90 protein-coding genes, 1 tRNA gene, 1 pseudogene and 1 riboswitch are annotated in these 108535 nt (G+C 71.5%); of the genes and pseudogenes, 60 read left to right on the top strand and 32 right to left on the bottom strand.

All coding sequences use genetic code 11. The features are described 5' to 3' along the window. The first annotated feature begins 294 nt into the window (after positions 1–294). Positions 295–999, top strand: a complete 705-nt coding sequence (locus ACIBK6_RS35280; protein WP_399056395.1) for an HNH endonuclease family protein — start codon at positions 295–297, stop codon at positions 997–999. Positions 1000–1095: 96 nt separating this feature from the next. Here ACIBK6_RS35280 and ACIBK6_RS35275 read toward each other — a convergent pair whose 3' ends face one another. Continuing rightward, the gene (locus tag ACIBK6_RS35275; RefSeq protein WP_399056393.1) at positions 1096–3645 is read right to left on the bottom strand and encodes a YfhO family protein; all 2550 of its coding nucleotides are present in this window, start codon (positions 3643–3645) and stop codon (positions 1096–1098) included. Positions 3646–3990: 345 nt separating this feature from the next. On the opposite strand from ACIBK6_RS35275, the gene ACIBK6_RS35270 reads away from it, so the two are divergent. Both ACIBK6_RS35270 and ACIBK6_RS35265 read left to right on the top strand, forming a co-directional pair. Then, entirely contained in the window at positions 3991–4668 is a 678-nt protein-coding gene (locus ACIBK6_RS35270) for a SurA N-terminal domain-containing protein (protein WP_399056391.1), read from the top strand. A 37-nt stretch (positions 4669–4705) separates the two neighbouring features. After that, positions 4706–5671 carry a nucleoside triphosphate pyrophosphohydrolase gene (locus ACIBK6_RS35265; RefSeq protein ID WP_399056389.1) on the top strand — a complete coding sequence of 322 codons (966 nt, stop codon included), beginning with the start codon at positions 4706–4708 and terminating at the stop codon, positions 5669–5671. Between the two features lie 169 nt (positions 5672–5840). On the opposite strand, the gene ACIBK6_RS35260 is transcribed toward ACIBK6_RS35265, so the two are convergent. Then, positions 5841–6737 (bottom strand): alpha/beta hydrolase, encoded by an 897-nt coding sequence (locus ACIBK6_RS35260; protein WP_399056386.1) that lies wholly within the window; start codon positions 6735–6737, stop codon positions 5841–5843. Between ACIBK6_RS35260 and ACIBK6_RS35255 the strand changes: the two genes are divergently transcribed. From ACIBK6_RS35255 to ACIBK6_RS35200, 12 genes are all read left to right on the top strand, one after another. After that, positions 6736–6909, top strand: a complete 174-nt coding sequence (locus tag ACIBK6_RS35255) for a hypothetical protein (RefSeq protein WP_399056384.1) — start codon at positions 6736–6738, stop codon at positions 6907–6909. The two genes, ACIBK6_RS35260 and ACIBK6_RS35255, sit on opposite strands and share 2 nt — an antisense overlap. 9 nt (positions 6910–6918) lie before the next feature. Next, the gene (locus ACIBK6_RS35250; protein ID WP_399056381.1) at positions 6919–7905 is read left to right on the top strand and encodes a helix-turn-helix domain-containing protein; all 987 of its coding nucleotides are present in this window, start codon (positions 6919–6921) and stop codon (positions 7903–7905) included. After that, a complete protein-coding gene (locus ACIBK6_RS35245) occupies positions 7902–8063 on the top strand; it encodes a DUF6879 family protein (RefSeq protein WP_399056380.1) in 162 nt (53 codons plus the stop codon). The genes ACIBK6_RS35250 and ACIBK6_RS35245 overlap by 4 nt, the downstream gene beginning before the upstream one ends. 238 nt (positions 8064–8301) lie before the next feature. Then, positions 8302–9585, top strand: a complete 1284-nt coding sequence (locus ACIBK6_RS35240; RefSeq protein WP_399056378.1) for a cytochrome P450 — start codon at positions 8302–8304, stop codon at positions 9583–9585. A gap of 99 nt (positions 9586–9684) precedes the next feature. After that, positions 9685–10665: a transglycosylase family protein gene (locus ACIBK6_RS35235; RefSeq protein WP_399056376.1), complete on the top strand. Its 981-nt coding sequence runs from the start codon at positions 9685–9687 to the stop codon at positions 10663–10665. Positions 10666–10928: 263 nt separating this feature from the next. Continuing rightward, a riboswitch (cyclic di-AMP (ydaO/yuaA leader) is annotated at positions 10929–11096 on the top strand. A gap of 3 nt (positions 11097–11099) precedes the next feature. Continuing rightward, on the top strand, positions 11100–11825 hold the full coding sequence (locus ACIBK6_RS35230) for a transglycosylase family protein (protein ID WP_399056374.1): 726 nt from the start codon (positions 11100–11102) through the stop codon (positions 11823–11825). A gap of 259 nt (positions 11826–12084) precedes the next feature. Continuing rightward, complete coding sequence (gene eno, locus ACIBK6_RS35225) at positions 12085–13371, top strand: phosphopyruvate hydratase (protein WP_399056372.1); 1287 nt, start codon at positions 12085–12087, stop codon at positions 13369–13371. A 101-nt stretch (positions 13372–13472) separates the two neighbouring features. Beyond that, entirely contained in the window at positions 13473–13961 is a 489-nt protein-coding gene (locus tag ACIBK6_RS35220; protein WP_399056370.1) for a septum formation initiator family protein, read from the top strand. 30 nt (positions 13962–13991) lie between these two features. Continuing rightward, on the top strand, positions 13992–14525 hold the full coding sequence (locus tag ACIBK6_RS35215) for a DUF501 domain-containing protein (RefSeq protein ID WP_399056368.1): 534 nt from the start codon (positions 13992–13994) through the stop codon (positions 14523–14525). Then, the gene (locus ACIBK6_RS35210) at positions 14522–15436 is read left to right on the top strand and encodes an exopolyphosphatase (RefSeq protein ID WP_399056366.1); all 915 of its coding nucleotides are present in this window, start codon (positions 14522–14524) and stop codon (positions 15434–15436) included. The genes ACIBK6_RS35215 and ACIBK6_RS35210 overlap by 4 nt, the downstream gene beginning before the upstream one ends. A 369-nt stretch (positions 15437–15805) precedes the next feature. Further along, positions 15806–17197, top strand: coding sequence for an NAD(P)/FAD-dependent oxidoreductase (locus ACIBK6_RS35205; RefSeq protein ID WP_399056364.1), 1392 nt, complete (start codon positions 15806–15808; stop codon positions 17195–17197). A 225-nt stretch (positions 17198–17422) separates the two neighbouring features. Further along, positions 17423–18727: a class I SAM-dependent methyltransferase gene (locus ACIBK6_RS35200; RefSeq protein ID WP_399056362.1), complete on the top strand. Its 1305-nt coding sequence runs from the start codon at positions 17423–17425 to the stop codon at positions 18725–18727. A 68-nt stretch (positions 18728–18795) separates the two neighbouring features. On the opposite strand, the gene ACIBK6_RS35195 is transcribed toward ACIBK6_RS35200, so the two are convergent. Both ACIBK6_RS35195 and ACIBK6_RS35190 read right to left on the bottom strand, forming a co-directional pair. After that, positions 18796–21327, bottom strand: coding sequence for an ABC transporter permease (locus ACIBK6_RS35195; RefSeq protein WP_399056360.1), 2532 nt, complete (start codon positions 21325–21327; stop codon positions 18796–18798). Positions 21328–21543: 216 nt separating this feature from the next. Next, a complete protein-coding gene (locus tag ACIBK6_RS35190; RefSeq protein ID WP_399056358.1) occupies positions 21544–22314 on the bottom strand; it encodes an ABC transporter ATP-binding protein in 771 nt (256 codons plus the stop codon). Positions 22315–22758: 444 nt separating this feature from the next. Between ACIBK6_RS35190 and ACIBK6_RS35185 the strand changes: the two genes are divergently transcribed. Together ACIBK6_RS35185 and ACIBK6_RS35180 are read left to right on the top strand one after the other, a co-directional pair. Then, positions 22759–22840, top strand: a tRNA-Leu gene (locus tag ACIBK6_RS35185). 153 nt (positions 22841–22993) lie between these two features. Next, a complete protein-coding gene (locus tag ACIBK6_RS35180; RefSeq protein ID WP_399056356.1) occupies positions 22994–23863 on the top strand; it encodes a Bax inhibitor-1/YccA family protein in 870 nt (289 codons plus the stop codon). A 70-nt stretch (positions 23864–23933) separates the two neighbouring features. Here ACIBK6_RS35180 and ACIBK6_RS35175 read toward each other — a convergent pair whose 3' ends face one another. Then, positions 23934–25334 (bottom strand): glycoside hydrolase family 16 protein, encoded by a 1401-nt coding sequence (locus ACIBK6_RS35175; RefSeq protein WP_399056354.1) that lies wholly within the window; start codon positions 25332–25334, stop codon positions 23934–23936. Between the two features lie 286 nt (positions 25335–25620). After that, complete coding sequence (locus tag ACIBK6_RS35170; protein WP_053725101.1) at positions 25621–25851, bottom strand: DUF4287 domain-containing protein; 231 nt, start codon at positions 25849–25851, stop codon at positions 25621–25623. Positions 25852–25951: 100 nt separating this feature from the next. Between ACIBK6_RS35170 and ACIBK6_RS35165 the strand changes: the two genes are divergently transcribed. Then, on the top strand, positions 25952–26278 hold the full coding sequence (locus tag ACIBK6_RS35165) for a hypothetical protein (RefSeq protein ID WP_399056353.1): 327 nt from the start codon (positions 25952–25954) through the stop codon (positions 26276–26278). A gap of 77 nt (positions 26279–26355) precedes the next feature. On the opposite strand, the gene ACIBK6_RS35160 is transcribed toward ACIBK6_RS35165, so the two are convergent. The 3 genes from ACIBK6_RS35160 to ACIBK6_RS35150 all read right to left on the bottom strand — a co-directional run bounded on the left by ACIBK6_RS35160 (position 26356) and on the right by ACIBK6_RS35150 (position 29998). Next, entirely contained in the window at positions 26356–27141 is a 786-nt protein-coding gene (locus ACIBK6_RS35160) for a hypothetical protein (protein WP_399056408.1), read from the bottom strand. Between the two features lie 371 nt (positions 27142–27512). After that, positions 27513–28733, bottom strand: coding sequence for an acetyl-CoA C-acetyltransferase (locus ACIBK6_RS35155; RefSeq protein WP_399056350.1), 1221 nt, complete (start codon positions 28731–28733; stop codon positions 27513–27515). Positions 28734–29011: 278 nt separating this feature from the next. After that, complete coding sequence (locus ACIBK6_RS35150) at positions 29012–29998, bottom strand: SGNH/GDSL hydrolase family protein (RefSeq protein ID WP_399056407.1); 987 nt, start codon at positions 29996–29998, stop codon at positions 29012–29014. A 163-nt stretch (positions 29999–30161) separates the two neighbouring features. Between ACIBK6_RS35150 and ACIBK6_RS35145 the strand changes: the two genes are divergently transcribed. Continuing rightward, complete coding sequence (locus ACIBK6_RS35145; RefSeq protein WP_399056348.1) at positions 30162–31550, top strand: cystathionine beta-synthase; 1389 nt, start codon at positions 30162–30164, stop codon at positions 31548–31550. Between the two features lie 374 nt (positions 31551–31924). On the opposite strand, the gene ACIBK6_RS35140 is transcribed toward ACIBK6_RS35145, so the two are convergent. Both ACIBK6_RS35140 and ACIBK6_RS35135 read right to left on the bottom strand, forming a co-directional pair. Continuing rightward, positions 31925–32371, bottom strand: a complete 447-nt coding sequence (locus ACIBK6_RS35140; RefSeq protein ID WP_399056405.1) for a hypothetical protein — start codon at positions 32369–32371, stop codon at positions 31925–31927. A gap of 87 nt (positions 32372–32458) precedes the next feature. Next, positions 32459–32572 (bottom strand): annotated as a pseudogene (locus tag ACIBK6_RS35135) (permease, cytosine/purine, uracil, thiamine, allantoin family protein); the annotation flags it as partial. Positions 32573–32862: 290 nt separating this feature from the next. Here ACIBK6_RS35135 and ACIBK6_RS35130 point away from each other — a divergent pair. Next, positions 32863–33702 carry a MurR/RpiR family transcriptional regulator gene (locus ACIBK6_RS35130; RefSeq protein WP_399056346.1) on the top strand — a complete coding sequence of 280 codons (840 nt, stop codon included), beginning with the start codon at positions 32863–32865 and terminating at the stop codon, positions 33700–33702. A gap of 115 nt (positions 33703–33817) precedes the next feature. Continuing rightward, positions 33818–34384, top strand: a complete 567-nt coding sequence (locus tag ACIBK6_RS35125; RefSeq protein WP_399056344.1) for a hypothetical protein — start codon at positions 33818–33820, stop codon at positions 34382–34384. A gap of 44 nt (positions 34385–34428) precedes the next feature. On the opposite strand, the gene ACIBK6_RS35120 is transcribed toward ACIBK6_RS35125, so the two are convergent. Then, a complete protein-coding gene (locus tag ACIBK6_RS35120) occupies positions 34429–35778 on the bottom strand; it encodes a diaminopimelate decarboxylase (protein WP_399056342.1) in 1350 nt (449 codons plus the stop codon). A 123-nt stretch (positions 35779–35901) separates the two neighbouring features. Between ACIBK6_RS35120 and hutU the strand changes: the two genes are divergently transcribed. The 4 genes from hutU to hutI all read left to right on the top strand — a co-directional run bounded on the left by hutU (position 35902) and on the right by hutI (position 41550). Next, positions 35902–37566, top strand: coding sequence for a urocanate hydratase (gene hutU, locus ACIBK6_RS35115; protein WP_399056340.1), 1665 nt, complete (start codon positions 35902–35904; stop codon positions 37564–37566). A gap of 95 nt (positions 37567–37661) precedes the next feature. Next, positions 37662–38852: an allantoate amidohydrolase gene (locus tag ACIBK6_RS35110; RefSeq protein ID WP_399056338.1), complete on the top strand. Its 1191-nt coding sequence runs from the start codon at positions 37662–37664 to the stop codon at positions 38850–38852. Next, a complete protein-coding gene (locus ACIBK6_RS35105) occupies positions 38843–40180 on the top strand; it encodes a formimidoylglutamate deiminase (protein ID WP_399056336.1) in 1338 nt (445 codons plus the stop codon). The genes ACIBK6_RS35110 and ACIBK6_RS35105 overlap by 10 nt, the downstream gene beginning before the upstream one ends. Before the next feature lie 203 nt (positions 40181–40383). Then, positions 40384–41550 carry an imidazolonepropionase gene (gene hutI / locus ACIBK6_RS35100; RefSeq protein WP_399056335.1) on the top strand — a complete coding sequence of 389 codons (1167 nt, stop codon included), beginning with the start codon at positions 40384–40386 and terminating at the stop codon, positions 41548–41550. Positions 41551–41629: 79 nt separating this feature from the next. Here hutI and ACIBK6_RS35095 read toward each other — a convergent pair whose 3' ends face one another. After that, positions 41630–41938, bottom strand: coding sequence for a hypothetical protein (locus ACIBK6_RS35095; RefSeq protein ID WP_399056332.1), 309 nt, complete (start codon positions 41936–41938; stop codon positions 41630–41632). Positions 41939–42200: 262 nt separating this feature from the next. Here ACIBK6_RS35095 and ACIBK6_RS35090 point away from each other — a divergent pair, with 262 nt between their 5' ends. From ACIBK6_RS35090 to ACIBK6_RS35070, 5 genes are all read left to right on the top strand, one after another. Further along, positions 42201–43271 (top strand): GNAT family N-acetyltransferase, encoded by a 1071-nt coding sequence (locus tag ACIBK6_RS35090; protein WP_399056330.1) that lies wholly within the window; start codon positions 42201–42203, stop codon positions 43269–43271. Positions 43272–43397: 126 nt separating this feature from the next. Next, a complete protein-coding gene (locus tag ACIBK6_RS35085; protein WP_399056403.1) occupies positions 43398–44651 on the top strand; it encodes a glycosyltransferase in 1254 nt (417 codons plus the stop codon). Further along, on the top strand, positions 44648–45451 hold the full coding sequence (locus ACIBK6_RS35080; RefSeq protein ID WP_399056328.1) for a polysaccharide deacetylase family protein: 804 nt from the start codon (positions 44648–44650) through the stop codon (positions 45449–45451). The genes ACIBK6_RS35085 and ACIBK6_RS35080 overlap by 4 nt, the downstream gene beginning before the upstream one ends. 135 nt (positions 45452–45586) lie before the next feature. Then, the gene (locus ACIBK6_RS35075) at positions 45587–47500 is read left to right on the top strand and encodes a hypothetical protein (RefSeq protein ID WP_399056327.1); all 1914 of its coding nucleotides are present in this window, start codon (positions 45587–45589) and stop codon (positions 47498–47500) included. 250 nt (positions 47501–47750) lie between these two features. Then, positions 47751–48149 carry a hypothetical protein gene (locus ACIBK6_RS35070; RefSeq protein ID WP_399056326.1) on the top strand — a complete coding sequence of 133 codons (399 nt, stop codon included), beginning with the start codon at positions 47751–47753 and terminating at the stop codon, positions 48147–48149. 5 nt (positions 48150–48154) lie between these two features. Here the strand turns inward: ACIBK6_RS35070 and ACIBK6_RS35065 are convergent, their stop codons facing one another. The 3 genes from ACIBK6_RS35065 to ACIBK6_RS35055 all read right to left on the bottom strand — a co-directional run bounded on the left by ACIBK6_RS35065 (position 48155) and on the right by ACIBK6_RS35055 (position 52538). Further along, the gene (locus ACIBK6_RS35065) at positions 48155–50347 is read right to left on the bottom strand and encodes a lipopolysaccharide biosynthesis protein (protein ID WP_399056325.1); all 2193 of its coding nucleotides are present in this window, start codon (positions 50345–50347) and stop codon (positions 48155–48157) included. Then, on the bottom strand, positions 50340–51485 hold the full coding sequence (locus ACIBK6_RS35060; RefSeq protein ID WP_399056401.1) for a DegT/DnrJ/EryC1/StrS family aminotransferase: 1146 nt from the start codon (positions 51483–51485) through the stop codon (positions 50340–50342). The genes ACIBK6_RS35065 and ACIBK6_RS35060 overlap by 8 nt, the downstream gene beginning before the upstream one ends. A 156-nt stretch (positions 51486–51641) precedes the next feature. Beyond that, the gene (locus ACIBK6_RS35055; protein ID WP_399056323.1) at positions 51642–52538 is read right to left on the bottom strand and encodes an RNA polymerase sigma factor SigF; all 897 of its coding nucleotides are present in this window, start codon (positions 52536–52538) and stop codon (positions 51642–51644) included. A gap of 248 nt (positions 52539–52786) precedes the next feature. On the opposite strand from ACIBK6_RS35055, the gene ACIBK6_RS35050 reads away from it, so the two are divergent. The 6 genes from ACIBK6_RS35050 to ACIBK6_RS35025 all read left to right on the top strand — a co-directional run bounded on the left by ACIBK6_RS35050 (position 52787) and on the right by ACIBK6_RS35025 (position 58123). Continuing rightward, positions 52787–53155: an STAS domain-containing protein gene (locus ACIBK6_RS35050; RefSeq protein ID WP_399056321.1), complete on the top strand. Its 369-nt coding sequence runs from the start codon at positions 52787–52789 to the stop codon at positions 53153–53155. Between the two features lie 64 nt (positions 53156–53219). Beyond that, positions 53220–53729: an ATP-binding protein gene (locus ACIBK6_RS35045; protein ID WP_399056319.1), complete on the top strand. Its 510-nt coding sequence runs from the start codon at positions 53220–53222 to the stop codon at positions 53727–53729. Positions 53730–53906: 177 nt separating this feature from the next. After that, positions 53907–54566 carry a peptidase gene (locus ACIBK6_RS35040; protein WP_399056317.1) on the top strand — a complete coding sequence of 220 codons (660 nt, stop codon included), beginning with the start codon at positions 53907–53909 and terminating at the stop codon, positions 54564–54566. 85 nt (positions 54567–54651) lie between these two features. Beyond that, entirely contained in the window at positions 54652–55584 is a 933-nt protein-coding gene (locus tag ACIBK6_RS35035; protein WP_399056316.1) for a hypothetical protein, read from the top strand. Next, positions 55581–56696, top strand: coding sequence for a hypothetical protein (locus tag ACIBK6_RS35030; RefSeq protein ID WP_399056314.1), 1116 nt, complete (start codon positions 55581–55583; stop codon positions 56694–56696). The genes ACIBK6_RS35035 and ACIBK6_RS35030 overlap by 4 nt, the downstream gene beginning before the upstream one ends. 14 nt (positions 56697–56710) lie before the next feature. After that, positions 56711–58123, top strand: coding sequence for a hypothetical protein (locus ACIBK6_RS35025; RefSeq protein ID WP_399056399.1), 1413 nt, complete (start codon positions 56711–56713; stop codon positions 58121–58123). Between the two features lie 109 nt (positions 58124–58232). Here ACIBK6_RS35025 and ACIBK6_RS35020 read toward each other — a convergent pair whose 3' ends face one another. Further along, positions 58233–59753 (bottom strand): peptide MFS transporter, encoded by a 1521-nt coding sequence (locus ACIBK6_RS35020; protein WP_399056312.1) that lies wholly within the window; start codon positions 59751–59753, stop codon positions 58233–58235. Between the two features lie 466 nt (positions 59754–60219). On the opposite strand from ACIBK6_RS35020, the gene ACIBK6_RS35015 reads away from it, so the two are divergent. Together ACIBK6_RS35015 and ACIBK6_RS35010 are read left to right on the top strand one after the other, a co-directional pair. Continuing rightward, entirely contained in the window at positions 60220–60897 is a 678-nt protein-coding gene (locus tag ACIBK6_RS35015) for a response regulator transcription factor (protein ID WP_053725082.1), read from the top strand. A 13-nt stretch (positions 60898–60910) separates the two neighbouring features. Continuing rightward, positions 60911–62182 carry an ATP-binding protein gene (locus ACIBK6_RS35010; protein WP_399056310.1) on the top strand — a complete coding sequence of 424 codons (1272 nt, stop codon included), beginning with the start codon at positions 60911–60913 and terminating at the stop codon, positions 62180–62182. Positions 62183–62230: 48 nt separating this feature from the next. Here ACIBK6_RS35010 and ACIBK6_RS35005 read toward each other — a convergent pair whose 3' ends face one another. Further along, complete coding sequence (locus ACIBK6_RS35005; protein WP_399056308.1) at positions 62231–62734, bottom strand: GtrA family protein; 504 nt, start codon at positions 62732–62734, stop codon at positions 62231–62233. Positions 62735–62890: 156 nt separating this feature from the next. On the opposite strand from ACIBK6_RS35005, the gene ACIBK6_RS35000 reads away from it, so the two are divergent. The 4 genes from ACIBK6_RS35000 (at position 62891) to ACIBK6_RS34985 (ending at position 67082) form a co-directional block, all read left to right on the top strand. After that, the gene (locus ACIBK6_RS35000; RefSeq protein WP_399056306.1) at positions 62891–64030 is read left to right on the top strand and encodes a 5-(carboxyamino)imidazole ribonucleotide synthase; all 1140 of its coding nucleotides are present in this window, start codon (positions 62891–62893) and stop codon (positions 64028–64030) included. Continuing rightward, entirely contained in the window at positions 64027–64566 is a 540-nt protein-coding gene (gene purE / locus ACIBK6_RS34995; RefSeq protein ID WP_399056304.1) for a 5-(carboxyamino)imidazole ribonucleotide mutase, read from the top strand. The genes ACIBK6_RS35000 and purE overlap by 4 nt, the downstream gene beginning before the upstream one ends. A 5-nt stretch (positions 64567–64571) precedes the next feature. Next, entirely contained in the window at positions 64572–65756 is a 1185-nt protein-coding gene (locus tag ACIBK6_RS34990; protein WP_399056302.1) for a dipeptidase, read from the top strand. A gap of 159 nt (positions 65757–65915) precedes the next feature. Beyond that, positions 65916–67082: a dipeptidase gene (locus ACIBK6_RS34985; protein WP_399056299.1), complete on the top strand. Its 1167-nt coding sequence runs from the start codon at positions 65916–65918 to the stop codon at positions 67080–67082. On the opposite strand, the gene ACIBK6_RS34980 is transcribed toward ACIBK6_RS34985, so the two are convergent. Next, positions 67083–68408: a UDP-glucose dehydrogenase family protein gene (locus ACIBK6_RS34980; RefSeq protein ID WP_399056297.1), complete on the bottom strand. Its 1326-nt coding sequence runs from the start codon at positions 68406–68408 to the stop codon at positions 67083–67085. Positions 68409–68602: 194 nt separating this feature from the next. Between ACIBK6_RS34980 and ACIBK6_RS34975 the strand changes: the two genes are divergently transcribed. Further along, on the top strand, positions 68603–69769 hold the full coding sequence (locus ACIBK6_RS34975; protein ID WP_399056295.1) for an acyl-CoA dehydrogenase family protein: 1167 nt from the start codon (positions 68603–68605) through the stop codon (positions 69767–69769). Positions 69770–69910: 141 nt separating this feature from the next. Here ACIBK6_RS34975 and ACIBK6_RS34970 read toward each other — a convergent pair whose 3' ends face one another. Beyond that, positions 69911–71236, bottom strand: coding sequence for an LCP family protein (locus ACIBK6_RS34970; protein ID WP_399056294.1), 1326 nt, complete (start codon positions 71234–71236; stop codon positions 69911–69913). 118 nt (positions 71237–71354) lie between these two features. Between ACIBK6_RS34970 and ACIBK6_RS34965 the strand changes: the two genes are divergently transcribed. After that, entirely contained in the window at positions 71355–71879 is a 525-nt protein-coding gene (locus tag ACIBK6_RS34965; protein ID WP_399056292.1) for an acyl-CoA thioesterase, read from the top strand. 17 nt (positions 71880–71896) lie between these two features. Here the strand turns inward: ACIBK6_RS34965 and ACIBK6_RS34960 are convergent, their stop codons facing one another. Further along, complete coding sequence (locus tag ACIBK6_RS34960; RefSeq protein WP_399056397.1) at positions 71897–73306, bottom strand: LCP family protein; 1410 nt, start codon at positions 73304–73306, stop codon at positions 71897–71899. A 201-nt stretch (positions 73307–73507) separates the two neighbouring features. Between ACIBK6_RS34960 and ACIBK6_RS34955 the strand changes: the two genes are divergently transcribed. Then, complete coding sequence (locus ACIBK6_RS34955; protein ID WP_399056290.1) at positions 73508–74539, top strand: glycosyltransferase family 2 protein; 1032 nt, start codon at positions 73508–73510, stop codon at positions 74537–74539. Positions 74540–74621: 82 nt separating this feature from the next. Here ACIBK6_RS34955 and ACIBK6_RS34950 read toward each other — a convergent pair whose 3' ends face one another. From ACIBK6_RS34950 to ACIBK6_RS34935, 4 genes are all read right to left on the bottom strand, one after another. Beyond that, positions 74622–76436, bottom strand: a complete 1815-nt coding sequence (locus tag ACIBK6_RS34950; protein WP_399056287.1) for an LCP family protein — start codon at positions 76434–76436, stop codon at positions 74622–74624. A gap of 55 nt (positions 76437–76491) precedes the next feature. Further along, positions 76492–78210, bottom strand: a complete 1719-nt coding sequence (locus tag ACIBK6_RS34945; protein WP_399056285.1) for an LCP family protein — start codon at positions 78208–78210, stop codon at positions 76492–76494. 230 nt (positions 78211–78440) lie between these two features. Continuing rightward, positions 78441–79772 (bottom strand): LCP family protein, encoded by a 1332-nt coding sequence (locus ACIBK6_RS34940; protein WP_399056282.1) that lies wholly within the window; start codon positions 79770–79772, stop codon positions 78441–78443. Between the two features lie 180 nt (positions 79773–79952). Beyond that, positions 79953–80705, bottom strand: coding sequence for a TIGR03089 family protein (locus ACIBK6_RS34935; RefSeq protein ID WP_399056280.1), 753 nt, complete (start codon positions 80703–80705; stop codon positions 79953–79955). A gap of 129 nt (positions 80706–80834) precedes the next feature. Here ACIBK6_RS34935 and ACIBK6_RS34930 point away from each other — a divergent pair, with 129 nt between their 5' ends. The 3 genes from ACIBK6_RS34930 to ACIBK6_RS34920 all read left to right on the top strand — a co-directional run bounded on the left by ACIBK6_RS34930 (position 80835) and on the right by ACIBK6_RS34920 (position 84460). Continuing rightward, positions 80835–82118: a peptidoglycan recognition protein gene (locus tag ACIBK6_RS34930; RefSeq protein WP_399056278.1), complete on the top strand. Its 1284-nt coding sequence runs from the start codon at positions 80835–80837 to the stop codon at positions 82116–82118. A 108-nt stretch (positions 82119–82226) separates the two neighbouring features. Further along, the gene (locus tag ACIBK6_RS34925) at positions 82227–83309 is read left to right on the top strand and encodes a sugar phosphate nucleotidyltransferase (RefSeq protein ID WP_399056276.1); all 1083 of its coding nucleotides are present in this window, start codon (positions 82227–82229) and stop codon (positions 83307–83309) included. Positions 83310–83494: 185 nt separating this feature from the next. After that, entirely contained in the window at positions 83495–84460 is a 966-nt protein-coding gene (locus tag ACIBK6_RS34920; RefSeq protein ID WP_399056274.1) for a DNA-3-methyladenine glycosylase family protein, read from the top strand. A 29-nt stretch (positions 84461–84489) separates the two neighbouring features. Here ACIBK6_RS34920 and ACIBK6_RS34915 read toward each other — a convergent pair whose 3' ends face one another. From ACIBK6_RS34915 to ACIBK6_RS34905, 3 genes are read right to left on the bottom strand one after another with little or no spacing between them, the layout of a single operon-like run. After that, complete coding sequence (locus tag ACIBK6_RS34915) at positions 84490–85782, bottom strand: coenzyme F420-0:L-glutamate ligase (protein WP_399056272.1); 1293 nt, start codon at positions 85780–85782, stop codon at positions 84490–84492. After that, positions 85779–86735 (bottom strand): 2-phospho-L-lactate transferase, encoded by a 957-nt coding sequence (cofD, locus tag ACIBK6_RS34910; RefSeq protein ID WP_399056270.1) that lies wholly within the window; start codon positions 86733–86735, stop codon positions 85779–85781. Before cofD ends, ACIBK6_RS34915 begins: the two co-directional genes overlap by 4 nt. 13 nt (positions 86736–86748) lie before the next feature. After that, the gene (locus tag ACIBK6_RS34905; RefSeq protein WP_399056268.1) at positions 86749–87252 is read right to left on the bottom strand and encodes a cysteine dioxygenase; all 504 of its coding nucleotides are present in this window, start codon (positions 87250–87252) and stop codon (positions 86749–86751) included. Positions 87253–87968: 716 nt separating this feature from the next. On the opposite strand from ACIBK6_RS34905, the gene ACIBK6_RS34900 reads away from it, so the two are divergent. From ACIBK6_RS34900 to ACIBK6_RS34890, 3 genes are all read left to right on the top strand, one after another. Next, positions 87969–88232: a WhiB family transcriptional regulator gene (locus ACIBK6_RS34900; RefSeq protein ID WP_053723761.1), complete on the top strand. Its 264-nt coding sequence runs from the start codon at positions 87969–87971 to the stop codon at positions 88230–88232. A gap of 223 nt (positions 88233–88455) precedes the next feature. After that, complete coding sequence (locus ACIBK6_RS34895; RefSeq protein WP_399056266.1) at positions 88456–92289, top strand: glycosyltransferase; 3834 nt, start codon at positions 88456–88458, stop codon at positions 92287–92289. Beyond that, entirely contained in the window at positions 92286–93839 is a 1554-nt protein-coding gene (locus ACIBK6_RS34890; RefSeq protein ID WP_399056264.1) for a DUF5719 family protein, read from the top strand. Before ACIBK6_RS34895 ends, ACIBK6_RS34890 begins: the two co-directional genes overlap by 4 nt. Before the next feature lie 29 nt (positions 93840–93868). Here the strand turns inward: ACIBK6_RS34890 and ACIBK6_RS34885 are convergent, their stop codons facing one another. After that, a complete protein-coding gene (locus ACIBK6_RS34885) occupies positions 93869–94411 on the bottom strand; it encodes a metallopeptidase family protein (RefSeq protein WP_399056262.1) in 543 nt (180 codons plus the stop codon). A 210-nt stretch (positions 94412–94621) separates the two neighbouring features. Here ACIBK6_RS34885 and ACIBK6_RS34880 point away from each other — a divergent pair, with 210 nt between their 5' ends. The 6 genes from ACIBK6_RS34880 (at position 94622) to ACIBK6_RS34855 (ending at position 100611) form a co-directional block, all read left to right on the top strand. Continuing rightward, complete coding sequence (locus tag ACIBK6_RS34880; protein WP_399056260.1) at positions 94622–95041, top strand: DUF3499 domain-containing protein; 420 nt, start codon at positions 94622–94624, stop codon at positions 95039–95041. A gap of 167 nt (positions 95042–95208) precedes the next feature. Next, the gene (locus ACIBK6_RS34875; RefSeq protein ID WP_399056257.1) at positions 95209–96570 is read left to right on the top strand and encodes a phosphomannomutase/phosphoglucomutase; all 1362 of its coding nucleotides are present in this window, start codon (positions 95209–95211) and stop codon (positions 96568–96570) included. A 355-nt stretch (positions 96571–96925) separates the two neighbouring features. Beyond that, positions 96926–97108, top strand: coding sequence for a Trm112 family protein (locus ACIBK6_RS34870; protein WP_399056255.1), 183 nt, complete (start codon positions 96926–96928; stop codon positions 97106–97108). A 66-nt stretch (positions 97109–97174) separates the two neighbouring features. Next, entirely contained in the window at positions 97175–98302 is a 1128-nt protein-coding gene (locus ACIBK6_RS34865) for an SIS domain-containing protein (protein WP_399056253.1), read from the top strand. 97 nt (positions 98303–98399) lie between these two features. After that, positions 98400–99566 carry a mannose-6-phosphate isomerase, class I gene (gene manA, locus ACIBK6_RS34860; RefSeq protein WP_399056251.1) on the top strand — a complete coding sequence of 389 codons (1167 nt, stop codon included), beginning with the start codon at positions 98400–98402 and terminating at the stop codon, positions 99564–99566. A gap of 82 nt (positions 99567–99648) precedes the next feature. Beyond that, the gene (locus ACIBK6_RS34855; protein ID WP_399056249.1) at positions 99649–100611 is read left to right on the top strand and encodes a cation diffusion facilitator family transporter; all 963 of its coding nucleotides are present in this window, start codon (positions 99649–99651) and stop codon (positions 100609–100611) included. Positions 100612–100823: 212 nt separating this feature from the next. Here ACIBK6_RS34855 and ACIBK6_RS34850 read toward each other — a convergent pair whose 3' ends face one another. Next, on the bottom strand, positions 100824–102821 hold the full coding sequence (locus ACIBK6_RS34850) for a fructose-specific PTS transporter subunit EIIC (protein ID WP_399056247.1): 1998 nt from the start codon (positions 102819–102821) through the stop codon (positions 100824–100826). A 480-nt stretch (positions 102822–103301) separates the two neighbouring features. On the opposite strand from ACIBK6_RS34850, the gene ahcY reads away from it, so the two are divergent. Both ahcY and ACIBK6_RS34840 read left to right on the top strand, forming a co-directional pair. Continuing rightward, the gene (ahcY, locus tag ACIBK6_RS34845) at positions 103302–104765 is read left to right on the top strand and encodes an adenosylhomocysteinase (RefSeq protein WP_399056245.1); all 1464 of its coding nucleotides are present in this window, start codon (positions 103302–103304) and stop codon (positions 104763–104765) included. Between the two features lie 451 nt (positions 104766–105216). After that, entirely contained in the window at positions 105217–105837 is a 621-nt protein-coding gene (locus tag ACIBK6_RS34840; protein WP_399056243.1) for a hypothetical protein, read from the top strand. A gap of 64 nt (positions 105838–105901) precedes the next feature. Here the strand turns inward: ACIBK6_RS34840 and ACIBK6_RS34835 are convergent, their stop codons facing one another. After that, on the bottom strand, positions 105902–106975 hold the full coding sequence (locus ACIBK6_RS34835) for an RDD family protein (protein WP_399056241.1): 1074 nt from the start codon (positions 106973–106975) through the stop codon (positions 105902–105904). 127 nt (positions 106976–107102) lie between these two features. Here ACIBK6_RS34835 and ACIBK6_RS34830 point away from each other — a divergent pair, with 127 nt between their 5' ends. Beyond that, positions 107103–108110: a stage II sporulation protein M gene (locus ACIBK6_RS34830; RefSeq protein WP_399056239.1), complete on the top strand. Its 1008-nt coding sequence runs from the start codon at positions 107103–107105 to the stop codon at positions 108108–108110. 207 nt (positions 108111–108317) lie between these two features. On the opposite strand, the gene ACIBK6_RS34825 is transcribed toward ACIBK6_RS34830, so the two are convergent. Further along, positions 108318–108535: hypothetical protein (locus ACIBK6_RS34825; RefSeq protein ID WP_399056237.1), on the bottom strand; the 218-nt coding region annotated here is incomplete at its 5' end.

The following is a 108535-nucleotide window of genomic DNA, read 5'->3' as shown; positions in this document are numbered from 1 at the left end:
GCGCTCCCGTGACCGTGGCCGACGAGCACCACCCCCCCGCTGTCGTGCGCCTCTGTTTTTGGGGGGGGGGGGGGGGCCGGGCCGCCGCCCCCCCCCCCCCCCCCCCCCCCCGCCCTCGCGGTGTCCGCCGGGGTGTTGTGGAGCGCGGTCCGCGCCCGGTCCCGTACGCCGGTCGCGCCGCGGTGATCAAGGCCGGACGGCTGTCCCTTTCGGGACCATTGGTCCGTGGTCTGCCGGGTAGGACTACCTAGGATGACGAGGTTCCGCCAACTCCTGCCAGGACGGCCCGCCTTGATGCGTACCTACCGAATCGCCCTCCCAGCAACCGCCCTCGCGGCTTCGCTCGTGCTCGCCGGATGCGGTGGTGACAGCGCCAAGAAGGCGCCCGGCGCCGCTTCCGGATCGCCGAGCGCCGCTCCCGGACCCAAGGGCGCGGCGGGCTCCGCGCTCGCTGCCGCCGACTCGCTCACCGTCAAGGGGCGGGCGCCGAAGACCGGTTACAGCCGCGACCAGTTCGGCAAGGGCTGGACCGACACCGACCACAACGGCTGCGCGACCCGCGAGGACATACTCAAGCGGGACCTCAAGGACGTGAAGTTCAAGGACAAGTGCGACGTGGCGTCCGGGACGCTCGTGCGCGACCCGTACACCGGGGAGTCCATCCAGTTCCAGCGCGGCGCCAGCAAGATCGACATCGATCATGTGGTGGCGCTGTCGGACGCCTGGCAGAAGGGCGCCCAGCAGTGGGACAAGCAGAAGCGGACCGAGTTCGCCAACGATCCGCTCAATCTGATCGCCGTGGACGCGAGCGCCAACCGCCGCAAGAGCGACGGTGACGCGGCGACCTGGCTGCCGCCCTACCAGGCGTACCGCTGTACGTACGTGGCGGACCAGGTGGCCGTGAAGAAGAAGTACGGGGTGTGGGTGACGGACGCCGAGAAGGCCGCCATGAAGACGGTCCTGGACTCCTGCCCCACCCAGCAGCTCCCGGCGGGCTGATCCGCCGGCCCCGTCGGTCCCCCCTGGCCCGCCGGCGCGAGGTCCGCGGGGGCTGGGCGGGCGCTTCGCGGGAAGCGGCGTATTTCGGGTGCGAGCCTACTGTGGCTGGTCGCTCCCCCACGTTCTCGGCTTCGCTCGAACAGGGGGGACCCCCATCGCGGCGGAGCCGCATGGTGTCACAGCCCCGCGCCCCTTCAGGGCGCCGACCCTGCGCCGCAGTGGCCCCCACGACGCCACCCCCGCGAGCGCCAGCAGCGCTCCCCCTCCCACCAGTGAGCCCGAACGCAGGCCCGGTGGGCGGAAGTTGCACTCCAGCGACTGCGCCCGGCCGGTCAGCGGGACGGCGACCAGGCCCAGGTAGTCGCCCGCCGGGGTCGCGGCGGACCCGTTCACCCGGCAGGTCCAGCCCGCGATGCGGGGCATCGCGAACACCGCCGTACCCGTCGCGCCGGGCGGGAGTTCGGCGCGTACGCCGCTGTCCGAGACGTCGACCTTCGTTGCGCCCGTGGTGCGCAGCCGGTCCACCGCCCGGTTCAGGGCGGCCCGGTCCAGACAGCCGAGTTCCGCGTTCCGGTCGGCGGGGGTCAGCGTGATGTGCGAGGCGCGGCCCGGGCCCGCCGAGGTGCCGAACGGGATCAGCGGGGCCCGGCGGCTGGGGGCGCCGCCGCGCATCTCGACGGCCGGTCCCTGGCCCAGGCGGGCGCTGCCGAAGTGCTCCGGGGCCCACAGGAAGATGTCGGTCCCGCCGGGGCAGCCCTGCGCGAGGGTGCGCGTCGTGTACACCCGGGCGCCGAGCAGGAGTTCCTGGTTGCGGAACGGGTTGCTGCCGTACGCCGGTTGGGGTGCGGGCGGCCGGACGGTGACCAGCGGCGGCGTCGCGGCGGCCCGGATCAGCGAGGGGGTGCCGCCCTTCTCCGCGACCCGCACCCGCGCGCCCACCGAGAAGATCGCGTCGGTCACCGGGTTGTCCAGGCTCTGCACCGCCCGCCCGCGCGAGGTCCAGCCGCCGCCGAGCGCGGTCATCGTACGGTTCAGGACCTCCGGGGTGAGGCTGGAGTAGTAGGCGCCGCCCTCGCCGCCGAGCAGCAGCGGGTCGTTGTTGGTGATCTGCCGCTGCCCCGGATCGGTGCGGTGGGCGGGCCAGCCGGACGCGTCCGCCTCCAGCGCGGCCCGCGCCGAGTGCTCGGCGCTCCAGGCGGGGTAGCCGTCCATCCGGGCCGCCCGCTGCTGGTCCCCGTACGCCGCCGTCACGCCCGCCTGGGCGATCTGCGCGCCCGCAAGGAGGGCGAGCGCTGTGATCACGATCCCGCGCCGGCCCCGGCGCATCAGGAGCAGAGCGCCGACCGCCGCCGCGAGGCCCAGCGCGAACAGCGGGTACGTCCATGCCGAGATCAGCTCGCTGAAGGCCGCGCCCGCCGCGATCAGGGCCAGTACGCCGCCCCCGCCGAGCAGCGCGCGGCGCCCGGGGATCCCGTACGACAGGGAGATCCAGGCGGCGATCACGAGGATGCCGCACAGCACGAAGGTCTGCCGGTAGGGGCTGCCGTTGGGGGTGGCGAAGGCGTGCCAGGCCAGATGGGTGGGCTTCCACTGGAAGGACACCGCGACGGCGAGGGCGAGGCCGGTCCAGGCGTAGCGCTCGCGGCGCGGGACCGCGCGGTGGAAGGCGAGGGTGCAGGCGAGCAGGAGTGCGCCGGTGCCGAGGAAGACGGCGGGGGAGGAGAAGGAGTACGTGCCGGGCAGCGTGCGGGCCAGGTAGTCCGGCCAGGAGACCGGCTGGAACTCCCGCACCCAGCCCGGATGCGCGTGTTTGGTGCCCAGATAGATGGTGAACAGCACGGGTGCCGAGAGCCCGATGCCGATCGCGACCGACCGCGCGGCCACCAGGACGGCCCGCACCCGGCCCCGCGCATCGGTCTCGCGGTCCACGAACAGCAGCAGGAGCAGGACGAGACCCGCGCCGATCGTCGCCATGTACGCCGTGTAGAAGTTGGCGATCCAGGCGAGCGCCACGACCAGCGGTCCGACCACGGGCCGCCGCCCCGACCTCGCCCACTGGACGACCAGGCACAGCAGCGGGAAGGCGATCAGGCCGTCCAGCCACATCGGGTTGTACGTCGACTCCAGGACCGACCAGCCGCACAGCGCGTACGAGGCACCGAGCACCCCCGCCGCCCAGCAGTGCCGGGCCGCCGGGCGCAGCGCGAGCAGCAGCACCGTCATGGCGACGGCCGCCGCCGCCATCTTCAGCACGGTGATCACATACACCGCGAGGTCGATCCGGTCGCGCGGGAAGACCCCGACGAGCAGGGCGAACGGGCTGCTCAGATACGTACCCAGGTCGGGCAGGAACGAAGTGCCGTACCCGGACTGCCAGTTGAGGAGCAGACCGCCGTCGGCGCGGCCGTGCAGCAGGTCCCACAGGTGCTCGTGGAAGGGGATGAACTGGTTGCCCAGGTCGTTGATGCTGCGGGTGTGGCGCTGGAGCGGGCCGAGCGGGATCACCCCGGCGACCGCGTCCGCGCCGCACACCGCCAGGAACGTGATCAGTGCGGAGAGGGCGGCGGCCCGGGTGCGGGGCCGGCGGGCGGCTGCGATCCGCACCGGGGCCACCGGCAGGGCGGGGGCGGCTTCGAGGGTCGGCATCGAGGTCCTTTGCTGTGCGCTGCCGTCGAATATGCCGGACCCCCGACGGCAACGCAGCGGGCCGGGGCTTCAGTTCACGCAATGGACGGCGCGGCTTCACCCCGCTTCACCCGCGCGACCGACAAGGGTTGCGAATCGTTGGGCGAATCAGTGGCCCCGGCCTCGCCGACTGCCTACCATCGATCACCGCAAGGTATTGGGGGGTGTCCGGCGGGTCAGGGTCGGACGGGGCGGGGCGCGGCGAGGTGCCGTGCCGGACCCCGCGACCCCGGCCGTGACCCGCCGGACACCCCCCAGCAAGGTCCGTCGCCACGCCGCACGTATCTGCTCCGCCGGGAGGCTCCTTTGCACCGCCGTCGTCGCACCGCGCTCTCCGTCTCCGTCGCCCTGCTCGCCGCGGGCCCGCTCCTCACCGCCTGCGGCAGTACGGCCCACCCGGGGGCCGCGGCCGTCGTCGGGGGCGAGCGGATCGAGGTATCCGCGCTCCAGGCCGAGGTCAAGGACGTCCGGACGGCGCAGCAGAACTCCCCGCAGTCCGCCCAGCTGATCAAGGACTCGGGCCAGCTCGGCCGCGTCAAACTCAGCAACCTGATCTTCGACAAGGTGCTCGGGCACGCGGCCGACCAGGCCGGGGTGAGCGTCAGCCGCAAGGAGATCCAGGACGCACGGGCCGCGATGGTCCAGCAGGCCGGCGGCGAGGACCAGCTGCGCCAGCAGGCGCTCACCAACGGCGGGCTCGCCCCCGACCAGATCGACGCGTACGTCCAGCGCCAGGTCACCGAGCAGAAGCTGGCCGCCAAGATCGGCGCCCGCACCCAGCAGGACCTGCTGCCCGCCCTGGTCAAGGCCTCCAAGGACCTCGGCGTGGACGTGAACCCGCGCTACGGCAGCTGGAACGCCAGCCAGATCCAGCTCGCCGACTACCAGGCCCCCTGGATCGCGAAGACCAAACAGGCCGCCGCCCCCCAGGCCGCCCCCGAGGACCAGCAGAGCACCCCGGGAGACCCGGCCTCGACGGGCTGAGCGGCAGCGCCTCGTGAGCCAGCGGTAGGTTCGACGGGTGACTGCTGTTGAAGAACCCGGCCGAATCGTTTTGCTCACCGCGAGCCACCGGGTCGCCCCCGGACTCCTGTCCTGGCCCGCGTGGCAGACCCTGCGCGCCGCCGACCTCGTGCTGTGCCCCGACGCCGGGCACCCGCAGCTGCCGTATCTGCGCGAGGCCGGCGTCGAGGCCGAGGTCTCGGCGCCGGACGCGCAGGAATTGGTGGCGGCCTGCGCCGGGGGCCGTACCGTCGTCGTGCTGCCCTCCGGCGAGGGCGACCGGCGGCTGACGGACGGGCTCGCCCGGCTCGCCGGCTCCGGGCGGGTGCAGATGCCGGACCTGGAACTGCTGCCCGGCTCCTACGATCTGCCGGGCGCCCGCCTCCTCGACCTCGTCCAGGTCATGGACCGCATCCGCCGCGAATGCCCCTGGTCCTCGCAGCAGACCCACAAGGGCCTCGCCAAGTACGCCCTTGAGGAGGCGTACGAACTGGTCGAGGCGGTGGAGGAGGGCGACCGCGACGAGCTGCGCGAGGAGCTCGGCGACGTGCTGCTCCAGGTCGTCTTCCACGCGCGGATCGCCGAGGAGGACCCGGAGGCGCCGTTCTCCGTCGACGACGTCGCGGGCGGCATCGTGGAGAAGCTGATCCACCGGCATCCGCACGTCTTCGGCGACGAGAGCGCCGAGACGCCCCAGGAGGTCAAGGAGCACTGGCTGCGGATGAAGGCGGTCGAGAAGCAGCGGGCGTCGGTGACGGACGGGGTCCCGCTGGGCCAGCCCGCGCTGGCGCTGGCCGCGAAGCTGTCGGCCCGGACCAGGACCGCGGGCCTGGCGGTCCCGCTCCCCGCCGGTGAGGGCGTGGGCCACCGCCTCCTGGCCCTTGCGACCGAGGCGGAGGCGTCCGGGGTCGACCCGGAGGCCGCGCTGCGGGCGGCTGCACGGGCCTACCGGGCGGCGATCCGGGCGGCGGAGGAGGCGGAGTAGCCCCCGCCGCCAGGAGGTGCCGTGCCAGGCGTCGCGACCCCGGCCATGATCCGCCGGACACCCCCTAGGGTGGCCGGGCAGGTCGCGGCCGTCTCACTCGGCCAGGGCGCGGCGCAGGGTAGTGGTGAATTCGGTGAGCTGCCGCCCGGGCCGGTCGGTCGCGGCTGCCTTACTCGGCGAGGGCGCGGCGCAGGGTCGTGGTGAGTTCGGTGAGCTGCCGCTGGGAGATCTCGGCGGACAGGATCGCCTGCGACCCGTGGAACGTGCCGGGCCACTGGTGCAGTTCGGCCGGTACGCCCGCCTGGAGCAGGCGCAGCGCATAGTCGATGCCTTCGTCGCGGTTCGGGCACAACTCTGCGGTGGCGATGTAGGCGGGCGGCAGTCCGGACAGGTCGGCGGCCCGGGCCGGGGCGGCGTACGGCGAGGCGGGCGTGGCGCCCAGATAGTGCCCCCAGCTCGCGGTGACCTTGCCGCGCGTCAGCCACGGCGTGTCGGTGAAGTGCCGCGCCGACCACGTCTCCTGCCGGTCGTCGAGCTGGGGCTGGTTGAGGAGTTGGAAGCGGATCGGCGGGCCCTGCTCGTCACGCGCCCGCAACGCCACCGCCGCCGCGAGCCCCGCACCCGCGCTGTGGCCTGCGACGGCGATCCGATCCGGGTCGATGCCGAGCTCGGCCGCGTGCTCGGCCGTCCAGGCCAGCGCGGCACAGGCGTCGTCCAGGGCGGCCGGGAACCGGTGCTCGGGGGCCCTGCGATAGCCCACCGAGATCAGCACCGCGCCGGAACCGTCCGCGACCCGGGCGGCCCACGGATGCTCGGTGTCCAGGTCGCCCATCACGAAACCACCGCCGTGCAGCCAGACGACGGCGCCCTGCGCCCGGCGCGGGCGGTAGATCCGTACCGCCACCTCCGGATCGGCGGCCACCGTGCGGTCCTCGATCTCCAGGCCCGTGGTGTCCGGCGCGGGCGCCGACATGGCCAGCCGGGCGAGGCCCTCGCGCGCGGCGGCCGGGTCGGACAGGTCCGCCTTGGGGAACAACGGGAGAAATGCTTCCAGTTCAGGGTCCATGCCGGCCATCCTCGCGGCCGCCACCGCCCGGGGTCGTCCGCCATCCGTCGGCCATCAGGCCCGGATCCCGCGCCGATTGGCGCTTATGCTCGGGATCATGGAGGCACTGGTCCTGCGGCTCTCGAACCTGGACGCACAGGCCGAAGGCGCGCTGCGCGTCGTCATGTTCTAGGACACGCTGATGCGCCGCCGGGTGGATCTTCCCGCGCTGGCCCGGGCCTCGGCGGGCCTGGCCGAGTGCGCGGCCGGGATCCGGCTGCACGGCACGGGGCGGGCGACCCGCATGGCGCCCGACGGCCGGGAGGCGCCCGGCCCGCCGTCGCCCGCGTCCACCAGGGTGGCGATCACGCTGGACGAGGAGGAGATCGGCACGGTGTGGCTGGAGCGCCCCGGCTCGCCGGGCCCGCTCGACGAACTGCTCCTCGAACGGCTCGCCATCGCCGCCGCCGCGGTCGTCGAGCGGTACGGCCCGGCCCGCACCACCATGGCCGACCCCGCCCTGGTCGAGCTGGTGATCAGCGCCGACAGCGACGAGGCGGCCAGAGCGAGGGCGCTGCGGCTGCTGGGTTTCGCCGCCGATCTGCCGGTCCACGTCGTCGCCGTACGGTCCCGGCTCCCGCTCGACCGGGTCGCGGGCCTGCTCTGCCCGGCCCGCCCGGTGAAGGCGGCACCGCTCGCCGGGGTGGGCGTCGTCCTGGCCACCACCACGGACCCGGCCCGGCTTCCGGCAGGCGTACGCGCGGGCATCGGCGCCGCCGACAGCCCCGACCGGTGCTGGCTCGAAGCCCGCACCGCCCTCCGCTTCACCACCGCGCGCCGGCCGGTCGTCCACTACGACGCCCTGGGCGCGCTGGCACTTCTCGCGCAGGTACCCGAGGAAGCCGCCCGGGACAACGCCGACGTGGCCGCGATCGCCCGCATCGCCGGCAGCCCCGACGACCTGGCGACCCTGGACACCTACTGCGCCACCGGCTCCCTGCGCCGGGCCGCCGACCGTCTCCACCTGCACCACAGCAGCGTCGCCCGCCGCCTCGAACAGATCGGGAAGACGCTGGGCATCGAACTCACCGAGCCCACCGGCCTGTTGCGGGCCCGACTCGCCCTCACCGCATGGCAGTTGCTCGACGACTGCCCGGAGAAGAGCGCTGGCTTTTCGATTCGCGCGTGATCGCGCGGATTCATTTCGAGGGCGACGACCGGATGACCGGCGTCGAACTGATCACGGCCCCCGTGGAAGTGGTGCGTGCCTGCCAGGTCCGTGATGCGGCCCGGCATCACGCCGTCCCCTGCGACGTGTTCGCGGGCCAGGTGCCGTCCACCGAGTGACCACCGGTTTCCAGCGAGCAAGAGCCGCCCTCGGCGCGCGGCTGCGTGAGCTGCGCACCGAACAGGGTTCTACGGGGCGCGAGTTGGCCCAGGAGATGGGGTCGAACTCCGCCTCCGGTATCGGCAGGACTGCATGCCGGCGGCGGATTCCCGCTCCTCCCGCCCCGACGGCGGGGTCGCAGGGCAGGGAGCAGAGCGCGCCCCCTCCCCTAAGAAGGAGGGCGGTTAGTGTCGGAGCATGCACGACCAGCCGTCCATCCCCGACGCCCCCGAACTCTTCACCTGGGAGTTCGCCACCGACCCGTACCCGGCCTACGCCTGGCTGCGCGAGCACGCCCCCGTGCACCGCACCAAGCTGCCGAGCGGCGTCGAGGCCTGGCTGGTGACGCGGTACGGGGACGCCAAGCAGGCCCTCGCCGACCAGCGGCTCTCCAAGAACCCCGCGCACCACGACGAGCCGGCCCACGCCAAGGGCAAGACGGGCATTCCGGGCGAGCGCAAGGCCGAGCTGATGACGCATCTGCTCAACATCGACCCGCCGGACCACACCCGCCTTCGGCGCCTGGTGGCGAAGGCGTTCACCCCGCGCACGGTGGCCCAATTCGCGCCGCGCGTACAGGAGTTGACGGATCAGCTCATCGACGCGTTCGCGGCGAAGGGCGAGGCCGACCTCATCCACGACTTCGCCTTCCCGCTCCCCATCTACGCCATCTGCGATCTGCTCGGCGTCCCGCGCGAGGACCAGGACGACTTCCGCGACTGGGCGGGCATGATGATCCGACACGGCGGCGGCCCGCGCGGCGGCGTCGCCCGGTCGGTGAAGAAGATGCGCAACTACCTCGCCGAGCTCATCCACAAGAAGCGCGAGAACCCCGGCGACGACCTCATCTCCGCGCTCATCAGGGCCAGCGACCACGGTGAGCACCTGACGGAGAACGAGGCCGCCGCCATGGCCTTCATCCTGCTGTTCGCCGGATTCGAGACGACGGTCAATCTGATCGGCAACGGGGTGTACGCCCTGTTGCGCAACCCGGAGCAGCGCGAGCGGCTCCAGGCCTCGATCGGCGCGGGGGAGAGCGGGCTCCTGGAGACCGGCGTCGAGGAACTGCTGCGCTACGACGGGCCGGTCGAGCTGGCCACCTGGCGGTTCGCCACCGAGCCTCTGACGATCGGCGGCCAGGACATCGCGGCGGGCGACCCGGTGCTCGTGGTGCTCGCCGCGGCCGACCGCGATCCCGAGCGCTTCGCCGAGCCCGACACGCTCGACCTCGGCCGCCGGGACAACCAGCACCTCGGATACGGCCACGGGATCCACTACTGCATCGGTGCGCCACTGGCCCGGCTCGAAGGCAGGACGGCGCTGGAGACCCTGCTGCGGCGCCTCCCTGACCTGCGGCTCGCGGTGGAACCTACCGATTTGCGCTGGCGCGGCGGGCTCATCATGCGCGGACTGCGCACCCTGCCGGTCGAGTTCACGCCGCCGCCCGGAACGACCTCATCTGACGAACCGTCAAGACTGTGACTTTTATGTGATCCCGGGTGCATCGACTTGTGACAGGCGTTCGAGTACGGCTACGTTCACCGTTCATTCGGCTCAGCAGTCACACGGAAGGCCTTATCCATGCGCTCCGGGAAGCATCGTCGGCCCCGCCAGGCACCCGCTCTCGTCGTCGCGGCAGGGGTGACCGGATCGGCCATCGCACTTCCGCTGCTCGCCGCGACCGGCGCCAACGCCGCGGACGCGCACTCCTGGAACCAGGTGGCCACCTGTGAGTCCGGCGGAATGTGGAGCGCCGACTTCGGCAACGGCCTGTACGGCGGGCTCCAGCTCTCGCAGGACACCTGGGAGGCCTTCGGCGGTACGGACTACGCCCAGCGGGCCGACCTCGCCAGCCGCGCCCAGCAGATAGCCGTCGCCGAGAAGGTGCTCGCGGCCCAGGGCACCAAGGCCTTCGCGAACTGCTCCAGCGGGCTCACCAAGGGCGGCGGCGCGGCCGATGTCGACCCGGGCCTGCCCGCGACGCCGGACCCGGCCGACCCGCTCGGGTCCATCGTGCCGACCGCTCCGGCGACCAAGGCGCCCGTCGCCCCGACGCCCGCGGTCCCCACCACCCCGGCCACGCCCTCGCCGGGCGCCACGAAGCCGGCCGACCCGGCCAAGCCGCCGACGCCCTCCGCGTCCACCCCGGCGAGCCCCGGCAAGCACCGCGGGGCGCCCGCACCGGAGGAGAGCAGGGGCGCGACGCCCGGCACCACCGGCTCCGGCACCGGTACCCCGACCGGACAGCCCGCCCCGACCGCCCCCGGCACTTCGGGCAGCCCGGCCGACGGCCGCGATGCGGGACGGCACGCCTCGCGAGGTGACGGTGGATCACGTGAGGCCGGCAACACCCCGGCCGCGAGCGGCGACTACACCGTCCGCCCCGGCGACAATCTCTCGGTCATCGCCGACGCGAACAAGATCCAGGGCGGCTGGCCCGCGCTCTACCACGCCAACGAGCGGCTGATCGGCACCGACCCGAACCTGATCCTGCCTGGCCAGAGCCTGCACCTGAAGGCCGCCGCGGCTGCCGTCGCCGCCCCGAACTCGGTACCGAAGTAGGGGTAGTTCGAGGGCGTATGTCCGTTCTGTCCAAGTGAGACATGGGTCTCTTCGCCCCAACTGGCGTGTCCCGTCTGCCCGGTCCGTCCGTCCCGCCCCCGACCTGCGGAAACGCCCCTTCTGTATCGGCAAGTAGGGGCGTTTTCTCCCCGATGGGCGTCTTTGAACATTGGCGGGCCGTGTGTTTTCGTCGGAACCGCTCGTCACCACGAGCCCCGTCGACCGAGCACGCCGAATCCTGCCGTCGGCCGACGGGAACAGTCGACGCTTATGCGCCGTAGGCAGGAGCGGGGGACCCAAGGTAAGTGCCGGGCCCGGCAGTTGAAGCAACTGTCGGCCGGCTTGGGGTGAAGACGGGCGCTGGGGCGCTCGGCCGGGCAGCTCACGCCCGAACCCGACAGCTCACCTCGCAGGCGTCGGTGAGGAGAACCTCCATGCTGCTTTCCGGCAAGGGCAAGCACCGTCGCCCGTCCAAGGCCGTCCGTGTCGTCACGCTGGCCGGCGTCACCGGCGCCGCTGTCGCCGCCCCGCTGATGGCGGCCGGCTCGGCCTCCGCCGCCTCCGTCCAGACCTGGGACGCGGTCGCCCAGTGCGAGTCCGGCGGCAACTGGTCCATCAACACCGGCAACGGCTACTACGGCGGCCTGCAGTTCTCGCAGTCCTCCTGGGCCGCCGCCGGCGGCACCCAGTACGCCGCCCGTGCGGACCTCGCCACCAAGGGCCAGCAGATAGCCGCCGCCGAGAAGCTGCTCGCCATCCAGGGCCCGGGCGCCTGGTCCTGCGCCGGCGCCGGCAACCTGACCTCCGGCGGCGCCAAGGCCAACGTGGACACCTCCGGCTCGTCGTCGTCCTCGTCCTCTTCGTCCTCTTCTTCCTCGTCGTCCTCTTCGAAGTCGTCGCCGTCCTCGAAGCCGAAGACCAAGCCGCAGCAGAAGACCCAGCGCACCGAGTCCGCGCCGGAGGCCAGCCGCGGCGAGCAGCGCACCGAGCCGGTCAAGCAGGGCAATGGCGAGTACACCGTCAAGGCCGGCGACACCCTCGGCCAGATCGCTTCCGCCAACGGCACCAAGGGCGGCTGGCAGAAGCTGTTCGAGCTGAACAAGGACATCGTCAAGGACGCCGACCTGATCTACCCGGGTCAGAAGCTCCACCTCGGCTGAGGCCGAAAAGCCCCAAGTCCCCCCGGTCCGGCGCGCATTCCCCCGTACGCGCCGGGCCGGGGTTCGTTCTGTTACCCGGCAGTAGTCCTGCGGTCCTTTGACCGGGATTCAGGGTCCTTGGGCCCTTTTTCGTCCCAGGAGGCGGGCACTCGGCTGGCCGGAGCCCCGGAGCCGGTTAGGCTCTTGTCGCAAGGCCGCAGCGACCCCTGCGCGGCCCCGCACTGCTTGCGTCACATCTAGCGTCACATCCCAGAAGGAGATGCTCGTGCCGTCCATCGACGTCGTCGTAGCCCGGGAAATCCTGGACTCCCGAGGCAACCCCACGGTCGAGGTCGAGGTCGGCCTCGACGACGGCAGCACCGGCCGTGCTGCAGTTCCGTCCGGCGCCTCCACCGGTGCCTTCGAGGCCATCGAGCTCCGCGACGGTGACCCCAACCGCTACGGCGGCAAGGGTGTCGAGAAGGCCGTCCTCGCCGTCATCGAGCAGATCGGCCCGGAGCTCGTCGGCTACGACGCCACCGAGCAGCGCCTGATCGACCAGGCCATGTTCGACCTGGACGCCACCGACAACAAGGGCTCGCTCGGCGCCAACGCCATCCTCGGCGTCTCGCTCGCCGTCGCGCACGCCGCCTCCGAGGCCAGCGACCTGCCGCTGTTCCGCTACCTGGGCGGCCCGAACGCGCACCTGCTGCCCGTTCCGATGATGAACATCCTCAACGGCGGCTCCCACGCGGACTCCAACGTCGACATCCAGGAGTTCATGATCGCCCCGATCGGCGCGGAGTCCTTCTCCGAGGCCCTTCGCTGGGGCGCCGAGGTCTACCACACGCTCAAGGGCGTCCTGAAGCGCAAGGGCCTGTCCACCGGCCTCGGCGACGAGGGCGGCTTCGCGCCGAACCTGGAGTCCAACCGCGCGGCCCTGGACCTCATCCTTGAGGCCATCAAGGAAGCCGGCTACGCCCCGGGCAAGGACATCGCGCTCGCGCTCGACGTCGCCGCGTCCGAGTTCTACAAGGACGGCCTGTACGAGTTCGAGGGCAAGTCCCGCTCGGCCGCCGAGATGACCGAGTACTACGAGGAGCTCGTCTCCTCCTACCCGCTGGTCTCCATCGAGGACCCGCTGTTCGAGGACGACTGGGCCGGCTGGAAGGTCATCACCGACAAGCTGGGCGCCAAGGTCCAGATCGTCGGCGACGACCTCTTCGTCACCAACCCCGAGCGCCTGGCCCGCGGCATCGAGGAGGGCTCTGCCAACGCCCTGCTCGTCAAGGTCAACCAGATCGGTTCGCTGACCGAGACCCTGGACGCCGTCGAGATGGCCCAGCGCAACGGCTTCAAGTGCATGATGTCCCACCGCTCCGGCGAGACCGAGGACGTCACCATCGCCGACCTCGCCGTCGCGGTGAACTGCGGCCAGATCAAGACCGGCGCCCCGGCCCGCTCGGACCGCGTCGCCAAGTACAACCAGCTGCTGCGCATCGAGGAGATCCTCGACGACGCCGCGGTGTACGCGGGCCGGTCCGCCTTCCCGCGCTTCAAGGGCTGAGAGCTGAGGGTCAAACCCCTAGCCAGTCGTACGTACGTCCCCGCACTCGGTCCCGTACCGTGTCCGGGGACGTATGTGTGTGACGGGGAGGCGGGAGAGCGATGGCCAAGGGCGCCAAGGTGAAGGACCGCGACCGGTTCTCCACCGCCGCCAGGATCAAGGTGCTCGGCGAGCAGACCGCCGCCCGCGTCTACCGCTCGCAGACCAAACGGCAGGCCCGCCGCTCCCGGCTCACCGGCCGGGCGGCGCTGCTCGTCCTCGTGCTGTGCTCGCTGGTCGTGGCGCTCGCCTACCCCATGCGGCAGTACGTCTCCCAGCGCGCCGACATCTCCGACCAGCAGCGCAAGGCCGCCGCCGCCCAGAAGGCGGTCGAACAACTGCGTGACGAGAAGGCGCGGCTCCAGGACGACGCGTACATCAAGCGCCTCGCCCGCGAGCACCTGCACATGCAGTTCCCGGGGGAGACCGGCTTCACCGTCGTCGACCCGGACGCGGCGAAGAACCGCCGCGCCGACAAGGGCGCGACCAGCCGCGCCTGGCACTCGAACCTCTGGGACGGCGTCGACAAGGCCGACCGTTCCGCCAACTGATCACTGCTAGCGATAGAGACTGACCCAGGCATGGAAACGCCCCCGCCCCAGACCGAACGCACCGAGCCCACCGACGCGGACATCGCCGCCTTCAAGCAGCAGCTCGGCCGTCCGCCGCGCGGGCTGCGCGCGATCGCGCACCGCTGCCCCTGCGGCAACCCGGACGTGGTCGAGACGGCCCCGCGTCTGGAGGACGGCACGCCGTTCCCGACGACGTACTACCTGACGTGCCCGCGCGCCGCGTCCGCGATCGGCACGCTTGAGGCGAACGGCGTCATGAAGGAGATGACGGAGCGCCTCGCGAGCGACCCGGAGCTGGCCGCCGCCTACCGCGCCGCCCACGAGGACTACATCGCGCGCCGCGACGCCATCGAGGTCCTGGCGGGCTTCCCGAGCGCGGGCGGCATGCCGGACCGGGTGAAGTGCCTGCACGTGCTGGTCGGCCACTCGCTGGCGGCCGGCCCGGGGGTGAACCCGCTCGGCGACGAGGCGATCGCGATGCTCCCCGAGTGGTGGGCCAAGGGCCCGTGCGTGACTCCGTGCGGCGCGGAGGACGACCAGTGACGCGCGTCGCCGCGATCGACTGCGGTACGAACTCGATCCGGCTGCTCGTCGCCGACGCCGACCCGGCCACCGGGGAGATCACCGACCTGGACCGGCGGATGACCATCGTCCGGCTCGGCCAGGGCGTGGACCGGACCGGCCGGCTGGCCCCCGAGGCGCTGGAGCGGACCTTCGCGGCCTGCCGCGAGTTTGCCGAGGTGATCAAGGAGCTCGGCGTCGAGCGCGTCCGCTTCGTGGCGACCTCCGCCTCCCGTGACGCCGAGAACCGGGACGACTTCGTGCGCGGGGTCCTGGACATTCTCGGCGTGGAGCCGGAGGTCATCTCCGGCGACCAGGAGGCCGCGTTCTCCTTCACCGGCGCCACCAAGGAACTGCGCGGCGACGGCGAGTACCTCGTGGTCGACATCGGCGGCGGCTCCACCGAGTTCGTCGTCGGCTCCGAGCGCGTCGAGGCCGCCCGGTCGGTGGACGTCGGCTGTGTGCGGATGACCGAGCGCCACCACCCCGGCGACCCGGCGACGCCCGAGCAGATCGCCGCCATACGCGCCGACATCGAGGCCGCGCTCGACCTCGCCGAGCAGAGCGTGCCGCTGCGCGAGCCGCGCACCCTGGTCGGACTCGCGGGCTCGGTGACCACCGTCGCCGGGATCGCGCTGGGGCTCAAGGGGTACGACTCGGCGGCCATCCACCACGCGCGGCTCTCCTACGAGGAGGTCGCCGAGATCACCGGGCGCCTGCTCGCCGCCACCCACGAGGAGCGGACCCGCATCCCCGTGCTGCACCCGGGCCGGGTCGATGTGATCGGCGCCGGCGCGCTGGTCCTGCTCGCCGTGATGGAGCGGACCGGGGCCCGCGAAGTCGTGGTCAGCGAACACGACATTCTGGACGGAATCGCCTGGTCGGTCGCCTGATCGCGACCCGCGGGGGTCCTTGGAGCGGTGCCGCGCGAGAAAGTTCGTGAAGTTCTTCACAAGGAAAAGGGGTCCCGGGGCCCAGGTTTGTGGTCCCGGGACCGCTTTCCGAGGCCCAGGGGCCCCTTCCGGGCCTATTCCAAACGGTGGTTGACGTGTTACGCCTGCGTTTCCCACAGCGGTGGTCCACCGGGCCCGGGGCCGTGCGGGCCAGTTCAGGAGGGGTGGACAACGTTCTCCCCTACACCGTGGTTCCCCCCGCGCGCCATGACCTCGGTCACGTGGGCCGCGCAGTGTAGCAGAGCCCTTGGTGAACCTTGTGAAGGGGCGCACGAGCGGGGGTGTCCGGGCAGGTGGATACTCGATGGCATGAGCACCACGGAGCGTCCCAGGATCCTCGTAGTAGGTGGCGGGTACGTAGGCCTGTACGCAGCGCGACGCATTCTGAAGAAGATGCGTTACGCGGAAGCGACCGTCACGGTCGTCGACCCGCGCTCGTACATGACGTACCAGCCCTTCCTCCCCGAAGCCGCCGCAGGCAGCATCTCGCCGCGCCACGTCGTCGTCCCGCTGCGGCGCGTCGTGCGCGGAGCCGAGGTGCTCACCGGCCGGGTCACCAGCATCGACCAGGACCGCAAGGTCGCCACGGTCGCGCCGCTCGTCGGCGAGGCCTACGAGCTGCCCTTCGACTACCTGGTCATCGCGATGGGTGCGGTCTCCCGCACCTTCCCGATCCCCGGTCTCGCCGAGCAGGGCATCGGCATGAAGGGCGTGGAAGAGGCCATCGGCCTGCGCAACCACGTTCTGGAGCAGCTCGACAAGGCCGACTCCACCACCGACGAGGACGTCCGCCGCAAGGCGCTGACCTTCGTCTTCGTGGGCGGCGGCTTCGCCGGCGCGGAGACCATCGGCGAGGTGGAGGACATGGCCCGCGACGCGGCCAAGTACTACACCAACGTCAAGCGCGAGGACATGCGCTTCGTCCTGGTCGACGCCGCCGACAAGATCCTTCCCGAGGTCGGCCCGGAGCTCGGCCGCTGGGGCAAGGAGCACCTTGAGGGCCGCGGCATCGAGATCTACCTCTCGACGTCGATGGACTCCTGCGTGGACGGCCACGTCGTGTTGAAGAACGGCCTTGAGGTCGACTCCAACACGATCGTGTGGACGGCCGGCGTCAAGCCCAACCCGGCGCTCTCCCGCTTCGGCCTCCCGCTCGGCCCGCGCGGCCACGTGGACGCCCAGCCGACCCTCCAGGTCACCGGCACCGACTACATCTGGGCCGCGGGCGACAACGCCCAGGTCCCGGACCTCGCCGCCCGCAAGGCCGGCGTGGAGAACGCCTGGTGCCCGCCGAACGCCCAGCACGCGCTGCGCCAGGCCAAGGTCCTCGGCGACAACGTGGTCTCCGGCATGCGAGGCTTCCCGCAGAAGGAGTACGCGCACGCCAACAAGGGCGCGGTGGCGGGTCTCGGCCTCCACAAGGGCGTCGCGATGATCGTCATGGGCAAGATGAAGATCAAGCTCAAGGGCCGGCTCGCCTGGTACATGCACCGTGGCTACCACGGTCTGGCCGTGCCGACCTGGAACCGCAAGATCCGCGTTGTGGCCGACTGGACGCTGGCGATGTTCCTAAAGCGCGAGGTCGTCTCCCTCGGTGCGATGGAGACCCCGCGCGAGGAGTTCTACGAGGCGGCCAAGCCCGCCCCGGCTCCCGCGGCCAAGTCCGAGGACAAGGCAGCGGCGAAGGCCAAGGCCTCCTGACGCCTCGTCAGTAAGCAGTCCCGAAGGGGCCGTCCGCCATCCGTGGTGCGGACGGCCCCTTCGGCGTACCCGGCACACGTCCGTGCTTCCGTGATCGGTTCTCGGCCAGGAAGATGGCAGATACAGCCACTCTGGTGCTCCTGTACGCGGTAGCGGGATTGCCGCGCGCCCGGGCAGTGTTGACCGGGGTGCTGGGACATTCTGCGAGGTACGGAGGTGTGCACCATGGCCGATGCCGCGCTGCGGCTGACCGCTCTTGCCGAGGAACTGCTGGGAGAGGCCCTCCCGGTGCGGATCCGCGCCTGGGACGGCAGCGAGGCGGGCCCGCCCGGCGCCCCGGTTCTCGTCGTACGCCACCGGCGCGCCCTGCGCCGCCTGCTGTGGAAGCCGGGTGAACTCGGGCTCGCCCGGGCCTGGGTGGCCGGCGAGATCGACGTCGAAGGGGACCTGTACCAGGCCCTCGGCCTGCTCGCCGGGCTGATCTGGGAGCGCGGCGGCGATCCGAAGGACGCCGTGCATCCGGTGCGCGACCCGAGGCTGCGGGCCGCCGCCAGGGCGCTGCTCAAGCTGGGCGGCGCGCTGCCGCCGCCGGCCCCGCCCGCCGAGGAGATGCGGCGCCGCAGCGGACCGCTGCACACCAAGCGCCGCGACAAGGAGGCGATCAGCCACCACTACGACGTCGGCAACGACTTCTACGAGCTGGTCCTCGGCCCGTCGATGGTCTACTCGTGCGCGTACTGGGAGAGCCCCGAGTCCACCCTGGAGGACGCGCAGCGTGACAAGCTCGACCTGATCTGCCGCAAGCTGGCCCTCAAGGAGGACGAGCGGCTGCTGGACGTGGGCTGCGGCTGGGGGTCGATGGCCATCCACGCGGCCCGCGAGTACGGCGCCCGCGTCGTCGGCATCACGCTCTCGCGCGAGCAGGCGGCGTACGCCCGCAAGCGGATCGCCGAGGAGGGGCTCACCGACCGGATCGAGATCCGCGTCCAGGACTACCGGGACGTCAGGGACGGCCCGTTCGACGCGATCTCCTCCATCGGCATGGCCGAACACGTCGGCTCGGTGCGCTACCAGGAGTACGCGGACACCCTGTACGCGCTGCTCAAGGAGGGCGGCCGGCTGCTCAACCACCAGATCGCCCGGCGCCCCGAACGGGACGAATCGGAGTACCGCGTCGACGAGTTCATCGATGCGTACGTCTTCCCCGACGGCGAACTCGCCCCGCTCGGCCGCACGTTGGCCACCCTGGAGGAGGCAGGGCTTGAGGCCCGCGATGTCGAACCGATCCGGGAGCACTACGCCCTGACGCTGCGTCACTGGGTGGCGAACCTGGAGTCCGACTGGGCGCGCGCCGTGCGGTACACCAGCCCCGGGCGGGCCCGGATCTGGCGGCTCTACATGGCGGCCTCCGCGCTCTCCTTCGAGCGCAACCGGATCGGCGTCAACCAGATCCTCGCGGTGAAGACCCCGGTGAGCGGCGCCTCGGGGATGCCGCTGCGGGCCCGCACCTGGGGCGCGCCGCAGGAGTGAGGACGGGTCCCGCTACGCACGAGGGCCCCCGGGAGGCGATCTCCCGGGGGCCCGCACCGTCCGTACCGCTACTCGGTCTTGATGGCGGTCAGCATGTTCAGCTTCGCGGCGCTGCGGGCCGGCCACATCGCGGCGAGCACGCCCACCAGGCCGGCGAGCAGCAGGAAGACGCCGATCCGGTCCCACGGGATGACCAGGGCGTAGTTCGGGATCGAGCCCTTGATGGTCTGGCCGATGGCCCAGGCCAGGAAGGAGCCGAGGCCGATGCCGATCACCGCGCCGAACATCGAGATGACGACGGCCTCCAGGCGGATCATGCGCTTGACCTTGCGGCGGTCCAGACCGATCGCCCGCAGCATGCCGATCTCCTGCTGGCGCTCGAACACCGACATCGCGAGGGTGTTGACGACACCGAGGACCGCGATGATCAGGGCCATCGCGAGCAGGCCGTACATGATGTTGAGCAGCGTGTTGATCATGCCGCCGAACTCGTTGCGGATGTCCTGCTGGTTCATGATGCTGATCGCCGGGTTGTCACCGAGCGCGCCGACCAGGGCCTTCTCGTTGGCGCTGGTGGCGCCGTCGGTCATCTTGACGAAGACCTGCGGGATGTACGGCTTGGTCTCGTGCCCGCTGAACAGCGTGGTCGAGGCCATCACCGGCGACAGGAACTTGTTCTCCTTGTACGTCGCGCCGATCGTCAGCTCGGCCTTCTTCTTGTCGTCGAACTCGACGGCGACCTTGGAGCCCGGCTTCCAGTTGTGCCGCGCGGCCGTCTTGTCGTCCACGGCCAGCTGCCCCTGGCCGAGGGTGGCCAGCGAGCCGGTCAGCGGCTCGATCTTGACGACCTTCTCGATGTCGCCGGGGGTCACCGCGGACACCGACTGGCCGTCGCCGTCGATCTTCAGGTACGAGGACTGCTGCGGGGAGACCGCCGAGACGCCCGGCGCCGTGCGCAGCGCCGTCACCGCTTCCTGGTCCAGGGCGGAGCCGCGGGCCGCCATCTGGACCATGTAGTCGGCCTTGATGTTGTCCGTGGTCATCTTGTCGATGGCCGTGCCGAGCGTGACGCCGAGCACCGAGAGGCCGGTGACCAGGGTCAGGCCGATGGCGAGCGCGGAGGCGGTGGCGCCGGTGCGGCGCGGGTTGCGCACCGCGTTCTGGCTGGCCAGCTTGCCGGAGACACCGAACACCTTGCCGAGCGCGGGGCGCACAAGCGCGATGACCGGGCGGGACAGCAGCGGGATCAGGATGATGATGCCGACCAGGGCCAGGAAGGCGCCGAGCCCGATCATCGTCTTGCCGGTCGAGCCCGCGGCGGCACCCGCCATGATCGCGGCCGCGCCGCCGAGGGTGATGACGCCGCCGATGGAGTTCCGTACCACCAGGGACTTGGTGGTGGCCACGCCGTGCACGCTGTTCATCGCCGCCACCGGCGGGATCTTCGCGGCCCGCCAGGCCGGCAGCAGGGCGGCGATCAGCGTGACGAACACGCCGACGGCCAGCGCGGAGATCACCGGGGTCGCCGAGATGATCAGCGGGCCGTCCGGCAGCTTGGCGCCGAAGGCGCCCATCGCGGAGCGCAGCCCGGTCGCGAGGCCGAGGCCCAGCGCGAAGCCGATCGCGGAGGCGATCGTGCCGACCACCAGTGCCTCGGCGAGCACCGAGCGGCGGACCTGGCCGCGCGAGGCGCCGACCGCGCGCATCAGGGCCAGCTCACGGGTGCGCTGGGCGACCAGCATGGTGAACGTGTTGGAGATCAGGAAGATGCCGACGAACAGGGCGATGGCGGCGAAGGCGAGCAGCGTCTGGTTGAGGCCGCTGAGGCCCTGCTCGATGTCCTTGGCGTCCTGCGCGGCGAGCTCCTGGCCGGTCTTGGCGTGGGCGTCCTTGGGGAGCAGCGGCTTGACCTCGGTGAGGATCTTCTGCGTGTCGGTGCCGGGGGTGGCGGCCACGCTCACGCTCCGGAAGAAGCCCGGCTTGAGGTAGAGCTGCTGGGCGATGGGGGTGTCGAACAGCACGAGGCTGCCGCCCGCGTTGACCGCGCCGTCCTCGGTGGTGAAGATGCCGCTGAGCTTGTACTTCTTCACCGGTCCGTTGGTGGCGACCCGCACGGTGTCGCCCACGTGGTACTCGCCCTTGGTGGCGGTGTCCTTGTCGAGGGCTATCTGGCCGTCCTGCACCGGGCCGGAGCCCTCGGCGAAGGTGTACGCCGGGTCCTTGCCGTCCTTGCCGGGGGCGAAGTTGCCGCCCTTGTTGGCCCAGCCCTGGCCGATCAGCTTGCCGTCGGTGCCGGCCACCCCGGCGAAGCCCTCCACCCGGCCGGTGGCGGAGGCCACCCCGTCGAGCTGCCCGATCTTCTGCAGGGTCTGCTTGCTGACCCCGGGGTTGCGGTCGGCCTCGTCGGGGCTGCCGTACGAGGTGATGGCGACGGCCACGTTGTCGTAGCTCTTGGACGACTGCTTGCGGAAGGCGTTGCCGAGGGTGTCGGTGAACACGAGGGTGCCGGACACGAAGGCGACGCCGAGCATGACGGCAAGCACCGTCATCAGCAGCCGTGCCTTGTGCGCGAGCACATTGCGCAGGGCGGTTTTGAACATGGGGTATCTCAGTCCTGGGTGATCGTGGGCTCGACTCTGAACCGGGGGCGAAGATTCCGGGCCGAAATTCCAGCGCCGGCTCTGGACGCTGGGGCCGGAATCTCAGCCCCTCCGGCGTTTGAGGAGCGGGGGTCTGGGGGCGGAGCCCCCAGCGGTGCCGGGTGCGGGCGCGGAGGGCCCGGCGTGCCTGGGGGCCAAGCCCCCAGCGGCTCGGGGTCAGCTGGTGCGGCCCTTGGCGTCGAACGCCTTCATCCGGTCCAGAACCCCATCCGCCGTCGGCTGGACCATCTCGTCCACGATCCGCCCGTCGGCGAGGAATATGACGCGGTCGGCATAGGACGCGGCGACCGGGTCGTGGGTCACCATGACGACGGTCTGCCCGAGCTCCCGTACCGAATTGCGCAGGAAGCCCAGCACCTCCGCACCGGAGCGCGAGTCCAGGTTTCCGGTCGGCTCGTCACCGAAGATGATCTCCGGCTGGGAGGCGAGCGCGCGGGCCACGGCGACGCGCTGCTGCTGACCGCCGGAGAGCTGGGTCGGGCGGTGGCCGAGCCGGTCGGCCAGGCCCACCATCGAGATGACCTGGTCCAGCCACTGCTTGTCGGGCTTGCGGCCGGCGATGTCCATCGGCAGCGTGATGTTCTCCAGCGCGGTCAGCGTCGGCAGCAGGTTGAAGGCCTGGAAGATAAAGCCGATCTTGTCGCGGCGCAACTGCGTGAGCTGCTTGTCCTTGAGCGAGCTCAGCTCGGTCTCACCGATGCGGACCGAGCCGGAGCTGAACGAGTCGAGGCCCGCGACGCAGTGCATCAGCGTCGACTTGCCGGAGCCGGACGGGCCCATGATCGCGGTGAACTCGCCCTGGCGGAAGTCGACCGTGACCCGCTCCAGGGCGACCACCTGGGTCTCGCCCGTGCCGTAGACCTTCGACAGCTCGACGGCGCGGGCGGCCACCGCGGTCGCGCGGTGGGCGATGGGAGTGGTGGTCACGGAGGTACTCCTGTCAAAGCAGTGTGCGGGGACTTCTCCATCCTCTCCGCCGCCGGGCGCCGGATCGTCAGTCCCTGTGCCCGTTCACCGGCCCTCTTGAGTCGGACGGAAGGCCCCCCACCGTCCTCCTGAGGTATGACGGCGCCCCTGAGACGCAAGCGGGCTCCAGCGGGACTCCGGCGGGAGTCCGCTCCGGCTTGAGCGGCGTCTGGCAGTGTGCGGTGCGGGGTGGTCCGGGCGTCGACTTTCCGTCATTCCGGACCCGGATAGAGGGACACCCGGGACGCCCTGCCAACCGCCTCCGGCATGTGCCATCACTGTCCCCAGCTGTGCTGACGCACCCTCAGGCGTCAATAAAATAAGACAACATCGGATGGTTGTTCCGCTGTTCGGGGGATGCGCCGGGCTAGGCTCGTCCCGCGAAACGCGGAGCCGCGCGCCCTGGCCCGGATGGTGGAATGCAGACACGGCGAGCTTAAACCTCGCTGGCCTTCGGGCCGTGCCGGTTCGAGTCCGGCTCCGGGCACAACAGTTTCCGATGCCTCCGCGCGTCGGGTCGGCGGACCCTTGCACCCCCCTCTTCGACAGGTGAAGATCCTCCCTGAGCAGTACGACGGTTTCTTTGCGCGCCCATTACCCTGGACGGCAAGGCCGCGCTCGGCGGCCATGGAGGAGTGAGATGAGGAGCAGCAACCCGGTCTTCTCGCGACGGGGGTTCAGCCGCGACAGCGGTTACGCGGGTTTCAACACCGCGCCGCAGGCCGGGGGCAACCCGTACGCGCAGGCACCCACGAACCCGTACGCGACGAATCCGTACGCGCAGCAGGACACGCAGTACGGCGCCCCGCAGGCGCCGACCCGCTCCAACGTGATGACCATCGACGACGTCGTCACGCGGACCGCGATGACGCTCGGCACGGTCGTCGTCGGCGCCGTTCTCGCGTGGCTCGCGCTGCCCGTCGACCACGCCAACATCAACAAGTCGTACGGCATCGCGGGCGGTGCCGCGCTGGTCGCGTTCGTCCTGGCGATGATCCAGTCCTTCAAGCGCAAGCCGGTTCCCGCGCTGATCCTCGGGTACGCCGCCCTTGAGGGCGTCTTCCTCGGCGTGATCAGCTCCGCCGTCACGACCTATGTGTCGGCGGGCGCGGTTCCGCAGGCGGTGCTCGGCACCATGGCGGTCTTCGCCGGTGTGCTCATCGCCTACAAGACGCGGCTGATCCGGGTCAACCGGCGCTTCGTCGGCTTCGTCATGGCGGCTGCCATCGGCTTCGTGCTGCTGATGCTGGTCAACATGCTGTTCTCGGTGTTCGGCGGCGGCGGTGGCCTCGGCTTCCGCAGCGGCGGTCTCGGCATCGTCTTCGGAATCATCGGCATCATCCTCGGCGCCTGCTTCCTGGCCATCGACTTCAAGCAGGTCGAGGACGGGATCACCTACGGCGCCCCGCGCGAGGAGTCCTGGCTGGCCGCCTTCGGCCTCACCATGACCCTGGTGTGGATCTACCTGGAAGCGCTGCGGCTGATCTCCATCCTGCAGGGCAACGACTGACAGGTCCGAGCGTCAGGAGGGGCCCGCTCGGCAGCCGCCGGGCGGGCCCCTTGCTGTTTGAACGGCCCCCTCAGTGCCCGAAGTCGAACCAGTTGACGTTCACGAACTCGGCGCTCTGGCCGCTGCTGAAGGTCAGGTACACGTCGTGGGTGCCGGTGATGCCGCTGGTGTTGGCCGGGACCGTCCGCCAGCTCTGCCAGCCGCCGGTGTTGCCGACGGCGAAGCTGCCGACCGGTGCGCTGCTCAGGCTGTCCAGGCGTACCTCCACCAGACCGCTGACCCCGCCGGCCGCTCCGCTCGCGACCCGGGCGTAGAACTGCCGGGCCGCCGTCGCGCCGAAGTCGACGCCCTTGTAGAGCGCCCAGTCGCCGTTGGCCGCGCTCCCGATGTCCTGGCCGCCGCCGCTGTCGGTGGTGGCCTCCGTCGTCAGACCGGACTGCTGGTCGTACGACTCGGCCTGGACGGTGCTGTACGCGTCGCGGCTGCCGGACGGCGGGGTGCTGGTCGGCGGAGTGGTCCCGGAGCCCGCCGACTGCAGGACGGTGACGTAGTCGACCAGCAGGGAGTGGCCCGGCTCGGTGTTGCCGTCGGGACCGCCGCCGAAGGCGCCGGGGAATCCGCCGCCCATCGCGACGTTCAGGATGACGAAGTAGCCGTGGTTGGTGGCGTTGGCCCAGGTCGTGGCGTCGACCTGGTTCTGGCTCACGGTGTGGAAGTTGACGCCGTCGAGGTAGAAGCGCATCTGCTCGACGGCGGTGGAGCGGTCCCACTCCACCGCGTACGTGTGGAAGCCGCCCTGGCAGGTGGTGCCGGAGCAGGCCTGCTGGCCGCCGATGCCGGTGGTCTCGTTGCAGGGGCCGCCGGGGCTGGTGCCGCAGTGCATGGTCGACCAGTTGTTGTTGAGGCCCTGGACGTTCTCCATGATGTCGAGCTCGCCTATGCCGGGCCAGTTCCAGTAGTTGCCGCGGAAGGGCGCGCCCAGCATCCAGAACGCGGGCCAGTAGCCCTTGGCGGCGGCGCCCGTCACATCCGGCATCCGCAGGCGCGCCTCGACGCGGAGCTTGCCGCCGGCCGGGGGCTGGAAGTCGGTGCGCCTGGTCTCGATGCGGCCCGAGGTCCAGTTGCCCGCGGCGTCGCGCTGCGGGGTGATGCGCAGGTTCCCGGCGCCGTCGAGCGCGACGTTGCTGGTGGACGAGGTCATGGTCTCGACCTCGCCGGTGCCGAAGCCGGCCGGGCCGCCGGGGTAGCTGGTGCCCGTCGTGTACTGCCAGTTCGCGGTGTCCACCGGCGAGCCCGCCGGGCCGTTGAAGTCGTCGGTGAAGACGGTGGACCAGTCCGTGGGGGGCGGTGGGGCGGAGGCGCTGGCGGGCAGCGTGACGGTCGCGGCGGCCGCCGCCGCGAGGCCGAGCGTGGAGAGCACGGCGATCACGGCTCGCCTGGCGGGGTTGCGTCTGCGGGGTGTCGGGCGCATGTGGGGGTGCCTCTCTCGGAACGAGAGCGTTGTGAGAGCGCTCTCAACGACGGGCTGCGCGGTCACTGTGCTCTCCGTCGTCCGGAGCGTCAAGAGGTAAAGCAGTGAAACCCCTTACAGGGAAGGCGAGTTCACTAACTGAAGGCGTGTGGGGCGGTGAGGTGCCCGCGAGGCGGCCGGGCAGCGCTTCGCCCCGCCGGCCGGTCACCGACGGGGCGAAGAGGTGGAGCGCTTCCTCGCGGAAGCGGAGCACTTCCTTCTGGAAGCGGGACATTTCCTCCCGGAGCTAGAGAAGGCGGCGCGCGGCGCGCCTCAGGTCGTACTCATGGATGATCGCCTTGGCGTGCCCATAGGCGAGATCGTGCTCGCTCCGGAGCCAGCTGACCTTCTCCTCGAAACGGAAGAGGGAGGGGCCTTCCTCGACGGTGCGGAGCCAGTCGGACACTTCACGACCGGTGCAATGGGGGATGCGGGAGAGCAGGTTGCGATGGGTCTCTTCGGAGAAGACTTGGGACATCGGCGCCTCCGGAGGCATTGCGCTTACTGGTCCTTCACTGCACCGTGCCTGAGGGTTCGCGTATTGGCAACAGTGCGGGGGAGGCGCGTAGGGTCGCGGCGTGCTTGATGTGAACCCGTTGATCTTGGCCGTCGACCGCTTCGCCGACCGGCTGCGCGCCGCTCCCGAGAGCCGGCTGCGGCGCGGTGCCGCGGCCGAAGGGCTCGCGCTGGCAAGGGAGTTGGCTGTGCGCGCGCAGCGCGTCGAGGACCCGGAGCGGGAGCCGCTGGTCATGCCGGACGCCGGGGTGTTCGCGGTGGCCGACCAAGTGGCCGTCGCCGGACGGGATTTGGCGGAGGCGCTGCGCACGGCGACGGCCCCGCCCGGCGGGGAGCCGGACGGGGCCGTGGAGCTGGTGGAAGCCGCGGGGGAGCGGGCCTTCGGCTAGCGGGGCTTCGGTTACGCGCCTTCGGTCAGCGGGGCTTCGGCTGGCGAAGCTCTGAGCAGGCTCTCGGCCGGCGGGGCTCAGAGCGAGGCGATGACCCGGTCGGCGAGGATGTAGACGCTCTCCTCGCCGCACGAGAACGTCAGCGCGTACGCGCCGGACACTCCGGAGCCGCCGAGCAGGACGGGGGCGTCGCCCGTGTCCAGGGCCTCGGCGAGGCGGTCCGCGGTCTCGCGGTGGCCCGGGGTCATGCAGAGCGTGGTGCCGTCGGTGAAGACGTACACGTCGAGCGTGCCCAGCGGCCCGGGGCGTACCTCCGCGAGCGCGGTACGGGCCTCGGCGAGCTCCTCAAGGCGGGAGACGGTGGCCTCGTGGTCCGCGACGACCGGCGTCTGGACGGGTACGAAGTCGGGGTGCGAGGGGTGGCGGCGGCGGGCCGCGGCGAGCTCGGGGGAGTCCTCGGGGAACTCCTCCACCGGTTCGAGGGTCTCGGCCTCCAGGCCCGCGAAGTCCGCCTGGCGGGGCATGAAGAACGCGGCGTCCTCGCCGAGGCCCGCGAACCCGCCGAGCATCGAGGAGGGGGCGTCGGCGGCGTCCCTGGCCTCCTGGGCGGCCCAGAAGGCGCGCGCCTCGGCCAGCTCCCGCTCCCGCTCCTCGGCGAGGGCCTCGGCCACGGCGGCGCGTATTTCGGCGGCCGGGGTGGCACCCGCGCGGCTCTGCTGGGGCACGGTGGCGCTGCGGTCGGTGCGGCGTTCGGTACGGGCGGCTGCCAGGTCTTCGCGCAGAGCCACGACCTGCTTGCGCAGCCCGTGGGCAGCGTGCAGGGCAGCGGCGCCCACGGCCGTGGCAGCGGCCGTGGTCAGCAGCAGGGCAAGAGGCATGGCGCTCACTGACTTACTCCCGGATTCAAACGATTCCCCGACTTCCTACATCAGCTTGTCGTGAGCCCGCTCCTGCTGTCAGTGCATTACGTCACGAAATGGACAGGTCTTTCGGCCCGGTGTAGCTGGCCATAGTGCACCTGACCTGCGGAACTTCATCTCCCCCAGGAGATACGTCACATCCTGGGGGAGATTCGGTCACGGTTAGGACGCGGCAGGGTTGCCTATGCGTGGCCTGTGGGACGCGTGCGCCCTGGTCAGCGGGGTCCTGTTCGTTCAACCTGTGGTGGCCGGAGCGTCAACCGGCGGCCGAGGAGCGGTCAACCGGACGGTCGACGGGCAGCCGGACCGCTTCGTCAGCTGAGGCGCTCGATGACCATGGCCATGCCCTGGCCGCCGCCCACGCACATCGTCTCCAGGCCGAACTGCTTGTCGTGGAACTGGAGGCTGTTGATCAGCGTGCCGGTGATCCGGGCGCCGGTCATGCCGAAGGGGTGGCCCACCGCGATGGCGCCGCCGTTGACGTTCAGCTTGTCCAGCGGGATGCCGAGGTCCTGGTAGGACGGGATGACCTGGGCGGCGAAGGCCTCGTTGATCTCGAACAGGTCGATGTCGTCCACGGTGAGCCCGGCGCGCTTGAGCGCCTGGCGGCTGGCCTCGACCGGGCCGAGGCCCATGATCTCCGGCGAGAGGCCGGTGACGCCGGTGGAGACGATCCGGGCCAGCGGGGTCAGACCGAGCTCCCGCGCCTTGGTGTCGCTCATGATCACGAGGGCGGCGGCGCCGTCGTTCAGCGGGCAGCAGTTGCCGGCGGTGACGAGCCCGTCCGGGCGGAAGACCGGCTTGAGGCCCTGTACGCCCTCGACGGTGACGCCCGCGCGCGGGCCGTCGTCCTTGCTGACGACCGTGCCGTCCGGGGTCGTGACCGGGGTGATCTCCCGCTCCCAGAAGCCGTTCTTGATGGCTTCCTCGGCGAGGTTCTGCGACCGTACGCCGAACTCGTCCATCTCCTGGCGCGAGATGCCCTTGAGGCGGGCGAGGTTCTCGGCGGTCTGGCCCATCGCGATGTACGCGTCCGGGACCAGGCCGTCCTCGCGCGGGTCGTGCCAGTGGGCGCCCTCGGACTGCGCGACGGCGGCGGTACGGGCCTCGGCGTCGGCGAAGAACGGGTTGTGAGTGTCGGGGAGGCCGTCGCTGCTGCCCTTGACGGAGCGGGACACCATCTCGACACCGGCCGAGATGAACACGTCGCCCTCGCCCGCCTTGATGGCGTGCAGGGCCATCCGGGAGGTCTGGAGCGAGGAGGAGCAGTACCGGGTGATCGTGCAGCCGGGGAGGTGGTCCATGCCCATCTGCACGGCCACGATCCGGCCCAGGTTGTGGCCCTGCTCGCCACCGGGCAGGCCACAGCCGAGCATGAGGTCGTCGATGTCGCGCGGGTCGAGACCGGGGACCTTGGCGAGGGCGGCCTCGATGATCGTGGCGGTCAGATCGTCCGGGCGCAGGTCCTTGAGGGAACCCTTGAAGGCGCGGCCGATGGGGGAGCGGGTGGCAGAGACGATCACGGCTTCGGGCATCACGGCTCCTGGGGGTACTGAGAAGGCAGGACTCTCTGGGAAGTTACCCGTACGTACCGGATTGGTCATCCGGGGTGGCGTGTGATGCGGAACTCTTTTCTAAGCGCTCGCTCAGGCCGGAGCGGGGGTGCAGGGGGCGGAGCCCCCGCCGGGGTTCGAGGGGCGGAGCCCCTCAGGGGGTCTGGGGCGCAGCCCCAGGGGTCAGCCATTGCAACCCCGCACAACGGGCGGGCGGGTGGGAGAACCCCCGGGGTCTGGGGCGGAGCCCCAGGGGGCTGCTACGGCTTCGCCGGGGAGCCGTCGGGGGCTGGTTCCGCCGGGACGGGCAGGCGGCGGCGCCGGCGGTGTTTCAGCAGGGCCCAGGGCGCACGGGCAGCCGTGACCTCGGTACCCGCCTGCGCCGCCGCGGCGGACGCCGCCTTCGCCACCGGCAGAATGTCCTCGTTCCGCGACGCGTCGGGGTGGTCGGACTCCGGCCACAGCCCGAGCGAGGCGCACAGCGTGGGCAGTACCGCCATCGCCGCGGTCGCGTACCCCTCGGCCGAGGGATGGTAGTTGTCCGGCCCGAACAGCTCCCGGGGGTTCGCCTCGAACTCCGGGCCGAGCAGGTGGCCGAGCGACACCGTGCGGCCCCCCTGCTCCACCACCACGATCGTCTGCGCCGCCGCGAGCTGCCGCGAGACCCGCCGGGCCAGCCAGCGCAGCGGCTGGTAGACGGGTTCGATGGTGCCGAGGTCGGGGCAGGTGCCGACGACCACTTCGGCCCCGGCGGTACGCAGTCGGCGTACGGCGGTGGACAGGTAGCGCACCGATGTCGTCGGCGCCATCCGCGTGGTGACGTCGTTCGCGCCGATCATGATCACGCAGACGTCCGGGGTGCGGGACGGGTCCTCTAGGAGCAGGGAGACCTGGCGTTCCAGGTCGTCCGAGCGGGCCCCGGGCAGCGCCACGTTCCGCAGCGTGACCATGCGTTCGGCGACCGCCGCGAGCCCCGAGGCCAGCAGCGCGGCCGGGGTCTGCCCCGCTCGGCGGACGCCCTGGCCGGCCGCCGTGGAGTCGCCCAGCATGCCGAGCCTGATCGGCGGCGTACCGTCGGCGAAGGCGGTTCCGTACAGGCCGTCCGCGGTGGGGGCATGCGGTGATCCGCCGCCCACCAGGCGCTTGGCGAGAGCCAACTCGGCCAGGACGACGCCCACCGCCGCCCCGGCGAGCAGCCCGATGCTGCCGCCGCCGAACGCCGCGCCCGTCGCGATCCGCCGTGCCACCCTGGCCCTCGACAGAGTCCCCGCCACCGCCACCTCCTAGCGTCGCAGTCGTACAACACCTAACTGCCCGGTAGCGGGTGTCGCTCAATCCAGCGGCAAGGTGAACACCCCCGTCGCACTCCGCATACGCTGGCAGAACCTAATCGGAGACCCGGAGACAACGGTGCGATTCCACGACTCGATGATCAGCCTCGTAGGCAACACCCCGCTGGTGAGGCTCAACAGTGTGACCCAGGGCATTCAGGCGACGGTCCTGGCCAAGGTCGAGTACTTCAACCCGGGCGGCTCGGTGAAGGACCGGATCGCCGTCCGCATGATCGAGGCGGCCGAGCAGTCCGGCGCGCTTGAGCCCGGCGGCACGATCGTCGAGCCGACCAGTGGCAACACGGGTGTCGGCCTCGCCATCGTGGCCCAGCAGAAGGGCTACAAGTGCATCTTCGTCTGCCCTGACAAGGTCTCCACGGACAAGATCAACGTCCTGCGGGCGTACGGCGCCGAGGTCGTGGTCTGCCCGACGGCGGTCGACCCGGAGCACCCCGACTCGTACTACAACGTCTCGGACCGCCTGGTGCGCGAGACGCCGGGGGCCTGGAAGCCGGACCAGTACAGCAACCCGAACAACCCCCGTTCGCACTACGAGACCACCGGTCCCGAGCTGTGGGAGCAGACCGAGGGGAAGATCACCCACTTCGTCGCGGGCGTCGGCACCGGCGGCACCATCTCCGGCACCGGCCGCTACCTCAAGGAGGCCAGCGACGGCACGGTGAAGATCATCGGCGCCGACCCGGAGGGCTCCGTCTACAGCGGCGGCTCCGGCCGTCCGTACCTGGTGGAGGGCGTCGGCGAGGACTTCTGGCCGACCGCGTACGACCAGACGGTGACCGACGAGATCGTCGCGGTGTCCGACAAGGACTCCTTCCAGATGACCCGGCGCCTGGCCAAGGAGGAGGGCCTGCTGGTCGGCGGCTCCTGCGGCATGGCCGTGGTGGCCGCGCTGAAGGTCGCCGAGGGCCTCGGCCCGGACGACGTGGTGGTCGTCCTCCTTCCCGACTCCGGCCGCGGCTACCTCTCGAAGATCTTCAACGACGAGTGGATGGCGGACTACGGCTTCCTGGAGGAGGCCGGTCCCTCGGCGCGCGTCTCCGACGTGCTCGGCTTCAAGGAGGCCGGCCACCTCCCCTCGCTCGTGCACATGCACCCCGAGGAGACGGTCGGCGAGGCCATCGAGGTGCTGCGGGAGTACGGCGTCTCGCAGATGCCGATCGTGAAGCCGGGCGCCGGGCACCCCGACGTGATGGCCGCCGAGGTCATCGGCTCGGTCGTCGAACGCGAGCTGCTCGACGCCCTGTTCACCCAGCGCGCCTCGCTCGGCGACGCGCTGGAGAAGCACATGAGCGCGCCGCTGCCGCAGGTCGGCTCGGGCGAGCCGGTCGGCGACCTGATGTCCGTGCTCGGCAAGGCGGATGCGGCGATCGTGCTGGTCGAGGGCAAGCCGACGGGTGTGGTCAGCCGTCAGGACCTGCTGGCCTTCCTGGCCCGCACCGCGCAGTAACTCACCTGCGGGCGGCCCGAGTCGGCGAAGTCGCAGAACTGGTACGAGCGCGACATGTGCGCGCAGCACCGGCTTAACACGGCTCGGGCACATTGGTGGATGTCGGCAGGGGGACCCGGGCAGGGAAACCCGGCCGGCACACCAGCGGCGTCAAGGAACTTCCGGAGCGGCTCCCGGACTTCCCCAAGCGCCCAGGACGCGGAGACCGGCCCTGACCCGGGACCGTGTCCCTCGCGGGGACCGCCGTCGTCCCGCCCCCCGGGCAACCGGGGGAGTGGCGGTCCCCGCGATCACCTTTTCCCCGGCTGCCTGCCGAATTGCCGAATTGCCGCTTGCCACTTGCCGATTGGTGGCTTGCCGCCCGGCGCTCCCGCTCAGTCGGTCTCGGCCGTGCGGCGCCTGCGCTGCAGCCACGGCCAGGCCTGTGCGGCGTGCACCCCGTTGACGGCGACTATGCCGAGCCAGGTGACGACCAGCCCCTCCAGGCCCGCGTTGGCCACGCCGATCGCGGAGAGCGGTATCGCGAGGACCAGCGAGACCATGGCGAAGCCGAAGCGCTCGCCGAAGCGGCTGTCCGAGCCGCTCCGGGACGGGCTGCCGCCGCGGGCCACGACCATCTGATGCTCGGCGAGCTGTCGCCGTATCCGCCGGTCCACCGAGCCGTCGACCCGCTGCTCGACCTTCTCCAGGAAGGAGTCGACGAGCGCGGACTCGTACTCGGGGCCGAGCTCCCGGCGGGCCTGCAGGGTGGCGTCGAGTTCCTTCTTGAGCTCGGCGTCCCTCAGGGGGCTGGGCCGGAGCTCGGTGTCACGGGCGTCCATGCTGTTCACGGTACGGAGCGGCGGGCGCGTTCGCAGTGGGGCTAGCCCCCGTATTCCTTCCTCGTGCCAGCATGAGCCGCGGTGGGTGAGTTCGCCGACCGCCTGGCCCGCGAGCACGCTGCCGCCGGCGAAGGAGCCGACGTACATCACGATCACCAGGAGCAGCGGGACCACGGCGCCCTTCACGCCGAACTGGGCCCGCGAGGAGAAGGGTGCTCCTTCGCGGCGAAGGGCGGTGCAGGCTTGCCCGGCTGTATATGGTCATGCAGAGTTCTGGGTGACTGAATAGCCTGTCAATGGCCCGTACCCGAGTCGTTGACCCGGTGCCGGGAATGGTGGTGTTCGCGCATGTTGTCGTCCCACCCCCTGGACGCCTCGGGGGATTCGCCGACCAGTCCGGCCCCGGTCGGTCACGCTGTACCTTCCCGGGCGGACGCACTGCTCGACCAGCTCACGGACTTGACGGATTTGTACGTACGAAGGGGGACGGCATGAGCGACAGCCCTGCCGCACGGCTGCACCTGCTCTTCGAGGGGCGCCGGCTGACCCCGACCCAGCGACGCATCGCCCACTGCATGGTGCGCCGCGCCGCCGACGTGCCGTTCCTGTCCAGCGTCGAACTCGCCGAACTCGCCGGAGTCAGCCAGCCGTCGGTGACCCGGTTCGCGGTCGCCCTCGGCTTCGACGGCTACCCGGCGCTCCGCCGCCATCTGCGCGAGGTGGCCCCCGCCTCGACCGGCGAGCCCGCGCAGACCGCGTACAACGAATACCAGCAGGCGGTGCGGGCTGAGATCGAGAACCTCCAGCACCTGGCCGGGCTGCTCGCCGATCCGCGCCCGGTCGAGGAGGCGGGCCGGCTGCTCGCCGCCTCCCGGCCGCTGCCGGTGCTCGGCCTGCGCGCTGCCTCCTCGCAGGCCCGCGGCTTCGCCTACTTCGCGGCCAAGGTCCACCCCGACGTACGCCTCCTGGACGAGGGCGGCACGATGCTGGCCGACCGGATCGACGCGGCGCTGCGGGCCGGGGCCTCGGCGCTGCTGTGCTTCGCGCTGCCGCGGCATCCCAAGGAGGTCGTCGAGGCGCTCGGGTACGCGCAGTCCGTCGGGCTGACCGTGGTCACGGTCGCCGACTCGGCCTTCGCGCCGGTCGCCAAGTACAGCGACCTGCTGATCCCGGCGGCCGTGGGGACCGGGCTCGCCTTCGACACGGCGTGCGCGCCGATGCTGCTCGGCCGGGTCCTCCTGGAGGCCATGTGCGACGACCTGCCGGACGCGCAGGCGCGTTTGGAGGAGTTCGACGCGAAGGCCGCCGCGCGCGGCCTGTTCGTGGAGTAGCCGCCCCGGCTCTCTCCGGGTGCACGCCCGTTGTGGCGGGCCGCCGCTCTCACGAACCGCTCAGATTTTCCCGCTAGCCTCCGCGCCAGATGTCTCGATGGCACGGAGGTGGAGCGTGGGTCGCGGAGCGCAGGCGCTGGCGCGAGTGGCGGTGATCGTGCGGGCCGGGGCGGGCCCGCTCTGGTGGCTCGGCCTGCTGGCCGCCGGTATCGGCGGGGCGCTGCCAGTCAGCCTCACCGGCCGCCGGATCGGGCTGCTCGCGGGCGCGGCGCTGTGCGTCGTCGCGGCGGCCGTGGTGTTCCTCGCCCGGCGCCGCCGCTACACGCACTTCGCCGGGGCCGCGTCCCGCGCCGCCAAGGCGGACTTCCTGCAGGCCCGTTCCGTGACCGTACGCACCTGGCGCCGGGCCTGGCGCTGGTGGCTGCTGCTCGCCTTCCTCGCGGCGGTCGGCTCCGCTTTCGCGCTGCCCGGCGCGGGCGGCCTCCTGATGGCGGGCGCCGGGGCGGGACTGTGGCTGAAGGCCGCCTGGCTCGGCCGCCTGGAACGCGCCGCCGACGCGCTGCTGTGGGTCCGCACGGACTGGGTGCCCACGGGGCGGCCGGCCAGTAGGCGGGTCCGGGGCTTCAGGACGACCGGTCTGAGCGCGGGCGACGCGGCCCCCGGCGGGGCCCGGCGCCACTGAATCCACCGGCTCTCAGTTCCGGACACCGCCTGATCCACCGGCTCTCAGGTCCGGTCGGCGAGCAGGGCGTCCGCGTGGGCGCCGCCCGCCTCGGCGACCAGGTCCGCGATCGGCTGCGGGCTGCGTACGGTCGCGAACCGGACGCCCTCCGGGTCCGCCGAGAACCCGTAAATCCCGGGCCGGGCAAGTGAGTTGTACGAGTAGTGGTGGGCGAAGTAGTACGCCCCCGTGTCCAGCACTGCCACGTGGTCGCCCTGTTCGAGCAGCGGCAGCGGGCGGTTCTCGGCGAGCAGGTCCCCGGCGAAGCAGGCGGGTCCCGCGATGTCCTGCGCGAGGGCCGGGCCCGGCTTGGGGCGGCCCTTCGCGTCGTACGCCTCGATCCGCAGCGGCCAGGAGGCGGGCGCGTACACCGTGCGGGCGGCGATCTGCACTCCGGCGTGGGTGACCGCGATGGGGCGGCCGCCCGAGCTCTTCGCGTACTCGACCCGGGCGAGGACCGTGCCGTGCTTGGCGAGCAGCGAGCGGCCGAACTCCGTCACCAGCGCGTACCGCCCGTCGAACAGCCCCGGCACCTCCTCCTTCAGGAGGCGCGCGTAGGCGGCGTACGTCGGCGTCTCCTCGTCCGAGGTGAAGTTGACCGGAAGCCCGCCGCCGATGTCGAGCGTGTCGACCTGCCGTCGGCCGACCGCGGCGTTGATCTCCTCGGCGAGTTCGTAGACCGCCCTGACGCCCTGCGCCATGAGGGGGAGCGCCACGCCCTGCGAGCCGGAGTGCGTGTGCAGCCGGGTCAGCCAGGGGCGCTCCGCATACGCCCGCACGACCCACTCCCGGGCGCCCTCGTCCAGCAGCGCCACCCCGAACTTGGAGGTGGCCGTCGCCGTGGACAGCGCCTCGATGGACCCCGCCCCCAGCTGCGGGTTGACGCGCAGCCCGATCGGTGAGGAGGTCGGCGCCGATGCTGTCAGCGAGTCCAGGCGGGCCAGTTCCTGGGGGTTGTCCGCGTTGACGGCGATGCCCAGGGCGAGCGCCTCGCGCAGTTCGGCCGGGGTCTTGGCGGGGGAGTCGAGCACGGTGTCGGCGGGCGGCACCCCGGCGGCCGTGGCCAGCGCCAGTTCGCCGGGGCTCGCGACCTCGGCGCCCAGGCCCTCGGCGTGCAGCAGCCGCAGCACGGGGACCAGCGGGCAGGCCTTCACGGCGAAGGCGTGCAGCACGGGCGCGTCCGTCACGGCGGCGAAGGCGTCCCGCAGCGCGGCAGCGCCGGTGCGGATGCCGATGGTGTCGAGGAGGGCGACGATGGGGGCGTCGGGCCCGGCGAGCCCCTGCTCCACCACCGCGCGTACGGCCTGCGCGCGGCGCTCGGCCGCCGCTGTCCCGGCCACTGCGGACCGTGCCACGGAAGTCATGCGATCAAGCCAATCACCGGGCGGGCGGATGTGCAGAGCCACCGTTCTATTGACTAGTTCTATTCAGTGACCCAGGATGTGAATATCTGGATCAGGTCACGAGGAGGCATCGCCATGTCAGGACCCCGCCCCGTACGGGCACCGCGCGGTACGGAACTGAGCGCCCTGGGATGGCAGCAGGAAGCCGCGCTGCGCATGCTCCAGAACAACCTCGACCCCGAGGTCGCCGAGCACCCCGACAAGCTCGTCGTCTACGGCGGCACCGGCAAGGCCGCCCGCGACTGGCGCTCCTTCGACGCCATGGTGCGCACGCTGCGGACCCTCAAGCAGGACGAGACGATGCTCGTCCAGTCCGGCCGCCCGGTCGGCGTGATGCAGACCCACGAGTGGGCCCCACGCGTCCTGATCGCCAACTCCAACCTGGTCGGCGACTGGGCGAACTGGGAGGAGTTCCGCCGTCTGGAGGCCCTCGGCCTCACCATGTACGGCCAGATGACCGCCGGTTCCTGGATCTACATCGGCACCCAGGGCATCCTCCAGGGCACCTACGAGACCTTCGCCGCCGTCGCGGCCAAGAAGTTCAACGGGACGCTCGCCGGCACCATCACCCTGACCGCCGGCCTCGGCGGCATGGGCGGCGCCCAGCCGCTCGCCGTCACCATGAACGACGGCGTCGCCATCTGTATCGACGTCGACCCGCGCGCCATCGAGCGCCGCATCGAGCACCGGTACCTGGACGTTCGCGCGGACTCCCTGGAGCACGCCCTCCAGCTCGCCGTCGAGGCCCGCGACGCCCGGCGTCCGCTCTCCATCGGCCTGCTCGGCAACGCGGCCGAGCTGCTCCCGCGCATGCTCGCCGAGGGTGCCCCGATCGACATCGTGACCGATCAGACCTCGGCCCACGACCCGCTCGCCTACCTTCCGGTGGGCGTCGACTTCGACGACATGGCCACCTACGCGGCCAAGGACCCGGCGGGCTTCACCACCCGCGCCCGCGAGTCGATGGCCCGGCACGTCGAGGCCATGGTCGGCTTCATGGACGCGGGCTCCGAGGTCTTCGACTACGGCAACTCCATTCGCGGCGAGGCCCAACTCGCCGGTTACGAGCGGGCGTTCGCCTTTCCCGGCTTCGTGCCCGCCTACATCCGACCGCTCTTCTGCGAGGGCAAGGGACCGTTCCGCTGGGCCGCGCTGTCCGGCGAGGCCTCGGACATCCACAAGACCGACAAGGCGATCCTCGAACTCTTCCCCGAGAACGAGTCCCTGCACCGCTGGATCAAGATGGCGGGGGAGCGGGTCCACTTCCAGGGCCTGCCCGCACGCATCTGCTGGCTCGGCCAGGGCGAGCGCGACAAGGCGGGCGACATGTTCAACGACATGGTCGGCAACGGCACCCTCGCGGCTCCCCTCGCGATCGGCCGCGACCACCTGGACTGCGGCTCGGTCGCGTCCCCGTACCGCGAGACCGAGGCGATGCTCGACGGCTCCGACGCGATCGCCGACTGGCCGCTCCTGAACGCCATGGTGAACGTCGCCTCCGGTGCCTCCTGGGTCTCCATCCACCACGGCGGCGGGGTCGGCATGGGCCGGTCCATCCACGCCGGGCAGGTGTCGGTGGCCGACGGTACGAAGCTGGCGGGCGAGAAGATCCGCCGCGTCCTCACCAACGACCCCGGGATGGGCGTCATCCGGCATGTCGACGCCGGGTACGACATCGCGGAGCGGGTGGCGGACGAGAAGGGCGTGCGCATCCCGATGCGGGAGGGCGAGGACGCGTGAGTCCTTCCCCCGTCCCGCCCCTTCCCGACCCTGCCAGGGGCGCGGGGAACTGCGCGACCAGCCACGCACGGTCCGCACATTCGTCCTTCCAGGAGATGTGGGCCGACCTCGCTCCCATCGGGCGCAACGCCGATACGCGGGGCTACCGGCGCTATGCCTGGACCGGCGCCGACGCGGACTGCCGCGACTGGTTCCAGGCGCAGGCGGAGGCCCGCGGGCTCACCTATGAGGTCGACCGCAACGGCAACCAGTGGGCCTGGCTCGGCGACCCCGCCGCCGGGGACGCCGTCGTCACCGGGTCGCACCTCGACTCCGTGCCCGACGGCGGCGCCTTCGACGGCCCCCTCGGCGTCGTGTCCTCCTTCGCCGCACTCGATGAACTACGGCACAGGGGAGCCGAGTTCACCCGCCCCCTCGCCATCACCAACTTCGGCGACGAGGAAGGCGCCCGGTTCGGGCTCGCCTGTGTGGGGTCGCGGCTCGCCGCCGGGCAGCTCACCGTCGAAGCCGCGCACCAGTTGCGCGACGCCGACGGGATCAGCCTCCCGCAGGCCATGGAGCGGGCCGGGTACGACCCGGACGCCATCGGTCCCGACCCGGGACGCCTCGCCCGCATCGGCGCGTTCGTGGAACTGCACGTCGAACAGGGCCGGGCGCTCGACCTGAGCGGGGACGCCGTCGGTATCGCCTCGGCCATCTGGCCGCACGGGCGGTGGCGGTTCGACTTCGCGGGTGAGGCCAACCACGCCGGCACCACGCGTCTCGCCGACCGGCGCGACCCGATGCTGACGTACGCCGAGACCGTCCTCGCCGCCCGCCGCGAGGCCGAACTCGCGGGCGCCGTCGCCACCTTCGGCAAGATCTCCTGCGAACCCAACGGCGTCAACGCCATTCCCTCCCTGGTGCGCGGCTGGCTCGATTCGCGGGCCGCGGACCAGTCCACTCTGGACACCGTGGTCGCCGCGATCGAGCAGGCGGCGAAGGAGCGGGCCGAGCGGGACGGGGTCGACCTGAGCGTCGTGCGGGAGTCCTTCACCCCGGTGGTGGAGTTCGAGCACGCGCTGCGGGACGAGATCGGCAAGATCCTCGGTGGCCACACCCCCGTCCTGGGGACCGGCGCCGGACACGACGCCGGAATCCTGTCCGGCTCGATCCCGACCGCCATGCTGTTCGTGCGCAACCCCACCGGCGTCTCGCACTCCCCGGCCGAGTCCGCCGGCGAGGACGACTGCGTGGCCGGGGTGCTCGCACTCGCCGACGTACTGGAGGGCCTGGCGTGCAGGTGACGTACTGGCTTGAGTACGCCTGGCTCGACCCCGAGGTCGAGCCAGGCGTGGCGGTGGACGTCGCGGACGACGGCCGGATTTCCGCTGTGCGTAAGGGAGTTGAGACGCCACCGCCCGGTGCCGTCGTGCTGCGCGGATTCACCGTTCCCGGGCTCGCCAACGCCCACTCGCACGCCTTCCACCGGGCCCTGCGAGGCACCGTACAGGTCGGCTCCGGGACCTTCTGGACCTGGCGCGAGGTCATGTACCAGGTCGCCTCCCGGCTCACCCCGGACACCTACCACGCGCTCGCCCGCGCCGTGTACGCGGAGATGGCGCTCGCGGGGATCACCGCCGTCGGCGAGTTCCACTACCTCCACCACGCGCCGGGCGGCACCCCCTACGGCGACCCCAACGCGATGGGCGAGGCGCTGATCGTCGCGGCCGCCGAGGCGGGCATCCGGATCACCCTCCTCGACACCGCCTACCTGTCGTCGGGCTTCGGGGCCGCCCCCAACCAGCACCAGCTCCGCTTCTCCGACGGCACCGCCGAGGCCTGGGCCGAACGCTGTTCAGCTCTCAAGGACCGCGACCACGCCAGGATCGGCGCGGCCATCCACTCCGTACGGGCTGTGCCCGCAGGGCAGTTGGGCACGGTGGCGCAGTGGGCCGAGGCGCGCCGGGCCCCGCTCCATGTACACCTCTCCGAGCAGACCGCCGAGAACGACGCCTGTCTCGACGCGTACGGCATGACGCCCACGCAGTTGCTCGCCGAGCACGGGGTGCTCGGGGCGCGCACCACCGGCGTGCACAACACTCATCTCACCGACGGGGACATCTCCCTGATCGGATCCACCGCCACCGGCACCTGCATGTGCCCCACCACCGAACGCGACCTCGCCGACGGCATCGGCCCCGCGACCGCGCTCCAGCGGGCCGGCTCCCCGCTCTCGCTCGGCAGCGACAGCCACGCCGTGATCGACATCCTCGAAGAGGCGCGCGCGATGGAACTCGACGAGCGGCTGCGCACCCGCACCCGGGGCCACTGGACGGCCGCCGCGTTGCTGCGCGCCGCCACCGCCGACGGGCAGGCCGCCCTCGGCTGGCACGAGGCGGGCCGGATCGAGCCGGGCGCCCTCGCCGACCTCACCACCATCGCGCTCGACTCCGTCCGCACGGCGGGGCCGGTGCCCCGGCTGGCCGCCGAGACCGCGGTGTTCGCGGCGTCGGCGGCGGATGTCCGGCACGTGGTGGTGGGGGGCCGCGAGGTCGTCCGGGACGGGGTCCACGCCCTGATACCCGACGTCCCGTCGGCCTTGTCCACGGCGATCGCGTCCCTGAGAACGTAGGAGATCCCCCGCCCCGCCCCTTCCCGCTGTGACACTCAGCGGCTCCGCCGCGAGCCTCCGGGGGTGACCAACTGAGGTTGCCTGTGCGAGGCCCTGCCAGGGGCGCGGGGAACTGCGCGACCAGCCACACACGGCCCGCAGCCGAACTGATTCCCCCGGAGGGTCTCGGGAAGGGGCGGGGTGGGGAAACAGGAAAGGAACCCATGCGCACCACCCTCGTACGGAACATCGCAACCCTCGTCACCAACGACCCCACCAGGGGAGACGGCCCTCTCGGCCTCGTCCAGGACGCCGCACTCGTCATCGAGGACGACAGGATCGCCTGGGTGGGCCGCACGGCCGACGCCCCGGCGGCCGACGAGGCCGTCGACGCCGGCGGCCGAGCCGTGATCCCGGGCTTCGTGGACTCCCACTCGCACCTGGTCTTCGCGGGCGACCGCACCCAGGAGTTCAACGCCCGGATGTCGGGCCAGGCGTACGCGGCGGGCGGCATCCGCACCACCGTCGCCGCCACCCGGGCCGCCTCCGACGAGCAGCTGGGCGCCAACGTCGCCCGGTACATCGCCGAGGCGCTGCGCCAGGGCACCACCACCCAGGAGACCAAGTCCGGCTACGGCCTCACCGTCGCCGACGAGGCCCGCGCGCTGCGCATCGCGGCCGAGCACACCGACGAGGTCACCTACCTCGGCGCGCACATCCTCGCGCCCGAGTACGCCGACGACCCGGCCGGATACGTCGCCCTGGTCACCGGCGAGATGCTCAACGCCTGTGCTCCGTACGCCCGTTGGGTCGACGTGTTCTGCGAGAAGGGCGCCTTCGACGGCGACCAGGCGCGCGCGATCCTCACCGCCGGCAAGGCCAGGGGGCTGCTGCCGCGCGTCCACGCCAACCAGCTGACGTACGGGCCCGGTGTGCAGCTCGCCGTCGAGCTGGAGGCCGCGTCCGCCGACCACTGCACCCACCTCACGGACGCCGACGTCGACGCCCTCGCCAACAGCGCGACGGTCGCGACCCTGCTGCCCGGCGCCGAGTTCTCCACCCGGGCCCAATGGCCGGACGCCAGAAGGCTGTTGGACGCCGGGGCGACCGTCGCGCTGTCCACCGACTGCAACCCGGGTTCGTCCTTCACGTCCTCGATGCCGTTCTGCATCGCGCTCGCCGTACGGGACATGAGGATGACCCCGGACGAGGCGGTCTGGTCGGCGACCGCGGGCGGCGCCGCCGCGCTGCGCCGCACCGACATCGGCCGCATCGCCCCGGGCGCCCGCGCTGACCTGGCGTTCCTCGACGCCCCCTCGCACGTCCACCTCGCCTACCGCCCCGGCGTCCCGCTGGTCAACGAGGTCTGGCACCGGGGCCGGAAGGTCTGACACCGGGCAGGGGCGGATGGGCCTGAGCCCCGGACCCGGCGCTCAGGCCCCCGCGCCCGGCCCCGGCACAGGCCCCCGCTCAGGACGCCAGCCGCTCGATCTCCTCCGTGTCGCCCGCCGCGAGCAGCCCGAAGAGCCGCAGCACCTCGTCCTTCGTCAGACCCGACAGCTGGCGCGGGGCCGTGTCGGGGTCGTCCAGGTTCTCCCACAGCAGCCACAGCAGCTCGCCGCTCGGGAAGACGCTCAGCGACCAGCCGTTCGTATGGGTCAGCGAGACGTCGGGGTGCTCGGTGTCGGCGTCGGCGAGCCCGTCCAGGATGGTGCGCATGGTCGCTTCGTCGGGCTCGTCGACCGAGGCGCCGGACAGGTCGGTCATGAAGTAGCTCATACCGTGCATTAGCTCATGCAGGACCCTCACGCGTACGCCCGGCCCCACTCGTTCCGCCCGCCGTCAAGACCGAGAAGTGGCCGAATCGACAACGCCGTACCAACCTTCACCGTATGGTCACAAACTCCGGGACAGTACCTACCGTCGGGTGAAATCGACCGGTACCGTCCAGGTTCAGCGTGGCTCAGGGGGAGACCGGGGGGTCGAGTTGAGCAGTCTGCGCGGGAGGGGCGCCGTCCAGGGTGCCCGGGGACGGATACGAGTGGTCAGGCCCGGCGATCTGAGCGCCGGGGAGCTGGAGGTCTGGCGGGAACTGCGGGCCAAGTCGGGGGCGCCGGCCAATCCCTTCATGGAGCCGGAGTTCACCCTGGCCGTGGGCCGGGTCCGGTCGTCGGCGCGGGTGGCCGTGGTGTACGAGGGGAGTGAACCCGCGGCCTTCTTCCCGTACGAGAAGGGGACGGTGGGCCGGGGGCGGGCCGTCGGGTTCGGGGTCTCGGACTGCCAGGGCCTGATCGCGGGGCCGGAACTCGCCCTGGAACGCGATGAGTTGATGCGGTCCTGCGGTCTGTCGTCCTGGGAGTTCGACAACCTGGAGGCGGGCCAGCCGCTCTTCGCGCCGGACGCGGCCGCCGAGTACGCCTCCTTCGTGATCGACGTGGGGGCCGGATACGAGGCGTACGAGACGGTCCTGCGCCGGCAGTCGCCGAAGTTCTTCAAGACGACGACCGCCAAGGAGCGCAGGCTCGCGCGGCAGGCGGGGGAGGTCCGGTTCGTCTTCGACGAGCGGGATCCGGCGGCGCTCGCGCGGCTCATGGAGTGGAAGTCCGCGCAGTACCGCCGCACCGGGCGGCGCGACCGGTTCGCACAGGAGTGGATCAACACCCTGGTGCAGCAGCTCGCCCACACCCGCGCGCCCGGCTGCTCGGGGGTGCTCTCCGTCCTGTACGCCGCGGACCGGCCGGTCGCCGCCCACTTCGGGCTGCGCTCGGCCACCGTCCTGGCCTGCTGGTTCCCGGCGTACGACCCGGAGTTCGCGAAGTACTCGCCGGGTCTCGTGCTCCATCTGCGGATGGCCGAGGCCGCGGCGGCCGAGGGCATCGGCATGCTGGACCTCGGTCGGGGCGCCGCCGAGTACAAGGACGCGCTCAAGACCGGTGAGATGCCGGTGTACGAGGGGGCCTCCACCAGGCCCGGCGCGGGCGCGGTGCTGCACTGGATCGGCCGCGAGCCGTCCCGCCGGGCGCACGGATTCGTACGGAAGCGGCCGCGGCTCGCCGAGTTCGCGCAGCGCGGCCTCAGGCAGGCCGGGCGGCTGCGCGGCGCCGGAAGGTAGCCCCCGGCGGGGCACGGTCATCGGGACACCCGGAGCACGGGGGGAAACGCAGTGTCGGACAGGTCGCAGTCGTCGCACGGCCCGGAGGCCCAGAGCCTCGTGAGACAGCAGGGCATCGGTCAGGGGATCAGCGTGGGGGAGCTGGACCTCGACGGCCTGGACGGGGGCGTCCTGTCGCTGACGCCCGCGCCGGGCGGGCCGCCGGTCGGCCACGGCGAGGTGTACGTCCTGGTGCGGCTGCGGGGGCGGCCGGTCGGGACGGTGCTCGGACAGGTCAGGGACGGCGACGACGCGGCCGAGGTGCTCGCGGGCGCGGCCCGCAAGCAGCTCACCGGATACGTGCCCGAGGAGCGGCCCGCGCCCGCCGTGGCGCCGCCGCGCACCAGCGTCGTGGTCGCCACCCGGGAGCGCGCCAGCCAACTCGCCCGCGCCCTGGACTCGTTGCTCGGCCAGGACCACCCCGACTACGAGATCGTCGTGGTCGACAACAACCCCGCCACCGACCAGACCCGCGAACTGGTCCGGCGGCGGTACGCCGCGCTCGGCGTGCGCTACGCGGCCGAACCCGTGCCGGGCCTGGCCGCCGCCCACAACCGGGGCGTCGCCTGCGCGCACGGCGAGATCCTCGCGTTCACCGACGACGACGTGATCGCCGACCGGCGCTGGCTCTCCTCGCTGGCCGCGCCCTTCGCGGCGGACCCCCGGCTCGGCTGCGCCACCGGGCTCATCCTGCCCGCCCGGCTGACCACCCCCGCCCAGATCCTCCTGGAAAGCCACGGCGGCTTCACCAAGGGCTTCGCGCCCCGGCACTTCGACCCGCGCAGGCCCCCCGCCGACGAGCCGCTGTTCCCGTTCACGGCGGGCAGATTCGGCTCCGGCGCCAACATGGCCTTCCGGGCCCGCGCGCTGCGCGCCGTCGGCGGCTTCGACCCGGCGACCGGCACCGGAACCCCGGCCAGGGGCGGCGACGACCTGTACGCCTTCGCGCGGATCGTCGTGGCGGGCCACCGGCTCAGCTACACGCCCGAGGCGCTCGTCTGGCACCACCACCGCGAGACCTGGCAGGACCTGGAGAACCAGGCGTACGGGTACGGCGCCGGGCTCACCGCCTACCTCACCGCGATCATCGTGCGCCGTCCGGCGCTGCTGCCCGCGCTGCTCGCCCGGCTGCCGCGCGGCGTCGCGCACGCGCTCGCCATCAGCGCCCACCGCGACGCCGGCGAGCAGTCCGTACCCGGCGAGCACGGCTCGCAGAGCTACCCGTGGCCGCGCTCGCTGTCCCGCCTGGAGCGGCGGGGCATGCTGTACGGGCCGCTCGGCTACCTCCGCGCCCGGCGCCGGGTGCGCGGCCACCGGCTGCCCTGGGAGGTGGCCCGATGAGCGGCGCGGCGCCCCGCATCCCGGTGCTCCTGTACCACGCGGTGATGGACGACCCGCCGGACTGGATCGCCGAATTCACCGTCACACCACGGCAGTTCGCGGCCCAGCTCGACGTCATCCGCGACAGCGGGCGTACGCCGGTGACCATCGCCGCGCTCGCCGCGCACTTCACGGGCCGGGCCCCGCTGCCGCCCCGGCCGGTCGCGCTCACCTTCGACGACGGGTTCGCCGACCTGCCGGGACCCACCGCCGAGGCGCTCGCCGAGCGCGGTCTGCCCGCCACCGCCTACCTCACCACCGGCGCGATCACGCCCGGCAGGCAGAGCCTGCTGCCGCCCGCCCCGATGATGACCCTCGACCAGGCGAAACGCCTGGAGGACTACGGACTCGAAGTGGGCGGCCACACCGTCTCGCACCCCCAGCTCGACACCCTCACGCCCAGGACCCTCAGGCGTGAACTCGTGGAATCCAAAGCGGTGTTGGAGGACGCGCTCGGGCACCGGATCGACCATCTCGCCTATCCGCACGGCTACAACAGCCGCGCCGTGCGCGCGGCCGCGCGCGCCGCCGGGTACGAGACGGCCGTGGCGGTGCGGCACGCGCTCAGCTCGGAGCGCGACGAGGCCTACCGCATCGCCCGGCTCATCCTGCGCCGCGGCCACACCCTCGCCGACATCGAGGCGTGGATGCGCGGCGAGGGGGCAAGGGCAGCCCCGTACAACGACTCGCTGCGGACGGTCGGCTGGCGCCTCTACCGCCGGACCAGGGCCGCAGTGAAGGGGCCCGTATTCGCGGGGTGAGGCCGGGAAACAGCGGTCCGCGGTGTACCGGTGTAGCCGCACAAACGCGAAGAGTGTTCCTATACTTCGCTCAAGGGGACAGCCAGGGGACAGCGGCGTGACGGCCGCGACCACATCTGTGGGGGGAGTCGCACTGTGCAGCAACGTGTGCCCACGCCGGTCCAGGGGAGCGGGCAGCCGCCCCCCGGCGGGACGGCCAAGGAGCAGGCGGCGGACGGGCCCGCGAAAGGCGCCCCGCGCTGGTCGAGACCGGATCTGATACAGCCTCAAGTACTGTTCAGCTGGCTGCCGTTGGTGGTCGCGACCGCCTTATGGGTGTACGCCCTTGGGCACATCGACTACCGCCACATGGGCGACTGGGGCCTGATCGACAAGCTGCCCGCCGCCTTCTACCTCTCCCTCGCGGCCCTCACCGGCGGCTTCGTCGTCAGCCTGCGGCGGGCGGGCACCGCCCCCTGGTGGCCGGGGCTCTACAGCGTCGCCCTGCTCTTCGCCCTCAAGGCGCCGCCCGCGATCCTCTACGACTCGGTGCGCTACCCCTGGTCCTCGAAGCACGACGCGGTGGTCAACCACCTCCTCGCCAACCAGGAGCTGCGGCCCGGCGTGCCGCTCTCCGGCAACATGGCGGCGTACGACCAGTGGCCCGGATTCTTCACGCTCAACGGCGGCCTGGTGCGCGCCTTCGGCGTGGACACCGCGGCCTCGTACCTCAACTGGGCCTCGCTGTTCTACGGCGTCGTCCTCATCCCGGTGCTCGTCCTGATCTACCGCACCTTCGCCGAGGACTGGCGGCTGGTATGGACCGGTGTGTGGATCTTCGAGGTCGCCAACTGGGTCGGCCAGGACTACTTCTCGCCCCAGGGCATGGCGCTGATCCTGCACCTGGCCGTGCTCGCCGTGGTGTTCCGGCACTTCGTACGCCCCGGGGCCGCGGGCGACCTGAGGTCGCGGGCCAACCTCGACCCGGCCGCGGCCAGCGTTCCGCCGCCCACCACGAGACGCCAGCGCGCCGTCTGCGTCGCGATCCTCGCCCCGATGATCGCCGCCATCAACTTCACCCACCAGCTCACCCCGGTGATGCTGTGCGTCGCCCTGGTCGCCCTCAACTTCACCCGGCGCTACCGCAACCCCTGGCTGCTCGTCGTCACGGCCGTCATCATGCTGATCTGGGACGTCACGATGGGCCGGCCGCTGTTCGTGGAGACGCTCGCCTCGCTGAAGCAGTCCGCGGGCAACCTCCTCAACAACTCACGGGCTGGATACGCGGGTCAACTCACCGGTCCCGGACCGGTGTTGCAGGGCCGGGCCGACGTCGTCATGGTCCTGGTGATCGCCGCTCTCGCGGCACTCGCCGTGGTCCGGCGGCGCAAGCTGGCCAAGAGCGCGCTGCCGCTGCTCCTGGTGTCGGTCGCACCGGTACCGCTGTTCCTGGTGAACGACTACGGCGGCGAAATGCTCTTCCGCGTCTACCTGTTCGGGCTGCCCGGCGCCGCGTTCTTCGCCGCCGCCGCGCTGGTGCCCGCGGCGGCCGGGCAGGGCAAGGGGCGGATCAGCCCCGTGCTGCGCCGGCGCGTCGCGGCTGTCGCGCTGCCCGCGGTGCTTGTGCTGCTCGTCGCCGGGTTCATTCCGGCGTACTACGGCAAGGAGCGCATGTACTACACGCCGCCCGCGGAGACGGCGATGGTGACCAAGGTGCTCGACAACGCGCCCAAGGGCTCCATGATCCTCGCCGTCACCGGCTCCTTCCCGCAGTCGCTGCACCGCTACGACCAGTTGGAACACTGGTACGTCGCCGAACAGGAACTGCCGCAGAACGAGGTCATGCTGAGGGATCCGGTGGGCTATCTGGAACCGCAGCTGCCGAGGGACGGGCGGCCGGTGTACTTCATCCTCACGCGCACCCAGGACATCTACACGGCGGGGGAGGGGCTACTGCCGACGGGCGGCTTCCAGGAGCTGAAGACCAAGCTGGAGGCTTCGCCGAAGTTCCGGATCATCGATCAGACCGCGTACGGAACGGTGCTTCAGTATCAGGCGCCTCGGTCCTGACCCCGCTTGCCATGTCACCCGGCACTTGGTCCTCAAGCGCCGGACGGGCTTGATTTTTGTGGCCCAGTACTTGGTCCTCAAGCGCCGGACCGGCTTGATCTTTGTGGGCCAGCGCTCAAGCCCCCAAAGGGGCGCGGGGAACTGCGCGACCAGCCACGCACGGTCCGCAGTCGAACGGCCGAACAGCCGCATTCGCACCGCCCGGAAGAACAGAAAGCTCACCACCCCCGATGACCCGGAGGGCGTCGTCATGAATGCCAGCCAGACCCACATCAGAGTCGCCGTGGCGCTGTCCGGGTGGGTGGCGCTGGCGGCCACCGCGCTGCCCGCTGCCACCCCGGCCCGCTGGATACCCGTACTGCTCTTCGTCGCGCTGGGCCCCGGCTTCGCGCTGATGTACCCGCAGCCCGAGGGCCTGCGCCCCGGTGCCCGGCTGGAGGCACTCGCGCTCGCCGCGCCGCTCAGCCTGTCGTTCGGGGCGCTCGTGTCCACCTGCCTCTTCCTCGTGCACGGCTTCTCGGCGACCGCGTTCCTGATCTGCCTGGCCGCCTTCTCGACCGTGGCCTGCGCCCTGCCGGGGCTGCCCCTTCCGGCCGCGACCCGGGGCGCCGCCGAGCGCACCCGTGCCAAACCCGGGGCCGGACGGTGATCCCGTTACGCGGGCGCCGCGCGTTCGTCCCGGTCGCGGAACCAGCGGTGGACCAGGGCGGCCGCCGTGGCCGCGCACAGCCCGGCGAAGACGGGCAGCGCGATCGCGGCGAACGTCTGCTGCGCCGCCCAGCCCGCCACCGCGAGCACCCACACCACGACCGAGGTGACCCGCCAGTGCGCGCCAAGCGCGCGCAGGGTCACCGTCGCCAGGGCCAGGCACAGCAGTTGCAGCGCCGGCGGCAGCCAGCGCTCCACGCCGCTCCGGTCGGCGAACCCGGCGGTCTCGGCGAGGAACCGGGCGAGCTGGGCGTGCCAGGGGCCGGACACCGGATCCGGTTGCACGCCGAGGATGACCGGCGCGGTGTGCAGGCCCGCGACGGTCACCCACAGACCGGCCGCGAGCAGCCCCGGGCGCGGCCGGTACAGCGACACCGCCGCGCTGCACACCACGATGAGCAGCACCCCCGCGGTCAGGCTGACCGGCGGCAGGGCGTGCAGGAGGCCGGTGCCGTTGAGGTTGGCGCCGGGGGTGGCCGCGGCCCGCGAGAGCGGCACCCAGAACAGTCCCGCCGCCAGGCCGAGCAGCAGCCACAGCGCGGTGGTGAGCAGCGACTCGTCGCCCTCTTGGGGCTCCGGCAGGGTGCGCAGGTGCAGGGTGGTCGCGAAGCCCTGTTCGGGGTGGGCCCCGGGCACGTACACGGGGATGCCCAGCGCGGGTGTCGCGGTGTCCATGCCGCCGCGCAGATACGCGGTCTGGGTGGTCCAGCGGGTGCCGTACTCCTGGGCCTCCTCGGCCCGGGCGGCCTGCGCCCGGCGGGCCCAACTGGTGCCGTACTCCTCGGACTTGGGCCTGCCCGGGGTATGGATCACCGCGCGTCCGGCGAGTGCCCCGCGCAGTCCGGGCACACAGCACAGCGCCATCACGGTCATCGCGCACAGCTGCGCCCAGCCCGCGCCGGAGATGCCGAACACGCCGAGCAGCGCCGCCGCGCTGCCGAGGACCAGGGTGCACATCGCGCTCTGCAGGATCGCCAGCATGCCGGTGCGCCCCTGCACGCGCAGCACGCCGATGTACAGCTCGACGGCGACCCGGGGGATTGCGGCGGCGGCCAGCAACTGGAGGACCAGCGTGCCGTGTTGGGCGTAGTCGCCGCCGAACGGGGCGAGGATCCGGCGGGCGAACAGGACCAGGAAGAGCACGACCGGGATCAGCAGGAGCGCCATCCGGCGCAGCGCGCCGCGCACTCCGTCGGCGAGCTTGTCCGGGCTGTGCGAGGAGTGCGCGGTGAGTGAGGAGGCCATGTTGATGGCCATGAACTCCATGGTTCCGCCGACCGTGTACGCGATGAAGAAGAAGCCGTTCTGCGCGGCCGGGAAGCGCACCGCGACCATCACCGGAAGCAGGTTGATCATCGCGAGCGAGAACAGCGCCCCGACCGAGTCGCCGGCCAGGAAGCGGCCGATCTCTCGGAGTTCGGGGACCGGCCGGTCGCGGTCGGCGGTGGCCTGCGCGGGGATCAGTCTGCGGAAGATGAGCCAGCCGAGCGGCAGGATGGACAGCGCCATCGCCGCCACCCAGGAGATGAAGACGCCGAGGGCGAGGGTCGCGCAGGCGGCGAGGAGGAGCAGCTTGGTGAGCGAGAACACGGCGTTGCCGACCGGCACCCAGATCGCCTTGCGCAGCCCGGTGAGGACGCCGTCCTGAAGGGTCAGGACCGCCCAGGCCACGGACGACACCGTGAAGATGACCCCGGCGGTGAGCCCGGACAGCGGCTCGTACGAGGGGCCCCACAGCGGCAGCGTGAACAGGAAGCCGACGGAGGCCACCGCCACCACGACGGTGCTGGCCACATAGGCGCGCAGGACCAGCGGCCCGGTCGAGCGCCCGGCCCGCGGTACGTAGCGGACCACCGCGCCGATCATGGTGGTGGCGGTGATCGAGGCGAGCAGCTTCATCGCGGCGATGGCGGCCGAGCCCTGCCCGACGGCCTCCTCGCTGTAGTAGCGGGCCGCGACCAGCCAGAAGCCGAGGCCGAGCGCGGCCGATACGGCGGTGGACAGCATCAGTGCGTAGGCGTTGCGGAACATCGAGTCGCCGCTGCCGTCCGGGGCGGGTGGCGGGCCGGCGGCGACGGCTGGGTCGGACGACGGCACGGCGGCGATGTCCTCGATCCCGGTTCTGGCCGTGTCAGACACCGGCGGGGCCGCCCCTCGCGGGCCGGATGCCCGCCTTCCGCAGCACCCCGATGGTGCGCTCGGCCTTCAACGGGTCGACGGGCAGGGCGTGTTGGGCGAACCATCGCCCGGCATCCGGGGCGGGGGAGAGGTCGGTGAAGGCCTCGCCCGCGTAGTCGTCGAGCGGCGGGTCGTACAGATAGCCCACGGTGATCCGCTCCCGGGCGAGCGCGGCGCGGGCCGCGTCCCGGTCCTCGACGAGCAGCGGTACCCGGAACAGCGGCTGCACGGGCCCCGGCTTCGGCCGGGCCCATTCGGTGGCGAGCAGGGTCTCGGCGCCCCGGCGGTGGGCGTCGAGTACGGCGTCCAGGCGCCCCAACTTCCGTTCGACGCGGGCGAGTCGGCGCCTTCCGGCGCTCGCCCGGTAGTCGTGCATGTCGACCCGTACCCAGGAGTGGAAGGCGGCCAGGCCCGGCGCGGCGCCGACGGCGCGGCGCAGCTCGTCGGGGCGCAGCGCCATCCGGATGTCCGCGCGCTCCTGCTGCCCGAGCATCCTGAGCACCGCCCAGGCGGCGGGTGCCAGGCGCAGTCCGCGTACCGTCGCCTCCGCGTACGGCCGGGCCCAGTAGGCGAGTTCGGTGCTGGTCCGGGGCGGGGTGAGCAGTTCGTCGCGGGTCTTGGTGAGGGCCTCGCGCAGGCCCGGGTCGGCGATCGCGAGGAAGCCGCCCGCCTTGGCCGCGGTGTGCTTGGAGAGGCTGAAGGCGGCGGCGTCCCCGTAGCCGCCGACCGCGCGTCCGGCCGTCTCGCTGCCGATGGCGTGCGCCGCGTCCTCGATGAGCGGAATCCCCAACTGGTCGCATCTGGCGCGCAGTTCGGGCGCGGGGTCGGGGTTCCCGTACAGATTGGTGGTCAGGACGGCGGAGAGCCGGGGCCACAGGGATTCCGGTACGGCGGCCAGGTCGATGGATCCGTCGTGCGGATCGAGGGGTGCCTGCACCGGCCGCAGCCCGGCCGCGAGGACCACGAAGAAGATGACGTCGTCGTTGACCGGCGACATCAGCACCCGGCCGCCCGGCGGGCACCAGTGCCGGAGCGCCACATACAGACCGAGCCGGCCGGACGGCACATAGAGGCATTCGCGCCCCAGCCGTTCGCGCATCAGCTCTTCGAGCTTCCCGTACGCCGTGAAGTACGCCATGAAGTCCCCCCAGACCCCCGCATCCCCAGCGCTCAATGTGACCCAGTGCGCACCGCTTCGTCAACAATGCGGAAGGGCCCGTCCCTTGGCGGAACGGGCCCTTCGCACGGGTGTGCGTCACTCCACGACGGTCAGTCCCTTGCGGAGCTTTCGCAGGGTGCGCGAGAGCAGCCGTGAGACGTGCATCTGGGAGATGCCGAGCTCCTCGCCGATCTCGGACTGCGTCATGTTGGCGACGAAGCGCAGTGAGAGGATCTTCCGGTCCCTGGTGGGGAGTTCGGCGATCAATGGCTTCAGCGACTCGATGTACTCGACGCCTTCGAGGTCGTGGTCCTCGTAGCCGATGCGGTCGGTGAGTGCGCCCTCGGAGTCGTCCTCCTCGGGCTGGGCGTCGAGCGAGCTCGCGGTGTACGCGTTGCTCGCCGCCATGCCCTCGACGACCTCTTCCTTCGTGATGCCGAGGCGTTCGGCGAGCTCGCCCACCGTGGCCGAGCGGTCCAGCTGCTGGGCGAGCTCGTCGCCCGCCTTGGCCAGGTCGAGCCGGAGTTCCTGCAGCCTGCGCGGGACCCGTACGGACCAGGAGGTGTCACGGAAGAAGCGCTTGATCTCACCGACGATGGTCGGCATCGCGAAGGTGGGGAACTCCACGCCGCGGTCGAACTCGAACCGGTCGATCGCCTTGATCAGGCCGATGGTGCCGACCTGGATGATGTCCTCCATCGGCTCGCTGCGGGAGCGGAAGCGCGATGCGGCGAACTTGACCAGGGCCAGGTTCAGTTCGACCAGGGTGTTGCGTACGTACGCGTGCTCGTGGGTGCCCTCTTCGAGCGTGTCGAGACGGGCGAAGAGCGTCTTCGACAGGGCCCGCGCGTCGACGGGGCCGACCTCGGCGAAGGGCGGGATCTCGGGAAGTCCCTCAAGTCCCTCGGGTTCGTACGGTCGTTCCTGCGGGGGGTGGTCGTGCGGTTCTTGCTTGATCGACGTATCGTGCGATTCGTCGAGCCGGGGTGACATGGGTCTCCTCCATCGTTCTCGGCATATGGCTGCCGATGCCCATACGTGTTCCGCGGTGTGCGGCGCCTCCATGGCCGGTCGTGTTGAATAGCTGTCCCTACTACCCCTACCCGCTTTACGTAGCCTCTCGCAAGGCCTCTTTGTCCGCATATGCCCGTTTTGGTGGGATGTTCGGCTTCCAGAAGGCGTAGGGAAGGCGTAGGGTTCTTGGGAAGTTACGACGAATCGGCTCGGCGAAGAGGGACGGCATGGACCGCGGCACGGTCGGCAGCACCAACAGGGGCCGGCTCAGGGTCGGAGTCCGCACCGAGGGGCACAGCGAGGTGCTGGCCCCGGTGGGTGAGCTCGATCACCACACCGCGGACCTGCTCAGGGAACCGCTGGAAGCCGCGATCGCCGGGGGGCGCACGCGACTCGTCGTGGACTGTTCGCAGCTGGAGTTCTGCGACTCCACCGGACTGAACGTCCTGCTCGGCGCCCGCCTGAAGGCGGAGGAGCTCGGCGGCGGGGTCCACCTCGTGGCCATGCAGCCCGTCGTGGCGCGGGTATTCGAGATCACGGGGGCGGAGGCGGTCTTCACCGTGCATGATTCGCTCGATACAGCTCTGTGTGACTGACCCTGATACGTCCGGGCAGGAGAGCACACTGAAGACGTTGGCGAATCGGTGAGGTGAAGCGCTGATGAGCACCACCCGGGAGCAGACGCCGGGCGACCGTGGTCCCGAGCCCCACGGCGCCGGGTCCGCTGCCGTACCGCCGGAGGCCGACGGCGCGGGCGCCGTCGCGTCCGCGCGCGTCCTCGCGCTCGCCGGGGCGAGCGGCATCGTCCCGCTCGCCCGCGACTTCACCCGCCAGGCCCTCTACGACTGGGGCTGGCTTCCGTCGGCGACCGCCGAAGGCCGGGCCGCCGCCGAGGACGTCCTGCTCGTCGTCTCCGAACTGGTCACCAACGCGTGTCTGCACGCCGAGGGCCCCGAAGGGCTGCGGGTCTCGCGCACCGCGAAGGTGCTGCGCCTGGAGGTCAGCGACCTCGGTGCGGGCCAGCCCGCACCCCGCACCCCGCACCGCGCGGGGCGGCCCGGCGGGCACGGCATGTTCATAGTGCAGCGGCTGTGCCTCGACTGGGGCGTGGTGCGCACCCCGGGGGTGGCCGGCAAGACGGTCTGGGCGGAACTCGCGGCACCCGCGTAACTCCTGTTCACGGTTACCGGCGGTTCGGACCGCCGGTCCTTCGGCGTGTCCGCAGATCGATCCGCCCTGTTCTTTGTCTTCCCTCGACAAGGTCCCCGGCGTACCTTGAGCGCCCAATCTGATGTGCCGTCAGTAACTTGGCGGCCTCCGGCTCAACCGGCATAAGGGGAATTCGAGGTGTCGTACCAGAAGAGGACAGCCCTCGCGCTGGCGACGGCGGTGGCGGGCTCGGTGGTGCTGATCACCGCCCCAGCGGCCCAGGCCTCCGTCGTGGACGTCAACTACAACTGCCAGACGCCGATCGGCGCGAAGAGCGCCGTGTCGCCCATCGACATCCAGGCGGTCAAGAGCGGCAGTTCCTACAAAGTCACCATGTCCTTCCAGAAGGGCGTCTCCTCCAGCCCGGTCGCGCTCGGCGCGGGCGCGATGAACCCGAGCGCCGTGATCAATCTGGGCGGCGCCGACAAGGGCACGGTCGCGGTCTCGGGCCCGGCCAACGCGGCCGAGATCCCCGCCAACACCCCCATCAAAATCAGCGACTTGTCGGGCACGTACCAGCCGAAGGCCAACGGCAAGGTCACCTTCACCGCCGGGATCCTCACCATCAAGGCGCTGGGCACCACCACGACCTGCACCCCCGGCAACAGCCCCGGTCCCTCCCTTGAACTGGACGTCAGCGGCGCGAGCGCGTCCGCCGGCGGTTCGGGCGGCCCGGACGCCCTCCCCAAGACGGGCCCCCTCGACTCGGCCTTCGCGCTCGGCACCCTCGGCGGCACGGTCGTCCTGATGGGCGCGGCCGGAGTGCTGTGGCTGACCCGGCGCAACCAGCGGGCCTGATCCGGACGGGGTTTAGACACAGGCTCTGACCTTCCACTCCCGTACGCCCCCGCAAGGGGATCCCCTCGCACCCGAGGAGCCGCCGATGCGTCCGATCCGCCTGGCCCTGCCGGCCACGGCCCTGCTGCTGTGCGCGCTCTCGGTGCCCGCCGCGCAGGCCGCACCGGCAGCGAGCGGGGACTGGACCGCCGCGCCCGCATCCGGCGGCGGGACCCGCCCGAGCACCGACGGGAGGCCCTGCTTCTATCTGGAGGGCGCCCCCGGCACGGTCTTTGAGGACAAGGTCTCGCTGAGCAACCCGTCCGGCACGCCGCTGACCCTGAGACTGCGCGGCGCCGCCGCGTACAACACCGCGAACGGGTCGTTCGCCGTGCGCGAGGCGCCCGACCCCTGGATCGCGCTCGCCGCACCCGAGGTGCGGATCCCGCCGCACACCCGCGCCGACGTGCCGTTCGCCGTCACCGTCCCGGCCGGTGCGGAACCCGGCGACCACCCCGCGGCCCTCGTCGCAGCAGCGGGCGCCCGCGAGGTGGGCGTGCGCGTCCAACTCCGCGTCGCGGGGCCCACGTTGTCCGCCCTGACCGTCGAGTCCGTACGCATCGACAAGGGCCGGCACCTCATCCGCTACGCCCTGGTCAACCGGGGCAACGCCACCCTGGCCCCGCGTCTCGCCGTGCGCGCCGACGGAGTGTTCGGCCGGACCCTCGACCGCCCCGCCAAGGCCCTGCCCGTCGAGCTCCTGCCCGGTCAGCGCGTCGAGCTGACCGAACCCTGGCCGCACCCGCCCGCCCTCGACCGGGTCACCGTCAGCCTCGACGTCACCGCGCAGGGCGGTGCCCACTCCGCCGCCGCCGCGACGGCCACGTTCGTGCCGTGGGGCGCGGTCGCCGGGACCGCTCTGGTGCTGCTCGCGGGCGGGGCCGCGGCCTTCCGGCTCGTCCGGCGCAGACGGCGTGCGGGGTCCGGCGAAGTACCAGTTGTGGAACGCGAGTTGGCGCAGACAGGAGCTCTTCGGTGACGTCACCCCTGAGGGGCGCGACCCTCGCCCTGCTGCTGCTCGGCCTCCTCGCGCTGCCGATGGCCGGGCCCTCGTACGCCGACGACGCCAAGCCCAGCGTCGCGCTCTCCCCGGCCGAGGCCGCCAAGGGGGCCGACGTCACCGTCACCGGCCGGGCCTGGCGGCCCGGCGCCCTCCTCATGCTGCTGGTGTGCGGGCAGTCCACCCCCGGCCTCGGCGTCATCGGCGGCACCAACTCCTGCTCCAACGCCGACGGCCAGGCCGTCACCACCGACGCCAAGGGCGCCTTCAGCAAGGTGCTCCCGGCCGCCCCGCCGCCCAAGCCGTGCCCCTGCGTCGTCCATGTTGCGACCGTGCAGGGCGAACAGGCCGTCGTGGACACGGAGTTGAAGATCACCGGGCATCCGGTGGCGCCGCTGCCCGACCAGAGTGGCGACGGGAAACTCGCGGTGCTCGCCGAGCCCCGCCTCGACGGCAGCAGTTCCCTGCTGACCTGGTTCGGAGCGCCGCCCGGACGCACCCTGGTCTTCACCGTCGGCAACCTCGGCTCGGGCACCGTCAAGGACCCCGTCTTCCAGCTCGGCACCGCCCACGGCGTGTTCGCCCCGCAATGGGAGGACCACCAGTGGAAGGGGACCATCCAGCCCGGCCAGAAGGCCGAGATCAAGCTGGCCTTCGAGCTGTCGGCGGGCGCCCACGGCGACTACCAGATCTCGCTCCAGTACGCGAAGAAGCTGCTGGTCACCCAGCCGTGGGGGGTGGACCGACCCTGGGGCGTCACCTTCTTCTGGATCCTGCTCTGCCTGGTGGTGCCCGCCGCGGTCTTCCGCATCGGGATGGCCGTGGTGGACCGGCTGCGCCCGCGCGAGGGCAGCCGCGTCGGCCCCGGCCGGCACCGCGGCGTACAGCTGCCCGAACTCACCCTGAAAGTACCCAAGTCGGTGCGCCCGTCCGGCGACCGGAAGGCGGCTCCCGCCGAGCCCGAGCCCGAGCCCGCCGCGCCCGATCCGCCCGCGACCACGGCCGCGCTGCCGTGGTTCACCCCCGACTCCGCACCGTTCGAGAACGACCCCAACCGTCCGTACCGTCCCACGACGAAGGGAAATTCGTGACCACGCAACGGAGGATGAGCGCGGCCGGTGTCGCGCTGATGCTCGGCGGCGCGGGGATCATGCTGGCCGCAGGCCCCGCACAAGCAGCCGAAGTCTCGTACGCCACCGAATGCATACCGCCGTCCATCTCCGGCCTGCCGCCGGTCGAGGGGACGACGAAGGTGCAGATCACCGCGCCCGCCACGGCCAAGGTGGGCGACGTGGTGGACGTCGTCTGGAAGTTCACCCAGGCCGCGTCCAACAACCCCAACGTCCTCGACCTCAACAAGGACGTCGTCCAGCCGACCGGCACCCTCAAGGCGGGCGGCGCGCAGAGTGCCGACATCCCCATGAAGGGCCCCCGGCAGAACCCGCCGATCCCCAAGAACAGCCCGATGATCCTGCCGGACATGACGGCCAAGCTGAAGCTGACCAAGGCGGGCGACGTCACGCTGACGCCGGACGCGTACAACATCAACGTCAACCAGATCATGTCGACGGACACCAAGTGCACCCCGAAGGAGAAGGTCGCGGTCGGCGCCACGATCAAGGTGACGGACGGCGGCGGCACGACCTCGGGCGGTACCTCCGGAGGTTCGACGGCGGGCGGCACCACCGGGGGCTCGACGGCGGGTGGCAGCTCCGGAGGTTCGACGGCTGGCGGCACCACGACCTCGGGCGGCACGACCGGGGGCTCCGCGAGCGGGGGCACTACGACCGGCGGGTCCACCGGGGGCTCGGCGACCGGGGGTGACACGGGCTCCGGCGGCACGACCGGCGGCAGCGGCGGCCAGAGCGACTTCCCCGGCAAGGAAGTCGCCGTCGACTTCGCCTGCCAGTCGCCGGGACCGGCCAGTATCCAGTCCAAGGTGACCATCAACGCCAAGAAGAACGGCGGCAGTTACGACCTCACCGTCAAGACCGCCAAGGGCGTCATGAACAGCCCGGCCGATCTTCCGGCGGGCGCCCTCAAGCCGTCCATGCAGGTCGCGGTGGGCGGCGCGGACAAGGGCTCGGTGGCGGTCACCGGCCCCGCGAACCCCGACCCGATCAAGGCGGGCGCCCCGGTCAGCCTCACCGACATGACGGGCGCCTACAAGCCGGGCGCCTCCGGCAAGTCGACGCTGAGCCCCGGTGATCTGTCCATCGACGTCACCCTGGGCGGCGCGCCGATCCACATCCCGTGCAAGGTCTCGGGCTCGGCGCCGGTCTCGCTGGAACTCGACACGTCGGCCCAGCCCGGCGGCGCGGCCGGCGGCAGCGGCTCGGCGGGCACGGCGGGCTCCGCCACCAGCGCGGGTTCCTCGTCCTCCGGCGGTCTGGCCCAGACCGGCGCGAGCGACAACGGCGCCCTGCGCGCGCTCGGCCTGGTGGCCGGCACGGTGATCCTGCTGGGCGGGGCGATCTTCACCTTCACCCCGTGGCGGCGGCTGCGGGGTACGCGCTAGGCGCTCCGCGGGCGGTGGCGCACCGGACTTCCGCAAGACCGCTCAGCAACGCCGAAGGGCCGCCGCACCGGATCGGTGCGGCGGCCCTTCAACTACTGTGCGGCGTGCGTCAGTGGACGCTGCCCATCATTGCCTTGACCTTGTTGCGGTACATGTAGACCGCCAGGCCGGCGAGGGCCGCCGCGGCCGCTTCGAGGCCGATGACCCCGATGCCGTCGAGGCTCACCCCGCCCAGCGAGAGCAGGCCCGTGACGCAGTCACCGGCGGTGACGGCGAGGAACCAGATACCCATCATCTGGGAGGCGTACTTCTGCGGCGCCATCTTCGTGGTGACCGAGAGGCCGACCGGGGACAGGCACAGCTCGCCGATGGTCTGGATCATGTAGATCGACACCAGCCACATCGGGCTGACCTTCGTGCCGTCGCCCGCCATGTTCATCGGCAAGATGAAGACGAAGAACGACGCACCGATGAGCACCAGGCCCATCGCGAACTTCACGATGGTGTTGGGCTCCTGGTTCTTGCGCGCCAGCCACAGCCACAGCCACGCGAAGACCGGTGCGAGCGCCATCACGAACAGCGGGTTCAGGGACTGGTACCAGGTGGCCGAGAAGCCGAGGCCGAACACGGAGTCCGCGGTCTTGCCGTCCGCGAACAGCGACAGGGTCGAACCACCCTGGTCGTAGATCATCCAGAAGACGGCGGCGGCGATGAAGAACCAGATGTAGGCGCTCATCTTCGTCTGCTCGGTCACCGACAGGTCCTTGTCGCGCTTGATGCGCGTCAGAACGGCGATCGGGATGAGCAGACCGGCCAGCGTCAGCGGGACCAGCGCCCAGTTCAGCGTGTACGCGCCGAGGGCCACGATGGCACCGTAGAAGACCGCGACACCCAGGACGGCGAGGGCGACCTTGGTGAGGACGCTCTTGCGCTCCTCCGCGCTCAGCGGGTTCGGAACGATGCTGCTCTTCGGGCTCAGGTTGCGGGTGCCGATGAGGAACTGGGTCAGGCCCAGGCCCATGCCGATCGCCGCGAGCGCGAAGCCGAAGTGCCAGTTGTGCTCCTTGCCGATCGTGCCGACCACGAACGGCGCCACGAAGGCACCCAGGTTGATGCCGATGTAGAAGAGCGTGAAGCCACCGTCGCGGCGCGAGTCCTCGGGGCCGTCGTACAGGTGGCCGACCATCGTGGAGATGTTGGCCTTGAGGAGGCCGGAGCCGACCGCGACCAGGATCAGGCCGACGAAGAACATCGCCTGGCCGGGGATCGCGAGCGAGAAGTGGCCGGCCATGATCACGAAGCCTGCGATGGCAACGGTCTTGCGGGCACCCCAGACGCGGTCGCCGAACCATCCGCCCGGCATGGCCATCAGGTAGACCATCGAGACGTAGACGGAGTAGATCGCCGTCGCCGTCGCGGTGGTCATGGCGAGGCCGCCGCCCTGGCTGCCCGTGGCGGCGTCCGCGCCGCCCGAGACCAGGTAGTAGATGAGAAGCGCACGCATGCCGTAGTAGGAGAATCGCTCCCACATCTCGGTCATGAACAGAGTGGCCAGGCCGCGGGGGTGGCCGAAGAAGGTCTTCTCGGTACCAGTGGTGCTGGCCGAGTCCTTCGTCAGGCTGGACGCCATGGTCGATCCTTGCTTGCTCGGGACGCGCGCTTCGTGAGCGTTGAGTCGCGCCCGGTGGGGGAGGGCCGGCACCGGCAGGGGGGCTGTCCCCCCAACGCCCATGGGGTCCGCTCCGTGGGGGAGGCGGTAAGGACAGGCCACACCGGGATCCACGCCCCGGCGCTTCGTCGCGCTGGGGCCCGGCCCGTAGGTCATTCACTGGTCTCAAGACCGGCAGGGCCGGTCTTGTGCAGAAAAGAGACCTTTGGCGCGCCAAGCAGGCCAAAGGTCCTTGAGTAGTGCTATAGGCGTTGGCACACCATACGTCACGAGACTGCGGCATATGGAAGGACTTGAGAGATGGATCACAGGCATACCTGGAACCACTGACCCCAATTCGAAGGTGTCAAACAAGATCGTGGTGTAGACCCCCAGGGTGGGTGGATCACCTCACGCGTTGTCGCCGCCGCGGACTACCATCACCCCCATGACCCGTGTACTGCTCGCCGAGGACGACGCGTCCATCTCGGAGCCACTGGCCCGCGCCCTGCGCAGGGAGGGTTACGAGGTCGAGGTGCGCGAGGACGGCCCGACCGCCCTCGACGCCGGACTGCAGGGGGGCGCCGACCTGGTCGTGCTCGACCTGGGGCTCCCCGGCATGGACGGCCTCGAAGTCGCCCGGAGGCTGCGCTCCGAGGGGCACACCGTCCCCATCCTCGTGCTCACCGCCCGCGCCGACGAGGTGGACACCGTGGTCGGCCTCGACGCCGGCGCCGACGACTACGTGACCAAGCCCTTCCGCCTCGCCGAACTGCTGGCCAGGGTCCGGGCGCTGCTGCGGCGCGGCGCCACCGAGCCGGTCCCCCAGCCCGCCACCCACGGCGTGCGGATCGACGTCGAGTCGCACCGCGCGTGGATGGGCGACGAGGAGCTCCAGCTCACCGCCAAGGAGTTCGACCTGCTGCGGGTCCTGGTGCGGGACGCGGGCCGGGTCGTCACCCGCGACCAGCTGATGCGCGAGGTCTGGGACACCACCTGGTGGTCCTCGACCAAGACGCTCGACATGCACATCTCGTGGCTGCGCAAGAAGCTCGGCGACGACGCGGCCAACCCGCGCTACATCGCCACCGTGCGCGGTGTCGGTTTCCGCTTCGAGAAGAGCTAGAGCACAGCCGAGCATGCGCCGTCGACTGATCAACTCCACCCTCGCGGTCGTGCTCGTGGTGATCGCGGTCTTCGGCGTCTCCCTCGTCATCGTCGAGACGCGGACCATCAGCAGCAGCGCCCAGGAGAGCGTGAACTCCGAGGCACTGCGGCTGGTCTCCGTCGTCGACAGCCGCACCCTGGCGAACGAGATCGTCAACTCGCAGGTCCTGACCGAGCAGATCGACCCCAAGCGGTACGCCCGCATCTCGATCCCCGGCCGCCCGGTGATCGAGATCGGCCAGCAGCCCGAGGACTCCGTCATCAAGGGCACCGCCGAGGGCGAGCGCGGCGAGTCCGTCCTGGTCGAGGAGTCCCGCTCCACGGTCACCCAGGAGGTCGGCCGCACCCTGCTGGTCATCGGCGCGGTGGCCCTGCTCGCCATCGTCTCCGCGGTGCTCCTGGCCGTACGCCAGGCGAACCGGCTGACCTCCCCGCTCACCGACCTCGCCGAGACCGCCGAGCGGCTCGGCTCGGGCGACCCGCGGCCGCGCCACAAGCGGTACGGCGTGCCCGAGCTGGACCGGGTCGCCGATGTGCTCGACTCCTCCGCCGACCGGATCGGCCGGATGCTCACCGCCGAACGAAGGCTCGCCGCGGACGCCTCGCACCAGTTGCGTACGCCGCTGACCGCGCTCTCCATGCGGCTTGAGGAGATCGCCCTCACCGACGACCTCGACACGGTCAAGGAAGAGGCCACGATCGCGCTCACCCAGGTCGAGCGGCTCACCGACGTGGTGGAGCGCCTCCTCACCAACAACCGTGACCCGCGCACCGGTTCGGCCGTGGTCTTCTCCCTGGACGAGGTCGTCAAACAGCAGTTGGAGGAGTGGCGCCCGGCCTACCGCAGCGCGGGCCGCGCGATCGTGCGCTCGGGGAAGACGGGTCTGAAGGCGGTCGGCACGCCGGGCGCGGTCGCCCAGGTGCTCGCCGCGCTGATCGAGAACTCACTGATGCACGGCGGCGGCACGGTCGCGGTGCGGACCCGCGTCACCGGCAACCAGGCCGTGGTCGAGGTCACCGACGAGGGCCCCGGTGTGCCGCCCGACCTCGGGGCGCGGATCTTCGAGCGGACCATCAGCGGCCGCAACTCCACGGGCATCGGCCTGGCGGTCGCTCGCGATCTGGCGGAGGCCGACGGCGGCCGGCTCGAAATGCTCCAGCAGCAGCCGGCGGTGTTCGCGCTGTTCCTCAGCCGGGAGGCGCGGGGGCGCCGGGAGCCGACGGAGCGGACGACGATCCGATAGGGCCGCGCACCGCTCCGAGCCCTCCGTGCGGGGGCTCAGCGGACGCGCTCAGCGCTTGGCGGGGACGGCGGGCCTGGGGGAGTCGAGAAACGATTCCGCCGTCTGTACGGCCTCCCTGGCGGGCAGCGCGCGGAACACCCAGGTGCGGTAGGACCAGAACCGGAACAGCGTGCCGAGCCCGATGCCGAGGAACTTGAAGAAGTTGTTCTGCCACGGGCTGTTCCAGCCGAATCCGTACGTCGCCGCGTACAGGATGCCGTTCTCTATCACCGCGCCGACCACGCTGAACAGCAGGAACAGGGTCAGCTCACGGGCCCGCCCGCTGTTCTCGCGGTCGCGGTAGGCGAAGTAGCGGAAGCCCACGTAGTTGAAGGCGATCGCGATCGCGGTGGCCAGCAGACTGGCCCGTACCACCTGGAGGTCGGTGGCGTGCCGCAGCAGGTTGAAGGCGCCCATGTTCACGAGCACCCCGAGCCCGCCGACCGCGCCGAACTTGGCGACCTCGCGGACGAGCAGTCGCAGTCGCGTAGGCAACGCGTCCCGTGCACTCATGGTGATCGTCCCAGCCCCGTCCGAGTCGGTGTGCTTGTCGTGCCAGTCAACCCGCCCATGCTAACCACCACCCCTGTGCAACGCCTGTGGGCACCCGAGAGTGCCCGGTGGACCCGGCCCGACGGGCCCCGCCGAGGCGGCGGATACCCTGGAGGCGTGACGTTCCCGGTAGTCGGCATGGTCGGCGGCGGTCAGCTCGCCCGCATGACCCACGAGGCGGGCATCCCCCTCGGCATCAGATTCAAGCTCCTCAGTGACACCCCTCAGGACTCGGCGGCCCAGGTGGTGAGCGACGTCGTCATCGGCGACTATCGCGACCTGGACACGCTGCGTGACTTCGCGCGCGGCTGTGACGTGATCACCTTCGATCACGAGCACGTACCCACCGAGCACCTGCGGGCCCTGGAAGCGGACGGCATCGTCGTCCGGCCGGGGCCCGACGCGCTGGTGCACGCCCACGACAAGGGGGTGATGCGCGCGAAGCTCTCGGAGATCGGTGCGCCCTGCCCCCGCCACCGCATCGTGGCGGACCCGGCGGACGTGTCCGCGTTCGCGGCGGAGGGCGCCGGTTTCCCGGTGATCCTCAAGACGGTGGTCGGCGGCTACGACGGCAAGGGCGTGTGGTTCGTGCGCTCCGAGGCGGACGCGGCGGACGCCTTCAAGGCGGGCGTCGCGGTCCTCGCCGAGGAGAAGGTGGACTTCGTACGGGAGCTGGCGGCCAACGTCGTGCGCTCGCCGCACGGCCAGGCGGTGGCGTACCCCGTCGTCGAGTCCATCCAGGTCGACGGGGTCTGCGACACCGTGATCGCGCCGGCGCCGGGGCTCAGCGAGGAACTCGCGGGCCAGGCACAGCAGTTGGCGCTCCGCGTCGCCTCGGAACTGGGCGTGGTCGGCCACCTCGCGGTCGAGCTCTTCGAGACGACCGACGGGCGCATCCTCGTCAACGAGCTGGCGATGCGCCCGCACAACTCGGGCCACTGGACCCAGGACGGCGCGATCACCTCGCAGTTCGCCAACCACGTCCGGGCCATCCTCGACCTCCCCCTGGGCGACCCGCGCCCGAGGTCGAAGTGGACCGTCATGTGCAACGTGCTCGGCGGCGACTACCCGGACATGTACTACGCGTACCTGCACTGCATGGCCCGCGACCCCCAGCTCAAGATCCACATGTACGGCAAGGACGTGAAGCCCGGCCGCAAGGTGGGCCACGTCAACACCTACGGCGACGACCTCGCGGAGGTCCGCGAGCGGGCCCGCCACGCGGCCGACTACCTCAGAGGAACGATCACCGAATGAGCAGCGCACCCGTAAACGGCCCCCTCGTCGGCATCGTGATGGGCTCGGACTCCGACTGGCCGGTCATGGAGGCCGCCGCCCAGGCGCTGGACGAGTTCGAGATCCCGTACGAGGTGGACGTCGTCTCCGCGCACCGGATGCCGCGCGAGATGATCGCGTACGGCGAGCAGGCCGCGGGCCGCGGTCTGAAGGCGATCATCGCGGGCGCGGGCGGCGCCGCCCATCTGCCCGGCATGCTCGCCTCGGTCACCCCGCTGCCCGTCATCGGCGTGCCCGTCCCGCTGAAGTACCTGGACGGCATGGACTCGCTGCTCTCCATCGTGCAGATGCCCGCGGGCGTCCCGGTGGCGACGGTCTCGGTCGGCGGCGCGCGCAACGCGGGCCTGCTCGCCGCCCGCATCCTGGCCACGCAGGACCCCGAACTCCTCGCGCGCATGCGGGAGTTCCAGCAGGAGCTGGGCGACCAGGCGATGGAGAAGGGCAAGCGGCTCCGGACGAAGGTCGAGGGTTCGGGCGCGTTCGGATTCGGAAAGTGAGTGCCATGACTCATCTCGAAGAAGCCCGCGTGCTGCTCGCCCGCCACCCCGTCGTCGACGGCCACAACGACCTGCCCTGGGCGCTGCGCAAGAAGGCCGGGTACGACCTCGACCGCTGCGACATCGCGACCGATCTGACCGGCCGCACCCACACCGACCTGGGGCGGCTGCGGTCCGGCGGGGTCGGCGCGCAGTTCTGGTCCGTGTACGTCCGTACCGACCTGGCGGGCGACGAGGCGGTCAGCGCGACCCTGGAGCAGATCGACTGCGTCGACCAGCTCCTGGCCCGCTACCCCGGCGACCTGGCGCCCGCGCTCACCGCGGACGACATGGAGGCGGCCCGCGCCGAGGGCCGCATCGCCTCGCTCAAGGGCGCCGAGGGCGGCCACTCCATCAACAACTCCCTCGCCACGCTGCGGGCGTTGTACGCGCTCGGCGTGCGCTACCTGACGCTGACCCACAACGACAACCTCGCGTGGGCGGACTCGGCGACGGACGAGCCGGGCGTGGGCGGCCTCTCGCCCTTCGGCCACGAGGTCGTCCGCGAGATGAACCGCATGGGCATGCTGGTCGACCTCTCGCACGTGGCGGCGACGACGATGCGGGCGGCGCTGGCCACGTCCGTGGCGCCGGTGATCTTCTCGCACTCCTCGGCGCGGGCGATCTGCGACCACCCGCGCAACATCCCGGACGACGTGCTCGCCCAGCTGCCGTCCAACGGCGGGGTGGCGATGGCGACCTTCGTACCGAAGTTCATCCTGCCCGCGGCGGTGGCCTGGACCCAGGCAGCCGACGAGAACCTGCGCGCGCACGGCCTGCACCACCTCGACACCTCGCCCCAGGCGATGAAGCTCCACGAGGCCTTCGAGGCGGCGAACCCCCGCCCCGTCGCCACGGCCGCGACGGTCGCGGACCACCTGGACCACATGCGCGAGCTGGCCGGCGTCGACCACATCGGCATCGGCGGCGACTACGACGGCACGGCGTTCACCCCGTCCGGCCTGGACGACGTGTCTGGCTACCCGAACCTGATCGCCGAACTCCTTTTCCGCGGCTGGTCCCCGACCGACCTGGCGAAGCTGACGTGGCAGAACGCGGTACGGGTGCTGCGGGACGCGGAGTCGGTGTCGAGGGAGCTGCGCGCCCAGCGGGGTCCCTCGAACGCGACGCTGGCCCAGCTGGACGGCTGACCAGGGAGCTGGGGGATGTCCGGCCGTGATCCGCCGGACACCCCCCTGGGAAGGGCGGGGCGGGGAAGTCCCCCGAACGCCCCGCCCGCCGCGACCGCCGTCGCCCGGCGTGACACCGTGGTGACGACCTGCCGTCACCGCCGACACCGGGAGCCCGTCATGGCAGATCTGCAGGACGACCCCCAGGACACCCCGGCGGTCGGCGAACTCGACGAGCCGGCGCAGGCCGCGCCGCCGGAGCAGGAGCAGGAGCAGGACCACGACCCCGCCCCCGCCCCGGAGGACGGCGGCCACGACCTCGACCGGGCCCGCACGCTGCTCGCCGCGCACCCCGTGGCCGACGGCCACAACAGCCTGGCGAGGGCGCTCGCGCTGATCCCCTGGCACGATCTGGAGGCCGGCGAGAGCTGCCTCGACACGGACATCCCGCGGCTGCGGGCCGGCGGCGTCGGCGCGCAGTTCTGGGCGCTGACCGCCGAGGGCGACCGCCCCGACCCGGTCGGCAACACCCTCGAACGCCTCGACCGGATCCGCTGCCTGGTCGCCTCCTACCCGGAGGGCCTGCGGCTCGCGCTGTCCGCGGGGGACCTCGCCGAGGCCCGCAACTGCGGCCGCATCGCCTCGTTCCTCGGCCCGGTCGCCGCGCACGCGCTCGGTGATTCGCTGGGTACGCTCCGGTCCTTCCACCTGCTGGGGGTGCGGGCTCTTTCGCTCACCCCGGGCACCCGCTGGACCGAGCCGGGGCTCAGCCGCTTCGGGCTCGAAGTGGTGCGGGAGTCGAACCGGCTCGGGATGCTCCTCGACCTCTGCGGCGCCACCCCCGACACCTGGCGCCGCACGCTCGGCAACTCCAGGGCCCCCGCGCTGCTCTCCCGCTCGGCGGCGGCCTCCCTCACCGAGCACCCGCTGAACGCCTCGGACGACCTGCTCGCCGAGATCGGAGCGCACAACGGCGTGTGCCTGGTGAGCTTCGCCCCGGAGCAGATCGAGCGGACCGGCGGGACCGTCTCCGTCCACGATGTGGCCGACCACATCGAGCGGGTGTGCGAGGTGGCCGGGCCCCGCCACGTGGGCCTCTCGGGAACGTACGGGATGATCACGGGCGCACCGCGCACCCAGGGCCTCGAAGACGCGTCCTGCTATCCGACGCTGATCGCGGAACTCCTCGGGCGTGGCTGGACCGACCCCGAAATCGCGGCCCTGACCTGGGAGAACCTCGCCCGGGTCGTCCGCGACGCGGAGTTCACCGCCCGCGGCGCCCGGAGCATCGCGTCCACCGCCACGATCGAAGAGCTGGACGGACCCGGTCAGGCACAGGTTCTCTGATCAGGCGCGCGGGCGGCCCATCGCGCGGTAGGTCCAGCCCGCGTCCCGCCACTTGGCGGGGTCGAGCGCGTTGCGTCCGTCCAGGATGATCCGGCCGGCCGGGGCCGGGGCGAGCTCGGCGGGGTCGAGGTCGCGGAACTCGCGCCATTCGGTCAGGTGCAGGACGACATCGGCGCCGCGCACCGCCGCGGGCGCGGAATCGGCGTAGCCGAGCGTGGGGAAGAGGCGGCGGGCATTGTCCATGCCCTTCGGGTCGTACACCGTGACCTGGCCGCCCTGAAGGTGGATCTGCCCGGCGACGTTCAGCGCGGGGGAGTCCCGTACGTCGTCGGAGTCGGGCTTGAAGGTGGCGCCGAGGACGGCGACCCGCTTGCCGAGGAAGGTCTCGCCGCCCACCGCCTCGCGGGCCAGCTCCACCATGTGGCCGCGGCGCCGCATGTTGACCGAGTCGACCTCGCGCAGGAAGGTCAGCGCCTGGTCGGCGCCGAGCTCGCCGGCCCGCGCCATGAATGCCCGGATGTCCTTGGGCAGGCAGCCCCCGCCGAAGCCGATGCCGGCCCGCAAGAACTTCTTGCCGATGCGCTCGTCGTGCCCGATGGCCTCGGCCAGCTTCACCACGTCGCCGTCGGCGGCCTCGCACACCTCGGCCATGGCGTTGATGAACGAGATCTTGGTGGCGAGGAAGGAGTTCGCGGCGGTCTTGACCAGCTCGGCGGTCGGGAAGTCGGTGACCACGAACGGCGACCCTTCGCCGACCGGCACCGCGTAGATCTCGCGAAGGAGCTTCTCGGCCCGCTCGCTCTCCACGCCGACCACGATCCGGTCCGGGTGCAGGGTGTCCTGGACGGCGAAGCCCTCGCGCAGGAACTCGGGGTTCCACGCCAGCTCCACGCCCTCGGGCAGACCCGCGGCGAGCCGGGCTGCCGAGCCGACCGGCACCGTCGACTTGCCCACGACCAGCGCGCCGTCCCGCAGCTGCGGTGCGAGCGAGCCGAAGGCGGCGTCGACGTACGACATGTCACAGGCGTACTCACCGTGCTTCTGCGGGGTGTTCACGCACACGAAGTGCACATCGCCGAACGCGCCGACCTCCTCCCAGGAGGTGGTGAACCGCAGCCGCCCGCTGGAGCCCTCGACGCCCGCGACGTGCTTGGCCAGCAGTTCCTCAAGGCCGGGCTCGTACATGGGGACGCGCCCGCGCGCGAGCATCTCGATCTTCTCCGGCACCACGTCGAGGCCCAGCACCTCGAACCCCAGCTCCGCCATGGCCGCGGCATGGGTCGCTCCGAGGTATCCGGTGCCGATCACGGTGATCTTGAGGGCCATGCGGTGCTCCTGGAAGTGCGGCTCGGGGAGGCGGGCTCGGGCGTACGGGCGACAAACGCGCTGCCCGAGCATAGTCGGGCCCCGGCGAAGCCCTCTTTCGGGCTGTCGCCAAGCTCACGTATGCCTGCGGCGGCCCAGCCCTCTAAAATTAGGTTACTTAACGGTAGTTAGCGTCCCTTGGGGAGTGAGAGACCTTGGCCGGAACGGCTGGCAACTCGGATTTCGACCTGTACCGCCCGTCCGAGGAGCACGACATGCTCCGCGACGCCATCCGCTCGCTCGCCGAGGCCAAGATCGGCCCGTACGCGGCTGAGGTCGACGAGCAGGCCCGCTTCCCGCAGGAGGCGCTCGACGCGCTGGTGGCCAACGACCTGCACGCCGTGCACGTGCCGGAGGAGTACGGCGGCGCGGGAGCCGACGCGCTCGCGACCGTCATCGTGATCGAAGAGGTCGCGCGGGTCTGCGCCTCCTCTTCCCTCATCCCCGCGGTGAACAAGCTCGGCTCGCTCCCGGTGATCCTCTCCGGCTCCGAGGAGCTGAAGAAGAAGTACCTGGGCCCGCTGGCCAAGGGCGACGGCATGTTCTCGTACTGCCTCTCCGAGCCCGACGCGGGTTCGGACGCGGCCGGCATGAAGACCAAGGCCGTGCGCGACGGCGACTTCTGGGTCCTCAACGGCGTGAAGCGCTGGATCACCAACGCGGGCGAGTCCGAGTACTACACGGTGATGGCCGTGACCGACCCGGAGAAGCGCTCGAAGGGCATCTCCGCCTTCGTCGTCGAGAAGGGCGATGAGGGCGTCTCCTTCGGCGCCCCCGAGAAGAAGCTCGGCATCAAGGGCTCGCCGACCCGCGAGGTCTACCTCGACAACGTCCGCATCCCGCTGGACCGCATGATCGGCGAGGAGGGCACCGGCTTCGCCACGGCGATGAAGACCCTGGACCACACCCGCATCACCATCGCGGCCCAGGCCCTCGGCATCGCGCAGGGCGCCCTCGACTACGCGAAGGGTTACGTCCAGGAGCGCAAGCAGTTCGGCAAGGCGATCGCCGAGTTCCAGGGCGTCCAGTTCATGCTGGCCGACATGGCCATGAAGCTGGAGGCCGCCCGCCAGCTGACCTACTCGGCCGCCGCCAAGTCCGAGCGCCTCGACAGCGACCTGACGTTCTTCGGCGCCGCCGCCAAGTGCTTCGCCTCCGACGTCGCGATGGAGATCACCACCGACGCCGTCCAGCTCCTCGGCGGCTACGGCTACACCCGCGACTACCCGGTCGAGCGGATGATGCGCGACGCGAAGATCACGCAGATTTACGAAGGCACGAACCAGGTCCAGCGGATCGTGATGTCGCGGAACCTTCCGTAGCGAGACTTCAGCGGCCCAGCGGCCCAGCGGCTCAGCGGCTCCAGCGAGCGGCCCGGCCTCCGGAAAGCGCCGCTGACCTGCACACATACGAACGGCCCCCGCATGATTGCGGGGGCCGTTCGTGCGCCAACTGCCGGGCGGCTACTTGACCGTGACCTTCTCGTCGTTCTTCAGCTCGTTCACGAGTTGCGTGACCTTCGGCTTGTCCCAGAGCAGGGAGGTCTGGGGGCCGTCGCCCGAGACCGGCATGTTCATGGAGAGGCCGCTGCCGCTGGTGATGCCCTTCATCGCCCAGAACATGTCGGCCAGGTCGAACAGGCCCATGTCCTTGTCGACGATCAGGGTGTCCAGGCCCGCGCCCATCACCGGGTACAGCTTGAAGGGGTTCAGGAGGGTCGTCGGGGTCGCCGTCTGGCTGGCGATGGCGGCCAGGAACTTCTGCTGGTTCTTGGTGCGCTGCAGGTCACCGGCGGCGTAACCGTGCCGGTTGCGTACGAAGGCGAGGGCCTGCTGGCCGTTGAGGGTCTGCTTGCCCTTCTTGAAGTCGGCGCCGGAGTCCTTGTCCTTGATGTCCTGCGGGATGTCGAGCTCCACGCCGCCGACCGCGTCCACGATGTTCGCGAATCCCGCGAAGCCGATCTCCGCGTAGTGGTCGATGTGCAGTCCGGTGTTGGCCTCGACGGTACGGACCAGCAGCTCCGGGCCGTCGATGGAGAACGCCGCGTTCAGCTTGTTCTTGCCCGGGGACGGGAACTGCTTTCCGGACTGGGAGCCCTTGAAGCTGGGGATCGTCATCCACGAGTCGCGCGGCAGCGAGACCATCGTGTTCCCGTTGTCGCCGACGTGCAGCAGGATCATCGAGTCGGTCCGCTTGCCCTCGGCGGAGCCGGTGTGCAGCTTCTGCTTCAACGCCGCGGACATGCCGTCGCGGGAGTCGGAGCCGACGATCAGGTAGTTGGTGCCCTTGCCGCCGGCGGGCCGGTCGATGACCTTGGAGAGGTCGACCTCGCGGCGCATCTTGGAGTCGGCCCAGAAGTAGGTGCCGACCGAGGTGGCCAGCACGGCGACCACCAGGACCAGCGCGCCGATGGTGATGCGCTTGCGCCAGTTCGGCGCCGCCCCGGGCCGCCGCCCGCCGCCGCGCCGCGGCCCCTCGGGTCCACCGGGCCCGCCAGGACCGCCCGGGCCGCGGCCCGCCGGGCTGCCGTAGACCTGGCCCTCGCTGTAGCCGTCGTACGAGCCGGGCGCGGGCACCCGGGGCGCGCCGCTGCCGTACTGCTGCTGCCCGGGGCCGTCGTCGTACGCGGGCTGCTGCTGGGGGACGGGGCGCTGCGGCGGGGCGGGCCGCTGGACGTGGCGCATCCGGCGCGCACCCTCGGGCTGCGCGGCAGAGCTGCCGCGGCCGTAGGCGTCGCGGTCACCGTTCCCGCGGGTATTGCCGTCGAGGGCGTCGGGCCATTCGTTCATGCCGTCCAGCATGCACGGGCGCCCCGGGCGGCTGACAAGGCGGGTGTGGATTCGGGGCAGGGCTGTTGCAAGGCTGATGCAATGAGCGCTGCCGAGCGCGCCGCCTAAAGTGGAACGCATGACTGATCTTCCGGGCAAGCCGACCTCGGCCTCCCGAACCACCCTGAGCCACATCATGACCACCCATGACACCAACCTCCTCGGCACGGTGCACGGCGGCGTGATCATGAAGCTGGTGGACGACGCGGCGGGCGCGGTCGCCGGGCGCCACTCGGGCGGCCCGGCCGTCACCGCCTCGATGGACGAGATGGCGTTCCTGCTGCCGGTCAGGGTCGGCGACCTGGTGCATGTGAAGGCGCAGGTCAACTGGACCGGCCGGTCCTCCATGGAGGTCGGCGTGCGGGTCCTCGCCGAACGCTGGAACGAGTCGACCCCGGCCCAGCAGGTGGGCTCCGCCTACCTCGTCTTCGCGGCCGTCGACGCCGACGGCAAGCCCCGCCGGGTGCCGCCGGTGGTCCCGGAGACCGAGCGCGACGAGCGCCGCTACCAGGAGGCGCAGATCCGCCGCACCCACCGGCTGGCCCGGCGCCGCGCGATCATGGACCTCCGCGAGAAGCGGGCGGCCGAGGGTCTTGACGACTGAACCCCGCCACACCGGGGTCAGGGGCAGACCACCTGGTCCCCGGTCACCGTTGCGAAGTCTCCCTGCGGCGGCTCCTCCGCCCGCACCGGGACCACGTCCTTGAAGTCGGCGCCCGCCGTCACCTTCATCGTGAGGCCGAGCCCCTTGACCGGGCGCAGCTCGCTGCCCGGCAGCGCGACCGCGAGCGACCTCGCCGAGCGGTCCCAGCGCGGGTCGTACTCGATCAGGGTGCGGCGCATCTCCAGGTTGGTGCTCGCCAGCGGGGCGCCGGTGGTCGTGAAGCCGGTCGCGTGCAGCGCGTCGTGGACGCGGCGGCCTAGCCCGTCGGTGTGGGTCCCGTTGTAGACCTGCACCCGGATCTGGTCGGGCGCGACCTCGACCATCGCGCCGGTCCCCTTCCGCAGCGGCTTGGCGGCCGGCTGCGGCGTGGCCTTCGGCGTGTTCTGCGGGGCGTGCGGGGCCAACGGCCTGTCGTCGCGCAGCAGTTGGAACAGCTTCTTCGCCTTGGCGTCGTCCCACTTCACGGTCGAGCCCACGCCCTTGACGGGGAAACTGAGCTGCCCGAGCGGCACGGTCGTGAAGTCGGAGGACGAGGGTGACAAGCCCTTCATCGCGCTGCCGAGGCCCAGCATCTCCTCCACCCCGAAGCCCTCGTCGGCGCGTACCGAGGAGAGCAGGGCCGCGGCGGCCTCGCGGAACTTCGCCGGGTTCAGGAGCACCCCGTTGCTCGTCGCCTTGGAGATCAGCGCGGCCAGGAAGCGCTGCTGGCGCTGCATCCGGCCGAGGTCGGCGGAGCCGTCGGTGTGCCGGGAGCGTACGTACTGGAGCGCCTCGCCGCCATTGAGCTGATGGGTGCCCGCCGCGAGGTCGAGCCCGCTGTAGGAGTCCTTCAGGGGACGGGCCGTGCAGATCTGCACCCCGCCGACCACGTCGACCGTCCTCATGAAGCTGGTGAAGTCGACCTCCAGGTAGTGGTCGATCTTCAGCCCCGTCATGTTCTCGATGGTGCGCACGGTGAGCCCGGGGCCGCCCTCCGCGTAGGCCGCGTTCAGCTTCACCGGGTGCTGGGGGCGGCGCTGGCCGGTGGCCTCGTCGGTGCGCTCGGGGACCTCGGCGTACGAGTCGCGCGGCAGGCTCACCACGCTCACCCGGCTCCGGTCCGCCGAGAGGTGCAGCATCATGATCGTGTCGGTGCAGTGGCAGGCCTCCCCGCCGAGCCGGTACTTCTGCTTCTCCTCCGGCGTGATCTTGTCCCGGCCGTCGGTGCCGACGAGCAGGATGTTGGTGCCGTGGCCGCCCTGCGGCCGGTTCTTCATGTCCCGGAACGGGTCCACCCGGCCGATCCCGCCGTCAAGACCCGTCACCACCGCGTGGCCGACCCCGCCCGCCCCCAGCACCAGCACGGACAGCGTGGTCGCGAGCCGCATGCCCCAGCGGGGCCGCTCGTCCTGCTGTCTGCTGCGGGGCGGAACGCTGCGCGCGGGGCGCGGGCGGGGCGGCGTGGGCACGGGGACCTCCGCGGGTGACAGGGGGATCTTGAGCACCGTAGGCCCATACGATCAGCTACCCCGTGCACCGCCCCGGCCGCCGCGCGACCCTGTCCCCCATTCGCGGTAACGTGACCACCGATGAACGCCACGCCTGCTGTTTCCGTGATCATGCCGGTTCTCAATGAGGAGCGGCATCTGCGCAACTCGGTCCGTCACATCCTGGAGCAGGAGTACCCGGGCGAGATGGAGGTGGTGATCGCGCTCGGCCCGTCCACGGACCGCACTGACGAGATCGCCGCCGAGCTGGTACGGGAAACCGCATCCAATGAACGAGCCCGGGTCCACACCGTCCCGAACCCCACCGGGCGTACGCCGGCGGCCCTGAACGCCGCGATCAAGGCCTCCCGCCACCCGATCGTGGTACGCGTCGACGGCCACGGCATGCTCTCGCCGAACTACATCGCCACCGCCGTACGCCTCTTGGCGGAGACCGGCGCGCAGAACGTCGGCGGCATCATGCACGCCGAGGGCGAGAACGCCTGGGAGGACGCGGTCGCGGCCGCGATGACCTCGAAGATCGGTGTCGGCAACGCGGCCTTCCACACCGGCGGCGAGGCCGGGCCCGCGGAAACCGTGTATCTGGGTGTCTTCCGGCGCGAGGCGCTTGAGCAACAGGGCGGCTACAACGAGGAGTTCATCCGCGCCCAGGACTGGGAGCTGAACTTCCGGATTAGGGAGGCCGGCGGCCTCATCTGGTTCTCGCCCGAGCTCAAGGTCCAGTACCGGCCCCGCCCTTCGGTGAAGGCGCTGGCCAAGCAGTACAAGGACTACGGGCGTTGGCGCCATGTGGTGGCCCGCTACCACGAGGGCTCCATCAACCTGCGCTACCTGGCGCCGCCGACCGCCGTCTGCGCGATCGCCGCGGGCGTCGTCGTGGGCGCCGCCCTCACGCCGTGGGGCTTCGTGGTCCCGGCCGGCTATCTGGCCGCGATCGCCGCGGGCTCCGTCCCGGCCGGCCGGGGGCTCGGGCTGAAGGCCCGCGCGCAGATCCCGGTGGCCCTCGCCACCATGCACATGTCCTGGGGCTACGGCTTCCTCACCAGCCCCAAGGCGCTGGCGAAGAAGGTCATCGCGAGCCGCCGCCCGGCGGTGCGGACCACGTCGGTCTGAGCGTAATAAGACACACAGCGCGGACGAAAAGAGGGGGCGCCCGGTGCCTTTCGGCATCCGGGCGCCCCCTGTCGCGTACCGGCTACCAGCGGTAGGGCGCGTACACCTCCATGCAGGCGCCCGTGTTGGCGCCGTTGACCGACTCGGTGTCCTTGAGCGGGTCGCTCTGCTTAGGGTCCTGCTTCGGGTAGCTGTCGCCGCTGCGCCAGTCGCCGCCGACCACCAGGGTCAGGCCCTTCACGTCGGACGCCTTGACCGCGCTGGAGGGCAGGCCGAGCGCCGTGGCGACGGACTCCGCGTCCGCCTTGCCCTGTGCGCCCGCGTCCTTCGGGTAGTCGACCTCACTGGTCGGCGCGGGCTCGCTGGAACCGGTCGCGGCCTTCTTGAAGCCCTTGGCCTGGAGCGCGGAAACCACCTCGCCGGCCCGGCCCGTGACGGCCTGGCGGCCGTCGGTGCCGGTGCCGTTGACCACGCTCACCGCGAGCGAGTCGGCGGCCGTCGCGGCCGGGCCCTTCGACGTGCTGGGCGCGGGCTTGCCGTCGTCCTTCTGGTCGAGCGGCTTGTCGTCCCGCAGCATCGCCCACAGCGCGTCGGCCCTCGCCTGGTCCGGCACCACATGGGAGTTGGGGTCCTGCGGGTCGGGGAGACGCGGCATGGTCAGCATGTTGATGCGGTCCATGGGGATGTTCTTGAGCTCCATGCCCAGGTCGAACAGCTTCTTGACGGTGCCGAGTTCCGAGGAGACCTGGAGCGACTTGGTCGCGGTCTCGGCGATGTCCATCAGCCGGCCGGTGTCGGTGAACGCGTTCTCGCTCTTGAGGTTGCGGATCACCGAGTTCATGTACATGTGCTGGGCCTCGGAGCGGCCGAAGTCGCTGCCGAAGGCGTGCCGGGTGCGCAGCCACTGCAGGGCCTGCTCGCCCTTGACCGTGTGCTTGCCCGCGCTGAGGTGCAGGTGCGAGCCGCCGGGCTGGGCCTTGGTGGGGTGGTCGTCGATGTTCTGGTTCACACAGACGTCGGCGCCGCCCACCGCGTCCGAGATGGCGACCACACCGGCGAAGTCGACCATCATCCAGTGGTCGATGTAGATGCCGGTCAGCTTCTCCCAGGTGTCCAGGACACAGCCCGCTCCGCCGCGCCCGAGCGCGTTGGTGATGACGTCGTTGGTGGGCTTGAAGACCTTGTTCTTCGCGGTGTCCTTGCACTCGGGCAGGTCCACCCGGGTGTCGCGCGGAATGCTCACCACGGAGGCGTTCTTGCGGTCCGCGGAGACGTGGAGCAGCATCTGGACGTCCGCGTGCGGATCGGATCCCCGGCTGTCCTTGGCGCCGCCGAGCCGGACGTCCTCGTCGGAGTTCCGGCTGTCGGAGCCGATCAGCAGGATGTTCAGGGGCGTCTGGCCCTGGGCGTTCGGCGAGGCCTTCTTGGCGTCGCTGCCGCCCGCACTGCGGTCGCCCTTGCGGATGTTGCTGTTGAGGTGCTGGTAGTACAGGTAACCGGCGCCGGCCGTCCCGATTATGAGGACCGCGAGCGTGATGGCGGTCCATCTCAGTACCCGGTGCTTGCGTTCGGCCCGTTTGCGGGGCCCGCCCCTGCGGTGCCCGTCGGCCGCTGCGTCGTCGTCGGCGCCACCCCCGCCGCCGGACGCACCGGACGCGGACTCGGCGGCGCCGGACTCGCCGGGCTGTGCGGATTCGGCGGATCCCGCGGATCCCGCGGATCCTGCCGAACCCGTGGATCCCGCGGGCTCCTTGGGCCCTGCGGAATTCTTGGGTCCCGCGGAATTCTTGGATCCGCCGGACGCGTCGGTCTCGTACAGGCTCTCGTCCCAGCCGAGTTCGCCCGCATGGTCCACGCGTTCGCGCGGCCCCTCCCCGCGCACGCTGTTCTTGCCCACCCCAAAACCCCCTGTCGTTCGGACTCCCCCTGGGCCCGGGCGGGCCGTGAGTCCGTTACTTGGCGCACACCGACTTGTCGGCTTCGACCTTCTGAATGCCCTCCGGAGCCTTGGCCGGAGCGGCGATGGGTGTTCCCGCCTGCTTGAAGTCGGGGCCGAGGGTCAGCACCATGGCCTCCTTGCCCACGGCGTCCTTCGTGCCCGGTTGCAGAGCCGAGGCGGACAGACCGAGCAGATCCGCGAGCTTGCGGGCCTGGTCGGCCTGGTTCGGCGCGTAGGCCAAGGCCGTGGCCGGCACCTTGGCCGGCGCGTTTGAGCCGTTGCTCGACTTGAGTACGTTCTCCTGGTTCTGCAGCCAGGTGACCACCGTCCCCGCGGAGCCGGGCGCCGCGCCGCCGTTGAACACGGTGACCCGTACGTCGGAGGCCTTGGCGCGCGGGCCGTTGAGGCGGGCGGCCTCGTCGGCGGCGGCCGCGCTCTTGGCGTCCGCCTCCTTCTTCTTGACCTCGGTCAGCGAGGTGTCGGCGCGCAGCATCGCGAACAGCGCGTCGGCCTTCGTCGGGTCGGGCACGACCGTGACGTGCACCTTCTTCTCCGCCGGATTGTCGATGACCGGCAGCGTGGTGAAGGTGATGTTCTTCGCGTCGATCTTGCCGAGCACCTGGGCGAGGTCGGTCAGCTTCTTGATGCTGCCTATTCCGGAGTCGACCGTGAGCGCCTTGGTCGCGGCGTCCGCGAGACCGTACATCTTGGTCGGGCTGCTCAGGGTGTCGTCCGACTTCATCTGCCGGATCATCGAGCCGAGGAACTGCTGCTGCTGCTTGATCCGGTCGAGGTCGCTCTCGTTGCCGAAGCTGTGCCGGGTGCGTACGAACGCGAGCGCCTGCTCGCCCTTGACGACGCTCTGGCCGGCCGGGAGCTTCAGATGCGACTTGGGGTCGTTCACCGGCTTGGTGAGGCAGACCTTGACGCCGCCGACGGCCGTGGACAGCTCCTTGACGGCGTTGAAGTCCGCCATCATGAAGTGGTCGACGTTGAGCCCGGTGAGCTGCTTGACCGTACGCATGGTGCACCCCGGGTCGCGGCCCTCCTGGCCGAGGCTGGTGTTGAACCGCACGTTCTTCTCCGCCCGGACGGTCTTGGTGGTGCCGTCCTTCTGCTTCGTCGGACAGGCGGGGATGTCGGTGACCATGTCGCGGGGGATGGACATCGCGGTCGCGTTGGTCCGGTCCGCCGAGACGTGGATGAGGATGTTGGTGTCGGCGTGGCCCTCGCTGCCCGCGTCGCCGTATCCCTCGTTGCCCTTGCCGACCCGTTTGTCGGTGCCGATGACGAGGACGTTGAACGCCCCGTCCGGAATGGTGCTCTTGCTGCCCGCGTCACCGACGTCGACGGTGTTGAGGTTGCCGTTGAAGTGCTGGTAGAGCCAGTAGACACCGCCCGATCCGGCGATGAGGACGAGCCCCATCACGCCGCCCGTCCACAGCAGCACCTTCTTTTTGCGGGTCGCCTTGGGCTTGCGCTTGCGGCGGCCGTCGGCGGGCTCCTCGGTGGAATTCCCGGCCCGGCGGTTGCGCTGCTCCGGCACCTCGCGGCGCCCGGAACGGCCTGTTCTTCTGCTGGATGCGGTGTCCGTCGTCGACCTGGAGGGGCCCGAATCCGACTGCGTACCGGAAGGGTTCAGTCGCAATTCGTAATTGCCGGTCTCCGGGTTGAGGACCCACTGGTCGGCGGGGTCGACCCCGTCCGCCCGCCCACGGCTCTGCGCATCCACGGTCGTTTCTGTCCTCCGTCGGTGCCGAGTCGCTTCCCCCAAAGCGCTCAATCATTCGCTCCTGCAGTGCGCGGCCCGCTGGCCGCTCGCACCGGATCGCGTCACACTATCTGGCCAGTTCGACCAAGAGCGACGGCCGTGACAAATTGCACGCCATTTATAACCGGGCATTTGGCCTCAATTCGCTGACGGGCACGGTCTTTTCACCGGTCCGCTGCCACCCGCATCCGCTATCCGCACATGCCGGAGGCCGCGGTGGTCCCGGTGTACGCCGACGGGCTCGGCGAGGGGTCCGGGTCGTCGGGCTTGTCATCGGCGCCGGAACCCGCCCCGTCCTTGTTGCTCGCGCTCGCCTTCTCCACGGCCGGGGTGGCGGCCACCTTGACCGGAAGATCGTCCCGCAACTGCTTGAACAGCCGGTCCGCGTCCGGCTGTACGAGCTCGTCGCGGTTCTGGTCGTACGCGTAGGCCTGACGCGGAACGGTGAGGAACTGTACGTTCTCGGTTGGAATGCCGCGCATCGAACGCACCAGGCCGTACAGGTCCCTCAGGGTGTTCAGACCGGGATCCGTGGTGAGCGACTTGGTCGCCGCGTCCAGGACCGGGTACAGCCGGGCCGGGTTGAGCAGCACGCCGTTGCTCTGCACCTTCTTTACCAGCGAGCCGAGGAACTGCTGCTGGCGGTCCATGCGTTGGGTGTCGCTGCCGTCGCCGATGCCGTGCCGGGAGCGTACGAAACCGAGCGCCTGCTCGCCGTGGAGCGTCTGGCGTCCGGCGGGGAGCTTCACATGGGCCTGCTGGTCGTCGACCGGTTCCTTCAGGCACACCTCGACGCCGTCCACCGCGTCGACCATGTCCTTGAACCCGTTGAAGTCGACCACCATGTGATGGTCGACGCGGACGCCGGTCAGCTTCTCGACCGTACGGATCGAGCAGGCCGCGCCGCCGAACTCGAACGCCCAGTTGAACTGGGCGAATTGCTCCTTGGTGCGGGTGCCGTCCGGCTTGCCGCAGCCGGGGATGTCCGTCATCAGGTCGCGCGGCAGCGAGACGGCGGTGGCGCTGCGCCGGTCGGCGGCCAGGTGCAGCAGGATCGTGGTGTCCGAGCGCTGGCTGCCGCCGTCGTCCCTGCCGTACCTGGCGTTGCTGCCCGCGCGCGAGTCCGAGCCGATGAGCAGCAGGTTCTGCGCGCCGTGCACGAGGGAGGCGGGCCGCTCCCGATCGTAGACCTCCAGCTCGTGCGCGGCGGAGGTGTCGGTGTGGATGTTGCCGTCGAGCTTCCGGTAGAACCACCAGCCGGTGCCGGCCGCGGCGAGAACGGCGAAGGAGACGCCGAGCGCGGTCCAACGCAGCCAGTGGCGGCGGCCGTTGGAGCCGGGGGCAGCGGGTGCGTCCGGCCCGCTGCCGGTGTCCGGGGTGGCCGCGGCCTCCGCGTCGGGCCCGCTGCCGGTGTCGGGGGTGGCCGACTGTGACGCGTCGGGCCCGCCGGCGGTGTCCGGCGGTGGCTGCCCGGCCCCGGCCCGGTGCTCCGGTTCGGGGGGCGTGCCAGCACTGTCGGTCACGTCGGCGTCCATCCTTCACGGCCATCACGGGGTCGGCGGCGCGCCGGTCCGCCGGGCACCCCGGTGGACGACCGCATCGCGCGTGGTTGTGCGTACGGTCGATCATGTACCGGGGTGGGCGGCGGGGCCCGGGGACTCGGCCTTCAGTGGGCCACAAGGGTGGAGATTGCCGGACGCCCCCTAGAGGGAGCGGTGGGTGACCCGCTCGCTCTCGGCCCGCTTCTCCAGCCCGCCGTCGGCCAGTTGGCCCAGGTTGCGGCACAGGACGACTGAGCCGCCCGCGGCGAGCGGCGCGTACAGCCCGTCGGCGAGCCCGCGCCAGCTGTCGTACGGGAGCGCCGAGAGCAGCCTCGAACCGGCGCCGAGGCCGAGTCCGGAGGCCTCCGCGCGGGCCCGCGCCACGAGTTCGGCGGCGCTCGCCCCGACCCCGTCGACGGCGAGCGCGGGGGCGTCCGGATCGACGGGCGCGTACGGCGCGAACCGGTCGCCCTGGCTCGGCACCTCGACGGCGTAGTCCACGAAGCCCGCGGGCGGCTGCGGGAAGCGGCCGCCGAGCGGGCGCAGCGCGAGCGCCACCCGCTCGCCGGTGCAGGCGCGGGCCTCCTCCAGCGTGTCGGGGCCGCTGACCACGAGGTCGGCCGCGGCCGGATCGCCGCCGATCTCGACGGCCACGCCCACCGAGTGGCAAGCCATCAGCCACACGGCGCTCTGCCAGTGCGCGGGCAGCAGCAGCGCGAGCCGGTCGCCGGGCGAGGCGGCGAGATCGCCCTGGAGCAGATTCGCGGTCTTGGCCACCCAATTGGCGAAGGTGGCGACGGACAGTTCCACGCGCTCGCCGGTGGCGTCGTCGTAGAAGGTGATGAAGGGGCGGCCCGGGTCCGCGGCGAGCGCGGATCGCAGCAGGTCGGCAGGGGTGCGGTCGCTGGCGTTCACACGGGCAAGGCTACGGGGCGCGCCCCGGGCCCACCGGCACCGGTGGGACGGCGGCGTACACCGGTTTGGCCGACGGCCCGTCAGCCCAGCAATGGACAGATTTGTACGAGTATGTCCACGATCGTCAGCATGCGTAACTTCCTTGCGTCTTCGATCGGTGCCGCCGCTGCCGTGGCCCTCGCGCTCCCTCTGACGGCCACGGTGCCGGTGGCGGCGGCACCCGCCGCGGCCGAACCCTCCGCCGCCGAACCCGGGGGCTCCACCCAGTCGCTGCCGCTGGCCCCGCTGCCCGGCGCCGACCGCGCGGCGGGCGACGCCTCCCAAGAGGGCCTGGCGCAACGGGAGGTGCGGCCGTTCTCCCTGGTCGGCGTGGTCTGGGACGACGCCAAGGACGAACTGCACGGCAGCGTCCAGGTCCGCAGCCGGGCCCGGGCCGACGGCGCCTGGTCCGGCTGGCAGGACCTGGAGACGCACAACCACGACCACGCCGCCGACCCGGGCACCCCCGAGGCCGCGGGGCCCCTGCACGGTTCCACCGCCCCGCTGTGGGTCGGCGACTCGAACGCCGTCGAGGCCCGCGTGAGCGCCGAACCGGCCGACGGCGAGACGGGTGCCGCGCCGCTCCCCAAGGGCTTGCGCCTGGACCTCGTCGACCCCGGCGCGGGACCCGCCGCGGGCGAGGAGAACGAGAACTCCCGCGCCGGGCAGGGCCCCACGGTGCTGCCCGCGCTGGACCGGGCGGCGAGCGAGGCCGAGGCGTCGGAAATGTCCGCGGAGTCCGGCACCGCACCCCGGGCCCGCCCGTACGTCGGGGCGCGGCCGCGCATCATCACCCGCAGGGGCTGGGGCGCCGACGAGCGGCTGCGCGAGCGCGGCTTCGTCTACACCAAGAGCGTCAAGGTCGCCTTCGTCCACCACACCGATTCCGGCAACGGATACAGCTGCGCGCAGTCGGCGTCCGTCCTGCGCAGTATTTACCGCTACCACGTCAAGAGCAGTGGCTGGCGGGACATCGGCTACAACTTCGCCGTCGACAAGTGCGGAAACATCTACGAAGGCCGCGCCGGGGGTGTGGCCAAGCCCGTCATGGGGGCGCACACTCTCGGTTTCAACACCAACAGCACGGGCATCGCGGTCCTTGGCACGTACAACAACACCAGCCCGTCGGCGGCCGCACTCAAGGCCATTGAGCGGCTCTCGGCCTGGAAGCTCGGGCTGTACGGAGTGAACCCGGCCGGCCGGAGCACGCTGGTCTCGGGCGGCGGCAACCGCTACAAGAAGGGGCGCAGCGTCAGGTTCAACGCCATCGCCGGTCACCGCGACGGATTCGCAACCGACTGCCCGGGGGCGCGGCTGTACAGCAGGCTCGGCACGGCGCGGGTCGCCGCGGCGCACTACCAGGGCCGGCGCTGACCGGGCCGCATGAGCATCCGGACAGTCTGCATACACTGGCCGGCCGGGAGTTCCGCCAGAACGCGACGGAATCCGAAGGCCGGCCCCAGCAGGAAGCAGAGACGACAGGTGACAGAAGCGATCCTCCTGGTCGGCGGCAGGGGCAGCAGGCTGCGCCCGCTCACGGTGAACACGCCCAAGCCGATGGTTCCGGCGGCCGGCGTCCCGTTCCTCACCCACCAGCTGGCCCGGGCCCGGGCGGCGGGCGTCGACCACATCGTCCTGGCCACCTCCTACCTGGCCGAGGTGTTCGAGCCGTACTTCGGCGACGGCTCCGCGCTCGGCCTCAGCATCGAGTACGTGACGGAGGACGAGCCGCTCGGCACCGGCGGCGCCATCCGCAACGTCGCGTCCCGGCTGCGCTCGGGGCCCGACGACCCGGTGCTGATCTTCAACGGCGACATACTGACGGGCCTGGACATCGGGGCGCTGGTGTCGGCCCACACCTCCTCCGGCGCGGACGTCTCCCTGCACCTCACCCGGGTCGAGGACCCGAGGGCGTTCGGGCTGGTCCCCACGGATCCGTCCGGGCGGGTCACGGCGTTCCTGGAGAAGCCGCAGACCCCCGAGGAGATAGTCACCGACCAGATCAACGCGGGGGCGTACGTGTTCCGCCGCTCGGTCATCGACAGCATCCCGGCGGGCCGGCCGGTCTCGGTGGAGCGGGAGACCTTCCCCGGCCTGCTGGCCGACGGCGCCCACCTCCAGGGCATGGTCGACTCGACGTACTGGCTGGACCTGGGCACCCCGCAGGCGTTCGTCCGCGGCTCGGCCGACCTCGTGCTCGGCCGTGCCCCCTCCCCGGCCGTCCCCGGCCGCTGCGGCGACCGCCTCGTCCTGCCGACGGCGACGGTCGCGCCCGACGCAAAGCTGACCGGCGGCACGGTGGTGGGCCACGGCGCGGTGGTCGGCGAGGGGGCCCGGATCACGGGCAGCACGATCCTGTCCGACGCGGTGATCGAACCGGGCGCGGTGATCACGGACTCGCTGGTGGGGGCCGGGGCGCGAATCGGCGCGCGGACGATCCTGGCCGGAGCGGTCGTGGGTGACGGGGCGAGGGTGGGCGCGGACAACGAGCTCCGCGAGGGGGTGCGGGTGTGGTGCGACACCGTGCTCCCGGCGGGAGCCCTCCGCTTCTCCTCCGACCAGTAGGCCTGGTCGCGGCTCCCCCGCAGGGGCTGGATGCGTGCTCTTACGGCTGCGGGCCGTGCGTGGTTGCTCGCGCAGTTCCCCGCGCCCCTTCCAGTCTGCGGGCCGTGTGTGGTTGCCGGGCGGAGCCCCAGAGGGGGCGCCGGTACCGCTGTACCCTCGAAGGGCACCCACCCCCAGAGGACACCGTGGCAGGACGATTCACCCCCCGCACCCCCGGTACCGGCAGCATCTCCCCGCCCCGGCCCGCCGGGCACACGCGGGTGTGGACCCTGCCCGGCCCCCTGGACCTCGCCCTCACGCTGGGGCCACTGCGGCGCGGCCCCGCCGACCCCACCTACCGCACCACCCCCGACGGCGCGGTGTGGCGCGCCTCGCGGACCCCGGACGGCCCCGCCACCCTGCGGGTCACCGCCCGCGACGGCGCGGCGCACGCCGAGGCGTGGGGGCCGGGCGCGGCGTGGATGCTGGGCCAACTCCCGGCGATGCTGGGGGAGTTGGACGACCCGGCCGCCTTCGAGCCCCGCCACCGCCTCGTCGCCGAGACGCACCGCGCCCGCCCCGGCCTGCGCCTGACCCGTACCGGCCTGGTCCTGGAATCCCTGATCCCCTCCGTCCTGGAGCAGAAGGTCACCACGGACGAGGCCTACCGCGCCTGGCGGCTCCTGGTGCGCACGTACGGGGAGCCCGCCCCGGGCGCGCCCGGGGGCATGTACGTCATGCCCGCCCCCCGGACCTGGGCGCTGATCCCGTCCTGGGAGTGGCACCGCGCCGGGGTGGACTCCAAGAGGTCGGCCACGATCCTGCGCGCGGTGCGGGTGGCCCGCCGGATGGAGGAGGCGGCGAAGATGACCCCGCGGGCCGCCGCCGAACGCCTCCACCTCATCCCCGGCATCGGCCCGTGGACCTCGGCCGAAACCCTCCAACGAGCCATCGGCGCGGCCGACTTGGTGACGGTCGGCGATCTCCATCTGCCCGGCATCATCGGCCACGCCCTGGCGGGCAACCGCAACGCCGACGACGCCGAAATGCTGGCCCTGCTGGAACCGTACGCGGGCCACCGCCACCGAGCCGCCCGTCTGATCCTGCTCAGCGGCCGGACCCCGCCCCGCCGGGCCCCGCGTATGCAGCCCCGCAACATCGCGCCGCTGTAGGCGAGTTGAGGGCCGCCCTACTCGAACCCTCAGCGCACCTCGATGAACCCCGAAGCCTCCCGGGCCGGACGCTCCTTGGGGGGCTCCGCCGGGCGGCCCACCGCGATCGCGCCCATCGGGTCCCAACTCCCGGGCAGGTCAAGGGTGTTGCGTACGACGTCGCGGCAGAACATGGTCGAGGACACCCAGGCCGAGCCCAGGCGCTCGCCCGCCAGGGCCACCAGGAAGTTCTGGACGCCCGCGCCCGCCGCGACCACGAACATCTCGCGTTCGGCGCCGTCGCGGCGGGCGTCGCCGTAGGTATGCGAGCCGTCCATCACCAGGCAGGGGACCACCAAGTACGGTGCGGCGCGCAGGATGTCGCCGCGCTTCACGCGCCGCGCGATGGACTCCTCGGACTTGCCGTCGCGGCGCAGGTCCGCGATCCAGGCGTCCCGCATCGCGTCGAGCAGCCGGGTGCGCGACTCCGGCGATTCGAGCAGCACGAAGCGCCAGGGCGTCGTGTGGTGCGGGGCCGGTGCGGTCACCGCCGCCGCCACCGCGCGCCGCACGGCGCCCGGGTCGACGGGGTCGTCCGTGAAGGCCCGTACCGTACGCCGCTGGGTGACCGCTTCCCGTACCGCCTCCGAGGTGCCGAGGCGGAACATGTCGTCCGCCGCGGCGCGGACCAGCTCGCGGGCCGAGCCCTCGCCGGCGAGGTGCGCCAGGCCCCGGACCACGGCGACCGGGAATCCGCCGGCCTTGCCCTTCACCAGGTCGCCCGCGGCGGCCAGTTCGTCGGCGAGGGAGATCACCGTCGCGCTCAGCGGATTGCCGTGCGCGTCCGTGCCGCCGCGCAGATCGTCCAGGACCCGTACGCCACTGGCGCCGATCGCCACGTCGGTGAGGCCGCTGCGCCACGGGCGTCCGAAGGTGTCCGTGACGATCACGCCGACCTCGACACCGAGCGCGTCGCGCAGCCCCGCGCGGATCGCGGCCGCCGAGGCGTCCGGGTCCTCGGGGAGCAACAGCACGGTCCCGGCCGGGGTGTTGGAGGCGTCCACGCCCGCCGCGGCCATGACCAGACCCTGCCGGTTCTCGACGATGCGCAGGGTGCCGCGCCGGGCGACGACCCGTACCGTCTCCGCGTCTATCGCCGCCTCGCGGTCGGTGGCCTCGGTGATGCGGCCCTCCGCCTTGGAGACGATCTTCGAGGTGACGAGCAGGATGTCGCCGTCGGCGAGGTCGGGCGAGGCCGCCGCGATCAGCTTCGCCAGATCGTCACCCGCCTGCACCTCCGGCAGCCCCGGGACCGCCCACACGCGGAAGGAGGACGGGCTCACGCGCGGACCTCCTCGGCCAGCGCCAGCGCCTCGCGGGCCATCGCGGCCGTCGCGTCCAGGTCCGTCATCATCAGCGGCACGGCACGGCAGCGGATGCCCGCCTCCTCGACGCGGGCGACCGATGCGGCGTCCACCGTGTCGAGCAGCCAGCCGTCGAGCAGCCCCGAGCCGTAGTGCTCGGCGACCGCCGCCGCCGTGGACTCCACGCCGACCGCCGCGAGCACCTTGTCGGCCATGCCGCGCACCGGCGCGTCGCCGACGATGGGGGAGAGGCCGACCACCGGCACGCCCGCCTCCGCGATCGCCTCGCGGATGCCGGGCACGGCGAGGATCGTGCCGACCGAGACGACCGGGTTGGACGGCGGGAAGAGGATCACGTCGGCCGCGGCGATCGCTTCGAGGACGCCCGGCGCGGGCTTGGCCTGCTCGGCGCCGACCGGGACGACGGCCTCCGCGTCCACCGACGCGCGCAGCTTCACCCAGTACTCCTGGAAGTGGATCGCCTTGCGCTCGCCGTCCACGTCGACGGCGACATGGGTCTCCACCCGGTCGTCGGACATCGGGATCAGGCGGACGCCGGGCCGCCAGCGGGCGCACAGCGCCTCGGTGACGGCACTCAGCGGATAGCCCGCGCCGAGCATCTGCGTACGGACGATGTGGGTCGCGAAGTCGCGGTCGCCGAGCCCGAACCACTCGGGCCCCACTCCGTACGCCGCGAGCTCCTCCTTGACGGTGAAGGACTCGTCGGTACGCCCCCAGCCCTGCTCCTCGTTGATGCCACCGCCCAGGGTGTACATCACGGTGTCGAGGTCGGGGCAGACCTTCAGGCCGAACAGATGGATGTCGTCACCGGTGTTGCCGATGACGGTGATGTCCGCGTCGGGGGCGGCGGACTTCAGACCACGGAGGAAGCGGGCACCACCGATGCCGCCTGCCAGAACCACAATGCGCATGCAGAGCAGTCTGTCAGGCGGGTACGACATCCTGGGTCGCCGGGGAGCACTGGCTGCTGTGCATGGGCATGTTGGTCAGGCCCGGGTAGTAGACGTGCAGGCTGACGGCGGGTTCGAGGGAGTCGTTGACGACCTCGTGGACGTAGCCCGGCGCGAAGACCCGCTGGGATCCGGCGGCCAGGTTCCGTACGCCGCGCTCGGTGCGCTCGGTCAACTCGCCGTCCAGGACGGTCAGTACGCCCGAGGAGTGGCCGTGGTCGTGGGCGCCGCTGCCCTGGCCGGGCACCCAGGACAGCAGCCAGACCTCGTAGCCGGGCCCGGTGCGCAGCCGGTGGTACCAGCGCGAAGTGGCGTCGTACTGGACGAGGTGGGCCCACTGGGAGCGGTCGTCGGCGATGGAGCGGGCGAGTCCGGCGAACTCGGCGACCGTCACGGGGTGCGGGCGGGCGGGCTGGAGGAGGTGCTGGACCTCAAGGATGTCGCCGGCGATCTGGAGGTCGCTGTGGCTGCTGTTCATGGTGCGGGGGTTCCTCGGCATAAGTGCTGGGGTGTCGCAGATGAGGTGTCTCGTGGAGACGGCGGCCGCCCGGAGCGGACGCGTGGCGTCTCAGGGGAGGCGGAGGGAGAAGCTGGATCGCACGTGAAGCAAGAGGTGCGGGATCAACAGCTGGAACAGCAGCAGCGCGCCTGGACAGCGCTGCGGAACCCACGGAGGTGGGTCGCTCGGTGCGCTGCGGTCACTGACATGCGTTCCAGGAGACCGGGTCGCCGGGGCGTTGTCAACCCAATGCCCGATTTGGCGGCAATGTTTCACCTCATCCGGTTACTGGGCTCGGAGAAAGGTTTGTGCACTCGTGGGGCGGGAGATGTGGCGCAGCAACTGTGCAACCAAACCCCATTGCCTTCTCGTGATCTGAATGTGATCCGGGCCGCTTTCCCGGCCCCGGACGCAACAAGATCAACACTCGCCTCGTCCTCCCCTGTAGTCGCAGTCGGGCGGGGGTGAGTGGGCGGCTGCGGGGAGGCGTTGGCGTGGGCCAGTGGCGGGTGTCACCTTTTTGCCGATTTGAACACTTTCCGCATAGCCTTGGTTCCCCAGAGTGAATACGGGACCCAATAGCAGATCTCGGCTTGACTCGCCCGGATCCGCACACTTGTAATTTCACTCGTGTCGTTCAGCCGGATTCGGTAACGGCAACATCACGGGGCAGTAAAGACAGACGAGGGGCGCATATGACCGAGCTGTTTCAGGAACTGCTGGTCGACGAGGCCGAAGAGGAGCTCGGCTGGCAGGAACGGGCACTCTGCGCCCAGACCGACCCCGAATCCTTCTTCCCCGAGAAGGGCGGCTCCACCAGAGAGGCCAAGAAGGTCTGCCTCGCCTGCGAAGTGCGCTCCGAATGCCTTGAGTACGCCCTCGCCAACGACGAGCGGTTCGGTATCTGGGGCGGCCTGTCCGAGCGCGAGCGCCGCCGTCTGAAGAAGGCCGCCGTCTGACCCCCGGCGACCTCCCCCGGGCGCCCAAACCGCCCAACTCCGTACACAACCAACGGTCCGTCCCCTGCGCCCCGTCCGCAGGCGGCGGACCGTTTGTGCGGCAGCCGTTAGTGTGGGGCGCTGTCCACGGCACTCCGGTCACGTCAGAGCCCGTCTCGCACCGCCGGCCGCGCCGATCGCAGTCAGCACAGCAGCCTTCCGGGGCGGAGGGGCCCGTACCTCGATGTCCGTGCACAGCCAGTCGACGGCCCCGTACGAGGCGGCCGCGACTCCCGAATTCCCCCGGCATGTCGTCACCGCCGTGGTCGTCTCGCACGACGGCGCACGCTGGCTCCCCGACGTCCTGGCCGGACTCCTCGGCCAGGAACGCCCCGTACAGAACGCGTACGCCGCCGACACCGGCAGCGCCGACGACTCCGCCCGCCTGGTCACCGAAGCGCTCGGCGCCGAACGCGTGCTGCACCTCGCCCGCCGCACCGGCTTCGGCGCCGCCGTCGAGGAGGCCGCCCGCACCGCACCGGTGCTCGGCCCCGAGGAACTCGCCTATCTGAAGCGCCCCAGCGGCTGGGACCCGGTCTCGCGCAGCTGGCGCGACGACAGCTACGACCTGCCCGAACTCCCGCACGGCGAGCCCGTGCAGTGGCTCTGGCTGCTCCACGACGACTGCGCGCCCGCGCCCGACGCGCTCGGCGAACTCCTCCGCGTCGCCGACGCCAACCCGCACGCCGCGATCGTCGGACCCAAGCTGCGCGGCTGGTACGACCGCAAGCAGTTGCTGGAAGTCGGCGTCTCCATCGCCCACAGCGGGCGCCGCTGGACCGGACTCGACCGGCGCGAACAGGACCAGGGCCAGCACGACCAGGTCCGCCCCGTGCTGTCCGTCTCGTCCGCCGGCATGCTGATCCGCCGCGACGTGTGGGACCAACTCGGCGGCTTCGACCGCAGACTGCCCCTGATGCGCGACGACGTCGACCTGTGCTGGCGCGCCCACTGCGCCGGCCACTCCGTCCTGGTCGCGCCCGACGCCGTGGTCCGCCACGCGGAGGCGGCCGCCCGCGAACGCCGCACCGTCGACTGCGCGGGCCGCTCCGCCGTCGACCCGCACCGGGTCGACAAGGCCGGCGCCGTCTACACCATGCTCGTCAACTCGCGGCCCGCGCTGCTCCCGTACGTCCTGCTGCGCATCGTGATCGGCACGCTCGTGCGGACCGTCGCCTATCTGCTGGGCAAGGTCCCCGGCCAGGCCATGGACGAGGTCATGGGCCTCTTCGGCACCCTGCTGCGCCCCGGGCGGATCCTCGCCGGACGGCGCAGCCGCGGCAGGAGCGGCATCGAGGCGAGCGAACTGCGGCCGCTGTTCCCGCCGCCCGGCGCCACCATCCGCGCCACCGTCGAATCCGTCGCGAGCAGCCTCGGCGCCGGCAGCGAGGACTCCGGCGGCTCCCGGCACGGCGTCGTGGAGTCCGGACCCGGCGGCGACGACGCCGACTTCCTGGAGATCGAGCAGTTCGCCCGCCTCAAGAAGATCGCCCGCAAGCCGGCGCCGGTCCTGTTCGCGCTGCTCCTGGTCGTCTCCCTGGTCGCCTGCCGCAATCTGCTCGGCGGCGGCACGCTCATGGGCGGCGCCCTGCTGCCCACTCCGGGGGCCGTCGGCGACCTGTGGAGCCGGTACGCGGACGCCTGGCACCCCATCGGCACCGGCGGCACCCAGACCGCACCGCCCTACCTCGCGATCATCGCGGCGCTCGCCGCGCTCTGCTTCGGCTCGACCGGCTTGGCCCTGACCCTCCTGCTTGTCTGCTCGGTCCCGCTGGCCGGACTCACCGCCTATTTCGCCTCGCGCCCGCTCGTCCACTCCCGCCAGCTGCGGGCCTGGGCGGCCATCGCCTACGCCTTCCTGCCCGCCGCCACCGGCGCGCTCGCCGCCGGCCGGCTCGGCACCGCGGTCCTCGCCATCCTGCTGCCGCTGATCGCCCGCGCCGGAGTGTCCGCCGCCGGGTTCCGCGGCGACGGAGCCCGCGGCAGCTGGCGCGCCACCTGGACGTACGCGCTGCTCCTGACCATCGCCATGGCGTTCACGCCGGTCGTCTGGCCGATCGCGGTACTGCTCGGCGTCGGCGTACTCGCGCTGCGCCGCGGCGACATCACGGCGTACGGGACGCGCTTCCTGGCCGCCGTCGGCACCCCGCTCCTCATGCTCGCGCCCTGGTCGCTCTCCCTGCTCACCAGCCCGTCCGGCTTCCTGAAGGAGGCGGGCCTCGGCTACGGGGACGGCTCGGCCGGCGCGCTCGACCTGCTCGGCGCCAGCCCCGGCGGGCCGAAGACGGTCGGCGGGCTGCTGCTCATCGGCTTCGTAGCGGCGGCGCTCGCGGCCCTGCTCCGCACCGAGCGCGCCTTCGCGATCCGCACCGCCTGGGCGGTCGCGCTCACCGGATTCCTCTTCGCGATCCTGTCGAACCGCAGCGCCTGGGCGGGACCGGCGACCCTGGTGTACGGGCTCGCACTGCTCGCCGCCGCAGTGCTCGGCGCCGAGCACGGCCGGACCCGGGTCGCCGGGCACGGCTTCGGCTGGCGCCAGCCGGTCGCCGCGCTGATCGCGCTCGCGGCCGCCGTCGGCCCGCTGTACTCCGCCGCCCACTGGATGATCGGCGGCGCCGACGGCCCGCTGGGACGCCGCGACCCCGCGCAGGTACCGGCGTTCGTCGCCGAGGAGAGCGGCACCCGCGACCAGGCCCGCACCCTGGTCCTCGGCGGCACCTCGCCCGCCAAGGTCGCGTACACGCTGGTACGGGGCTCGGGCGGGCAGCTCGGCGATGCCGAACTCGCCGCGTCCGGCGGCGCCGACGCCGGGCTCGGCAAGGTCGTCTCGAACCTCGTCGCCGGTTCCGGCGCCGACCAGTCGAGCCAGCTCAGCGGCTTCGCCGTGCGCTATGTGCTGGTCCGCGACGGGGCGCCGCGCGAATTCGCGCGCACCCTGGACTCGACGCCCGGGCTCAGCCGGCTCAGCCAGCTCGACGGCAGCGCGCTGTGGCGGGTGGACCGCCAGGTCGCCCGCGCCGTGATCGTCCCGGCGAAGGGCGGCGAGACGCTGCCGGTCGCCGCCGACCCCGTCGACATCCACACCAAGATCCCGGCGGGCGAGGCGGGCCGCGTGCTGCGGATCGCCGACAAGGCCGCCCCCGGCTGGACCGCCACCCTCGACGGCAAGGCGCTCAAGAAGACCACCGTCGACGGCTGGGCCCAGGGCTTCGAACTGCCCGCCGACGCCGGGAAGCTCGACCTCACCTACGACACACCGTTCACCCGCACCGCGTGGATCTGGGCCCAGTCCGCCCTCGCGGTCGTCCTGCTCGTGCTCGCCCTGCCGGGCCGCCGCCGCGAATTCGACGACGATCTGCCCGAACCGGAGGAGGCGGCCCCGGCGGCCGTCCCCGCGCAGCCGGTCGCGGGCGAGGGCCGCCGGGCCCGCAGGCTGCGCGCCCAGGCGGAGGCGGAGACCCCCGCCGACGAGCAGAGCACCCGCCTCGCCGAGGTGCCGCAGCAGCCGGCGTACGAGGACTGGGGCACGCCGCAGTACGCCGACTCCCCGGCCGCCGCCGACCAACCTCAGCACGACCCGCAGCAGTACGACCCGTACCAGCAGCAGTACCCGGGCTACCAGCCCGCGCAGTACCCCGAGGACCAGTACCCCGAGGGCCAGTACGGCCAGGCCGCGTACCCCGACAACCAGTACCCCGGCGCTCAGTACCCCGAAGTGCCGCATGCCGAGGGCCAGTTCGCCCAGGAGCAGGCCGGCCGGGCCGCGTACCCCGACAACCAGTACCCGGACCCCCATTACCCCGAAGTGCCGCACCCCGACGGCCAGTTCACCGAGGGGCATGCGGGCCAGGCCGCTGAGAGCCAGTACGCGGCCGGGCACGGCCAGGGGCACTACCCCGGCGACCCCTACCAGCAGCCGGGGGCCCAACCGCTGCCGCCGGACGGCCAGTACGACCCGTACGGCTACCCGTACCCGCCCGAGCAGCAGCCGCACCGCCCCGACGGGAGCCAGCAGTGAAGCGCACCACCCTCTCCCTCGCCGCGGGGGCCGTCGCGCTCGCCGCGCTGACCGGCTTCGCCTCGCTCACCGCGCCGGGCCCCCCGGCCCGGGCCGACGCCAAGTCCCCGGCCCGGCAGCCCGTCGAACGCTCCAGCCTGCTCTGCCCGGCGCCCAGCAACTCCGACCTCGCGCAGACGACGTACACGGCGTTCACGCCGAAGGGCGACTCCGGGGGGAAGCCAGGCACGGCGACGCTGACCCCGGCGGCGGGGCCACCCGCCGACGCCGGTACGCCCAGCCCGTCCTCCTCGACCGGCAAGGGCAAGGACGGCAAGGACAAGAAGGCGGCCGACAAGCCCGCCTCCGACAAGCCGGTCATCACCCTCAAGGAGCCGGGCAAGCCGGCCGCCGCCACCGTGTCCGGCGCCGACGCACCCGCCCTCACCGGCTCCGCCGACGGCGCGCTCGCACCGGGCTGGGCCGCCCAGCAGACCACCCAGATCACCGGCGGCACCGGACGTGCCCTGCTCGGGACCAACTGCACCGCGCCGGACGCCGAGTTCTGGTTCCCCGGCGCGTCCACGGCCAAGGACCGCCAGGACTACGTCCATCTGACGAACCCGGACGACACCGCGGCCGTCGCCGACATCGAGCTCTTCGGCAAGGACGGCGCCATCAAGGCCGATATCGGTCAGGGGCTCACGGTCCCCGCGAAATCGAGCGTGCCTGTTCTCCTCTCCACTCTGACCGGCACGGTGGCCGATGATCTGACGGTGCACGTCACCACCCGGGCGGGGCGGGTCGGCGCGGTGGTCCAGGCCACCGACGCGAAGGCGGGCGCGGACTGGCTGCCCGCCTCGGCGGACGCGGCGCCCTCCCAGGTGCTTCCGGGCATCCCGGGCGACGCCACCGACGTACGGCTCGTCGTCCACGCCAAGGGCGCGGACGACGCGGACCTCAAGGTGAAGCTGGCGGGCAAGGGAGGCAGCTACACCCCGGCGGGGCTCGACACCGTCCACGTGAAGTCGGGGATGACGGCGTCGTTTGATTTGAAGAACGTCACGAGGGGTGACGCGAGTTCCCTGCTGCTCAGCCCGGTTTCGGGCGGTGGCACTCCGGTTGTCGCGGCGCTGCGCGTGGTCCGCGGCACCGGCGACAAGCAGGAGATCGGCTTCATCCCGGCGGCCGTGCCGGTCGGCACCCGCGCGACGGTCACCGACAACCGCGACAAGGCGGCCACCCTCGCGCTGACAGCGACCGGCACCAAGGACGCCACGGTGAAGGTCACCTCCTCCGCGGGCACCGAGGGCGGCGAGCCGCAGTCCAAGACGTACACCGTGAAGGCCGGTACGACCCTCGCCGTCGATCCGCCCGCCCCCACCGGCCTCAAGGGCTCGTACGCGCTGACCGTGGAGCCGGACCCCGGCGGCGGCCCGGTCTACGCGTCGCGCACGCTGGCGATCACACAGGACGGCGTCCCGATGTTCACGGTGCAGACCCTGTCCGACGACAAGGGCGCGGTTGCCGTGCCGGCGGCCGCCCAGGACCTCTCGGTCCTGGAGAAGTAGCGGCCAGGAGCTCAGGGGGTGTCCGGGCGTCAGTCCTGCCCGTACCGAGGGTCGACCGACTCCGGTGCCAGGCCGAGGAGTTCGGCGACCTGCTCGACCACGACCTCGTGGACGAGCAGGGCGCGCTCGTCCCGGTTCTTGGTGCGGATCTCGACCGGCCTGCGGTAGATGAGGATCCGGGCGGGGTGCTCCTTGCCGGCCGGGACCGCGCGGCCGAGCGGCACCGCCTCGTCGCTCCAGGCCGCGGAATCCCCGCCGTCGTCCCCCGTGCCGGGGAAGTCCTTGAACGGCACGTCGGTGACCAGGAACTCGACCTCGGCCAGCTGCGGCCAGCGCCGCTCCAGGCGCTCCACGGAGTCGAGCACGAGATCGCGGAAGGTCTCCGCCCTGCTGGCCGAGAGCGGCACCTGGGGCGGTGCCACCGGCCCGCGCATGCCGCGGCCGTGCCGGTCGCGGCGGCGGGGCCCCGAACGGGAGCCAGTACCTTCGGCTGAGCTGGAACTGTCCATCACTGACGCAGCGTAGCCCTCCGGACCCGGTGGCGATCGCGGCGACGGCCCCGGAGACCGCATGTCGCCGGATGACCATTTCGGACACGCATGAGAGCGATTACCGGCCCGCCCCGGACCGTAGATTTCGCGTCGTTTGACCGTAATCTTCCCAAGTAGCGGTCGGCAGAAGGCCGGTCACTGCCCGTGGCCCTCTGTTTCCCTGCAGGTCAGCGCAGTTGCCCAGGAGGCCGCTGTGCCCGGGCTCACACCGCGACACGGTGGAGTGACCTGGTGGAGAGTCGTCGCGGCCCGGTCAAGAGTGCGGTACCGTCCAACGTCGTGAGCCCTGTACGTCGCTGTTCGCGCACCGCGTGCGGCCGCCCTGCCGTCGCGACACTGACGTACGTCTACGCGGACTCGACCGCAGTTCTCGGTCCGCTCGCCACCTACGCCGAACCCCACTGTTACGACCTGTGCGCCGAGCACAGCGAGCGCCTGACCGCGCCCCGCGGCTGGGAGGTCGTCCGGCTGACCGACGGCTCCGCCCCGGCCCGCCCCAGCGGCGACGACCTGGAAGCGCTCGCCAACGCCGTACGGGAAGCGGCCAGGCCCCAGGAACGCGCCGCCGAGGCGGGCGGAGCGCGTGCGGCCGACCCGATGGAGGTCGCGCGCCGCGGTCATCTGCGCGTGCTGCGCTCGCCCGAATCCTGACCCCTGGCTCCGCCGCCTCTCAACCTCCAGGTGTTCCGGCCGAGTTGGCACAGTCGCCTCCGGGTCCACCGAAGCTGTGGCTGCCGCACAGGTGGCTGCGGGTAGTTTGGGACTCCGGTCGGCGTCCCGCGGAGGGCGCCGGCGACGACATCAGGGAAGGTTGGGCCGTGGCTGCTGATCTGTCGCAGATCGTGAAGGCGTACGACGTCCGCGGAGTGGTGCCGGATCAGTGGGACGAGTCCCTTGCCGAACTGTTCGGCGCCGCCTTCGTCACCGTGACGCGGGCAGACGCCATCGTCGTCGGCCACGACATGCGGCCCTCGTCGCCCGGGCTCTCGGCGGCCTTCGCGCGCGGCGCGGCCGCCCTGGGCGCGGACGTCACGCTGATCGGCCTGTGCTCCACGGACCAGCTGTACTACGCCTCCGGCGCCCTGGACCTGCCGGGCGCGATGTTCACCGCCTCGCACAACCCGGCCCAGTACAACGGCATCAAGATGTGCCGGGCGGGTGCGGCCCCGGTCGGCCAGGACACCGGCCTCGCCGAGATCCGCGAACTGGCCGAGCAGTGGTCCGAGCAGGGCGCCCCGGCCCCGGCGGCGACCGCGGGCACGATCAGCGGGCGCGAGACGTTGACCGACTACGCGGCCCATCTGAAGTCCCTCGTCGACCTCTCCGCCATCCGCCCCCTGAAGGTCGTGGTCGACGCGGGCAACGGCATGGGCGGCCACACCGTGCCCACCGTGTTCGACGGCCTGCCGCTCGACCTGGTCCCGATGTACTTCGAGCTGGACGGCACCTTCCCCAACCACGAGGCCAACCCGCTCGACCCGGCGAACATCGTGGACCTCCAGGCCCGCGTGCTCGCCGAGGGCGCCGACCTCGGGCTCGCCTTCGACGGCGACGCCGACCGCTGCTTCGTCGTGGACGAACGGGGCGAGCCGGTCTCGCCCTCCGCGATCACCGCCCTGGTCGCGGCCCGCGAGCTCGCCCGGCACCCCGGCGGCACCGTGATCCACAACCTGATCACCTCCTGGTCCGTCCCCGAGGTGGTCCGCGAGAACGGCGGCACCCCCGTCCGCACCCGGGTGGGCCACTCCTTCATCAAGCAGGAGATGGCGGCCACCGGGGCGATCTTCGGCGGCGAGCACTCCGCGCACTACTACTTCGCCGACTTCTGGAACGCGGACACCGGCATGCTGGCCGCGCTCCACGTGCTTGCCGCGCTCGGCGGGCAGCAGGGCACCCTGTCCGCCCTGGTCGCCCAGTACGACCGCTACACGGGCTCGGGCGAGATCAACTCCACGGTCGGCGACCAGGCCGCCCGCGCGGCCGCGGTCCGCGCCGCCTACGAGGGCCGCGACGGCCTCGCCCTGGACGAGCTCGACGGCCTGACCGTCACCGCCGACGACTGGTGGTTCAACCTCCGCGCCTCCAACACCGAGCCCCTGCTGCGGCTGAACGTCGAGGCGAGGGACGAACCGACGATGGCGAAGGTCCGCGACGAGGTCCTGGCGATCGTACGAGGCTGACGAGACCCCAGGGTCAGGGCCTCGGGCCGGGCTCGGGTCGGCCCCGAGCCCGGGCGGCACGGCTCCGGACCACCCCCTGCCCCCTGGCCACGCCACCCTCGGCCGCCCTGCCCGGGCGGCCCCACCCCGGGTCACGCCATCCGCGACCCGGCCGAGCGGCCACCCCCGGGCCACGCCCGCCTGCGACCCCGCCGGAGGGCTGCCATCCCCGGCGGGGTCGCCCCGCTCCCGGCGCCGTCGTGATTCCGCTCCCTTCACTAGGCACGCACCCCGCCCACCCCGGCGGTAGGCTGACCTGGCCCAACCCGTGCGCTCCCGCACGCGCACCAGAACGAAGAACGCCGAAGGGAATCCCATGCCGCTCGAAGCCGGCCTCCTCGAGATCCTCGCCTGCCCGGCCTGCCACGCCCCGCTCAGCGACGCGACCTCGGCGGACGAGCCCGAGCTGATCTGCACCGGCAAGGACTGCCGGCTGGCTTACCCCGTGCGTGACGGCATTCCGGTCCTCCTGGTGGACGAGGCCCGCCGCCCCGCGTAACAGGGCACCGGAACCCGCCGCGCGCACGCCCGGTAACCCGCCAAGTAGAGCCGGAGGCCGACCCCCATGCTCGACGAGTCGCTGCTCGACGTACCGGACGCCCTCGCCAGGGCCGACCGCCGTGGACTGCTGCGCGGCGCGGCGGAGGCGGGCGCCCGCGTCCGCACCGCGGCCCGGCACGCCGCCGAGGCCGGTATCGCGGAGCTGAAGCCGGAGGGCCGGCCCCGGTCCGTACTGATCGCGGGCCCCGGCACCGCCGCGGCCGGAGTGGCCGACCTGATCACCGCGCTCGCGGGCGCCTCGGCGCCGGTCACCCGCCTGGAATCCAGCGGGGTCGCGCCCGCCGCGGGCGCCCTGCGCTGGAGCCTGCCGGGCTGGGCGGGCTCCGTCGACCTGCTGCTCATCACCACCACCGACGGCACCGAACCCGGCCTCGCCCTGCTCGCCGAGCAGGCGTACCGCCGGGGCTGCAACGTCGTGGCGGTCGCCCCGCAGCGCTCCCCGCTCGCTGAGGCCGTGGACGGGGTGCACGGGCTTGTCGTGCCGATGGCGTCGGCCCCCTTCGAACCCGACGAGGCCGAGCCGTCGGCCGCGAGCCCCAGCGCCCTGTGGTCCCTGTTCACCCCGCTGCTCGCGCTCCTCGACCGGGTCGGCCTGCTCAGCGCGCCCCCGGAGACCATCGAGAAGGTCGCCACCCGCCTTGACCGCACCGCCGAACGCTGCGGGCCGGCCATCGCCACGTACAGCAATCCCGCGAAGACGCTGGCCGCCGAGCTGTCCGAGTCGCTGCCGCTGATCTGGACGGAGGGCGTGGGCGCGGCCCCCACCGGACGCCGGTTCGCCGCCGTGCTCGCCGAGTTGTCGGGCCACCCGGCGCTCGCCGCCGAACTCCCCGAGGCGCTGCCAGCCCACGGTGTGCTGCTCGCGGGCTCCCTCGCGGCCGGCGCCGACCCCGACGACTTCTTCCGCGACCGCGTCGAAGAGCCGGAGCGATTGCACGCCCGGGTCGTCCTGCTGCGCGACCGGCCCGCCGGAGGACTCTCCGCCGCCCCCGCCGCCCGCGAACTCGCGCTGAGCCACGACACCCCGATGAGCGAAGTCGAACCCGAGGAGGGCACCGAGCTCGAATGCCTCGCCGAGCTCCTCGCCATCACCGACTTCGCGACGGTGTACTTGACGATCGCCTCGACCTGACCTGACGTGGTCGGGCCGCGCGGCCTCGCCCCTTCTGCCTGGCACCTTCCTCACACCACTTCCTGCACTTGGGAAGCCGAAAGAGAACACAGGACTCATGGACCGTCTCACCAACACCATCCGTCCCTACGCCTGGGGCTCCACCACGCTCATCCCCGAACTCCTCGGCACCGCCCCCACCGGCGAGCCCCAGGCCGAGATGTGGATGGGCGCCCATCCGGGAGCCCCCTCCCGGCTCGACCGCGGCACAGGTCCGACATCGTTGTCAGAGCTGATCGCGGCCGACCCGGCGGGAGAGCTGGGCCGCGCCGCCGTGGCCCGGTTCGGCCCCCGTCTCCCCTTCCTTCTCAAAGTCCTCGCGGCCGGCGCCCCCCTTTCCCTCCAGGTCCACCCCGACCTCGCCCAGGCGAAGCAGGGGTACGAGGCCGAGGAGCGGGCCGGGGTCCCCGTCGACGCCCCGCACCGCAACTACAAGGACGCCAACCACAAGCCCGAACTGATCTGCGCGCTCACGCCGTTCGAGGGCCTGTGTGGCTTCCGCACCCCGGACGAGGCCTCGCGAACCCTCGCCGCGCTGGGAGTCGACTCGCTCAAGCCGTACGTCGACCTGCTGCACGCCCACCCCGTCGACGCGGCCCTGCGCGAGGTCCTCACCGCCGTACTGACCGCCGACCGCCACGAGATGGCGGCGACGGTGACCGAGACGGCCGCCGCCTGCGAACGCCTGGGGGGCGCGCAGTACGCCGCGTACGCCTCTCTCGCACACCACTATCCCGGCGACCCGGGCGTCATCGCGGCGATGCTCCTCAATCACGTCCAACTCCAGCCCGGCGAGGCCCTGTTCCTCGGCGCCGGTGTTCCGCACGCCTACGTGAGCGGCATGGGCGTGGAGATCATGGCCAATTCCGACAACGTCCTTCGCTGCGGCCTGACGCCCAAACACGTCGACGTCCCCGAACTGCTCCGGGTCGTACGCTTCGAGCCGACCGACCCCGGCGTACTGCGCCCCGAGGCGTCGGCGGCGGGGGAGGAGCTGTACGAGACCCCGATCGACGAGTTCCGCCTGTCCCGTTACGTACGGGCCGAAGGTGCGGCCCCCACCGAACTGACCGCTGCCACCCCGCAGATCGTCCTCTGCACGGCGGGCAGCCCCTCGATCGGGGGATTGACACTGGCGCCCGGCGAAGCCGTCTTCGTACCGGCCGAGGAGACGGCCGAACTGTCCGGCAGGGGAACGGTCTTCCGCGCCACGGTGGTTGCCTGATGTAACAATGTGCCGCCGCCGGGGATCCGGCGCCGGAGGGTCACCGGCCCAGGGCAACCGACGAAGGGAACACGGCAACTCCATGAGCGCGTCAGGCGGAACCAGGGCGATCGTGGCTGCGCTGAGCGCCAACCTAGCCATCGCGGTAGCGAAGTTCGTGGCGTTCCTGTTCAGCGGCTCGTCGTCGATGCTGGCGGAGAGCGTCCACTCGCTCGCCGACTCCGGCAACCAGGGCCTGCTGCTGCTCGGCGGCAAGAAGGCCCAGCGCGAGGCGACGCCCCAACACCCCTTCGGCTACGGCCGCGAGCGCTACATCTACGCGTTCCTGGTCTCCATCGTGCTGTTCTCGGTCGGCGGCATGTTCGCGGTCTACGAGGGCTACGAGAAGATCAAGCACCCGCACGCGATCGAAGCCTGGTACTGGCCGGTCGGCGTACTGGTCTTCGCGATCATCGCCGAGGGCTTCTCCTTCCGTACCGCGATCAAGGAGTCGAACGTCACCAGGGGCCAGCTCTCCTGGAAGGAGTTCATCCGCCGGGCCAAGGCCCCCGAACTCCCCGTCGTCCTCCTCGAAGACTTCGGCGCCCTGATCGGCCTGGTCCTGGCCCTCGCGGGCGTGGGCATCGCGGTGGTCACGGGCGACGGCATCTGGGACGGCATCGGCACGCTGTGCATCGGCATCCTGCTGATCCTCATCGCCCTCATCCTGGCGGCGGAGACCAAGTCGCTGCTGCTCGGGGAGTCCGCGGGCGTGGACGAGGTGGAGAAGATCAAGGCGGCGATCGTGGACGGCGACACGGTGACCTCCGTGATCCACATGCGCACGCTCCACCTGGGCCCGGAGGAGCTCCTGGTGGCCGCCAAGATCGCCGTCCAGCACGACGACACGGCAGAAGAAGTGGCCACAGCGATCGACGCCGCCGAGTCCCGCATCCGGGAGGCGGTCCCGATCGCGAGGGTGATCTACCTGGAGCCGGACATCTTCAGCGCGGCAGAGGCAGCAGCGGGCCCGGACCCGCGGGCGACGCCGGGGGGACGAGGCTAGTCCAGCGGGGCAGAATCCAGCCCTTCATGGGGGTCCCCTGGCCTATAGGCCTTGAGGGAGATTCCTTTAGGCCTTGGGGGAGATTGAGGAGCGAGGGTCCGGGGGCGGAGCCCTCAGCACACCCCCCGGCCCAAGCCCGCCGAACCCACCCCCGGAGGGTCTCGGGAAGGGGCGGGGCGGGGAGAAAAACCCACCCCACCCCCCGGCACCGGCTACTGAATCTCCCCCAGCACCTCCAGAACAGCCACCTCATCGGCCGCCGACGAGAGCCGCTCCCTGAACCCCGTATCCATCAACTTCCGCGACAGCAGCGCCAGAATCCGCAAGTGCTCATCCCCGGCCGCAGCCTCCGGCACGGAAATCATGAACACCAGCTTGGCCTTCGTCCCGTCCAGCGACCCCCACTCGATCCCCTCCGCAGACCGCGCGAAGCCCACGACCGGCGCGGACACCGCATCAGTCTTGGCATGAGGAATGGCAATCTCCTCGCCGAGCCCGGTCGTCCCCTGCGCCTCCCGCGCGAGTGCAACCCGTACGAGTTCGTCGACATCCCGTACGTTCCCGGTCGCGGCCAGCATCCCGGCCATCTCCCGGATCGCCGCTTCCTTCTCCCGCGAGGCGAGCTGAACCTTGACCGTCCGCGCGGTGAGATACCCGGAGAGCACCTCGGGCGCGGCAACCGCGGCCCCGGGACCGCTCGTCGCCTGTACGGACAGGGCAACAGCCCCACTGTCACCGACAGCCCCACCGCCACCGACAACACCACTGTCACCGGCGCCCGCGCCCCCACCCGCAGCCACACTGGCCAAAGCCGGTTCGAGAACCAGCCCAGTGGCTCCGGCAGCCTCCCGCCGCCCCTTCCGCTCCTTGATGTCGATCAGCGCGTTGGTGGTCAGCGCGGTGGCAGCGGTACCAATGGCGATGGCCAGGAAGAACATCACCGCCCCGCCGACCGCGCCGAACAGCGAGACGATCGGCCCACCGTGCGGAACCGAGTCCTCCACCCCGGCCACACCGGCAACCGCACCGGCCACCGCACCCCCGAGCATGTTCGCGGGAATGACCTGAGCGGGCCGGGCCGCGGCAAACGGAATCGCGCCTTCGGAGATTCCGAAGAAGCCCATGAACAGCGCCGCGATACCGGTCTCCCGCTCCTGGTCGCTATACAGCTTGCGGCGCAGCAGCGTGGCCAGACCCTGGCCGAGCGGCATGACCGGGATGGCCGCGGCGGCCATGCCCATGACGGTGTTGTTCGTACCGATCAGACCGACGGCGACAAGGAACGCCGTCTTGTTGACCGGACCGCCCATGTCGAACGCGATCATCAGCCCGATGAGCGCGCCCAGCACGATCGCACTGGACCCCGTCATGCCGTTCAGCCAGTTGGTCAGGTGCGTGAACACCCAGGAGATGGGCTGGCCGATCACGTAGATGTAGAACATCCCGAGCGCCAGCGTCGACACGATCGGGATCACGATGATCGGCATGATCGGCTGGACGAACTTCGGAACCCTCACCTTCCGGATCCACAGCACCAGATACCCGGCCAGGAACCCCGTGGCGATCGCCCCGAGGAAACCGGCGTTCGCGTCCGCGCCGTAGATGGTCACGCCGTCGTAGGCGAGGAATCCGCCGATCATGCCGGGTACGAGTGCGGGCCGGTCACCCAGGGCGAAGGCGATGAAGCCGGAGAAGATCGGCAACATCAGCTTGAAGCCGAGAAGGCCGAGGGCATTGACATAGAACCAGAACGTGCCCTTGTCGAACTCGATGCCCTTCGGGGTGCTGTGACCGCCCAGCGCGATCGACACGGCGAGCAGCAGACCGCCGACCACCACGAACGGGATCATGTGCGACACGCCGTTCATCAGCGCCTTGTACGCCGCGCTGCGCTCCTTGCCGCCACCACCGGCACCGCCGCCGCCCGCCGGGGCACCGCCGCCACCCTCGCCCTCGTACACGGACGCGCTCCGCACCTGCTCGATGAGCTCCTCGGGGCGGTGAATGCCGTCGGCCACCGGCACGCTCAGCACCCGCTTGCCCGCGAACCGATCGAGCGCCACGTCCTTGTCGGCCGCGATGATGATCCCGTCCGCTTCTCTGACATCGTTGTCAGTCAGTACGTTCTCGGCCCCGATGGAGCCCTGCGTCTCCACCTTCATGTCGATGCCGAGCGCCGCCGCTGCCTGAGCCAGCTTCTCGGCGGCCATATAGGTGTGGGCGATGCCGGTCGGACACGCGGTCACCGCGAGCAGCTTCGACTTCCGCTGCCCGTTGCTGGCCGGACTGGTCACGTGGGGGGCCTCCTAACGCTTCGCGCCTCATCGCGCAGATCGTCCTACGGTCCGCTCGTTTCCCGAGTCGGACCAGCCCAAGCATCCTCCATCGGTCGAGGGCCGGATCAAAAGTTCCGTTAGGCCCGGTCCGCCCGGACTGTGGTCCCTGTTTTCGGCCGGTTCCAGAGCCCCGGCGGGCTGGGGCCCGCTCGGCCGATCGGTGTAGATTCGTGACCAGAGCCAGACGTCGCTGCTGATGGCGGTCGGTCGGTAGTCCCGCGTGGGCCCGGCCGAGGGAGAGAGGGCCTCCGACGGACTGCGCTGCGAGCGCGCTCGGGCATTCCCATGCCCATCGCCGCGCCCGCAGACCAGCCGTATCCACCCTCGCCACCAATCCACGAGGAGCAGCCCGCCATGACGACTGTCGCCACCGGCGCCGGCCAGGACTTCAAGGTCGCCGACCTCTCCCTCGCCGCCTTCGGGCGCAAGGAGATCACCCTCGCCGAGCACGAGATGCCCGGCCTGATGTCGATCCGCAAGGAGTACGCCGCCACGCAGCCGCTGGCCGGCGCCCGCGTCACCGGCTCCCTGCACATGACCGTGCAGACCGCCGTGCTGATCGAGACCCTGGTCGCCCTCGGCGCCGAGGTCCGCTGGGCCTCCTGCAACATCTTCTCCACCCAGGACCACGCGGCCGCCGCCATCGCGGTCGGCCCGAACGGCACCCCGGACGCCCCCGCCGGCATCCCGGTCTTCGCCTGGAAGGGCGAGACCCTCGAGGAGTACTGGTGGTGCACGGAGCAGGCCCTGACCTGGCCGAACACCCCCACCGGCGGCCCGAACATGATCCTGGACGACGGCGGCGACGCCACCCTCCTGGTGCACAAGGGCGTCGAGTTCGAGAAGGCCGGCGCGGCCCCGGACCCCTCGACGGCGGACTCCGAGGAGTACGCCCACATCCTCACCCTCCTGAACCGCACCCTGGGCGAGAACCCCCAGAAGTGGACCCAGCTCTCCTCGGAGATCCGCGGCGTGACGGAGGAGACCACCACCGGTGTCCACCGCCTGTACGAAATGCACCGCGACGGCACCCTCCTCTTCCCGGCGATCAACGTGAACGACGCCGTGACGAAGTCGAAGTTCGACAACAAGTACGGCTGCCGCCACTCCCTGATCGACGGCATCAACCGTGCCACCGACGTCCTCATCGGCGGCAAGACCGCGGTCGTGTGCGGCTACGGCGACGTGGGCAAGGGCTGCGCGGAGTCCCTGCGCGGGCAGGGCGCCCGCGTCATCGTCACCGAGGTCGACCCGATCTGCGCGCTGCAGGCGGCGATGGACGGCTACCAGGTCACGACCCTGGACGAGGTCGTCGACAAGGCCGACATCTTCGTCACCACGACGGGCAACAAGGACATCATCATGGCCGCCGACATGGCCAAGATGAAGCACCAGGCGATCGTCGGGAACATCGGCCACTTCGACAACGAGATCGACATGGCCGGCCTGGCCAAGATCCCGGGCGTCGTCAAGGACGAGGTCAAGCCCCAGGTGCACACCTGGACCTTCCCCGACGGCAAGGTCCTGATCGTCCTCTCCGAGGGCCGCCTCCTGAACCTGGGCAACGCGACCGGCCACCCGTCGTTCGTGATGTCCAACTCGTTCGCGGACCAGACGCTGGCCCAGATCGAGCTGTTCACCAAGCCCTCCGAGTACCCGACCGACGTCTACGTGCTCCCCAAGCACCTGGACGAGAAGGTCGCCCGCCTCCACCTGGACGCGCTCGGCGTCAAGCTCACCGAGCTCCGCCCGGAGCAGGCCGCGTACATCGGCGTAGAGGTCGCGGGCCCGTACAAGCCGGACCACTACCGCTACTGAGCCCGAGGGGTACGGGTCCCGAGAGCAGCTCGGCGCCTGCCGCCCGAGGGACGCGGGCGCCAAGGAGGCACATTGCCGCCCGCGGTCCCGGGGGTGCGGGCACCTGGGTAGCTCCTGGTACCTGCACCCCGAGGACGTGCAGGCACGCTTGGGCCCTGGCGCCTGCGACCCCCAGGGAGTGCAGGCTCCAGGCCACCTGAGTACGCCTGCGCCCCGGGGAGTCCCGGCGGCCTTAGATCACCTGGGCGTCTGCACTCCGGCGCTCAGACCCACCGGCACATAGGCTCACCGGCAGCCAGCCCATCGGTGCTCAAGCCCCACCGGTGGTCAGGCCCCGTCGGTACTCAAGCCTCGTCGGTACTCAGGCAGGCCCCCGCACCCCCGTGTCGGGGGCCTGCCCCGTACCGCCTCCACCGAGTCAGCGCTCGACTCCCGAGAACCCCGAGATCCCATGCCCCGCGGCCGATATTCGCTTCACGATCCCCACGACCACACCCCTCTCGGCGAAGAACACTTCCACTGCGCCCCCGGCCCTTCCGGCTGGCGCTACGTCTCCCAGCTCACCACCCCCTCCGGAGACCACGCAGGCTCCGTAGACCTCGCACTCGACGAACTCGGCCGCCCGATCCGCCTCGAACTGCATGCCGCCGACTGGCAGGTACGGGGTGCCGCGCTCGACGGCGTCACCTGGGTCCGTACCGACCCCTCCGGAACCCACGCCACCGAAGGCAATGTCCGCGCCCATTCCTTCGCCGGCAGTTCCCCGGCATTCCTCGTCGCCACCTCCCGTCTGCTCCGCCTCACCCCGCAGTCCCCGACGACGCGCGTCCGCCTCGTCGCCTTCACGGACCCGGTCCTCGCCCCCCGAACGATCGACCAGTCCTGGGCCCTGATGAAAAGTGAAGCGCACGCCACTGACAACGGCCCTCTGACCGTGGACGAATACCAGGTCAGCGCCCTGGACACGGGCGAGCAGCACACGGTCCACATCGCCGGCGACGTGGTCCTCGCAGCCCCCGGCATCGAACTGGAAGCCCTCGAATCCCCGCCCTCGACCTTCCCCACGCCCTAGCCCCGGGCGTGTCCCCTGGAACCGAGTGCCCAACCCCTGGGCAAGCCCAAGCCCATGTCCACCGCTAACTCGGCGGCGCGAATCCCGTAGAACGCCCCGGCGGCGCCGCGCCGCCCGGCTCTTGGGCCGCCCGCTCCCCAACATCCGTCGGCGCAACGGCATCGGCGGACACCGACCGCCCTGAAGCGGAGCTCGCCCCCGCAGCCGAACCGGAAACCGCGGCAGAGCCCGAACCCGGGCCGTAAGCCGGGCCGTAACCCGGATCCGGGACCGAGCCGGAACCCCCATCCGAACCTGAGACCCCATCCGGCCCAGAAACCGTCCCTGAAACCGGCCCAGGCCCCGGCTCGGAAGCCCAGGTCGGCACCCCCGCCGGAACCCCGGCCCCCGCCCCTCCAAACGCCCGCCGCGCATCCCGGGCCTGGCGCTCGCTCACCACGCCGGCCAGATAAGCGGCCGGCGGTACGCCTTCCGGAGCCGGAGCCCCCGTACGGGCCACCAGGTCCTCGGCCAGCCGGACCGCCATCGTCCAGCTCACCTGTGGCTCGAGCTGCCCCATCCGTATCAGGTACTGGCGCACCGCCAGCCAGAGCCCGTCCGGCACCCGCGACAGATCAAGCCCCGCGAACCGTCCCACCAGCCACGGCGGTGGCGGCGGGACAGCCGCGGTCCACCCCGACGACACCCGCTCACGTACGACGAGCGTCCCCGCGAACACATCACCGATCCGCCGCCCGCGCTCCGAGACCAGCGACGCGATGCAGGCCACCACGCCCAGCGTCAGCAGAATCTCGATGACCCCCATGGCCCCGCGCACCAGCGCATGCCGGAACCGGATCGGGCCGCCGTCATCCCGCACCACCCGCAGCCCGCACGCCAGCTTCCCGAGCGACCGGCCGTGCGTCAGCGTCTCGACCGCAATGGGTGCCCCCACCAGCACGAGCACGAACAGGGCCACGGCTATCGCAGCTTGGGCCGCAGGGTCCAACGAGGCGGTGGCGAACAACATCGCCAGCGAGACCAATATGTACGCCGCCCACGCAACGGCCAGATCGATCACCAGCGCCAGCGCCCGACTCGGCAACCGCGCAGTCCGCAGCCCCAGTACGACTGCATCCCCCGTGACCAGCGCGCTCACCGACACCCCACCCTTCGAAGACGACAGCCTTCCAAACCCCTCAGACCCTTCAGTCTGCCAAGCTGGCCCGCAGCGCGCCGCAGTAGTACGGACCGTACGCACCCAGTGCCTGGAGCAGCAGCAGAACATGGACCTCGACGTCTTCGTGACCGCCCACCACGCGGAGTGGGACCGCCTCGAACACCTCCTGCACCGTGGCCGCCGCCTCACAGGCGCCGAAGCCGATGAGTTGGTTACGCTCTACCAGCGCACGTCCACGCACCTCTCGCAGATACAGTCCACGGCCCCGGACCCTCTCCTCACGGCCCGGCTGACGCAACTGGTGGCCCGCGCACGCGCCACCGTTACGGGCACCCGCCGCGCGAGCTGGCGCGACGCCGCCCGCTTCCTGATGGCGGGCTTTCCCGCAGCCGTCTACCTCTCCCGCCGCTGGTGGATCCCGGCGGCCCTGATCTCCATAGCCGTCGCCGCGGTCATCGGCTGGTGGATCGGCACCCACCCCGAAGTGCAGTCCGCGATCGCCGCCCCCGACGACCTGCGCCAGATGACGCGGCCGGGCGGCGAATACGAGACGTATTACTCCAGCCATCCGGCCGCGTCCTTCGCGGCCCAGGTCTGGACGAACAATGCCCAGGCGACCGCCATGTGCCTGGTCCTGGGGGCATTCCTCGGCATCCCGGTCCTGTGGATCCTCTTTCTCAACATGCTGAATCTGGGCGTCGGCATCGGCCTCATGTCCTCCGCCGGCCGCCTCGACACCTTCCTCGGTCTGGTCCTCCCGCACGGTCTCCTGGAACTGACCGCGGTCTTCGTAGCGGCCGGTACGGGTATGCGACTCGGCTGGACCGTCATCGACCCCGGCCCGCGGACCCGCCGGTCAGCCCTCGCAGAGCGGGGCCGCGCCGCCGTGGGCATGGCCATCGGCCTGGCCCTGGTCCTGTTCGTGTCCGGCGTGCTCGAAGGCTTCGTCACCCCCTCAAGCCTCCCCACCTGGGCCCGAATCGTCATCGGCGTCACCGCCGAGCTGGCCTTTCTCGTGTACGTGTACGTCCTGGGCGGCCGAGCCGCGCGCGCCGGCGAGGCAGGCGACGTGGCGGCGGCCGACCGCAGCGCCGAGCTGCCAACGGCCGCGTGATGTGCGTACGCCCCCTCTGACCTGCTACTGTCCTCTTCGCCCACAAAAACCGTTGACACGGCTGGCGTGGGGAGGTAGATTCAAACGGTTGCCTCGGACTGGACAAGTTCGTGAGCACTGGCTAGCATCTCTCTCGCTCTCATCGGAAAATTGAATTTCCGATCGATGAGCCATTCTGATTCAGACCTCCGAAGTCAAGGAAGCCGATTAGATCGGCTGAAATGCTTCTGATAGAGTCGGAATCGCCGAAAAGGGAAACGCGAAAGCGGATAGCGAACCGGCAAGCCCGCTCCAGCGGGTGACAGAAACGGAAATCGGATCTGCTAAGCTGGAAACACGAAATACCGAAGGGAAGCGCCCGGAGGAAAGCCCGAGAGGGTGAGTACGAAGGAAGCGTCCGTTCCTTGAGAACTCAACAGCGTGCC

This window comes from Streptomyces sp. NPDC050485 (assembly GCF_044458185.1).
In the GTDB taxonomy this organism is placed as follows: domain Bacteria; phylum Actinomycetota; class Actinomycetes; order Streptomycetales; family Streptomycetaceae; genus Streptomyces.
Note: the sequence above shows the minus strand (reverse complement) of the source record. Positions and strands in the feature narration are given on the sequence as shown.

What these genes read in the sequence shown, in the direction of transcription:
- ACIBK6_RS35280 (WP_399056395.1), top strand. Translation starts at nt 295, where the DNA reads ATGCGTACCTACCGAATCGCCCTCCCAGCAACCGCCCTCGCGGCTTCG.
- ACIBK6_RS35275 (WP_399056393.1), bottom strand. Translation starts at nt 3,645, where the DNA reads ATGCCGACCCTCGAAGCCGCCCCCGCCCTGCCGGTGGCCCCGGTGCGG.
- ACIBK6_RS35255 (WP_399056384.1), top strand. Translation starts at nt 6,736, where the DNA reads ATGCCGGCCATCCTCGCGGCCGCCACCGCCCGGGGTCGTCCGCCATCC.
- ACIBK6_RS35260 (WP_399056386.1), bottom strand. Translation starts at nt 6,737, where the DNA reads ATGGACCCTGAACTGGAAGCATTTCTCCCGTTGTTCCCCAAGGCGGAC.
- ACIBK6_RS35250 (WP_399056381.1), top strand. Translation starts at nt 6,919, where the DNA reads ATGCGCCGCCGGGTGGATCTTCCCGCGCTGGCCCGGGCCTCGGCGGGC.
- ACIBK6_RS35240 (WP_399056378.1), top strand. Translation starts at nt 8,302, where the DNA reads ATGCACGACCAGCCGTCCATCCCCGACGCCCCCGAACTCTTCACCTGG.
- ACIBK6_RS35235 (WP_399056376.1), top strand. Translation starts at nt 9,685, where the DNA reads ATGCGCTCCGGGAAGCATCGTCGGCCCCGCCAGGCACCCGCTCTCGTC.
- ACIBK6_RS35230 (WP_399056374.1), top strand. Translation starts at nt 11,100, where the DNA reads ATGCTGCTTTCCGGCAAGGGCAAGCACCGTCGCCCGTCCAAGGCCGTC.
- eno (WP_399056372.1), top strand. Translation starts at nt 12,085, where the DNA reads ATGCTCGTGCCGTCCATCGACGTCGTCGTAGCCCGGGAAATCCTGGAC.
- ACIBK6_RS35220 (WP_399056370.1), top strand. Translation starts at nt 13,473, where the DNA reads ATGGCCAAGGGCGCCAAGGTGAAGGACCGCGACCGGTTCTCCACCGCC.
- ACIBK6_RS35215 (WP_399056368.1), top strand. Translation starts at nt 13,992, where the DNA reads ATGGAAACGCCCCCGCCCCAGACCGAACGCACCGAGCCCACCGACGCG.
- ACIBK6_RS35205 (WP_399056364.1), top strand. Translation starts at nt 15,806, where the DNA reads ATGAGCACCACGGAGCGTCCCAGGATCCTCGTAGTAGGTGGCGGGTAC.
- ACIBK6_RS35200 (WP_399056362.1), top strand. Translation starts at nt 17,423, where the DNA reads ATGGCCGATGCCGCGCTGCGGCTGACCGCTCTTGCCGAGGAACTGCTG.
- ACIBK6_RS35195 (WP_399056360.1), bottom strand. Translation starts at nt 21,327, where the DNA reads ATGTTCAAAACCGCCCTGCGCAATGTGCTCGCGCACAAGGCACGGCTG.
- ACIBK6_RS35180 (WP_399056356.1), top strand. Translation starts at nt 22,994, where the DNA reads ATGAGGAGCAGCAACCCGGTCTTCTCGCGACGGGGGTTCAGCCGCGAC.
- ACIBK6_RS35175 (WP_399056354.1), bottom strand. Translation starts at nt 25,334, where the DNA reads ATGCGCCCGACACCCCGCAGACGCAACCCCGCCAGGCGAGCCGTGATC.
- ACIBK6_RS35170 (WP_053725101.1), bottom strand. Translation starts at nt 25,851, where the DNA reads ATGTCCCAAGTCTTCTCCGAAGAGACCCATCGCAACCTGCTCTCCCGC.
- ACIBK6_RS35155 (WP_399056350.1), bottom strand. Translation starts at nt 28,733, where the DNA reads ATGCCCGAAGCCGTGATCGTCTCTGCCACCCGCTCCCCCATCGGCCGC.
- ACIBK6_RS35140 (WP_399056405.1), bottom strand. Translation starts at nt 32,371, where the DNA reads ATGGACGCCCGTGACACCGAGCTCCGGCCCAGCCCCCTGAGGGACGCC.
- ACIBK6_RS35130 (WP_399056346.1), top strand. Translation starts at nt 32,863, where the DNA reads ATGAGCGACAGCCCTGCCGCACGGCTGCACCTGCTCTTCGAGGGGCGC.
- hutU (WP_399056340.1), top strand. Translation starts at nt 35,902, where the DNA reads ATGTCAGGACCCCGCCCCGTACGGGCACCGCGCGGTACGGAACTGAGC.
- ACIBK6_RS35110 (WP_399056338.1), top strand. Translation starts at nt 37,662, where the DNA reads ATGTGGGCCGACCTCGCTCCCATCGGGCGCAACGCCGATACGCGGGGC.
- hutI (WP_399056335.1), top strand. Translation starts at nt 40,384, where the DNA reads ATGCGCACCACCCTCGTACGGAACATCGCAACCCTCGTCACCAACGAC.
- ACIBK6_RS35095 (WP_399056332.1), bottom strand. Translation starts at nt 41,938, where the DNA reads ATGAGCTACTTCATGACCGACCTGTCCGGCGCCTCGGTCGACGAGCCC.
- ACIBK6_RS35080 (WP_399056328.1), top strand. Translation starts at nt 44,648, where the DNA reads ATGAGCGGCGCGGCGCCCCGCATCCCGGTGCTCCTGTACCACGCGGTG.
- ACIBK6_RS35070 (WP_399056326.1), top strand. Translation starts at nt 47,751, where the DNA reads ATGAATGCCAGCCAGACCCACATCAGAGTCGCCGTGGCGCTGTCCGGG.
- ACIBK6_RS35060 (WP_399056401.1), bottom strand. Translation starts at nt 51,485, where the DNA reads ATGCGCGAACGGCTGGGGCGCGAATGCCTCTATGTGCCGTCCGGCCGG.
- ACIBK6_RS35055 (WP_399056323.1), bottom strand. Translation starts at nt 52,538, where the DNA reads ATGTCACCCCGGCTCGACGAATCGCACGATACGTCGATCAAGCAAGAA.
- ACIBK6_RS35050 (WP_399056321.1), top strand. Translation starts at nt 52,787, where the DNA reads ATGGACCGCGGCACGGTCGGCAGCACCAACAGGGGCCGGCTCAGGGTC.
- ACIBK6_RS35045 (WP_399056319.1), top strand. Translation starts at nt 53,220, where the DNA reads ATGAGCACCACCCGGGAGCAGACGCCGGGCGACCGTGGTCCCGAGCCC.
- ACIBK6_RS35035 (WP_399056316.1), top strand. Translation starts at nt 54,652, where the DNA reads ATGCGTCCGATCCGCCTGGCCCTGCCGGCCACGGCCCTGCTGCTGTGC.
- ACIBK6_RS35025 (WP_399056399.1), top strand. Translation starts at nt 56,711, where the DNA reads ATGAGCGCGGCCGGTGTCGCGCTGATGCTCGGCGGCGCGGGGATCATG.
- ACIBK6_RS35020 (WP_399056312.1), bottom strand. Translation starts at nt 59,753, where the DNA reads ATGGCGTCCAGCCTGACGAAGGACTCGGCCAGCACCACTGGTACCGAG.
- ACIBK6_RS35015 (WP_053725082.1), top strand. Translation starts at nt 60,220, where the DNA reads ATGACCCGTGTACTGCTCGCCGAGGACGACGCGTCCATCTCGGAGCCA.
- ACIBK6_RS35010 (WP_399056310.1), top strand. Translation starts at nt 60,911, where the DNA reads ATGCGCCGTCGACTGATCAACTCCACCCTCGCGGTCGTGCTCGTGGTG.
- ACIBK6_RS35005 (WP_399056308.1), bottom strand. Translation starts at nt 62,734, where the DNA reads ATGAGTGCACGGGACGCGTTGCCTACGCGACTGCGACTGCTCGTCCGC.
- purE (WP_399056304.1), top strand. Translation starts at nt 64,027, where the DNA reads ATGAGCAGCGCACCCGTAAACGGCCCCCTCGTCGGCATCGTGATGGGC.
- ACIBK6_RS34990 (WP_399056302.1), top strand. Translation starts at nt 64,572, where the DNA reads ATGACTCATCTCGAAGAAGCCCGCGTGCTGCTCGCCCGCCACCCCGTC.
- ACIBK6_RS34985 (WP_399056299.1), top strand. Translation starts at nt 65,916, where the DNA reads ATGGCAGATCTGCAGGACGACCCCCAGGACACCCCGGCGGTCGGCGAA.
- ACIBK6_RS34980 (WP_399056297.1), bottom strand. Translation starts at nt 68,408, where the DNA reads ATGGCCCTCAAGATCACCGTGATCGGCACCGGATACCTCGGAGCGACC.
- ACIBK6_RS34970 (WP_399056294.1), bottom strand. Translation starts at nt 71,236, where the DNA reads ATGAACGAATGGCCCGACGCCCTCGACGGCAATACCCGCGGGAACGGT.
- ACIBK6_RS34965 (WP_399056292.1), top strand. Translation starts at nt 71,355, where the DNA reads ATGACTGATCTTCCGGGCAAGCCGACCTCGGCCTCCCGAACCACCCTG.
- ACIBK6_RS34960 (WP_399056397.1), bottom strand. Translation starts at nt 73,306, where the DNA reads ATGCGGCTCGCGACCACGCTGTCCGTGCTGGTGCTGGGGGCGGGCGGG.
- ACIBK6_RS34955 (WP_399056290.1), top strand. Translation starts at nt 73,508, where the DNA reads ATGAACGCCACGCCTGCTGTTTCCGTGATCATGCCGGTTCTCAATGAG.
- ACIBK6_RS34930 (WP_399056278.1), top strand. Translation starts at nt 80,835, where the DNA reads ATGCGTAACTTCCTTGCGTCTTCGATCGGTGCCGCCGCTGCCGTGGCC.
- cofD (WP_399056270.1), bottom strand. Translation starts at nt 86,735, where the DNA reads ATGCGCATTGTGGTTCTGGCAGGCGGCATCGGTGGTGCCCGCTTCCTC.
- ACIBK6_RS34905 (WP_399056268.1), bottom strand. Translation starts at nt 87,252, where the DNA reads ATGAACAGCAGCCACAGCGACCTCCAGATCGCCGGCGACATCCTTGAG.
- ACIBK6_RS34900 (WP_053723761.1), top strand. Translation starts at nt 87,969, where the DNA reads ATGACCGAGCTGTTTCAGGAACTGCTGGTCGACGAGGCCGAAGAGGAG.
- ACIBK6_RS34895 (WP_399056266.1), top strand. Translation starts at nt 88,456, where the DNA reads ATGTCCGTGCACAGCCAGTCGACGGCCCCGTACGAGGCGGCCGCGACT.
- ACIBK6_RS34885 (WP_399056262.1), bottom strand. Translation starts at nt 94,411, where the DNA reads ATGCGGTCTCCGGGGCCGTCGCCGCGATCGCCACCGGGTCCGGAGGGC.
- ACIBK6_RS34870 (WP_399056255.1), top strand. Translation starts at nt 96,926, where the DNA reads ATGCCGCTCGAAGCCGGCCTCCTCGAGATCCTCGCCTGCCCGGCCTGC.
- ACIBK6_RS34865 (WP_399056253.1), top strand. Translation starts at nt 97,175, where the DNA reads ATGCTCGACGAGTCGCTGCTCGACGTACCGGACGCCCTCGCCAGGGCC.
- manA (WP_399056251.1), top strand. Translation starts at nt 98,400, where the DNA reads ATGGACCGTCTCACCAACACCATCCGTCCCTACGCCTGGGGCTCCACC.
- ACIBK6_RS34855 (WP_399056249.1), top strand. Translation starts at nt 99,649, where the DNA reads ATGAGCGCGTCAGGCGGAACCAGGGCGATCGTGGCTGCGCTGAGCGCC.
- ACIBK6_RS34850 (WP_399056247.1), bottom strand. Translation starts at nt 102,821, where the DNA reads ATGGCCGCCGAGAAGCTGGCTCAGGCAGCGGCGGCGCTCGGCATCGAC.
- ahcY (WP_399056245.1), top strand. Translation starts at nt 103,302, where the DNA reads ATGACGACTGTCGCCACCGGCGCCGGCCAGGACTTCAAGGTCGCCGAC.
- ACIBK6_RS34840 (WP_399056243.1), top strand. Translation starts at nt 105,217, where the DNA reads ATGCCCCGCGGCCGATATTCGCTTCACGATCCCCACGACCACACCCCT.
- ACIBK6_RS34830 (WP_399056239.1), top strand. Translation starts at nt 107,103, where the DNA reads ATGGACCTCGACGTCTTCGTGACCGCCCACCACGCGGAGTGGGACCGC.